The organism is Geopseudomonas aromaticivorans (assembly GCF_019097855.1).
Taxonomy (GTDB): domain Bacteria; phylum Pseudomonadota; class Gammaproteobacteria; order Pseudomonadales; family Pseudomonadaceae; genus Geopseudomonas; species Geopseudomonas aromaticivorans.
On sequence record NZ_JAHRGL010000019.1, the window covers coordinates 1 to 110,857 of the forward strand.

General features: G+C 65.7%; 106 protein-coding genes, 2 tRNA genes, 2 pseudogenes and 2 riboswitches (1 of these 112 cut by a window edge). Of the genes and pseudogenes, 53 read left to right on the forward strand and 57 right to left on the reverse strand.

Annotated features, from left to right (window positions below):
- Nucleotides 1–64: 64 nt before the first annotated feature.
- Complete coding sequence (locus KRX52_RS08150) at nt 65–433, reverse strand: substrate-binding domain-containing protein (RefSeq protein WP_217681241.1); 369 nt, start codon at nt 431–433, stop codon at nt 65–67.
- 260 nt (nt 434–693) lie between these two features.
- The gene (locus KRX52_RS08155) at nt 694–1,152 is read right to left on the reverse strand and encodes an EVE domain-containing protein (protein WP_217681242.1); all 459 of its coding nucleotides are present in this window, start codon (nt 1,150–1,152) and stop codon (nt 694–696) included.
- A 177-nt stretch (nt 1,153–1,329) separates the two neighbouring features.
- Here KRX52_RS08155 and KRX52_RS20945 point away from each other — a divergent pair, with 177 nt between their 5' ends.
- Nucleotides 1,330–1,461, forward strand: coding sequence for a hypothetical protein (locus tag KRX52_RS20945; protein WP_302850364.1), 132 nt, complete (start codon nt 1,330–1,332; stop codon nt 1,459–1,461).
- Nucleotides 1,462–1,703: 242 nt separating this feature from the next.
- Here KRX52_RS20945 and KRX52_RS08160 read toward each other — a convergent pair whose 3' ends face one another.
- Together KRX52_RS08160 and KRX52_RS08165 are read right to left on the reverse strand one after the other, a co-directional pair.
- On the reverse strand, nt 1,704–2,345 hold the full coding sequence (locus tag KRX52_RS08160) for a response regulator transcription factor (RefSeq protein WP_217681243.1): 642 nt from the start codon (nt 2,343–2,345) through the stop codon (nt 1,704–1,706).
- Nucleotides 2,342–5,275, reverse strand: coding sequence for an ATP-binding protein (locus KRX52_RS08165; RefSeq protein ID WP_217681244.1), 2,934 nt, complete (start codon nt 5,273–5,275; stop codon nt 2,342–2,344). The genes KRX52_RS08160 and KRX52_RS08165 overlap by 4 nt, the downstream gene beginning before the upstream one ends.
- Nucleotides 5,276–5,819: 544 nt before the next feature.
- Between KRX52_RS08165 and KRX52_RS08170 the strand changes: the two genes are divergently transcribed.
- From KRX52_RS08170 to KRX52_RS08210, 10 genes are all read left to right on the forward strand, one after another.
- Nucleotides 5,820–7,322 (forward strand): aromatic/alkene/methane monooxygenase hydroxylase/oxygenase subunit alpha, encoded by a 1,503-nt coding sequence (locus tag KRX52_RS08170; protein ID WP_217681245.1) that lies wholly within the window; start codon nt 5,820–5,822, stop codon nt 7,320–7,322.
- An 84-nt stretch (nt 7,323–7,406) separates the two neighbouring features.
- Nucleotides 7,407–7,667: a toluene-4-monooxygenase system B family protein gene (locus KRX52_RS08175; protein ID WP_217681246.1), complete on the forward strand. Its 261-nt coding sequence runs from the start codon at nt 7,407–7,409 to the stop codon at nt 7,665–7,667.
- Between the two features lie 41 nt (nt 7,668–7,708).
- Nucleotides 7,709–8,041 (forward strand): monooxygenase system ferredoxin subunit, encoded by a 333-nt coding sequence (locus KRX52_RS08180; RefSeq protein ID WP_217681247.1) that lies wholly within the window; start codon nt 7,709–7,711, stop codon nt 8,039–8,041.
- Nucleotides 8,042–8,088: 47 nt separating this feature from the next.
- A complete protein-coding gene (locus KRX52_RS08185) occupies nt 8,089–8,502 on the forward strand; it encodes an MmoB/DmpM family protein (protein ID WP_217681248.1) in 414 nt (137 codons plus the stop codon).
- A 24-nt stretch (nt 8,503–8,526) separates the two neighbouring features.
- Nucleotides 8,527–9,513 (forward strand): aromatic/alkene monooxygenase hydroxylase subunit beta, encoded by a 987-nt coding sequence (locus KRX52_RS08190; protein ID WP_217681249.1) that lies wholly within the window; start codon nt 8,527–8,529, stop codon nt 9,511–9,513.
- 92 nt (nt 9,514–9,605) lie between these two features.
- On the forward strand, nt 9,606–10,628 hold the full coding sequence (locus tag KRX52_RS08195) for a 2Fe-2S iron-sulfur cluster-binding protein (protein WP_217681250.1): 1,023 nt from the start codon (nt 9,606–9,608) through the stop codon (nt 10,626–10,628).
- 110 nt (nt 10,629–10,738) lie between these two features.
- Complete coding sequence (locus KRX52_RS20950; RefSeq protein ID WP_302850355.1) at nt 10,739–10,867, forward strand: hypothetical protein; 129 nt, start codon at nt 10,739–10,741, stop codon at nt 10,865–10,867.
- A gap of 149 nt (nt 10,868–11,016) precedes the next feature.
- The gene (locus tag KRX52_RS08200) at nt 11,017–12,381 is read left to right on the forward strand and encodes an OmpP1/FadL family transporter (RefSeq protein ID WP_217681251.1); all 1,365 of its coding nucleotides are present in this window, start codon (nt 11,017–11,019) and stop codon (nt 12,379–12,381) included.
- Nucleotides 12,382–12,637: 256 nt separating this feature from the next.
- Nucleotides 12,638–12,886 (forward strand): FmdB family zinc ribbon protein, encoded by a 249-nt coding sequence (locus KRX52_RS08205; RefSeq protein WP_217681252.1) that lies wholly within the window; start codon nt 12,638–12,640, stop codon nt 12,884–12,886.
- 180 nt (nt 12,887–13,066) lie between these two features.
- Nucleotides 13,067–13,810 (forward strand): class I SAM-dependent DNA methyltransferase, encoded by a 744-nt coding sequence (locus KRX52_RS08210; protein WP_217681253.1) that lies wholly within the window; start codon nt 13,067–13,069, stop codon nt 13,808–13,810.
- Nucleotides 13,811–13,912: 102 nt separating this feature from the next.
- On the opposite strand, the gene KRX52_RS08215 is transcribed toward KRX52_RS08210, so the two are convergent.
- From KRX52_RS08215 to KRX52_RS08240, 6 genes are all read right to left on the reverse strand, one after another.
- Entirely contained in the window at nt 13,913–14,446 is a 534-nt protein-coding gene (locus KRX52_RS08215) for an REP-associated tyrosine transposase (protein WP_217681254.1), read from the reverse strand.
- A 610-nt stretch (nt 14,447–15,056) separates the two neighbouring features.
- Nucleotides 15,057–16,301, reverse strand: coding sequence for a ribonucleotide-diphosphate reductase subunit beta (locus KRX52_RS08220; RefSeq protein WP_217681255.1), 1,245 nt, complete (start codon nt 16,299–16,301; stop codon nt 15,057–15,059).
- Between the two features lie 237 nt (nt 16,302–16,538).
- Nucleotides 16,539–19,394 (reverse strand): ribonucleoside-diphosphate reductase subunit alpha, encoded by a 2,856-nt coding sequence (locus tag KRX52_RS08225; RefSeq protein ID WP_217681256.1) that lies wholly within the window; start codon nt 19,392–19,394, stop codon nt 16,539–16,541.
- A 605-nt stretch (nt 19,395–19,999) separates the two neighbouring features.
- Complete coding sequence (locus tag KRX52_RS08230) at nt 20,000–20,731, reverse strand: 4'-phosphopantetheinyl transferase family protein (RefSeq protein ID WP_217681257.1); 732 nt, start codon at nt 20,729–20,731, stop codon at nt 20,000–20,002.
- 31 nt (nt 20,732–20,762) lie between these two features.
- Complete coding sequence (locus KRX52_RS08235; protein ID WP_217681258.1) at nt 20,763–22,154, reverse strand: adenylate/guanylate cyclase domain-containing protein; 1,392 nt, start codon at nt 22,152–22,154, stop codon at nt 20,763–20,765.
- A 157-nt stretch (nt 22,155–22,311) separates the two neighbouring features.
- Entirely contained in the window at nt 22,312–23,766 is a 1,455-nt protein-coding gene (locus tag KRX52_RS08240) for a TrkH family potassium uptake protein (protein ID WP_217681259.1), read from the reverse strand.
- A 164-nt stretch (nt 23,767–23,930) separates the two neighbouring features.
- Here KRX52_RS08240 and KRX52_RS08245 point away from each other — a divergent pair, with 164 nt between their 5' ends.
- Complete coding sequence (locus tag KRX52_RS08245) at nt 23,931–24,302, forward strand: YkgJ family cysteine cluster protein (RefSeq protein ID WP_217681260.1); 372 nt, start codon at nt 23,931–23,933, stop codon at nt 24,300–24,302.
- A gap of 69 nt (nt 24,303–24,371) precedes the next feature.
- Nucleotides 24,372–24,956, forward strand: a complete 585-nt coding sequence (locus KRX52_RS08250) for a nitroreductase family protein (protein WP_217681261.1) — start codon at nt 24,372–24,374, stop codon at nt 24,954–24,956.
- Here KRX52_RS08250 and KRX52_RS08255 read toward each other — a convergent pair.
- The 5 genes from KRX52_RS08255 to KRX52_RS08275 form a co-directional block, all read right to left on the reverse strand.
- Nucleotides 24,927–26,258 (reverse strand): HAMP domain-containing sensor histidine kinase, encoded by a 1,332-nt coding sequence (locus KRX52_RS08255; RefSeq protein ID WP_217681262.1) that lies wholly within the window; start codon nt 26,256–26,258, stop codon nt 24,927–24,929. The two genes, KRX52_RS08250 and KRX52_RS08255, sit on opposite strands and share 30 nt — an antisense overlap.
- Nucleotides 26,259–26,330: 72 nt before the next feature.
- Nucleotides 26,331–26,795, reverse strand: coding sequence for a Spy/CpxP family protein refolding chaperone (locus tag KRX52_RS08260; protein ID WP_217681263.1), 465 nt, complete (start codon nt 26,793–26,795; stop codon nt 26,331–26,333).
- A gap of 104 nt (nt 26,796–26,899) precedes the next feature.
- A complete protein-coding gene (locus KRX52_RS08265; protein ID WP_217681264.1) occupies nt 26,900–27,586 on the reverse strand; it encodes a response regulator transcription factor in 687 nt (228 codons plus the stop codon).
- 43 nt (nt 27,587–27,629) lie between these two features.
- Nucleotides 27,630–27,929 carry a YciI family protein gene (locus tag KRX52_RS08270; protein ID WP_217681265.1) on the reverse strand — a complete coding sequence of 100 codons (300 nt, stop codon included), beginning with the start codon at nt 27,927–27,929 and terminating at the stop codon, nt 27,630–27,632.
- Between the two features lies 1 nt (nt 27,930).
- Complete coding sequence (locus tag KRX52_RS08275) at nt 27,931–28,527, reverse strand: septation protein A (protein ID WP_217681266.1); 597 nt, start codon at nt 28,525–28,527, stop codon at nt 27,931–27,933.
- 66 nt (nt 28,528–28,593) lie between these two features.
- On the opposite strand from KRX52_RS08275, the gene KRX52_RS08280 reads away from it, so the two are divergent.
- The 5 genes from KRX52_RS08280 to rluB all read left to right on the forward strand — a co-directional run bounded on the left by KRX52_RS08280 (nt 28,594) and on the right by rluB (nt 33,005).
- On the forward strand, nt 28,594–29,454 hold the full coding sequence (locus KRX52_RS08280; RefSeq protein ID WP_217681267.1) for a PHP domain-containing protein: 861 nt from the start codon (nt 28,594–28,596) through the stop codon (nt 29,452–29,454).
- A gap of 9 nt (nt 29,455–29,463) precedes the next feature.
- Entirely contained in the window at nt 29,464–30,093 is a 630-nt protein-coding gene (locus tag KRX52_RS08285) for an L-threonylcarbamoyladenylate synthase (protein WP_217681268.1), read from the forward strand.
- A gap of 28 nt (nt 30,094–30,121) precedes the next feature.
- Nucleotides 30,122–30,994, forward strand: a complete 873-nt coding sequence (locus KRX52_RS08290) for a segregation and condensation protein A (RefSeq protein ID WP_437439694.1) — start codon at nt 30,122–30,124, stop codon at nt 30,992–30,994.
- Entirely contained in the window at nt 30,991–31,767 is a 777-nt protein-coding gene (gene scpB / locus KRX52_RS08295) for an SMC-Scp complex subunit ScpB (RefSeq protein WP_217681269.1), read from the forward strand. Before KRX52_RS08290 ends, scpB begins: the two co-directional genes overlap by 4 nt.
- A gap of 134 nt (nt 31,768–31,901) precedes the next feature.
- On the forward strand, nt 31,902–33,005 hold the full coding sequence (gene rluB, locus KRX52_RS08300) for a 23S rRNA pseudouridine(2605) synthase RluB (RefSeq protein ID WP_217681270.1): 1,104 nt from the start codon (nt 31,902–31,904) through the stop codon (nt 33,003–33,005).
- A gap of 75 nt (nt 33,006–33,080) precedes the next feature.
- On the opposite strand, the gene sugE is transcribed toward rluB, so the two are convergent.
- Together sugE and rdgC are read right to left on the reverse strand one after the other, a co-directional pair.
- Nucleotides 33,081–33,395: a quaternary ammonium compound efflux SMR transporter SugE gene (gene sugE, locus KRX52_RS08305; RefSeq protein WP_217681271.1), complete on the reverse strand. Its 315-nt coding sequence runs from the start codon at nt 33,393–33,395 to the stop codon at nt 33,081–33,083.
- 143 nt (nt 33,396–33,538) lie between these two features.
- Nucleotides 33,539–34,459, reverse strand: coding sequence for a recombination-associated protein RdgC (gene rdgC / locus KRX52_RS08310; protein ID WP_217681272.1), 921 nt, complete (start codon nt 34,457–34,459; stop codon nt 33,539–33,541).
- A gap of 190 nt (nt 34,460–34,649) precedes the next feature.
- Between rdgC and KRX52_RS08315 the strand changes: the two genes are divergently transcribed.
- The 6 genes from KRX52_RS08315 (at nt 34,650) to KRX52_RS08340 (ending at nt 37,376) form a co-directional block, all read left to right on the forward strand.
- Nucleotides 34,650–34,725: transfer RNA gene (locus tag KRX52_RS08315), tRNA-Val, on the forward strand.
- Nucleotides 34,726–34,740: 15 nt separating this feature from the next.
- Nucleotides 34,741–34,817 (forward strand) — tRNA-Asp (locus KRX52_RS08320).
- Nucleotides 34,818–35,004: 187 nt separating this feature from the next.
- Nucleotides 35,005–35,712 (forward strand): BamJ family beta-barrel-assembly machinery protein, encoded by a 708-nt coding sequence (gene bamJ, locus KRX52_RS08325; RefSeq protein ID WP_217681273.1) that lies wholly within the window; start codon nt 35,005–35,007, stop codon nt 35,710–35,712.
- Between the two features lie 496 nt (nt 35,713–36,208).
- Nucleotides 36,209–36,538: a helix-turn-helix transcriptional regulator gene (locus KRX52_RS08330; protein WP_217681274.1), complete on the forward strand. Its 330-nt coding sequence runs from the start codon at nt 36,209–36,211 to the stop codon at nt 36,536–36,538.
- Nucleotides 36,535–36,903, forward strand: a complete 369-nt coding sequence (locus tag KRX52_RS08335; RefSeq protein ID WP_217681275.1) for a hypothetical protein — start codon at nt 36,535–36,537, stop codon at nt 36,901–36,903. Before KRX52_RS08330 ends, KRX52_RS08335 begins: the two co-directional genes overlap by 4 nt.
- Complete coding sequence (locus KRX52_RS08340) at nt 36,903–37,376, forward strand: SEL1-like repeat protein (RefSeq protein WP_217681276.1); 474 nt, start codon at nt 36,903–36,905, stop codon at nt 37,374–37,376. The genes KRX52_RS08335 and KRX52_RS08340 overlap by 1 nt, the downstream gene beginning before the upstream one ends.
- A gap of 43 nt (nt 37,377–37,419) precedes the next feature.
- Here the strand turns inward: KRX52_RS08340 and KRX52_RS08345 are convergent.
- Nucleotides 37,420–38,148 (reverse strand): annotated as a pseudogene (locus tag KRX52_RS08345) (EAL domain-containing protein); the annotation flags it as partial.
- A 118-nt stretch (nt 38,149–38,266) separates the two neighbouring features.
- On the reverse strand, nt 38,267–40,348 hold the full coding sequence (locus KRX52_RS08350; protein ID WP_217681278.1) for a carboxy terminal-processing peptidase: 2,082 nt from the start codon (nt 40,346–40,348) through the stop codon (nt 38,267–38,269).
- Between the two features lie 181 nt (nt 40,349–40,529).
- On the opposite strand from KRX52_RS08350, the gene KRX52_RS08355 reads away from it, so the two are divergent.
- Nucleotides 40,530–41,492: an NAD(P)H-quinone oxidoreductase gene (locus KRX52_RS08355; protein WP_217681279.1), complete on the forward strand. Its 963-nt coding sequence runs from the start codon at nt 40,530–40,532 to the stop codon at nt 41,490–41,492.
- A gap of 69 nt (nt 41,493–41,561) precedes the next feature.
- Here KRX52_RS08355 and KRX52_RS08360 read toward each other — a convergent pair whose 3' ends face one another.
- The 6 genes from KRX52_RS08360 to minC are packed head-to-tail and all read right to left on the reverse strand — an operon-like array spanning nt 41,562 to nt 46,157.
- On the reverse strand, nt 41,562–42,215 hold the full coding sequence (locus KRX52_RS08360; RefSeq protein ID WP_217681280.1) for an HAD family hydrolase: 654 nt from the start codon (nt 42,213–42,215) through the stop codon (nt 41,562–41,564).
- A 14-nt stretch (nt 42,216–42,229) separates the two neighbouring features.
- Nucleotides 42,230–43,519, reverse strand: a complete 1,290-nt coding sequence (locus tag KRX52_RS08365; protein WP_217681281.1) for a M18 family aminopeptidase — start codon at nt 43,517–43,519, stop codon at nt 42,230–42,232.
- A gap of 59 nt (nt 43,520–43,578) precedes the next feature.
- On the reverse strand, nt 43,579–44,214 hold the full coding sequence (locus KRX52_RS08370; RefSeq protein ID WP_217681282.1) for an RluA family pseudouridine synthase: 636 nt from the start codon (nt 44,212–44,214) through the stop codon (nt 43,579–43,581).
- Nucleotides 44,215–44,274: 60 nt separating this feature from the next.
- The gene (gene minE, locus KRX52_RS08375) at nt 44,275–44,529 is read right to left on the reverse strand and encodes a cell division topological specificity factor MinE (protein WP_217681283.1); all 255 of its coding nucleotides are present in this window, start codon (nt 44,527–44,529) and stop codon (nt 44,275–44,277) included.
- Nucleotides 44,526–45,341: a septum site-determining protein MinD gene (minD, locus tag KRX52_RS08380; RefSeq protein ID WP_217681284.1), complete on the reverse strand. Its 816-nt coding sequence runs from the start codon at nt 45,339–45,341 to the stop codon at nt 44,526–44,528. The genes minE and minD overlap by 4 nt, the downstream gene beginning before the upstream one ends.
- Nucleotides 45,342–45,395: 54 nt before the next feature.
- Nucleotides 45,396–46,157 carry a septum site-determining protein MinC gene (minC, locus tag KRX52_RS08385; RefSeq protein ID WP_217681285.1) on the reverse strand — a complete coding sequence of 254 codons (762 nt, stop codon included), beginning with the start codon at nt 46,155–46,157 and terminating at the stop codon, nt 45,396–45,398.
- A 132-nt stretch (nt 46,158–46,289) separates the two neighbouring features.
- Here minC and KRX52_RS08390 point away from each other — a divergent pair, with 132 nt between their 5' ends.
- The gene (locus tag KRX52_RS08390; protein ID WP_217681286.1) at nt 46,290–47,213 is read left to right on the forward strand and encodes a lipid A biosynthesis lauroyl acyltransferase; all 924 of its coding nucleotides are present in this window, start codon (nt 46,290–46,292) and stop codon (nt 47,211–47,213) included.
- 22 nt (nt 47,214–47,235) lie between these two features.
- Here KRX52_RS08390 and KRX52_RS08395 read toward each other — a convergent pair whose 3' ends face one another.
- The 4 genes from KRX52_RS08395 to KRX52_RS08410 all read right to left on the reverse strand — a co-directional run bounded on the left by KRX52_RS08395 (nt 47,236) and on the right by KRX52_RS08410 (nt 50,829).
- The gene (locus tag KRX52_RS08395) at nt 47,236–48,096 is read right to left on the reverse strand and encodes a pirin family protein (RefSeq protein ID WP_217681287.1); all 861 of its coding nucleotides are present in this window, start codon (nt 48,094–48,096) and stop codon (nt 47,236–47,238) included.
- A gap of 108 nt (nt 48,097–48,204) precedes the next feature.
- The gene (locus KRX52_RS08400; RefSeq protein ID WP_437439695.1) at nt 48,205–48,951 is read right to left on the reverse strand and encodes an MlaA family lipoprotein; all 747 of its coding nucleotides are present in this window, start codon (nt 48,949–48,951) and stop codon (nt 48,205–48,207) included.
- A gap of 19 nt (nt 48,952–48,970) precedes the next feature.
- Complete coding sequence (locus tag KRX52_RS08405; RefSeq protein ID WP_217681288.1) at nt 48,971–50,266, reverse strand: alpha/beta fold hydrolase; 1,296 nt, start codon at nt 50,264–50,266, stop codon at nt 48,971–48,973.
- A 221-nt stretch (nt 50,267–50,487) separates the two neighbouring features.
- Nucleotides 50,488–50,829 (reverse strand): pilin assembly protein, encoded by a 342-nt coding sequence (locus KRX52_RS08410; protein WP_217681289.1) that lies wholly within the window; start codon nt 50,827–50,829, stop codon nt 50,488–50,490.
- Nucleotides 50,830–50,958: 129 nt separating this feature from the next.
- On the opposite strand from KRX52_RS08410, the gene ppc reads away from it, so the two are divergent.
- The 7 genes from ppc (at nt 50,959) to KRX52_RS08445 (ending at nt 58,749) form a co-directional block, all read left to right on the forward strand.
- Entirely contained in the window at nt 50,959–53,595 is a 2,637-nt protein-coding gene (gene ppc / locus KRX52_RS08415; RefSeq protein WP_217681290.1) for a phosphoenolpyruvate carboxylase, read from the forward strand.
- 166 nt (nt 53,596–53,761) lie between these two features.
- Nucleotides 53,762–54,409, forward strand: a complete 648-nt coding sequence (adk, locus tag KRX52_RS08420; protein ID WP_217681291.1) for an adenylate kinase — start codon at nt 53,762–53,764, stop codon at nt 54,407–54,409.
- Between the two features lie 101 nt (nt 54,410–54,510).
- Nucleotides 54,511–55,185, forward strand: coding sequence for a tRNA (adenosine(37)-N6)-threonylcarbamoyltransferase complex dimerization subunit type 1 TsaB (tsaB, locus tag KRX52_RS08425; RefSeq protein WP_217681292.1), 675 nt, complete (start codon nt 54,511–54,513; stop codon nt 55,183–55,185).
- Between the two features lie 7 nt (nt 55,186–55,192).
- Nucleotides 55,193–56,047: a DUF72 domain-containing protein gene (locus tag KRX52_RS08430; protein ID WP_217681293.1), complete on the forward strand. Its 855-nt coding sequence runs from the start codon at nt 55,193–55,195 to the stop codon at nt 56,045–56,047.
- Nucleotides 56,048–56,215: 168 nt separating this feature from the next.
- Nucleotides 56,216–57,070 carry a DMT family transporter gene (locus tag KRX52_RS08435; RefSeq protein ID WP_217681294.1) on the forward strand — a complete coding sequence of 285 codons (855 nt, stop codon included), beginning with the start codon at nt 56,216–56,218 and terminating at the stop codon, nt 57,068–57,070.
- 78 nt (nt 57,071–57,148) lie between these two features.
- Nucleotides 57,149–57,922, forward strand: a complete 774-nt coding sequence (locus KRX52_RS08440) for a class I SAM-dependent methyltransferase (protein WP_217681295.1) — start codon at nt 57,149–57,151, stop codon at nt 57,920–57,922.
- Between the two features lie 35 nt (nt 57,923–57,957).
- On the forward strand, nt 57,958–58,749 hold the full coding sequence (locus KRX52_RS08445; RefSeq protein WP_217681296.1) for an NYN domain-containing protein: 792 nt from the start codon (nt 57,958–57,960) through the stop codon (nt 58,747–58,749).
- 7 nt (nt 58,750–58,756) lie between these two features.
- Here the strand turns inward: KRX52_RS08445 and KRX52_RS08450 are convergent, their stop codons facing one another.
- Complete coding sequence (locus KRX52_RS08450; protein WP_217681297.1) at nt 58,757–59,560, reverse strand: formate/nitrite transporter family protein; 804 nt, start codon at nt 59,558–59,560, stop codon at nt 58,757–58,759.
- A gap of 196 nt (nt 59,561–59,756) precedes the next feature.
- Nucleotides 59,757–59,990, reverse strand: a complete 234-nt coding sequence (locus KRX52_RS08455; RefSeq protein ID WP_217681298.1) for a hypothetical protein — start codon at nt 59,988–59,990, stop codon at nt 59,757–59,759.
- 208 nt (nt 59,991–60,198) lie between these two features.
- Between KRX52_RS08455 and KRX52_RS08460 the strand changes: the two genes are divergently transcribed.
- Nucleotides 60,199–60,522: a ComEA family DNA-binding protein gene (locus tag KRX52_RS08460; RefSeq protein WP_217681299.1), complete on the forward strand. Its 324-nt coding sequence runs from the start codon at nt 60,199–60,201 to the stop codon at nt 60,520–60,522.
- A 53-nt stretch (nt 60,523–60,575) separates the two neighbouring features.
- On the opposite strand, the gene KRX52_RS08465 is transcribed toward KRX52_RS08460, so the two are convergent.
- Nucleotides 60,576–61,109, reverse strand: coding sequence for a bacteriohemerythrin (locus tag KRX52_RS08465; RefSeq protein WP_254797467.1), 534 nt, complete (start codon nt 61,107–61,109; stop codon nt 60,576–60,578).
- A gap of 281 nt (nt 61,110–61,390) precedes the next feature.
- Complete coding sequence (locus tag KRX52_RS08470) at nt 61,391–61,840, reverse strand: bacteriohemerythrin (protein ID WP_217681300.1); 450 nt, start codon at nt 61,838–61,840, stop codon at nt 61,391–61,393.
- Nucleotides 61,841–62,071: 231 nt separating this feature from the next.
- A riboswitch (cobalamin riboswitch) is annotated at nt 62,072–62,297 on the forward strand.
- A 127-nt stretch (nt 62,298–62,424) separates the two neighbouring features.
- On the opposite strand from KRX52_RS08470, the gene btuB reads away from it, so the two are divergent.
- From btuB to cobC, 11 genes are all read left to right on the forward strand, one after another.
- Nucleotides 62,425–64,263, forward strand: coding sequence for a TonB-dependent vitamin B12 receptor (btuB, locus tag KRX52_RS08475; protein WP_217681301.1), 1,839 nt, complete (start codon nt 62,425–62,427; stop codon nt 64,261–64,263).
- Nucleotides 64,264–64,319: 56 nt separating this feature from the next.
- The gene (locus KRX52_RS08480) at nt 64,320–64,892 is read left to right on the forward strand and encodes a hypothetical protein (protein ID WP_217681302.1); all 573 of its coding nucleotides are present in this window, start codon (nt 64,320–64,322) and stop codon (nt 64,890–64,892) included.
- Nucleotides 64,889–65,506 carry a cob(I)yrinic acid a,c-diamide adenosyltransferase gene (cobO, locus tag KRX52_RS08485; protein WP_217681303.1) on the forward strand — a complete coding sequence of 206 codons (618 nt, stop codon included), beginning with the start codon at nt 64,889–64,891 and terminating at the stop codon, nt 65,504–65,506. The genes KRX52_RS08480 and cobO overlap by 4 nt, the downstream gene beginning before the upstream one ends.
- 112 nt (nt 65,507–65,618) lie before the next feature.
- A complete protein-coding gene (locus tag KRX52_RS08490) occupies nt 65,619–66,914 on the forward strand; it encodes a cobyrinic acid a,c-diamide synthase CobB (RefSeq protein ID WP_217681304.1) in 1,296 nt (431 codons plus the stop codon).
- A gap of 85 nt (nt 66,915–66,999) precedes the next feature.
- Nucleotides 67,000–67,650, forward strand: a complete 651-nt coding sequence (gene bluB, locus KRX52_RS08495; protein WP_217681536.1) for a 5,6-dimethylbenzimidazole synthase — start codon at nt 67,000–67,002, stop codon at nt 67,648–67,650.
- On the forward strand, nt 67,647–68,555 hold the full coding sequence (cbiB, locus tag KRX52_RS08500) for an adenosylcobinamide-phosphate synthase CbiB (protein WP_217681305.1): 909 nt from the start codon (nt 67,647–67,649) through the stop codon (nt 68,553–68,555). The genes bluB and cbiB overlap by 4 nt, the downstream gene beginning before the upstream one ends.
- Nucleotides 68,548–69,534, forward strand: coding sequence for a threonine-phosphate decarboxylase CobD (cobD, locus tag KRX52_RS08505; RefSeq protein ID WP_217681306.1), 987 nt, complete (start codon nt 68,548–68,550; stop codon nt 69,532–69,534). The genes cbiB and cobD overlap by 8 nt, the downstream gene beginning before the upstream one ends.
- A gap of 105 nt (nt 69,535–69,639) precedes the next feature.
- Nucleotides 69,640–71,094, forward strand: coding sequence for a cobyric acid synthase (locus tag KRX52_RS08510; RefSeq protein ID WP_217681307.1), 1,455 nt, complete (start codon nt 69,640–69,642; stop codon nt 71,092–71,094).
- A gap of 75 nt (nt 71,095–71,169) precedes the next feature.
- Nucleotides 71,170–71,691, forward strand: a complete 522-nt coding sequence (cobU, locus tag KRX52_RS08515) for a bifunctional adenosylcobinamide kinase/adenosylcobinamide-phosphate guanylyltransferase (protein ID WP_217681308.1) — start codon at nt 71,170–71,172, stop codon at nt 71,689–71,691.
- Nucleotides 71,688–72,746 (forward strand): nicotinate-nucleotide--dimethylbenzimidazole phosphoribosyltransferase, encoded by a 1,059-nt coding sequence (gene cobT, locus KRX52_RS08520; RefSeq protein WP_217681309.1) that lies wholly within the window; start codon nt 71,688–71,690, stop codon nt 72,744–72,746. Before cobU ends, cobT begins: the two co-directional genes overlap by 4 nt.
- A complete protein-coding gene (gene cobC / locus KRX52_RS08525; protein ID WP_217681310.1) occupies nt 72,743–73,306 on the forward strand; it encodes an alpha-ribazole phosphatase family protein in 564 nt (187 codons plus the stop codon). Before cobT ends, cobC begins: the two co-directional genes overlap by 4 nt.
- Nucleotides 73,307–73,346: 40 nt before the next feature.
- On the opposite strand, the gene KRX52_RS08530 is transcribed toward cobC, so the two are convergent.
- From KRX52_RS08530 to KRX52_RS08595, 14 genes are all read right to left on the reverse strand, one after another.
- Nucleotides 73,347–74,168, reverse strand: coding sequence for a DUF4824 family protein (locus tag KRX52_RS08530; RefSeq protein WP_217681311.1), 822 nt, complete (start codon nt 74,166–74,168; stop codon nt 73,347–73,349).
- Nucleotides 74,165–75,238, reverse strand: coding sequence for a DUF2157 domain-containing protein (locus KRX52_RS08535; protein WP_217681312.1), 1,074 nt, complete (start codon nt 75,236–75,238; stop codon nt 74,165–74,167). Before KRX52_RS08535 ends, KRX52_RS08530 begins: the two co-directional genes overlap by 4 nt.
- Nucleotides 75,239–75,330: 92 nt before the next feature.
- On the reverse strand, nt 75,331–75,921 hold the full coding sequence (locus KRX52_RS08540) for a nucleotidyltransferase family protein (RefSeq protein WP_217681313.1): 591 nt from the start codon (nt 75,919–75,921) through the stop codon (nt 75,331–75,333).
- The gene (locus KRX52_RS08545) at nt 75,918–76,913 is read right to left on the reverse strand and encodes an XdhC family protein (RefSeq protein WP_217681314.1); all 996 of its coding nucleotides are present in this window, start codon (nt 76,911–76,913) and stop codon (nt 75,918–75,920) included. The genes KRX52_RS08540 and KRX52_RS08545 overlap by 4 nt, the downstream gene beginning before the upstream one ends.
- A complete protein-coding gene (locus tag KRX52_RS08550) occupies nt 76,913–79,243 on the reverse strand; it encodes a xanthine dehydrogenase family protein molybdopterin-binding subunit (RefSeq protein WP_217681315.1) in 2,331 nt (776 codons plus the stop codon). Before KRX52_RS08550 ends, KRX52_RS08545 begins: the two co-directional genes overlap by 1 nt.
- Nucleotides 79,240–79,710, reverse strand: a complete 471-nt coding sequence (locus KRX52_RS08555) for a (2Fe-2S)-binding protein (protein WP_217681316.1) — start codon at nt 79,708–79,710, stop codon at nt 79,240–79,242. The genes KRX52_RS08550 and KRX52_RS08555 overlap by 4 nt, the downstream gene beginning before the upstream one ends.
- A 295-nt stretch (nt 79,711–80,005) precedes the next feature.
- Complete coding sequence (gene azu, locus KRX52_RS08560; RefSeq protein ID WP_217681317.1) at nt 80,006–80,452, reverse strand: azurin; 447 nt, start codon at nt 80,450–80,452, stop codon at nt 80,006–80,008.
- A 286-nt stretch (nt 80,453–80,738) separates the two neighbouring features.
- Nucleotides 80,739–82,544, reverse strand: a complete 1,806-nt coding sequence (gene atzF / locus KRX52_RS08565) for an allophanate hydrolase (protein ID WP_217681318.1) — start codon at nt 82,542–82,544, stop codon at nt 80,739–80,741.
- Between the two features lie 209 nt (nt 82,545–82,753).
- Nucleotides 82,754–86,365, reverse strand: a complete 3,612-nt coding sequence (uca, locus tag KRX52_RS08570; protein ID WP_217681319.1) for an urea carboxylase — start codon at nt 86,363–86,365, stop codon at nt 82,754–82,756.
- Nucleotides 86,366–86,707: 342 nt separating this feature from the next.
- The gene (locus KRX52_RS08575) at nt 86,708–87,343 is read right to left on the reverse strand and encodes an urea amidolyase associated protein UAAP2 (RefSeq protein WP_217681320.1); all 636 of its coding nucleotides are present in this window, start codon (nt 87,341–87,343) and stop codon (nt 86,708–86,710) included.
- Between the two features lie 10 nt (nt 87,344–87,353).
- Nucleotides 87,354–88,082, reverse strand: a complete 729-nt coding sequence (locus tag KRX52_RS08580; protein WP_217681321.1) for an urea amidolyase associated protein UAAP1 — start codon at nt 88,080–88,082, stop codon at nt 87,354–87,356.
- A 12-nt stretch (nt 88,083–88,094) separates the two neighbouring features.
- A complete protein-coding gene (locus KRX52_RS08585) occupies nt 88,095–88,889 on the reverse strand; it encodes an ABC transporter ATP-binding protein (RefSeq protein ID WP_217681322.1) in 795 nt (264 codons plus the stop codon).
- Nucleotides 88,886–89,701 (reverse strand): ABC transporter permease, encoded by an 816-nt coding sequence (locus KRX52_RS08590; RefSeq protein ID WP_217681323.1) that lies wholly within the window; start codon nt 89,699–89,701, stop codon nt 88,886–88,888. Before KRX52_RS08590 ends, KRX52_RS08585 begins: the two co-directional genes overlap by 4 nt.
- Nucleotides 89,702–89,807: 106 nt before the next feature.
- Nucleotides 89,808–90,875 carry a putative urea ABC transporter substrate-binding protein gene (locus KRX52_RS08595; RefSeq protein ID WP_217681324.1) on the reverse strand — a complete coding sequence of 356 codons (1,068 nt, stop codon included), beginning with the start codon at nt 90,873–90,875 and terminating at the stop codon, nt 89,808–89,810.
- A gap of 64 nt (nt 90,876–90,939) precedes the next feature.
- Nucleotides 90,940–91,049, reverse strand: a riboswitch (guanidine-I (ykkC/yxkD leader).
- Between the two features lie 268 nt (nt 91,050–91,317).
- Between KRX52_RS08595 and KRX52_RS08600 the strand changes: the two genes are divergently transcribed.
- The 5 genes from KRX52_RS08600 (at nt 91,318) to KRX52_RS08620 (ending at nt 100,198) form a co-directional block, all read left to right on the forward strand.
- Nucleotides 91,318–92,058, forward strand: a complete 741-nt coding sequence (locus tag KRX52_RS08600) for an adenosylcobinamide-GDP ribazoletransferase (protein WP_367890526.1) — start codon at nt 91,318–91,320, stop codon at nt 92,056–92,058.
- A gap of 156 nt (nt 92,059–92,214) precedes the next feature.
- The gene (locus KRX52_RS08605) at nt 92,215–95,538 is read left to right on the forward strand and encodes a transglutaminase family protein (RefSeq protein WP_217681326.1); all 3,324 of its coding nucleotides are present in this window, start codon (nt 92,215–92,217) and stop codon (nt 95,536–95,538) included.
- 249 nt (nt 95,539–95,787) lie between these two features.
- Entirely contained in the window at nt 95,788–98,286 is a 2,499-nt protein-coding gene (locus tag KRX52_RS08610) for a circularly permuted type 2 ATP-grasp protein (protein ID WP_217681327.1), read from the forward strand.
- Between the two features lie 14 nt (nt 98,287–98,300).
- Nucleotides 98,301–99,215: a transglutaminase family protein gene (locus KRX52_RS08615; RefSeq protein ID WP_217681328.1), complete on the forward strand. Its 915-nt coding sequence runs from the start codon at nt 98,301–98,303 to the stop codon at nt 99,213–99,215.
- A gap of 131 nt (nt 99,216–99,346) precedes the next feature.
- A complete protein-coding gene (locus KRX52_RS08620; RefSeq protein ID WP_217681329.1) occupies nt 99,347–100,198 on the forward strand; it encodes a mechanosensitive ion channel family protein in 852 nt (283 codons plus the stop codon).
- Between the two features lie 108 nt (nt 100,199–100,306).
- On the opposite strand, the gene KRX52_RS08625 is transcribed toward KRX52_RS08620, so the two are convergent.
- Nucleotides 100,307–102,199, reverse strand: a complete 1,893-nt coding sequence (locus KRX52_RS08625; protein ID WP_217681330.1) for an ATP-binding protein — start codon at nt 102,197–102,199, stop codon at nt 100,307–100,309.
- Between the two features lie 310 nt (nt 102,200–102,509).
- Here KRX52_RS08625 and KRX52_RS08630 point away from each other — a divergent pair, with 310 nt between their 5' ends.
- Nucleotides 102,510–102,986 (forward strand): cytochrome P460 family protein, encoded by a 477-nt coding sequence (locus KRX52_RS08630; protein WP_217681331.1) that lies wholly within the window; start codon nt 102,510–102,512, stop codon nt 102,984–102,986.
- A gap of 114 nt (nt 102,987–103,100) precedes the next feature.
- Here KRX52_RS08630 and KRX52_RS08635 read toward each other — a convergent pair whose 3' ends face one another.
- The 5 genes from KRX52_RS08635 to KRX52_RS08655 form a co-directional block, all read right to left on the reverse strand.
- A complete protein-coding gene (locus tag KRX52_RS08635) occupies nt 103,101–103,949 on the reverse strand; it encodes an alpha/beta fold hydrolase (protein WP_217681332.1) in 849 nt (282 codons plus the stop codon).
- A gap of 217 nt (nt 103,950–104,166) precedes the next feature.
- Nucleotides 104,167–104,331: a hypothetical protein gene (locus KRX52_RS08640; RefSeq protein ID WP_217681333.1), complete on the reverse strand. Its 165-nt coding sequence runs from the start codon at nt 104,329–104,331 to the stop codon at nt 104,167–104,169.
- Nucleotides 104,332–104,965: 634 nt separating this feature from the next.
- Nucleotides 104,966–105,460: a hypothetical protein gene (locus KRX52_RS08645; protein ID WP_217681334.1), complete on the reverse strand. Its 495-nt coding sequence runs from the start codon at nt 105,458–105,460 to the stop codon at nt 104,966–104,968.
- Nucleotides 105,412–105,663 carry a hypothetical protein gene (locus tag KRX52_RS08650; protein ID WP_217681335.1) on the reverse strand — a complete coding sequence of 84 codons (252 nt, stop codon included), beginning with the start codon at nt 105,661–105,663 and terminating at the stop codon, nt 105,412–105,414. Before KRX52_RS08650 ends, KRX52_RS08645 begins: the two co-directional genes overlap by 49 nt.
- An 80-nt stretch (nt 105,664–105,743) precedes the next feature.
- Complete coding sequence (locus KRX52_RS08655) at nt 105,744–106,361, reverse strand: immunity protein Imm33 domain-containing protein (RefSeq protein WP_217681336.1); 618 nt, start codon at nt 106,359–106,361, stop codon at nt 105,744–105,746.
- Between the two features lie 980 nt (nt 106,362–107,341).
- On the opposite strand from KRX52_RS08655, the pseudogene KRX52_RS08660 reads away from it, so the two are divergent.
- Nucleotides 107,342–108,388, forward strand: a pseudogene (locus KRX52_RS08660) (IS110 family RNA-guided transposase).
- 273 nt (nt 108,389–108,661) lie between these two features.
- Here KRX52_RS08660 and KRX52_RS08665 read toward each other — a convergent pair.
- The 4 genes from KRX52_RS08665 to KRX52_RS08680 form a co-directional block, all read right to left on the reverse strand.
- On the reverse strand, nt 108,662–108,979 hold the full coding sequence (locus KRX52_RS08665) for a ribonuclease E inhibitor RraB (protein ID WP_217681337.1): 318 nt from the start codon (nt 108,977–108,979) through the stop codon (nt 108,662–108,664).
- 90 nt (nt 108,980–109,069) lie between these two features.
- Nucleotides 109,070–109,447 carry a DUF7674 family protein gene (locus tag KRX52_RS08670; RefSeq protein WP_217681338.1) on the reverse strand — a complete coding sequence of 126 codons (378 nt, stop codon included), beginning with the start codon at nt 109,445–109,447 and terminating at the stop codon, nt 109,070–109,072.
- 90 nt (nt 109,448–109,537) lie between these two features.
- Complete coding sequence (locus KRX52_RS08675) at nt 109,538–109,933, reverse strand: ankyrin repeat domain-containing protein (RefSeq protein WP_217681339.1); 396 nt, start codon at nt 109,931–109,933, stop codon at nt 109,538–109,540.
- Nucleotides 109,934–110,020: 87 nt separating this feature from the next.
- Nucleotides 110,021–110,398, reverse strand: coding sequence for a hypothetical protein (locus tag KRX52_RS08680; protein ID WP_217681340.1), 378 nt, complete (start codon nt 110,396–110,398; stop codon nt 110,021–110,023).
- Between the two features lie 157 nt (nt 110,399–110,555).
- Between KRX52_RS08680 and KRX52_RS08685 the strand changes: the two genes are divergently transcribed.
- Nucleotides 110,556–110,857: the beginning of an integron integrase gene (locus tag KRX52_RS08685; protein ID WP_217681341.1), read on the forward strand. It continues 664 nt past the right edge of the window; the window shows 302 of its 966 coding nt (coding positions 1–302); its start codon is at nt 110,556–110,558; its stop codon lies off the right edge, out of view.

Below are 110,857 nucleotides of genomic sequence, written 5' to 3' on the forward strand. Positions count from 1 at the left end.
CCCGGGAGGGTGGCCGGATGGCCGTGGAATCAGTGGCCGGATGCGCGTGGAATGGGTGGCCGGATCACCGTGGAATCGGTGGCCAGATGCTCATGGAATGGGTGGCCAGATGACCGTGGAATCCGCAGGCATAGTTGGTCAGCGTGTCCGTTCGGACCGGCTGAAGACGCTGTTCCTGCAGCAACTTGACGAGTACGGAGTCGCTGGTGGGAACGATCACGTCGAAAAGCTCGCCACGGTCCAGGCTCTCCAGCATTTCCCCTGAGGTGGCGAACTGTCGGTAATCGACCTTGACGCCACTTTGGCGCTCGAAATCGGCGACGACCGCCGGGTCGATGTAATCGGCCCAGTTGTAGACCTTCAGTACGTCCTGCGCCTGCGCCAGCGAAGATATCGCTGCCAGCGGCACGATCACTGCCTTGATCCACTCCATTATTCGCGTCTCCTGTCGCCACATGGCGCCGGGGGACGAGTGCAAGTATCAGACCAGCAGCCAGGCAGCGTGCGAAGCGGGCCGGTGGCGGAGGTGCTGCCTCGTTGCGGGCTGGGGCGTTTGCCCCGCCTGCCCTGAAACGAGGCTGGGCTGGCTGGGTGCGCCTCACTGGGGGGCGCTCGGCCCGGATCAGGTCTCAATGCATTTGCTTGGCATCGCCGTGACGCGCGGGGCCGGCAGTCCTCGTTGCCGGGGCGGGCCTACTGTCTCGCGGCGAGGATGATCCGCCACTCGTCCTCGCCGACCGGCATCACCGACAGCCGGCTGCCGCGCTGCACCAGCGGCAGGTTTTCCAGGCCGGGGAGGGTCTTGAGCCGGTCGAGGGTGATCAGCCGCGCCAGCTTGCGCTCGAAGACCAGGTCCACTGCCTGCCAACGCGGCTTGTCCGGCGCGCTCTTGGCGTCGAAGTAGGGCGACTCGGGATCGAACTGGGTCGGGTCGGTGTAGGCGCTGCGCACCACGCGCACCACGCCGGCGATGCCGATGTCCTTGCAGCTGGAGTGGTAGACCAGCACCTCGTCGCCCTCGGCCATGGCCTTGAGGAAGTTGCGGGCCTGGTAGTTGCGCACCCCGTCCCAGCGGATCGGCGTTTGCGGGGCTCTGGCGAAGTCGTCGATGCCGCATTCGGCGGGTTCGGTTTTTGCCAGCCATTTGGCCATGGGCATAGTCCTGTGCATTTGCGAGCGGACATCATAATGCGCGGGCTTGCTCGTTCCCACGCTGCTGCGTGGGAACGAGCATTCGCCAGGCTGGACAAAAGGGCCTCGTCGCCCTACAAAGGCGGCCCTGTGCCGGGCGAGCCAGCCCGGCCGTTGGATCGAGAAACAGGTGGAACAGTGAAGAAGCAGAAGAAACCGATGGACCCCGCGCGCCGGGAACAGAAGAACCGTGGCTACCGGATCGGCTGGCTGATTGCCCTGGCTGGCATCGTCTGCGGGTTCGCGTTGGTGGCGCTGAAGTCTGCGTGACGGATTCTGCCGCTGTGGCAGATCGAGTGAGTCCAGGGATGATCGTTCCCGCGCCCCGGCGCAGGAGCGATCCAAGAGGACCAGCTGAAACGATATGCTGAACGGACAGTAGCCATCGCCTGTGCGTTCTTATGGCTAGCGGTGCGAAACGTCAACAGGCCCTGGGCATTACAGCAGGTAGCGCCGATAGCCTGCAGTTACCACGCTCCAAACTGAACCGACATTTCAAGGTTGTCGCGGCGCTAGACATGAGTGCTTTTGTCCGCGAGATCGGTCAGGTGGAGTTTTTCGACCATGCGTACCAGTGCCGGAAGCGATTTGGCATTCATCTTCTGCAGTATGCGGCGGCGATGAACCTTGATGGTGATCTCCGTAATGCCCAGTTCGGCGGCAACCTGCTTGTTGAGCATGCCTTTGACGAGCAGGACTATCACCTCCCGTTCGCGTGAGGTCAGCGTGGCGTACTTGTCCTGGATCTCGGCGAGCTCGCCGCGTTGCTCCCGGGCGACCTGATCCCGCTCGAGCCCCTCGCGAATGGCATCCAGCAAATCCTCGTCACGAAAAGGCTTCGGCAAGAATTCAATCGCGCCCGCCTTCATGGCGCGAACGCTCATCGGGATATCACCGTGGCCGGTGATGAAGATGATGGGAATCCGTTTCTCGGCATGGGCGAGCTCGCGCTGCAGATCCAGTCCGCTGAGGCCCGGCATTCGCACGTCGAGCACCAGGCACGCCGTCACGTCAGGGCGCTGGTAGCGCAGGAAGTCCTGAGCGGAAGCGAAGGTTTCGACGCGCAGGCCGACCGAACGGATAAGACTGCTCAGTGCCTCGCGTAAGGACAAGTCGTCATCGACAACAAAAACAATGGGATCTACAGGTTTCATGATCCGCTGGGTGCTCCGATCGGCAGCGTGAACTGAAAGGTCTCGCCGGGGCCCTCGTTCGGTGTCGCCCACAGCCGTCCACCATGGGCCTCGACGATCGAGCTGCTGATCGCGAGCCCCATCCCCAAGCCTTCCGGCTTCGTCGTATAGAAGGCGTCGAAGATCCGCATCCTATCCTGCGGCTCGAGCCCGCCCCCCGAATCTCGTACCGCGACCCGCACGGAGTCCGGGCCATACTGGTCCGCTTCTATCTCCAATACCGGCTCCCGCCCCGAGACCGAACTCATGGCATCAATGGCATTCATCACTAGGTTCAGCACCACCTGCTGCAACTGCACGCGATCCGCCATTACCGGCGGGAGGCCCGCAGCCGATCTGACGCTTAACGCCACGCCATTGCTGCGGGCTTTGTCTTGCACCAGGCTGACAACCTCGCCGATGACCTCCTCGAGGTGAACCTGGGCCCTGTCCGGCCCCTTCCGCTTGAGAAACCCGCGAATCCGCGCGATCACCTCACCGGCCCGGTTGGCATCGCGGATGATCCGCTGAATGGCATCCTGCACCTCCTGTTCATTGGGCGTCTCTACCTTGAGCCAGCGCTGGGCGGCATGGCCGTTGGCGACGACAGCGGCAAGCGGCTGGTTGACTTCGTGAGCAATGGAGGCGGCGAGCTCGCCCATGGCCGTCACCCGCGTTACGCACGCCAGCTCGTTCTGCGCCTCAGCCAACGCCTGCTCTGCCCGTTTGCGCTCGGTGATGTCTTCGACGACTTGCAGCAGCATCGGGGCTCCACCCTCGCTGCCGGGAATCAGCGATACCCCCACATTGGCCCAAATGACGCTGCCGTCCCGGTGCTCGTAGCGCCTCTGCACGTAGTACTCATCGACCTTGCCGGCAATCAGCTGGGCAATGCGCGAGCGGGTGATCTCACGGTCATCCTCGGGCGTGATCTGTGCCAGGGAGCAATTCTGCAGATCCTTTGCCGTGTACCCGAGCATCTTTTGGAAGGCGGGGTTGGCGGTCAGTATCCGGCCATCCGGTTCGGTCAACGCAATACCGGCCGCCGAGTGCTCATAGACTGCCCGCCAAAGCTGCTCGGACTTGCGCTGAGCCGCGAGGCTCTGCTGCAGCGCCTGTTTGTTGGCAATGAGCTGCTGAGTGAGCTGCGCCAGATCCTCGTTCTGGCTCGACAGCTCCTTCTGCAGCGCATCCCGCGCGCGCTTCATCATGACCAGGTTGCGAACCCGGGCGCGCAGTTCATGCGGGGAAAACGGTTTGGTGACGTAATCCTGCACCGACTCGGAAAGCAGCTTCAGCCGTAGCGCCTCGTCTGCCTTGGCGGACAGCACAAGCACCGGCACGTGGAGCAACGTTGGGCTCGCGCGCATCTCGTCTACCAACCGGTCACCGCCAAGCTTCGGCATCATCAGGTCGGAAACCACCAGATCCGGTGGTTCGGCAAGCGCTCGCTCCAGCGCCTCCGCACCATTGGCGGCCGCCACGACACGGTACTCGTCGCCGAGCACCTCGGCGATAAAACGCTGCATTTCGCCATTATCCTCGACCACCAGAACCTGCGGGCGGTCCGATGATTGTGGCTGTGCAGGGGTATCGAGCGTGGTCCGCTGCAGCTCCTCGATGGCGAAGTTGACGACGCCACCGCTCTCCCGGGGGGCGAGGAGCGCTTCGGCATGGCGGACGTAAGCACCCTGCGGGGCGCGCAGTGGCATCTCGACCTGGAATAGCGCACCGCCACCCGGCGCATCCAGGGTGACTATGGTGCCACCGTGCAGGTCGACGAAATCCTTGACCAGCGCCAGGCCCAGGCCGGTGCCGCCGAATTCGCGCGTGTTCCCCCCCTGGGCCCGGCGGAAGCGGTCAAAGATCGTCGAGCGCATCTCGGGGGCGACCCCACAGCCGCTGTCCTGGACGCTGAGCAGCAGACGATCCTTCCCGCTCAGTTCGAGGGCGCACCTGATCCGGCCACCGGCAGGCGTGAATTTGAAGGCGTTGGAGAGCAGATTGAGCAGAATGCCGTCGAATTTCTCCGGGTCAACTTCTGCTTCGAGGGTGTCGGGCGCGGTGATCACGTAGGAAATCGACCGCTGCGGCGCCAGTGCGTCGAAGTGCGCGGCGACCGTACGCACGACGTGCGCCAGGTCGACGCGCGCGTAACTGACCGTCATCTTGCCTGCCTCGAGCTTCGCCAGGTCGAGCAGGTCGTTGACATGCTTGAGCAGCGTCGCGGCATTGCGCTGGATGACCCCGAGGTCGCGCCGCTGCAACTCGTCGAGATTCGCCCCGCTGGCGAGAATGGACTCGACCGGGCCTAGGATCAGAGTCAGCGGCGTGCGCAGCTCATGGCTGATATTGGCGAAGAAGTCGCTCTTCAGTTCGTCCATGTGCCGGATCTTGTCGAGCAACCTTTGCAGCTCTTCGTTCTTCCGCGCGATCTCGGCTTCGGCGTGCTTCTTCTCGGTGATGTTGCGGCCTTCGGCGAGCAGGAACATGATCTTGCCGTCCTGATCCCTTATCGGCAGCAGCGAGAAATCGATGATGATCGTTTCCTCGCCAGCGGCTTGACCGTAGATTTCGACTTCGCTTCGCACGAACTCGCCCTCGCGTGCTCGGCGAACGCAGTCCCGCTGGAAGTCCTGAGTCTCCTTCGAGACGGCCCACCAGCGCGCCTCCCAGAACGGTTTTCCCTGAATGTCATCCAGCTGGATACCCGCCCCGTCGAGCGCGGACTGGTTGATCTCCAGGGTCATGCCGTTCGCGTCAAACAGGCCTACGAACTGATACATCTCATCCAACACGATGCGCGCGAGCTTCTCGCGGTGGGTCTGGAGATCGTCGGTAGCGGAGAGCGTCACATCGCTGACGCGAAGTACCGGGGAGTCCGTAAACAGCTGGCGGTTGATGCTCGGCATGTATCACCTCTGGTGCGAATAGCCGGGATTCCAGGCACCGGCCACCTGTCGGGCGTGAGAACTTCAAGCGTTGCTACGCGCTTTCCAGGCAGTCGCCGAAGGCGAGCCCTGCAGAATCTACGTGCCGCACGCGCCACCGGAAAGTCCGACAGGCTGCCTCAGGTTTCGTATCCGCTGCAATAGCAGGTCCGCCTACCCGCTTCGCATCCAGCTTGCTGTCACGCGAGATCCACGCCAACCGACGGTACTTCCCCCAGGCTGGCAGCCGCCCCGACTACAGGCGGCCTTGTCCGATCACCCGCTCGACAGCCCCGTTCTTGAGCGCTTGGCAATAACGCTCGGGCTCGGCACACCCGCGCATCAGGCCACGGCAGAGGCGTGGGGGCAGGGGGCTCAGTTACACCTTGGTATAACGCCGTGCACCCTTTCGACAACTTCGCAATCAGGTTGCGCGCAGCATACTTCAATCGCGCAGGCCCTCTTGATGGGCTTCCCTAGGTGGGCAGCGCCGCCCTTACTGATAAATATAAGAAAGGAGACGGACATGGCTGTATTGAGCCGGATGGATTGGTACGACATCGCCAGAACGACCAACTGGACGCCGAAGCATGTCACGGAAGACGAGTTGTTCCCGCCGGAGCTGAGCGGCAGCTTCGATATCCGCATGGAGCAATGGGAAAACTATGACGAGCCCTACAAGCAGACCTATAACGAGTACGTCAAGGTACAGCGGGAAAAGGACGCCGGCGCTTACTCAGTAAAAGCTGCGCTGGAACGCAGCAAGATGTTCGAAACTGCCGATCCGGGCTGGCTCAGTGTCATGAAGTCCCACTATGGGGCCATTCCCCGTGCCGAATACTCGGCCTCAACGGCCGAGGCACGGATGGCACGCTTCGGCAAAGCGCCAGGCATGCGCAATATGGCGACACTCGGCATGATGGACGAGATTCGTCATGGCCAGATTCAGCTGTTCTTCCCCCACGAACACTGCCCCAAGGATCGTCAGTTCGACTGGGCCCACAAGGGCTATGGCACTAACGAGTGGGCAATTATCGCCGCGCGCCACATGTTCGACGACATGATGACCACGCGCAGTGCGGTGGGTGTCGCGTTGATGCTCACCTTCGCCTTCGAAACCGGCTTCACCAACATGCAGTTTCTGGGACTGGCAGCCGATGCCGCAGAAGCCGGCGACTGGACCTTCTCTAACCTGATTTCCAGCATCCAGACTGACGAGTCACGGCATGCGCAAATCGGCGCCCCTCTGGTCTCCGTGCTGGTTGCCAACGGCAAGAAAGCCGAAGCACAAAAAATGGTGGACATCGGCATCTGGCGCGCCTGGAAACTGTTCTCGGTGCTGACCGGCCCGGTGATGGACTATTACACGCCGCTCGAACACCGCAAGCAGTCCTTCAAGGAGTTCATGCAAGAGTGGATTGTTACCCAGTTCGAACGCTCGCTGATCGATCTGGGTCTGGATACCCCGTGGTACTGGGATCAGCTCCTGGAGGAGATCGACTCCCAACACCATGGCATGCACTTGGGTGTTTGGTTCTGGCGCCCGACGGTATGGTGGAATCCGGCGGCCGGTGTATCACCGGAAGAACGTGAGTGGCTGGAGGAAAAATATCCGGGCTGGAATGCGACCTGGGGTAAGAACTGGGATGTCATCACGGAAAACCTGCTGGCTGGCAAGCGCGAACTGACCTATCCGGAAACCCTGCCAGTTGTCTGCAACATGTGCCAGCTGCCGATCAACCAGACGCCTGGCCCAGCCTGGAAAGTGCGTGATTTCCCTCTGGTCTATAAAGACCGCACCTATCACTTCTGCTCGGAAGGTTGCAAGTGGTGCTTCGAGGAAGAGCCGGAGCGCTATGCCGGGCATCTTTCTCTGGTCGATCGTTTCCTCGCCGGAATGATCCAGCCAATGAATCTCGAGGGAGCCTTGAAATACATGGAATTGTCTCCGGGGGAAATCGGTGACGATGCTCATGGCTACGCATGGGTCGAGAAGTTCAGATCCGCCTATACGAAAAATACGGCCTGAGCGCTGAGGCTCAAGATCCTGGGGTGACCTACTTCGTGCACCCCGATAGCCCCGGCAAACCTTATATTTTCAGAGGTAATCGATATGGCACTGTTTCCTTTGGTGTCCAATTTCCAAGAGGACTTTGTTTTGCAACTCTTGGCGGTGGATAGCGAAAATACGATGAATGAAGTTGCCGCTGCAGCTGCTCATCATTCGGTGGGCAGGCGCGTTGCCGCCCGCCCCGGGCACATCATGCGGGTCCGGCGCCAGGGCTCGGAAAATCCCTTCCCACGCGAGATGAAACTCCACGATACCGGCCTCAAGCCCATGGAATGTATCGAAGTGGTGTGGGAAGCGCTCTGAGCGTGTTCCCGGATTTCATTTGTAAGATTGGGTGACTATCAATGGCATTTTTAAAAGCGTGCAATCTGGACGATCTCTGGGAAGGCGAAATGGCGGCTTTCGAGGTCAATGGTCATGAAATCCTGCTGGTGAGTCCGGAGGGTGGAGAAATACGTGCCTTCCAGGGCGTATGCCCACACCAGGACATTCCGCTGGTAGAAGGCACTTTCGACGGCAAGGTTGTGATTTGTCGGGCGCACCAGTGGGTATTCGATGGCTGCACTGGCGAGAGCATCAACCCTGCCAACTGCCGCCTGGCCGAGTATCCGGTAAAGATCGATGGTGAAAGCGTGCTCGTCGATACCGACGGCGTTGCTCCTGTCTTTGCACACTGATCTCCCGGCTCACCAAGACTGCTTTGCAGATCAAATGACCAATGTGCATGCCTGCCAGCGCCATGAATTGGCTTGAAGGCGCACAGCACCCGACTGGTGGTGTCGCGGCAGCTTCTACACCTGCGACGCCACCACAACGAGGGGAAAATAAAGTGAGTGGAATTTCTTCGGCACATCTGAACAACAAAGTTGGACCGGTAATGCGCCAGGGCGAACTGGCGGTAGCAGTTGCCGAGGCGGCTGAAGTCGACAACCCGGGAAAGAAAATCCTCGTCGAGGATAAGGTTGCCTATCTCCGCATCCAAGCCGATGACGAGATGATCATTCATCGCCAAACCATCGAGGAAATGCTTGGTCGTCCTTTCAATATGAACGAACTGGAAGTGGAGCTGTCCTCGTTTGCCGGCCGAATCGACACCCACGTTGATCATGTCCGCTTCTACTACACCAAGCACCTTTGAGCCGAATTGCTGAGGATGACAACCATGAGCGAAGTCGAAGTACTGAAGCCATTGAAAACTTGGAGTCACTTGGCGGCGCGTCGTCGCAAGCCGAGTGAATATGAGGTAGTAACTGCCAACCTGCTGTACAACACCCGCGATCAAAATGCGCCCTACGAGGCCGACCCCGACCTGTTCATGAATCGCTGGTACAAACAGTACCGCAACGCCAGCCCGCTGCAGCATAGCGACTGGAATGCCTTTCGCGATCCTGACGAGCTGGTATATCGCACCTACAACATGCTGCAGGATGGCCAGGAAACCTATGTGTTCGGTCTTCTGGACCAATTCAACGAGCGCGAACATGACAAGGCACTAGACCCGCACTGGGCGGGCACCCTCGCGCGAGTCTACGCGCCGGCGCGCTATCTCTTCCACACGGTGCAGATGACCTCGGTATATCTGCAGCAAATGTCGCCCGCCAGCACCATCACCAACTGCGTGGCCTTCCAGGCGGCTGACTCGCTGCGCTGGCTGAGCCATACGGCCTACCGGACCAAAGAACTGTCGCTGACCTTCGCTGACAAGGGCTTCGGCAAGGACGAACGGCATTACTGGGAGAATGATCCAGTCTGGCAGGGTTTCCGTGAACTCATGGAAAAGGTGCTGACCACCTGGGATTGGGGTGAAGCCTTCGTAGCCCTGAACCTGGTTGCCAAGCCGGCCATAGAGGAAGCGGTCCTGCGCAAGCTGGGCGAGGTGGCACGGCATAACAACGACACCTTGCTGGGCATGTTGACCGATGCCGAGCTGCTCGATGCCACCCGCCACCGTCGTTGGGCTTCTGCACTGGTCAAGATGACGCTGGATAACCCGGCCAACGCTGAAGTCATCAAGGGCTGGATCGCCAAGTGGGAACCCCTGGCTGACAAGGCGATCGACGCCTATTGCTCTGCTTTGTCGGATGCGCCTAACGCTGCCGCCGACGTCAAGAGCGCTACGCGCGATTTCCGACGCTCCTTGCCGATCTGATAGTGCGGAGTTGTTGTTAGTGGCTGTTTTCTCTCTCCTCGACCTTCCTTGCAAGGTCGCGAGGAGGGGGAACCTACAAGTGGAAAGAATTTATGGCTAATCATCGAATTTCACTCGAAGGTAACTCCTGCGAATTCCAGCAAGAGGGCCAGGACACCGTTTTGCGTGCAGCTTTGCGGGCCGGGGTGGGGTTTCCCTACGAATGCAACTCGGGTGGTTGCGGTAGTTGCAAATTCGATCTGCTCGAGGGTGAGATCGAAAATTTGTGGCCAGACGCGCCTGGGCTGACTGAACGTGACCGACGCAAGAACTACTTGCTGGCATGCCAGTGTCGGGCAACGTCGGACTTGAAAATCAAGATGCGCCCGGCGCAGGAATATGTTCCGCCCATTGCGCCGCAACGTCGCAAGGCTACCTTTGTTGGCGCAGTCGATCTGACCCACGATATTCGGGAGTTTCGCTTCGTCGCAGAGGGCGAGGCGGATTTTCTGCCGGGGCAATATGCCAGTCTAACCATCCCCGGTATCGAGTCGCCGCGCGCTTACTCGATGTCCAATCTCGCCAACGGACAAGGAGAGTGGCATTTTCAGGTCCGCCGGGTGCCCTCGGGCAGTGCAACGGAACGCCTTTTTCACCAGCTGGCCATGGGTGACGAAGTCGAAATCGACGGCCCCTATGGCCTGGCATGGCTGAGAGAGGACAATCCGCGCGACATCGCCTGTATCGCGGGAGGCTCGGGCCTCGCCCCGATGATATCCATCGCGCGCGGCGCCTCGGCAGCAGGTCTGCTGAAAACGCGGAATCTGCATTTTTTCTACGGCGGTCGCACGCCGCGAGACATTTGTGGCGAATCCTTGTTGAGCCAGCTACCCGAGTTCGGCAAGAGCATCCACTTCCATCCGGTGGTGTCGCTCCCTGAGCAGGACCCAGGCGAAACCTGGAGCGGGGCAACAGGGTATGTCCACGACGTGGTGCGCAGCGAGCTTCACGACCGCATCACTGACGTCGAATTTTATTTCGCGGGCCCTCCGCCCATGACAAAAGCCCTGCAGGAAATGCTCATGGTCGGCTATCGAGTCCCTTTTGAGCAGGTGCATTTCGATCGCTTCTTCTGAATGCAACGGTACTGCCTGTCAACTGTTTCGCAATGCTGCAGCGTGCCCTTCTACAAAAAGGTGGAAGGGCTTCGTTCAAGGTGCCGCACTATCAGGGAAAGGAGGGGGTGATGAAGGCTGCCGTTTATTATGCCCCGGAAGATATCCGCTGCACGAATATTCCGGCCCCTTCACTTCATGCGCATCGCGAAGTGCTGGTCAAGGCACTGGTGATCTCAATCTGTGGTTCGGGTCTCTAGGGTCGCTTTCTGCGCGCAGTCGCCTTGGCTGGTACAGATAAAGCATTCGGTACCTTCAATGATAAATCTGACAGCGCAATGAAAGTGCTCATCAAGCTGTAATGCAAGTAGTGCCTGCCTAAAAAAACAATAAAGCAAGGTATATATCAATGAAGAAGCTTCGCAAGTTATCAGCGGCAATCCTGGCCTTTGCAGCGCCAATGGTCCACGCCACCGACGTTTTCCGCTTGGAAGGTTTCGGACCGATCTCCCGGGGCATGGGCGGAGCTGCCACGGCATTCGATGTCGGCGCAGCCGGCATGATGACCAATCCGGCAACGCTGTCATTGATGGCCGAAGGCTCTGAGCTTCACGTAGGCCTGGATGTCGTGAATACCGACATCGACACCAAGAACCGGGCTACGGGAGAAAATGCTTCGTCCGATAGCCATTCCAAGAACCGTGGTCCTTACCTGGCCCCCCAGTTGGCCTTTACCTATCACGATGGCCCCCTGGCGCTTGGGGCCGGCGCCTTTGCCCAGGGTGGACTGGGGACGGAATACGGCTCGCGCAGTTTTCTTTCCCGTGCCTCCGGCGGCGTGGATACGGGGCTCGAAAACTCGAGCCGGCTCCTGGTATTGAACATTCCCTTCGCGGCCAGTTACCAAATCACCGACAAGCTGACGGTGGGCGCCAGCGCCGATGTCATGTGGCAGGGCTTGAACCTTGAGCTGTTGCTCGCGGCTGACCAGGTTGGTTCGTTGATCGGCTCAGGGCGGGTGAGCGGGAGCCTGGTACCGGTACTCGGTGGCTTGCCCGATTTGCGCGGCGCCCACTTCAGCCTGACCAAGAACCAGCCCCTGGCCAGTGGCGTTGACGCCTGGGGGGTTGGCGGGCGTATCGGCATGACCTACAAGGTGTCGAATGACACCATGCTGGGCGCTGCCTATACCCTGGAAAGCCACGTGAATGACATGGAAGGGCGGGCGACCCTCACGGCGATCGACGGGATCGTGGGACAGATCCCGCTCGACGGCAAGATCAAGCTGCGCGACTTCCAGATGCCTGCCCATCTCGATCTCGGTTTGAGCCACCACTTCAATGACCAGTGGATGCTGGCTGTCGATGTCTCGCGAGTGTTCTGGAAGCATGCGTTGAAGGACATCGACGTTGGCTTCGAGTCCGACGGCGGCGGCAACATCGATATCCTGCTCCCGCAGAATTACAAGGACCAGAACATCCTGTCAGTCGGCCTGGCCTACCAGACAGGCAACTGGACGTGGCGTGGCGGTGCGCGCATCGCCGACCAGGCGTTACGCTCCGACCTGTTGTTCGGCGTTATTCCCGCCATTCCCAGGAAGCACGCCTCGTTGGGTTTCTCCTACGATTTCTCGAAGGAGAGCGGCGTGCATTTCGCCTACTCCCACGCCTTCAAGGAGTCGATGGATAACTCGAGTCTGCCGAATACCTCAGCCCCCACTCGAACCAGCCACTCACAGGACAACTGGACCATCGCCTATACCCACGGGTTCTGAACAGGGTCTTGATCCGGGTGTAGCACAAAAAGGGCCGCATATAGCGGCCCAGTTTTTTGCAAGATGCCGCCTTGTCGGCGAGGCAGCAGAGACCCTTGTCGATAGGGCAAGCTTCGGGCGTTGGCAAGCACTCGCATCCGCTGCGTGGGTCGTCCCTGTGTGTCAGGGCGGCCCCAGGCGTGCGCTCTGCCCACTTTTCGTTTCGGCTGGAAACGGTAGATTATCGACACCCGCAACCACCGCGAGAGGAATCGCCATGCCGACCTACGACTACCGCTGCGAAGCCAACGGCCAAGTGTACGAAGTCCACCACCCGATGGCCCTGAGCCCGAAGACCTGGGGCGAACTGCGCGCCGCCTGCACGCTGGCGGCAGATCCGTCGATCCCGGACGACGCGCCGGTGACCAAGCTGCTGGGCGCCGCCGGCGTGGTCAGCAGCCGGGCGCTGAAGAACCCGGAGGCCCCGGCCTGCGCCCGTGGTGGCTGTGCCGGCAACTGCGTCTGAGCGGAAGGCGTATCTCGTCGGGCCTATTCCGTAGGGTGGGGGCTCGCGCAGCGATCCTCCACCGAATGGCGCCGAACGATCGCGCGGCTGCCTTGCCGCCGGGCGTGCTTCCCATGCCCCCATGCGCGGGTTGGGCTATGATGCGCGCCCCCCACGCTCCGCTTGGAACATCAGGCCCTCATGTCCGGCAATACCCTCTATAACGACTTGTCCGGTTATTACGACCTGATGTGCGCCGATATCGACTACCCGGCGCAAAGCCACTGCGCTCACCGACTGCAGCAGTTGTTCGGCAATGGCGGGCGCCGGCATCTCGATCTGGCCTGTGGCACCGGGCCGCATGTCCGCCACTTCATCGACGCCGGCTATGCGAGCAGTGGCCTCGACATCAACCAGCCGATGCTCGACCGCGCCGCCCTGCGTTGCCCGGAGGCGAACTTCTCCCGCCAGGACATGTGTGCCTTTACGGCGGACGAGCCGCAGGATCTGATCACCTGCTTCCTGTACTCGATCCACTACAGCGGCGGACTCGACCGGCTGCAGGCCTGCATCGCCACCGCGCACCACGCCCTGGCCAGCAACGGACTGTTCTGTTTCAACGCGGTCGACAAACGCCGGATCGACAACGCTGCCTGGGTGACGCATAGCGCCCAGCATGATGACGGCCTGTTCAGCTTCAGCTCTGGCTGGAACTACCCCGGCGAGGGCGAGCGGCAGTCGCTCAAACTGCGTATCGAACGCCGCGTGGCGGGCGAGACTCAGGTGTGGCACGACGAGCACCCGATGGTCGCGGTGAACTTCGACGAGTTGCAGGCGCTGCTGCAACCGTATTTCGAGGTGCATGTGCTCGAGCACGATTACGAGAAGCTCATTCCCTGGAACGGAAGTTCCGGGAATGCGCTGTTTGCCTGCGTGAAGCGCTGAGGCGCTCCAGACGAGGGGCGCTTCTCGCCGCCGAATCCCGCCTCACACCGATCGTTCCCACGCTCCCGCGTGGGAACGCATCCCTCGACGCTCCGCGTCAGCTCAGATCCAGCGGTCGATGCCGATCAGTCCAGGCTGTCCCTGATAGTCCCGAGCACTGGAGTAGCGCCAGTGCTCGGGCAGATCCACATAACCGCGCCGCAGCGGATTCTGATGGATGTAATCCAGCTTCTGGCGCATGACTTCCTCACTGCAGACCAGCTCGGCATGGCTGCCTTCCTGCCATAGCTGGTATTCCCGGTCCTGTTTGTGCGCACGCTTGCTGAAACTCAGCCGCTGCAAGGCCGACTGTGCGCCGCGCTGTTCCAGGTCGTCGAGTATCCGGCGAGCGGTGTAGGACTTGAAGCTGCTGACGCATCGGGCCAGATCGGGTGCCTGTGCCAGGTAGTGGAGGTGGTTTTCCATCACCACGTAGCCGTACAGCCTGAGTCCCTGACGAGCCTGCTGATAACGCCAGCAGTCGAGCAGGATATCGACCAGTGCGGGGCGGCTGAACAGCGGTAGCCACTCCATCACCGTGCAGGTGAGGAAGTGCGGTTGCGCAGGATCGGTAATGGCGTAGCGGCTGCGGCCCATTGGATTCGTCCGTGAATCGGTTGGTGGGGCTGGCGTGTACTTGGCTGATGGCTCCCACGCTCTGCGTGGGAGCCTAGCCGGTGACGCTCCGCGTCGCTACGGGGCTTCGGTAGTGCGCAGGGCTTTGGGTGGACGCGGAGCGTCGAGGGCTGCGTTCCCACGCGGGAGCGTGGGAACGATCAGGCGATCAATTCTATCGCTTTATAGTCAGCTCACTCCGGGCCTCAAATTCCACACTTGAGTTCCTTAGTTTCACTGCAGCACTTGCCTCCATTGAACTATGGAACTCTTGTATGGGGGGAACATCCACTTTCTCAGAATTATTAATCCACCAGACAGAAAGCGGCACAACAAATATCAGAGCAATCAGACCAACGAGTACAGCCACAATAACTGCAATCTTACTGTCCAAAAACAGAAACTCCATTATTGATCCAATTACAACCGGTCCCTGAAAGCCTTCCAGCAGACATGCCTATCCCCCTGTGCTCAAGCCGAAGCTGAGCACACAAGTATTCAGAAGGAGGGGGCAGGAGCTAGCTGCTCCAGGCAAATGGGCCGTTCTAATGGGGGACAGAGAGGAACCCGCAGGCCCCTCTCTGTTGGTGCATCAATCCCAAGCCAACGCCCCACCCGTCTGATACTCGGTCACACGAGTCTCAAAGAAATTCTTCTCCTTCTTCAAGTCCATGATTTCCGACATCCACGGGAACGGGTTGGTGGTGCCCGGGTATTCTTCCTTGAGGCCGATCTGGGTCAGACGGCGGTTGGCGATGAACTTGAGGTAGTCCTCCATCATTGCCGCGTTCATGCCCAGCACGCCGCGCGGCATGGTGTCGCGTGCGTATTCGATCTCCAGCTGGGTGCCCTGCAGGATCATCTGGGTGGCTTCGTCCTTCAGCTCGGCATCCCACAGGTGCGGGTTTTCGATCTTGATCTGGTTGATCACGTCGATGCCGAAGTTCAGGTGCATGGACTCGTCGCGCAGGATGTACTGGAACTGCTCGGCGACGCCGGTCATCTTGTTGCGGCGGCCCATGGAGAGGATCTGGGTGAAGCCGCAGTAGAAGAAGATGCCTTCCAGTACGCAGTAGTAGGCGATCAGGTTGCGCAGCAGCTCCTTGTCGGTCTCGACGGTGCCGGTGTCGAACTCCGGATCGGAGATGGCGCGGGTGTACTTGAGGCCCCAGGCGGCCTTCTTCGCCACCGACGGTACCTCGTGGTACATGTTGAAGATCTCGCCCTCGTCCATGCCCAGCGACTCGATGCAGTACTGGTAGGCGTGGGTGTGGATCGCTTCCTCGAAGGCCTGGCGCAGGATGTACTGGCGGCACTCGGGGTTGGTGATCAGGCGGTACACGGCCAGGGCCAGGTTGTTGGCGACCAGCGAGTCGGCGGTGGAGAAGAAGCCGAGGTTGCGCATGACGATGCGCCGCTCGTCCTCGGTCAGGCCGTCCTGGCTCTTCCACAGGGCGATGTCCGCGTTCATGTTGACCTCTTGCGGCATCCAGTGGTTGGCGCAGCCGTCGAGGTATTTCTGCCAGGCCCAGTCGTACTTGAAGGGTACGAGCTGGTTGAGGTCGGCGCGGCAGTTGATCATGCGCTTGGCGTCGACGGTGACGCGGGCGCCTTCGCCTTCCAGCTCGGCCAGGCCTTCGGCGATGTCCAGCTGGTCGAGGGCGGCCTTGGCGCGGGCCACGGCGGCGGAGTCGTCGGCGGTCACGGCGCGGGCGTCGTGCACGGAGGCCTCGGCGGCGCTGTCGAGCTTGTCGGGGGCGGCGCTGGCGGCAGCCTGGGGCGCGGCCGGCTTGGCTACGGTTTCTTCTTCGGTATCGAATTCATCCCAGCTCAGCATGATGCTTCTCCTGCCTGGTTGAGCGGGCCGACGTTCATCGGCCTGTATGGATAGACAGTAAATTGATTCTATGACGTTGCGGCGTGTGCGCAAGACGGAAAACGGGGCCGTTGGTCTGGGGAGGGCCTGGCCTGGTTGATCCCTCTCCCTGGCCCTCTCCCGAGCGGGAGAGGGTGGGCAATCGCTACTTCGCAGCGAGCCTCTCCGGAACGATGCCGCTCCGGAGAGGCGTCCGCCTTACTGGCAGGCTTCGCAGTCCGGGTTGTCGATGCTGCACGCTTGCGGGACCGGAGCCGGCTTGGGCTCGGCAGCCGAGAGGCTTTCGTCGATCACCGAGCTGACGGCGTTGAGCTTGCCGGTGGTGATGGTCGACTTCTCGGTGCTGGTCGCGGCCAGGGCACGGAGGTAGTAGGTGGTCTTCAGGCCACGGTACCAGGCCATGCGGTAGGTCACGTCGAGCTTCTTGCCCGAGGCGCCGGCGATGTACAGGTTCAGCGACTGGGCCTGGTCGATCCACTTCTGGCGGCGGCTGGCGGCCTCGACGATCCAGCGGGTCTCCACTTCAAAGGCGGTGGCGTACAGGTCCTTGAGGTCCTGCGGGATGCGCTCGATCTGCTGCACGGAGCCGTCGTAGTACTTGAGGTCGTTGACCATCACCGGGTCCCACAGACCGCGGGCCTTGAGGTCGTGGACCAGGTAGGGGTTGATCACGGTGAACTCGCCGGACAGGTTCGACTTCACGTACAGGTTCTGGTAGGTCGGCTCGATCGACTGCGACACGCCAACGATGTTGGAGATGGTCGCGGTCGGCGCGATGGCCATGATGTTCGAGTTGCGGATGCCTTTCTGCACGCGGGCACGCAGCGGCGCCCAGTCCAGCGACTCGCTCAGGTCGACGTCGATGTACTTCTGGCCGCGGGCCTCGATGAGGATCTGCTGGGAGTCCAGCGGCAGGATGCCCTTGGACCACAGCGAGCCGTCGAAGCTGGAGTAGGCGCCGCGCTCGTCGGCCAGGTCGCAGGAGGCCTGGATGGCGTAGTAGCTGATGGCTTCCATCGACTGGTCGGCGAAGGTCACCGCGGCGTCGGAGCCGTAGGCGATGTGCTGCAGGTACAGCGCGTCCTGGAAGCCCATGATGCCGAGACCAACCGGACGGTGCTTGAAGTTGGCGTTCTGCGCCTGCGGCACCGAGTAGTAGTTGATGTCGATGACGTTATCGAGCATGCGCACGGCGGTCTTCACGGTGCGGGCCAGCTTGGCGCTGTCCAGCTTGCCGTCGACGATGTGGTTCGGCAGGTTGACCGAGCCCAGGTTGCAGACGGCGATCTCGTCCTTGTTGGTGTTCAGGGTGATCTCGGTGCACAGGTTGGAGCTGTGTACCACGCCGACGTGCTGCTGCGGGCTGCGCAGGTTGCACGGGTCCTTGAAGGTCAGCCACGGGTGGCCGGTCTCGAACAGCATGGACAGCATCTTGCGCCACAGGTCCTTGGCCTTGATGGTCTTGTGCAGCTTGAGCTTGCCGTAGGTGGTCAGGGCTTCGTAGTACTCGTAGCGCTCTTCGAAGGCCTTGCCGGTCAGGTCGTGCAGGTCGGGCACGTCGGACGGCGAGAACAGGGTCCAGTCGCCGTCGTCGAACACGCGCTTCATGAACAGGTCGGGAATCCAGTTCGCGGTGTTCATGTCGTGGGTGCGGCGGCGGTCGTCACCGGTGTTCTTGCGCAGTTCGAGGAATTCCTCGATGTCCAGGTGCCAGGTTTCCAGGTAGGCGCAGACCGCGCCCTTGCGCTTGCCGCCCTGGTTGACCGCCACGGCGGTGTCGTTGACCACCTTGAGGAAAGGCACGACGCCCTGGCTCTTGCCGTTGGTGCCCTTGATGTAGGAGCCCAGCGCGCGCACCGGGGTCCAGTCGTTGCCCAGGCCGCCGGCAAACTTGGACAGCAGGGCGTTGTCGCGGATGGCGTCGTAGATGCCGCCGAGGTCGTCCGGCACGGTGGTCAGGTAGCAGCTGGACAGCTGCGGGCGCAGGGTGCCGGCGTTGAACAGGGTCGGGGTCGACGCCATGTAGTCGAAGCTGGACAGCAGGTTGTAGAACTCGATGGCGCGCGCTTCTTTGTCCTTTTCCGCGATGGCCAGGCCCATGGCCACGCGCATGAAGAACACCTGCGGCAGTTCGAAGCGGATGTCGTCCTTGTGGATGAAGTAGCGGTCGTACAGGGTCTGCAGGCCGAGGTAGGTGAACTGCTGGTCGCGCTCGTGATCCAGCGCGGCGCCCAGCTTGGCCAGGTCGTAATCGCGCAGCTTGGGATCGAGCAGCTCGAACTCGATGCCCTTGTCGATGTACACCGGCAGGGCCTGGGCGTACAGCGCGGCCATCTCGTGGTGGGTGGCGCGCTCGGCGACGCCGAGGAAGCCCAGCGCTTCGGCGCGCAGGGTGTCCATCAGCAGGCGGGCGGTGACGTAGGAGTAGTTCGGCTCGCGCTCGACCAGGGTGCGCGCGGTCATCACCAAGGCGGTGTTGACGTCCTGCTCGGACACGCCGTCGTAGAGGTTCTTCAGGGTGTCGCGCTGGATCAGCGCGCCGTCCACTTCGGCCAGGCCTTCGCAGGCTTCGGCGATGATGGTTTGCAGGCGGCCGAGGTCGAGCGGGATCTTCTCGCCGTTGGCCAGGGTGATGCGGATGCTCGGGTGCGGCTGGGCCACTTCGCTGCCGGCGCTGCGCTTGCGCTCCTGGGCGCGGGCTTCGCGGTAGATCACGTAGTCGCGGGCAACCTTCTGCTCGCCGGCGCGCATCAGGGCCAGTTCGACCTGGTCCTGGATTTCCTCGATGTGGATGGTGCCGCCGGAGGGCATGCGACGCTTGAAGGTGGTGGTGACCTGCTCGGTCAGGCGCGCGACGGTGTCATGGATGCGCGACGAGACGGCGGCGTTGCCGCCTTCCACTGCGAGGAAGGCCTTGGTGATGGCCACGGTGATCTTGTCGTCGGTGTAGGGGACGACAGTGCCGTTGCGCTTGATCACGCGCAGCTGGCCCGGGGCGGTGGCCGCTAGGTCCTGGCTGGCTGTCGGGTTCTCGCGAGTGGTGTCAGTTTGCATCGAGGGCTCCGCAATTTCGGTTTTAGGTTTGGACGCTCGGGGCGCCGCCTTGGCTGGCGGATGCCTCAACACCACATGGGGCAGGCGGAGGCGGCGGTACCGATCAAACGTCGATTCTTACTCTGTCCCTGCGACGGCAGATGAGCGGGTCATCCTGCCGGCAGGGCACTAGATATAGTGTTTAGTCTTCAGCGGCGCTTTTTGCCAGCTCTGCGCATCGGGAGAGACTAGCAAGCCTGGTTTGGCGGAGATCGAAACAGGGTCTCAGTCGCCATGTGAAGACGGTCAAAGAGCTGGCGTTCTGTACGCGGAAAAAATTCAGCAACCACAACATGTAGTGTTCGGTGCATTCGGCCGCTACAGCATAGTGCGTGGGTAGTGGTCGTGCAAACGGCTGCTGTGGATAGGGCTGTGGATAAGGTGTGGGTGGCCTGTGTGCTGTCCCGGCTACCCGGCGCAGCCCGCAGTCATGCTGCATTTGCACCGTTCGTCGCCTTTTCCGTCGCGCCAAAAGGGGCTGGCCGGGCGGCGAAGGGCGCGCAAGTTAACACAATATCTAGTGGGTTGGCAGGCTTGGAAAAACGCCCCGATTGTGCTCGGGCGGTTCAGTGCGCGGGGACCCACACCAGGCTGAGCAGGCGCTCTTCGCGGATGCCGAACTGGCCTTCCAGGCAGGTGCCCCGGGTCCATTCGGCGTCCAGATCCTCGCGCAGTTGCAGGCGTACCCGGCCGTTGTCCGCCTGTTCGACCAAGGCGGCGGCCTGGAAGTAGAAGCGCCGCCGCACCAGCGGGTAGAGCGCCTTGAACAGGCTTTCCTTGAGCGAGAAGCACAGGGTCAGGTAGGTGGCGCGTTGCTCGTCGGCCAGTTGCTGGAAGTGCTGCAGCTCGGCGGGGGTGAGAATTTCGCCCGCCAGGCGTTCGCTGCGCGCAGGGGGCAGCAGGTGTTCCGCGTCGAGCCCGAGGCCGCGCCAGGCGCTGCTGTGGCCGACCAGGGCGGCGGCCCAGCCGTGGCTGTGGGTGATGCTGCCGGTGATGCCTGGTGGCCAGCAGGGCGCGTTGTCCGCGCCGCGGGCCGGGAAGCTGGGCGTACCGCTGAGCTGGCGCAGGGCGCTGGCGGCGCACAGGCGGCCGGCGAGGTATTCGCTCTGGCGCTTGCGGGCGGCGCTGGCTATACCGGGCGGCAGGGTCAGCTGGCTGCGGGCGAAGTCGTCGGCCGCGAGCTGCGCGGGGTCGAAGCGGCAGCTGTGCAGGGTCAGGCCGGGCAGCGCCTGTGGCAGCGGCCAGTCGGCTTCGGGGACGCTGCAACAGGCGGGCAGGGAGGGTTTCGGGGCAGGCATGCGGTGAGTATGCCGCAGCCGCGCGGCCGGGTCAGTAGATGACCTTGTCGCGCAGCTTCTCGGCGGCCTGCTGCAGGGCGAGGATGACCCGCTCCTTGTCGTAGTTCTGGATGCTGTTGGTGTCCAGGTACATGGAGAATCCCTGCAGTTCGTGCTCCAGGTAGCTGGAAGCGGCGCCGAGGTCGCGGCGGAAGTCGACAACCTGGTAGATCTGCACCGGGCGGGAGAAGCCCTTGACGCTGATCTGGCCCTTGTCGCGGCACATGATCACGTCCTTGATCATCGAGTAGGTCTCGTGGGAGATGAGGATCTCGCCGGACTCGGAGGCGCTTTCCAGGCGGCTGGCGAGGTTCACCTCGCGGCCGATGATGGTGTAGTCCATGCGCGTGTCGGCGCCGAAGTTGCCCACGGTGCAGTAGCCGGTGTTGATGCCCATGCGGATTTCCAGCGGCTTGGTGATGCCCTGGCTGCGCCACTGCTGGCGAAGTACCTTCATGTGCTTGCGCATGGCGATGGCCATGGACACGGCGGCCACGGCGTCCTTCTTGGCACCCTGGGTGGTGGGGTCGCCGAAGAAGATCATCACCGCGTCGCCGATGAACTTGTCGATGGTGCCGCCGTATTTCAGGGCGATCTTCGACATCTCGTTGAGGTAGGTGTTGAGGACGTCGGTCAGCGCCTCGGCTTCCAGTTCCTCGGACAGCTCGGTGAAGCCCTTGATGTCGGAGAAGAACACGGTGAGCTTCTTGCGCTGGGTTTCCAGACGCACGCTCTTCTTGCCGCTGAAGATCGATTCCCACACTTGCGGCGACAGGTACTTGGACAGGCTGCTCGCCAGGCGCGCGGCCTTTTCCTGCTCCTTCTTGACCTCTTCGCGGGCCAGAGCCAGGCGGATGGCCTGCTCATGGACGAGGAAGGCGGCGATGCACAGATAAAGCAGGGTGAACAGGATGCTGACCGCCGAAACCAGCGGCGGGGTAGCCAGCTTGAGCTCGGGATTGATCACCACGAAGCTGAGCACGGCACCGCACAGCGCGCCGAGCGTGACCAGGGTGAGCGAGCGCAGGCCGCCAATGATCAGGGCGCTGAAGCCCAGCGTGAGGGCGAACATCAGGCTGGGCACCAGCGAGTAGCCGAGCAGGGTCATGCCGGCGCCGGCATGCGCGGCGTCGACCAGCATCAGGGCCTGGTCGGTCTGCTGCGGGTGGCTGTGCTTGAAGCGCTCGCTCAGGCGCTGGGCCAGGTGCGGGTAGAGCAGGGTGTAGGGCACCAGCCAGAGGATGTCGTAGCCGAAGTGCTGGCTGTAGGTGCCGGCAGCGATGCTGGCGGCGGCGGCCAGATAGGCCAGCACGCGCGACTGGTATTCGCGCCGGCGAGGGTCCGGCAGTGGCTTGGCCGAACGCGCGAAGGGTGTGAGTTTCATCTGGCCGAGAGGTTCCCTGGCAGGTGCCTGCACCTCTAATGCGGGTGCTACAGGCTGGACGGGCCACTGGCGAGCCGTGGCCGACGGCGGATCTTAGCCGAGCCGTGGGCTGGGCGCAAAGCACCCGCGCTGGCTGCGGCATGCTGTCACTGGTGGCCTAGTGCCGCCAGAAGGCCGGAGTCAGCAGTACCAGGATGGTGATGATTTCCAGGCGGCCGAGCAGCATGCCGATCGACAGCAGCCATTTGGCACTGTCGGGCAGGGTGGCGAAATTGCCGGCCGGGCCGATGATCGGGCCTAGGCCCGGGCCGACGTTGCACACGGCGGTGGCGGCGCCGGTCAGCGCGGTGACCCAGTCCAGGCCGATCAGGGCGAGGCCGAGGGCGATCACGCCGATGGTGATGGTGAAGAAGAAGGAGAAGGTGATCAGCGAGCGGACGATGTCGTCGTCGATCGCATGGTTGTTGTACTGCTGCTTGATCACCGCACGCGGGTGGATCATCTGCTGCATGTTGGCCTTGAGCATCACGTAGGCGACCTGGAAGCGGAAGATCTTCAGGCCGCCGGCGGTGGAGCCGGAGCAGCCGCCGATGAAGGTCAGGTAGAAGAACAGCAGGATCGAGAAGCTGCCCCACAGGGTGTAGTCGCCGAGGGCCACGCCAGTGGTGGTCACTACCGAGGTGACGTTGAGGGCGACGATGCGAAAGGCGTCCAGCCAGTCGTTGTCGGAGTTGAACCACAGCCAGGTGCCGAACACCAGCCAGGTGACCAGCAGGAAGCCGAGGAAGCCGCGTACCTGTTGATCGCGAAACAGCGCCTTGCGGTGGCCGCGCAGGTAGGCCACGTACAGGGTGAACGGCAGGCTGCCGAGGATCATGAACAGTACCGCCACCCAGTGCACCGCCGGTTGCGTCCAGTGTGCCAGCGACGAGTCCGAGGTGGAGAAGCCGCCGGTGGAGATCATCGACATCGAGTGGTTGATTGCCTCGAACGGGGTCATCCCGGCCCACCAGAAGGCGAGGAATCCGAGCAGGGTGAAGGCGACGTAGATGCCCAGGATGTACTTGGCCACCATGTGCGAGCGCGGCATGACCTTCTCCGACCAGTCGGAGGATTCGGTCTGGAACAGGCGCATGCCGCCGACGCGCAGCAGCGGCAGCACGGCCACGGCCATGCCGATGAAGCCGATGCCGCCCAGCCAGTGCAGCATCGAGCGCCAGATCAGCAGGGCCGGCGAGGCGTGGTCGAGGCCGGTGAGAACGGTCGAGCCGGTGGTGGTGATGCCCGACATAGTCTCGAAGAAGGCGTCGGTGTAGCTGATGTGCTGGATGAACACCATCGGCAGGGCGGCGAAGATGCACACCACCACCCAGCTCGAGGTGGTCAACATGTACATGTCGCGCGGGCGCAGCTGCACGTGCCGCGGCTGGCCGGGCAGGACCATGGCCAGGCCGCAGCCGAGGCTGATCAGCGCCGGCCAGAGGAAGTCCGACAGTCGCTCCTCGGCGCCCATCGTCAGCAGGGTGAGAATCGGGATGCCCATGCTGATCGCCAGGGTGATCAGGAAAATGCCGAGGATAAAGGCGATCATACGCAGGGTGGGCAGGGCCATGAGCGGGGGCTTCGCAGGCTGAAGAGTGCGGCATTCTGCGCGCCCGCCGAGGTGCTGTAAACGGCGCGAAAAAATTCTGCCCGACGGTCTTTCCAGCGCGATTCGGCACTCGCTAGAATCCGCGGCTCCCGCCGGCAGTCGCCGGTTTCCGCGGTATTGCACCGATGTCCGACAATAATCCCTGCCTCACGTGCGGCGCCTGCTGCGCGCACTTTCGTGTGTCCTTCTACTGGGGCGAATGCCAGTCGGCCGGCGGCGTCGTTCCGGACGAGCTGGTCGAGCAGATCACTCCCTATCATGCGGCCATGCGCGGCACCACCAGCAAGCCGGCGCGCTGCGTCAGCCTGCTGGGCGATGTGGGCTGCGGCGTGCGCTGCACCATGTACGAGCAGCGCTCCTCGCCCTGCCGCGAGTTCGAGGCCTCCTGGGAGCATGGCGAGCACAATCCGCGCTGCGACGCCGCTCGCGCCGCCCACGGCCTGCCGCCGCTGACCCCGCCGCTGGAGCCGGATATGGCCCCGGACCGCGTGGCCTGAGGTGCAGCCGGGCGGCGGCGAAACATTCGGCGCTAGAATGCGCTCTTTGCCATCCGACAGGAGAATTCCATGCAGGCTCTCGACGCCCTGATCAATCGTGTTTCGGTGGCGCGCCTGGGTGAGCCGGCGCCGTCGGCGCAGCAGCGCGAGCTGCTGTTCCGGGCCGCCTTGCGCGCCCCCGATCATGGTCAGCTACGGCCCTGGCGCTTTCTCACCGTGGAAGGCGAAGCCCGCGAGGCGCTCGGCGAGTTGTTTGCCCGCGCCCAGTGCGTGCGCGACCCGCAGGCGCCGGCGGCGCTGCTGGACAAGGCCCGCGGCATGCCGCTGCGGGCGCCGCTGCTGATCGTGGCGATCGCCAGCCCGAAGGCGCACCCCAAGGTGCCGGAGTCGGAGCAGCTGCTGGCGGCCGGCTGTGCGGCGCACGGCCTGCTGCTCGCCGCGCATGCCCAGGGCATCGGCGCCATCTGGCGTACCGGCGAGTTGACCGGCGATGCCACGGTGAAAGCCGGCCTGGGGCTGGCCGCGCACGAGCAGATCATCGGCTTCCTTTACCTGGGCACGCCGCTGGGCGAGCTGCGTACGCCGCAAGCGCTGGAGCCGGCGGACTTCGTTGCCGCGTGGTCGTCAGACCTCGGCGCTGTCGCTCAGGGGTAGTTCGAGGCGGGCCACAAAGCCGCCGTCGGGATGATTGGCCAGCAGCAGCTGGCCGCCATGGCGCTGGGCGGCGCGGCGGGCGATGGCCAGGCCCAGACCATGGCCCGGACTGTCCTGGCCGGGGGCGCGGAAGAATGGCTCACCGAGCTTGGCCAGGTGTTCGCTGGCCACTCCGGGGCCATGATCGCGTACTTCCAGCACCAGGTGCCGTCCGTCGCGGTGGGCGCCGATTTCCAGTGGCTGGCCCGCCGGGTTGAAGCGCAGGGCGTTACGCAGCAGGTTGTCCAGCGCCTGCTCGAGCAGCTCCGGCCAGCCTTGCAGGTGCAGTCCCGCGTCCATGTCGAGGCGGACTTCCTGCTGCGGTGCCAGCAGCCGCGCATCCTCGCGCAGCTTGCCGAGCAGTGCCGGCAGGTCCACCGGCTGTGACTTGCTGCTCTCGGCATCCACCCGCGCCAGCAGCAGAATCTCGCTGATCAGCGCTTCCAGTCGATCGCACTCCTGCACCAGACGCGGCCACAGGCGCGCGCGCTCTTCGGCGCCGGCGCGCTCGGCCAGCGCCAGGGCCACGCGCAGGCGCGCCAGCGGCGAGCGCAGTTCGTGGGACACGTCGCGCAGCAGCTGGCGCTGGCTGCCGATCAGGTCCTGCAGGCGGGCGCCCATGCGGTTGAAGTCGCGCGCCAGGGTGCCCAGTTCGTCGCGACGGCTGGACAGGCGGGCCAGGCTGTTCTGCTGGTAGGCGGCCTGGCCGAGGTCGTGCACCGCACCGCGCAGGCGGTCGAGCGGGCGGGTGATGGACAGGGTCAGCAGCACGCTGAGCAGGCTCAGCACCACCACGGCGATCAACAGGGCGCTGAGCGGCCACAGCAGGCTGTCGCGGTGCCAGGCAGCCAGCTCCTGATGTGGGATGCGGTAGATGAAAAGGTAGGTCTGGCCGCTGTCCGGGCTGCGGTATTCCTCGGTCAGCCGTCGCCAGGGCAGGCGTTTCTGGTTGTGCTGGCGCGCCTCGAAGGCCGCGGCGCGGGGCGGGAAGGTGCCGCGGACCAGGGGCTCGCCGGTTTCGTCGAGCACCTGCACGTCGGCGTGCTGGCGATGCTTGTGCTGCACCAGAAAATCCTGGGCGGCCATCGGCCCTTGCTGCTCGAAGTGCTCAGTCCATTCGGCGGCGACGCCGCGCACGCCGGGATGATGGGCGAGGATCCAGCGATCCTGGTTCAGGGCCTGGCCGAGCAGCAGCGACAGACCGGCCACCAGGGCGATGGCCAGCCAGAAGGTGGCGAAGATGCGCCAGAACAGTGAACCCATGGGCGCAGCTCCGTCGTAGCTCGTGCGGGAATAAAAAAACCGGGACGTCCCTCTGGACGCCCCGGTCGGGGGTTACTGAGCGGCTTTCTTGTCGCGCTCGGCCTTCCAGGCTTCGAACTCACGGCGTTCGGCGCGGCGCTTTTCCATGTCCTTCTGCATCTGGTCGAACTGCTTCTGCTGCTCCGGGGTCAGGACGTCGCGGATGGCTTTCTGGTGCTTGTCGCGGTTGGCTTCCTGCTCCTTCTGCATGGCGGCCTTGTCGGCAGCCGGCAGCTTGTCCAGGTAGCGCTGGGTGATGTCGCGATGGGTCTGCATCTGCTCGCGCATGGCGCCGCGCACTTTCTGGCGCTGTTCGGGCGTCAGGTCCATTCCCCGCATGATTGAGCCGTCGCGGTGGCCGTCTCCGCGCATCATGTGGCTGTCGTGGTAGCCCTCGCCGCGCATGTGGTACGGACCCATGTCGTCCTCGCCGGGGGCGGCGATGGCCAGGGTCGGCAGGCTGGCGGCGAGGAGCAGGGCGGTCAGGGTCTTGCGCATGATCTGTTTCCTTCTCGATGACGGCGTGGTCGCCGGATGAGTTCAGTCTAGGGCGCGCAAGGTCAACTGCAGTCAGGCAGGGGTAAAGACTGGGTAAAGGTCGCTCAGGGGGCGTAGTAGTAGCCCCGCCCACGGCTGGCGAGGATGCGCGAACGGCCGTCGGCGTGCAGGCCGAGCTTCTTGCGCAGGTTGCTGATGTGCATGTCGAGGCTGCGGTCGTAGAGGGTCAGCTTGCGGCCAAGGGCGAGCTGGGCGAGGGTCTGCTTGTCCAGCGGCTCGCCCGGCTGCTTGAGCAGGGCGTCGAGGATGTGGCTTTCCGAGACGGTCAGGGTGATTTCCTGTTCGCCAAGCATGGCCACGCCGCGGGTAGGGCTGTAGCTCAGGTCGCCCAGCTCCAGGCGGGTGTTGCTGGCGCTGCCGCCACCCGGCTGTACCCGACGCAGCACGGCGCGCAGGCGGGCGGTCAGTTCGCGCGGGTCGCAGGGCTTGGCCAGATAGTCGTCGGCGCCCAGCTCCAGGCCGAGGATGCGGTCCAGCGGCTCGCCGCGGGCCGAGAGCATCAGTACCGGCAGCTCGGGATGCTCGCTGCGCAGCTGCTTGAGCAACTCCAGGCCGCTGCCGTCGGGCAGCATGACATCCAGCACCACGGCGTCCGGCGCCTGTCCGGCCAGCGCCTGGCGTGCGCTCACGCCGTCGTGGCAGGCCTGCACGCGAAAGCCTTCCTGGCCAAGCCAGGCAGCCAGCAGGTCGGTGAGCTCGCGGTCGTCGTCGATCAGCAGCAGGTCGTTCATGGGGGGCTCGGCTGGCGCGCCGGACAAGGGCGCGCCCGGTGGCTCAGGGCAGGGTCTGGCGGAACGGCTTGACCACCACCTCGGCGTAGACGCCAGCGGCACAGAAGGGGTCGGCGTCGGCCCAGGTGCGGGCGGCTTCCAGGGAATCGAATTCGGCGACGATCAGACTGCCGGTGAAGCCGGCCGGACCCGGATCGTTGCTGTCGATGGCCGGATGCGGGCCGGCGAGTACCAGGCGGCCGGCGTCCTGCAGTGCGGTGAGGCGTTCGAGGTGGGCCGGGCGGTTGGCCAGGCGGGCTTCGAGGGAGTTGGCAGCGTCGCTGGCGATGATGGCGTAGAGCATGTCAGTCCTTGGGGGCGTTTTTTTCGGGGGCGGCGTCTTGCATGTGGCGGGCGAGGAAGACGCCCTGGCCGAGCATGAACAGCAGGGTCAGGCCGAGGCTGCCGAAGACTTTGAAGTCGACCCAGTATTCGTGGAAGGTGAAGGCCACGTAGAGGTTGGCCAGGCCGCAGAACACGAAGAAGGCCACCCAGGCCAGGTTCAGGCGGGTCCACAGCGGCTGCGGCAGCGATACGGCGTGGCCCATGATGCGCTGGATCAGCGGCTTGTCGCCGATGAACTGGCTGGCGGCGAAGCCGAGGGCGAATAGCCAGTTGACCGCCGGCGCCTTCCACTTGAGGAAGGTCTCGCTGTGGAAGGCCAGGGTCATGCTGCCGAACAGCAGGCAGGCGAGCAGGGTGATCCACTGGCCCTTTTCCAGTTTGCGCTGCGTGGCGAAGATCAGGCCGTAGACCACCAAAGAGGCGCCGATCAGCACGGCGGTGGCGCTGAACACACCGCCGACGCTCAGGCTGTGCCCGGCGAGCTCGAGGGTGCGCGGCTCCATCTTGTAGGTGATGAAGAACAGGATCAGCGGGATGAAGTCGATGAATTGTTTCACGGCACACGCCACAGGCAGGATGAGGGGGCATAATAACAGACCAACAAAGACGGAAAAGCCTCGCCCATGTACGTTGATCTGCACTGTCACAGTACCGCCTCCGACGGCATGCTAACGCCTGCGGGAGTGGTGGCGCGGGCGCATGAGCGGGGCGTGGGTGTGCTGGCGCTGACCGACCACGATACCCTCGATGGCTTGCCCGAGGCGCGCATCGAGGCCGAGCGGCTGGGCATCGAACTGATCGACGGCATCGAGCTGTCCTGCACCTGGAACGGCGCGACCATCCATGTGCTCGGCTATGCCTTCGCGCCCGAGGCGCCCGCCCTGCAGCAGGCCATCGCGGCACTGCACGCGGGGCGCTGGGCACGCTCCGAGGAGATCGACCGGCGCCTGGCAGTCAAGGGCATGCCCGGCTGCCTGGAAGGCGCCCGGATGGTGCAGCAGGAGCGCGGCGACAGCGGCAATGCGCCGTCGCGGCCGCACTTCGCCGAGTTCATGGTGCGTGCCGGCTTCGTCAAGGATCATGCCCAGGCGTTCCAGCGCTGGCTGGGCGCCGGCAAGCTGGGTGACGTCAAGCAGCACTGGCCGACGCTGGAGAGCACCCTGGAAACCCTGCGCGCCTCCGGCGCCTCGATCAGTCTGGCGCATCCCTGCCATTACGACTTTACTCGGACTAAAAGGCGCAAGCTGGTGGCCGATTTCGCCGCCGGCGGCGGACATGCGCTGGAAGTGTCCAACGGCCCGCAAGTGGACAGTCAGGTCGGCATGCTGGTCAACCTCGCCCGCGAGTTCGGCCTGCTGGCCACTGCCGGCAGTGATTTTCACGGGCCGCGGCAATGGTCCGAACTGGGCAGCTACCGCGGCTTGCCCGCCGATGTGGCGCTGTTGTGGCCGCGTTTGGCTCGGATGGAACACCCTACCAGTTAAGGAGCGGCCATGAGCCAGTTCTTCCAGATTCATGCGGAAAACCCGCAGGCACGGCTGGTCAAGCAGGCCGTGGACATCATTCGCGAGGGCGGCGTGGCGGTCTATCCGACCGACTCCTCCTATGCCCTCGGCTGCCAGATCGGCAACAAGAGTGCGATCGACCGTATCCGCCACCTGCGCCGGCTGGATGACAAGCACAACTTCACCCTGCTGTGCCGCGACCTGTCGCAGCTTGGCGAGTACGCCAAGGTCGACACCAGCGCCTTTCGCCTGCTCAAGGCGCACACGCCGGGCCCCTACACCTTCATCCTCGACGCCACCCGCGAAGTGCCGCGCATGCTGCTGCATCCCAAGCGCCGCACCATCGGCCTGCGCGTGCCCGGCAATCCCATCACCCACGCGCTGCTGGCCGAACTGGGCGAGCCGCTGATGAGCGTGAGCCTGATCATGCCGGGTGACGAGCAGCCGCTGAGCGATCCCTACGAGATCCGCGACCGCCTGGACAAGCTGGTCGACCTGATCATCGATGGCGGCTACGGCAGCCTCGAAGCCTCCACCGTGATCAGTCTGCTGGGCGGCGAGCCCGAGGTGATCCGCGAAGGCTGCGGCGATCCCGAGCCGTTCCGGGAACCGGCCTGATGCGCGCTGAGCGTTGCGGGTTGGTCGGGTGAGCGAGCCGGCATTGCCCGACGCGGCGCTGGCGACCGAGGCCATCCCCGAGCAGCTGCCACTGGCGCTGGTCTATGGCGCGGCCTTCACCGAGCTGCCGCAGGACCTGTACATCCCGCCGGATGCCCTCGAGGTGTTCCTCGAGGCCTTCGAGGGACCGCTGGACCTGCTGCTGTACCTGATCCGCAAGCAGAACATCGATATCCTCGACATCCCGGTGGCTGAGATCACCCGCCAGTACATGGGCTATGTCGAGCTGATGAAGTCGGTGCACCTGGAGCTGGCGGCTGAGTACCTGGTGATGGCGGCGATGCTCGCCGAGATCAAGTCGCGCATGTTGCTGCCGCGTTCCAGCGAGGCGCTGGACGACGAGGAAGATCCGCGCGCCGAGCTGATCCGCCGGCTGCAGGAATACGAGCGTTTCAAGCAGGCCGCCGAGGAGCTGGATGCCCTGCCGCGGCTGGGTCGCGACCTGCACACCGCGCTGCTGCCGGCGCCGGAGGCGCGGGCGCGCACGCTGCTGCCGGAAGTGAGCCTGGACGAGGTCCTGCTGGCGATGGCCGAGGTGATGCGCCGCGCCGAGCTGTTCGAGAGCCACCAGGTCACCCGCGAGCTGCTGTCCACCCGCGAGCGCATGAGCGATGTGCTGGCGCGCCTGCAGGGCGGCGGCTTCGTCGCCTTCATCGCGCTGTTCACTGTCGAGGAGGGCAAGCTCGGGGTGGTGGTGACCTTCATGGCGATTCTCGAGCTGGTCAAGGAGTCGCTGGTCGAGCTGGTGCAGAACGAGCCGTTCACGCCCATTCATGTGCGTCTGCGCGGTGAAAGTGAAGCGGTTGAACAGAGTCTGGTTGTGGAGAGCGTTGCCGAATGAATCTTGCCGATCCGCGCCAGCTGGCGACGGTGCTCGAGGCGATCCTGCTGGCGGCTGGCAAGCCGCTGCCGCTGGAGCGCCTGGCCGAGCTGTTCGACGAGCATGAGCGTCCCTCGCCCAAGCTGCTGCGCGAGGCTCTCGGGGTACTGGGCGGCTCCTGCCTGGGGCGTGGCTTCGAACTCAGCGAGGTGGCCTCCGGCTACCGCCTGCAGGTGCGCGAGCGCTTCTCGCCCTGGGTCGGCCGGCTGTCGGAGGAGCGCCCGCAGCGCTACTCGCGGGCGCTGCTGGAGACCCTGGCGCTGATCGCCTACCGCCAGCCGATCACCCGTGGCGAGATCGAGGAGGTGCGCGGTGTGGCAGTCAACAGCAACATCGTCAAGACCCTGCTTGAGCGTGAGTGGATCCGCGTGGTCGGCTACCGCGAGGTGCCGGGGCGGCCGGCGATGTTCGCCACCACCCGGGAGTTCCTCGACAACTTCAATCTGAAGAATCTCGACGAGCTGCCGCCGCTGGCCGCACTGCGCGAGCTGGAGCCGCGGCTGCCGACGGAGGATCTCGATCCCGAGGTGCCGGCCAGTCTGCAGGCGCGCGCCGACCTGGCCCTGGCCGAAGACGGCGAGGAGGCCTCTGGCGAGCCGCGCAGCGAAACCAACTTCCGCAGCCTGCTGGCCGAGCTGGATGCGATGGAGCAGGGGTTGAAGAGCGATTTCGACGACCTGCCGCAACTGCAGCTGGACGATGAGGACGCTGCCGCCGTCGAGCGGGCCGACTGACGCGCTGCTGCCGTGCTGCAGGTCCAGCCGGTCGCCTGCAGGGTGCGCGTAGCCCGCTGTCGGCGTATGATGCGCGCCCGCTCTTGCAGATAGAGCCAGTTCACAGAATCCGGTTACACCGGGAGGTGCCCAGAATGAACGAAGAATACAGTTCCGCCGAGTCCGCCGAAGAGTACCGCCCTGCTGGCGAAAAGCTGCAGAAGGTGCTGGCGCGCATGGGCGTCGGCTCGCGCCGTGACGTCGAGGAGTGGATCGCCCGCGGCCGCATCAAGGTCAACGGCGTCGACGCCACCCTCGGCCAGCGCATCGGCTACAAGGACGCCATCGCCCTCGACGGCCGCCTGCTGCGTCGCGAGGAAGACGAAGTGGTGCGCCGCGTACTGATCTACAACAAGCCGGAAGGCGAGGTCTGCACCCGCTCCGATCCGGAAGGCCGGCCGACCGTGTTCGACCGCCTGCCGCGGCCGAAGAGCGGCCGCTGGATCAACATCGGCCGTCTCGACATCAACACCACCGGCCTGCTGATGTTCACCACCGACGGCGAGCTGGCCAACCGCCTGATGCACCCGTCCTACGAGATGGACCGCGAATACGCCGTGCGCGTGCGTGGCGAAGTCACCGACGAGATGCTCGAGAACCTGAAGAACGGCGTGGTGCTCGAGGATGGCCCGGCGCGCTTCACCGACATCAAGGAAGCCCCGCAGGGCGACGGCTTCAACCGCTGGTTCCATTGCGTGGTGATGGAAGGCCGCAACCGCGAGGTGCGTCGCCTGTGGGAGTCTCAGGGGCTGGTGGTCAGCCGTCTGAAGCGCGTGCGCTTCGGTCCGGTGTTCCTCACCGCCGACATGTCGGTAGGCCGCTGGCGCGAGATGGGCCAGGCCGAGGTGGATATCCTCGCCGGCGAAGTCGGCCTCAAGCCGATGGCCCTGCCGGGGATGACCGGCAAGGCGCGCGACAAGCTCGATCGCCAGCAGCGCAAGTCCGCCAAGCCGGTAGCGGGCGAGCGTAGCCGTTCGTCGCGCGGCGACGGCCGGGGTGAGGGTCGCGGACAGGGTTCGCAGCTGGCCGAGCGTCCTGCCGACGTCAAGCGTAGCCAGCGTCCGGCCAAGGGCCGTGACGAGCGCTCCTCGCCGAACCTGACCGAGCGTCCGTCGCGTCAGCCGGCCGCAGCGCAGCCGGGCAAGCGTCGTTCGCAGCCGGCGGGCGAAGGGCAGCGCCCGGGCTTTCGTCGGAAGTAAGCCACTGCCAGGAGGCGTGGCTGAAGGAAAGAAGGCGACCCGCGGGTCGCCTTCTTTGTGTCTGCGTTTTAATCCTCAGCTGGCCAGCTTCAGACCGACCAGGCCGGCAACGATCAGCAGCACGCTGCACAGCCGCAGCGGGCTCAGCGCTTCGCCGAACAGCAGGATCCCGGCCAGCACGGTGCCAACCGCACCGATGCCGGTCCAGATCGCATAGGCGGTGCCCAGCGGCAGCTCTTTCATCGCCAGTCCGAGCAGGGCGATGCTGGCGAGCATGGCGGCGACGGTCAGGATGGTGGGCAGCGGGCGGCTGAAGCCGTCGGTGTATTTCAGGCCGACGGCCCAGCCGACCTCGAGCAGGCCGGCGAACAGCAGGATAAGCCAAGGCATGGGAAGCCTCCTCCAGTGCTAAGGAAGGGGCCGTCCCCGGGTGGTCACTCGACAAGTGCTGAGGTCGTCCTCAGGTGCAGCGCATTATCCATGTGCACCCATTTGGGGCAAGCGACGGTGGTCGCCGGCCCCCGTGATGGAACTCAGATCCCCTGCGGGATTTCCTCGCCGCCAAGGGCCTCGATCAGCTGCGGCAGGAACTCGACGAAGGTCAGCATCATCAGGGTGAAGCTGGCGTCCTGCTGGGCCAGGGCGTCGTCGCCGCCGTCCTGCTCGGCCTGATCCTGCAGCAGGTCCTCGAAGCGCAGGCGCTTGAGTGCCAGCTTGTCGTCGATCAGCAGCGACAGCTTGTCCGACCAGGCCAGGCTCAGCTTGGTCACCAGCTTGCCGGCGGCCAGGTGGTTCTGTACTTCGTCGCTGCCCAGATCCTGGCGCTTGCAGCGCACGATGCCGCCGTCCTCGTGGGTGTCGCGCAGCTCGCACTCGTCCAGCAGTTGCAGGCCGTTGCTGGCCTGCTGGTTCTTCATCCAGTCGGTGAAGGTGGCGGTGGGGGCGACCTTCACGCTGAGCGGGCGCACAGGCAGACTGCCCAAGGCTTCGCGCAGGGTGGAGAGCAGGTCCTCGGCCTTCTTCGGGCTGGAGGCGTCGACCAGGATCAGCCCCTGCTGCGGGGCAATGGCGGCGAAGGTCATGTTGCGGCGGATGAAGGCGCGCGGCAGGAAGGTCTGCACGATCTCGTCCTTGAGCTGGTCACGCTCCTTCTTGTAGACCTTGCGCATCTGCTGTTCTTCGATCTCGTCGATCTTCTCCTTCAGCGCGTCGCGCACCACGCTGCCCGGCAGGATGCGTTCTTCCTTGCGCGCGGCGATCAGCAGGAAGTCCTGGCTGGCGTGTACCAGCGGCGCATCGGCCCCCTTGCCCAGCGGGGCAACGAAGCCGTAGGTGGCCAGCTCCTGGCTGGCGCAGGGACGGGCGGGTTTGCTGGCCAGGGCCGCCTCGAGTTTTTCGACGTCCAGTTGCAGATCCTGGGTAAGGCGGTAGACAAGCAGGTTGCGGAACCACATGGCGACGAGGTACTCCTCAAGCAAAGAGGCTCATTATTCCTGCTGGCGCGCTCGTCGGCCACCGAGGATTGTGCCAAGTGGTTGGTTTGCCTCGAATTTTTTTTTAAAAAAACGCTTGCCAAGGCGAGGCGATCTGCCTAGAATGCGCACCACTTCGAGAGCAAACGCTAACAAGCGAATGCAACAGAATGGGTGATTAGCTCAGCTGGGAGAGCATCTGCCTTACAAGCAGAGGGTCGGCGGTTCGATCCCGTCATCACCCACCACTCTCGAGGTTACGCGCAGCGGTAGTTCAGTCGGTTAGAATACCGGCCTGTCACGCCGGGGGTCGCGGGTTCGAGTCCCGTCCGCTGCGCCATTTTTCTCCCCAAAGTGACAATCCAGGCTAATTTCCCCCAAAAAGTTCAACGCGAAACGTCGCGATTTGAACTTTTCGTCGTTTCTGCATTCCAAAAAATTCCAGCCATAGGCAGCAGCGCTGTCAGCCTGCTAAGCTCGCGCTTTTCCGAGTATGCCGCTGTGGCACCTATCATTAAGGAATATGCATGAAACATCATCGGTTGGCCGCTGCGGTGGCTCTGGTCGGCCTGGTCCTCGCCGGCTGCGACAAGCAGGCGGCCGAGAAGGCGCAGGAGCTCAAGACCCCGGCAGAGAAAGCCTCCTACGGTATCGGTCTGAACATGGGGCGCAGCCTGACCCAGGAAGGCATGAACGATCTCGACTCCAAGGCGGTCGCTCTCGGCATCGAGGATGCCATGGCGAAGAAAGAGCAGCGACTGACCGACGAGCAACTGATGGAAGCCTTCGGTTTCCTGCAGAAGCGTGCCGAGGAGCGCATGGCGGCGCTCGGCGACGAGAACGCCAAGGCTGGCAAGAAGTTCCTCGAGGACAATGGCAAGCGCGAAGGCGTGGTGACCACCGCTTCCGGTCTGCAGTATGAAGTCCTCAAGAAGGCTGACGGTGCACAGCCCAAGGCTGATGACGTGGTCAGCGTGCACTACGAGGGCAAGCTGGTCGATGGCACAGTGTTCGACAGCTCGATCAAGCGTGGTGCTCCGATCGACCTGCCGGTTGGCGGCGTGATCCCGGGTTGGGTCGAAGGCCTGCAGCTGATGCATGTCGGCGAGAAGTACAAGCTGTATATCCCCAGCGAGCTGGCTTACGGCGCGCAGAGCCCGAGCCCGATGATTCCGGCCAACTCAGTGCTGGTCTTCGAGCTGGAACTGCTGAGCATCCAGAAAAAGGCCGAATAAGCCTGTAGCCGGTTTCCTCACCAGCGCCCCGCTTGTCGGGGCGTTGGTGTTTCTGCGTGTGCAGTCCTTGACGTCTGGGCTGGAAAGCCCGTCGGGCGGGGTGGGTGTACTGTGGTTATACACACCTGGATCTAGTCTCTGCGGTGCTGTCAAGAGCTGCCTTGCGCCTGTCGTGAATAATTTTAACTTTCTGATTTGTAAAGGTTTTTTTGGTTGAGCAAAAAATGCCCGATCTGTCTGGAGGCCGCATTCCATGGGCGTCCTACCGACTCTTCCAGATATTGCCCACAAGGTTATCCACAGGATTTGTGGGTAACGCCCACAAGCCCAGTAACCATGCGCCTTGGCTGGGTGTGGGGATAAGTGACAGAGGAAAATGCCGCGCCACTGCGACAAAAAGTCTTTCCGCGGGGCGCTGCCGGCAGCCTTGATCGCTGTGCTGTCATGGCAGTCCGCGCAGGCCTGTTAAACTGAAGCAAAAGGGAGTGATGACCTCATGGCTGTACAAGTGCTAGAGCGCGACGGCGAGCCGGAATATGCGGTGCTGCCGTGGGCCGAATACCAGGAGCTGCTGGCTGCCGCCGGGCGGCAGCCTGTCGTGCGGGCCGCAGCGCCGTTGGTGCAGGAGCCGCCGGTATTCGATCTGGCCAACCTGCGCCGCCTGCGTGAGGCGCGCAATCTTGCCCCGGAGCAGCTGGCTCGCGCCGTGGGCATCAGCCCGCATTACCTGGGGCTGATCGAAAGCGGTGAGCGCCTGCCTGATCAGGCCATCCTGCGCGCGCTGACGCGGCTGTTCGCTGCGGCACCCGAAGGATCTGCGGATTGACCCTGCGTATCAGTCGGCAGCACTGGCAGGGCCTCTTGGAGGCCTTGGAGGAAGCGCGCTGCCAGCGCCACCTGCTGACCTACCGCTCGCTGATCGAGCGTCTCCAGCTGCCGCCGCCGGCGATGACCACCCTGGCCGCAGCGCTCGAGTATCTGGCGGCACTGGACGTGCAGGCCGGGCAACCCCTGCGCAGTGCCCTGGTGATCAGCCAGGGGGCCAGCCGTCTGCCGCGTCCGGGATTCTTCGAGTGTGTCGGGCGCCTCGGACGCTTCAGTGGCGCGCCGGACGGCACCGCTGCCGCGGCTTGGCATGCGGCTGAGGTGGTGCGGGTCTTCGAGTTCGAATTTGTGGGGGGCTCCGAGTGATGCAGCTGTTCTGGCGCCTGCGGGCGCGCATGGGCTATCTGTTGGCCCGCCGCCTGTTCCACTGGCAATGGCTGGTGGGGCAGCCGCGCGCCTGGCGCTGGATGGAAGGGCAGTTCGCGCGCATGGCCAAGCTCGGCGATGCCCGGGCGCAGGATTTCTACGGCCATCTGCTGCTGTTTCGCGGCCAGGGCCTCGGGGCCCGCGAGGAAGGTCTGCGCCTGCTGCGTCTGGCGGCGGCCCAGGGACAGGTCAAGGCGGCCTTCCAGCTTGGCCTGCAGGCCCTCAAGGGCAGTGCGCAGCAGGCGCCGGATGCCGCCGCGGCGCTGCCTTACTGGCGTCAGGCAGCAGCCGGCGGGCATCCGCTGGCGGCGCACAAGCTGGCCGAGTTGCTGCGCGAAGGGGCTCCCGGCGTGGTGGCCGACCCGGCAGAAGCCGAGCGTCTGGAGAGGCGCGCGCGCGAGTTGGGCCTGTGACGGGTCAGGCGCAGACCTTGAGGTCGCGCAGCTTTTCGCTGGCCGGCTGTTCCTGCGGGCGGCCGAGCAGGTAGCCCTGCACCAGATCCACGCCCATCCCGGCCAGGACCTGCAATTCTTCTAGCTGCTCCACGCCTTCGGCAATCACCCGGGCGCGCGCGGTCTGGGCCATGCGCAGGATGGAGCCGACGAACTCGCGCTTGAGCGGGTCGAGGTGGATGCCATCAATGAAGTGGCGGTCGATCTTGACGATATCCGGCCGCAGCTCCGACCACAGGCGCAGGCTCGAGTAGCCGGCGCCGAGGTCGTCCAGGGCGATGGAGAAGCCCATGGCACGGTAGTGACGCAGGGCGCGCTGGAGCAGATCGAAGTCCTCGATCGGCGTCTGTTCGGTCAGTTCGATCACCACCCGCGCCGGTTCGATGCCGCAATCCTGCAGCAGCTGCAGCGTGCGGCCAGACTGGTGCCCCGGCTCGACCAGCAGTTCCGGGCAGACATTGAGGTAGAGCGTGCCGGGGAAGCGCTGGCGGCTGAACTGGGCGCAGGCGCGGGCACGGCTCGCCATTTCCAGCTCGTTCAGCCTTCCGGCGTTGCGGGCTAGGGAAAACAGCGTCAGCGGCGCATGCAGCGGGCTGTTGGAAGGGCCGCGGGTGAGGGCTTCGTAACCGTGGATGCGCTTGCCGGCGAGCGAGACGATGGGCTGGAACAGGGTGTTGAGCAGGTTGTGGGCGAGGATTCGCTCCAGTTCGCTCAACTGTTCGGTGGTGGTCATGCAGGGCTCGGCAGTCAATGAAAAAACGCCCCGGACAGTTGCCGGGGCGAGTTGATTTCACGACTAAATTGTGACGATTTGATGTCGGGAGGTGGTCGAGTGACCATCTCCCGTCGCCTCAATGTTTGGCGACCGCCGAGTTGAGGGTGAGATAGTCCAGCAGGATGCGTCCCGATTCGGCGAGGAAAGCATCCTTTTCCGGCGGCAGCTTGTCTTCCTCGCTGGCGTCAGCCTGCTCTTCCTCGTCCTTCAGTTCTTTCAGCGGCGCCTCGCCCTTGGCGCTGCGGCGGGCGTTCTCCAGGGCCAGCTGGCGCCCTTCGATGTCGTTGCGCTGCGCCTTGCGCTTGTCCTCGTTGAGGCTGACCTCGGTGTTCTGCATCAACTGCTGGCTCAGTTCCAGGCTCTTGCGGGTGAACTCGAAGTCCGGGTCCTTTGCCGTGCGCGCCTCGTGCAGAGTCTTGAGTTCGGCGAGGAACGGGCGGAACGGATCGCTGGCAGGCTTGATCGCCGGGTCGATGCGGTCCCACGGCATGGCGGCCGGCAGGGCGCTTTCGCCGATCTCCTTGACGTCGACGATTGCCGGGTAGGCAATGTCCGGCAGTACGCCCTGATGCTGGGTGCTCTGCCCGGAAACCCGGTAGAACTTGGCCAGGGTCAGCTTCAGCTCGCCGTGGTTGAGCGGCTGGATGGTCTGCACGGTGCCCTTGCCGAAGGTCTGGCCACCGAGGATCAGGGCGCGGTGATAGTCCTGCATGGCACCGGCGAAGATTTCCGAGGCCGAGGCCGACAGGCGGTTGACCAACACGGCCATCGGCCCCTTGTAGTAGGTGCCCTGGTCTTCGTCGGCCAGCACGTCGACGCGCCCGTCGCTGTTGCGCACCAGCACCGTCGGCCCCTGGTCGATGAACAGGCCGGTCAGCTCGGTGGCTTCCTGCAGCGAGCCCCCCCCGTTGTTGCGCAGGTCGATGACCACGCCATCGACCTTCTCCTGCTGGAGTTCGCTCAGCAGCTTGCGCACGTCGCGGGTGGTGCTCTTGTAGTTCGGGTCGCCGCCGCGGTAGGCCTTGAAGTCCAGATAGAAGGCCGGGATCTCGATCACGCCGAGCTTGTAGTCGCGGCCGTCGTGTTCGAGCTTGAGCACCGACTTCTTCGCCGCTTGTTCTTCCAGCTTGACCGCTTCGCGGGTGATCGGCACCACCTTGCTGGTCTGGTCGTTGGCCGCATTGCTGGCCGGGATCACTTCCAGGCGCACTACCGAGTCTTTCGGGCCGCGGATCAGCTTGACCACTTCGTCCAGGCGCCAGCCGATCACGTCGACCATTTCCTTGTCGCCCTGGGCGACGCCGATGATGCGGTCGGCCGGTTTGAGCAGCTTGCTCTTGTCTGCCGGTCCGGCGGGCACCAGGCGCACGACCTTGACGTGCTCATTGTCGCTCTGCAGCACCGCGCCGATGCCTTCCAGCGACAGGCTCATATTGATGTCGAAGTTTTCCGCGTTTTCCGGCGACAGGTAGTTGGTGTGCGGGTCGTAGGTCTGGGTGAAGGCGTTGATGTAGGCTTGGAAAATGTCCTCGCTGCGCGTCTGCGCCAGGCGTGCGAGCTGGTTCTTGTAGCGCTTGCTCAGCAGCTCCTCGATCGCCTTGGGCTCCTTGCCGGCCAGCCTCAGGCGCAGTACCTCATCCTTGACCCGCTTTTGCCACAACTCGTCGAGCGCCTTGCTGTCGGCGGCCCAGGGGGCTTTCTCGCGGTCGGTTTGCAGGCTTTCGTCGCGGCTGAAATCGAACTTATCAACACCCTGGCCGAGCAGCGACAGGGCGAACTCCAGTCGCTCCTGCATGCGTTCAAGCTGGCGCTTGTAGATGACGAAGCCGGGCTGCAGCTCGCCGCTCTTCAAGTAGTCGTCGAAGCGGTAGCGCCAGGGTTCGAAGGCGGCGATGTCGGCGGCGGTGAAGTAGCTGCGCGCCGGGTCGAGGCTCTTCAGGTAGTCGTCGAAGATCTGCGACGAACGGGCATCGTTCAGCGGCGGCTTGTTGTAGTGATGGCGCTTGAGCAGCTCCACTACGTTGAGGCTGGCGACCGTCTGCTCGCGGTCGGGTTGCAGGCCATCCCAGGGATTGGTGCGGGCGGCCGCATTGCTCAGCGGCAGAACGCTGGAGGCCAGGACAAGAGCGAGGGCGGAGCAGGACAGGGAGCGTTTCATCAGATTTTCGCGTCGCAGGGAGTCACGCCAGTTAGGCAACATAAAAGACACATGGTTCCATGGTGCCAGTATAGGGCGTCGGAGGAGGGAGGCTGACGTGAAGCCAGTTTCCGGGTAACAATCCGGCCGCAGACTCCGGCGCGCTCAACGGGCGCCGGGTATTCAACAATATGGAGGTAGCGTGAACGCATTGCAAGGTATCGAGGGACAGCTGGAGTGGGGCGCACAGCCGCGCCCGGAGTGCGACGTCGGCCAGATCCGCATCCGCGTGGCGGCCGCGGGTCTCAATCGCGCCGACCTGCTGCAGCGCAACGGCCTGTACCCGCCGCCGCCGGGCGTGACCCCGGTGCTGGGTCTGGAGTGCTCCGGAGTGGTCAGCGAGGTGGGGGCCGGCAGTCGCTGGCGCGTGGGCGACCGGGTGTGCGCGCTGCTGGCCGGCGGCGGCATGGCTGAGGAGGTGGTGGTGGATGCCGGCCACGCCCTGCCGGTGCCCGAGGGGCTGAGCCTGCAGGAGGCCGCGGTGCTGCCGGAGGTCTACGCCACCGCCTGGCTCAACCTCTTCCAGCTGGGCCGCCTGTTGCCGGGCGAGAAGGTGCTGCTGCACGCCGGTGCCAGCGGCGTCGGTTCTGCCGGCATCCAGCTGTGCAAGGCGTTTGGCAGTCCGTGCTGGGTCAGCGTCGGCTCGGCCGAACGGCTGGCCTATTGCGAGGCCCTGGGCGCCCAGGGTGGGGTGATTCGCGGCGAGACCCTCGACGGCCTGCGTGACTTCGCGCCGTTCGACGTGATCCTCGATCCAGTGGGTGCCAGCTACGCCGAGCTGAACCTCAAGCTGCTCGGCCAGGATGGGCGCTGGGTGATCATCGGTCTGATGGGCGGACGCAAGGCCCAGCTGGATCTGGCCCTGTTGCTGGGCAAGCGCATCCAGATGATCGGCTCGACCCTGCGCAGCCGCGATGCCGAGTCCAAGGCGCAGCTGCTGGCCGAGCTGGAACAGCACGTCTGGCCGCTGTTCAGCGAGGGACGCCTGAAGCCGCAGCTCGAGCGCAGCTACCCGATCAGCGATGCCGAGGCGGCCTTTGCCGCACTGGCCAGCAACGAGGTGCAGGGCAAGGTGGTGTTGGTGGTGGATGCCAGTCTGAACTGAGTGGTTCCGCTGTGGCTGGGGACGCGTCGCGTCCCTGGTCGCGTGCCACCCCTCTCTGTCGGCGGGCGCTCAGCGCCAGTCCAGAACGTCCCAGCCATGTCGCTCGGCATGCTCGCGCAGCGCGGCATCCGGGTTGACCGCATGGGGATGTTCAACGTGGCACAGCAGCGGCAGGTCGTTGCGCGAGTCGGAGTAGAAGTGCGCCCCGCTCAGCGCCTCCCCTTGCGCCTCCAGCCACTGCGCCAGGCGCTGGATCTTGCCCTCGCGGGCGGCGGGGATGCCGCTGAGGCGGCCGCTGTAGTGACCGTGCTGCAGTTCCAGCTCGGTGGCCAGTACCTCGGCGATGCCCAGGCGTGCGGCGATGGCCTGCACCAGAAAGGTTGGCGAGGCGGAGATCATCAGGATGCGGTCGCCAGCGGCGCGATGCTTGGCGATTGCGCGCATGCCGTCGCTGTGGATCAGCGGCTCGATGATCGCCTCGACGAAGGGGCCGGCGACGTACTCGACCTCTTCGCGCGAACGGCCGACCAGCGGCTGCAGGCAGAAGGCCATGTAGTCCTCCAGGCTGACCTGCAGCGCGGCATACAGCGCCACCAGCTCCTGCTCGCGGGGAATGAAGGACTCACGGTCGAGCCAGCCGATGTCGGCCAGGTGTTCCAGCCACAGGCTGGGGCTGTTGCCGCCGATCAGGGTGTCGTCGAGGTCGAAGATCGCCAATGCCACGCTACGCGCTCCGCTTAGGCCAGTTCTGGGCTCTGGTAGAAGGCGGTCAACACCTTAACCAGATGCGCCAGGTCGTGACTGCCAGCCAGCTCGCGGATCGAGTGCATGGCGAAGGTCGGCAGGCCGATGTCGATGGTGGGCACGCCGAGCTTGCTGGCGGTGATCGGCCCGATGGTCGAGCCGCAGCCGAGGTCGCTGCGGGTGACGAAGCACTGCACCGGCACCGCATGCTCGAGGCACAGCTGGCGGAAGAAGCCGGCGGTTTCGCTGTTGCTGGCGTAGCGCTGGTTGTTGTTGACCTTGATCACCGGGCCGCCGTTGAGGCTCGGACCGTGGTTGCCATCGTGCTTGTCGGCATAGTTGGGGTGGACGCCGTGGGCGTTGTCGGCGGAGACCAGCAGCGAGCGCTGGATTGCGCGGACGAAGGTTTCCTCGTCGCTAAGCAGGCGGCGCAGCACCTGCTCCAGCAGCGGGCCATCGGCGCCGCAGGCCGAGCAGGAGCCGATTTCCTCGTGGTCGGTGCACACCAGCACGCAGCTTTCCTCGGCGCCGGCGGCCAGCAGCGCCTCGAGGCCGGCGTAGCAGGACAGCAGGTTGTCCAGCCGCGCGCCGGCGATGAACTCCTGTTCGAGGCCGATCACTGCCGCGCTCTGCGTGTCGTAGAAGCTCAGCTCGAAGTCGAGCACGGCCTCCACCTGGATGCCGTGTTCATGCTCCAGCTGCTTGGCGAGCAGGGTGCGGAAATCGCGCTGCTCGCCGGCGGCCAGCTGGGCGAGGATGGGCGGCAGCTCGGTCTGCTTGTTGATTTCCCAGCCCTGGTTGGCCTCGCGGTTGAGGTGGATGGCCAGGTTGGGGATCACCGCGATCGGTGCCTTGAAGTCGATCAGCCGGCTGTGCAGCTTGCCGTGCTGCCTGAAGGTGACGCGCCCAGCCAGCGACAGGTCGCGGTCGAACCACGGCGCCAGCAGCATGCCCCCGTAGACTTCCACGCCCAGCTGCCAGTAGCCCTGGCGCGCCAGTTCCGGCTGCGGCTTGACCCGCAGGCAGGGGCTGTCGGTATGCGTGCCGACCAGGCGCAGACCGCCCTCCAGCGGGGCGCGGCGGCCGAGCTGGATGGCGATCAGCGAGGAGTCGTTGCGGGTGACGTAGTAGCGTCCGCCGGGCTGTGCCTGCCACGGCTCGCGCTCGTCGAGACGCTGGTAGCCGGCAGCCTCCAGGCGGTGGGCCAGACTGGCGGTGGCATGGAAGGGCGACGGCGAGGCCTTGAGGAAGTCGATCAGGCCCTGGTTGAGTTCTTCGCGCATGACAGCTCCGGCGGCAGTGATCGGCGGAGTTTACCGGAATATGGCCGGCGGGGCCGTGCTCAGAACGGCGCCGGGCTCTCGAAGCGCAGCCGCTCGCCGGTTTGCGGATGGGTCAGGCACAGCAGGCTGGCGTGCAGGCACAGGCGCTCATGGGCGGCCAGCGCCTGCTCGTGGGCGTACAGGCGGTCGCCGAGCAGCGGGTGGCCGATGGACAGCATGTGCACGCGCAGCTGATGGGAACGGCCGGTAATCGGGGTCAGCTCGACCCGGCACCAGTCGCCGCAGCGCTCGACCACGCGCCAGAAGGTCAGGGCATGCTTGCCCAGCTCATGGTCGACGATGTGCCGCGGCTTGTTCGGCGGATCGTAGCGCAGCGGCAGCTCGATGCGCCCGCTGTCGCTGGCCGGCTGGCCCCAGCACAGGGCGGTGTAGGCCTTTTCCGTCTCGCGGTCGTGGAACTGGCGCGACAGTTCGCGGTGGCTGTCGGCATCGCGGGCCAGCACGATCAGGCCGGAGGTTTCCCAGTCCAGGCGGTGGACGATGCGTGCCTCCGGATAGCCGTTGTCCTGCAGACGGGTGACCAGGCAGTCACGGTTGTCCTCGGCGCGGCCGGGCACCGAGAGCAGCAGGGTTGGCTTGTTGATGACCAGCAGGGCGGCGTCCTGGTGGACGATTTCGATATTCGACAGTGGCATGGGGGTTCCACAAATGACAGCGGCGGCCCGCAGGCCGCCGCATGACACACCCGGGCCCGATCAGCGCTCGGGCAGGGTGATGTTGAGCTCCAGGATCGAGCAGGTGCCCTGGTTTTCCAGAGCGACCTGGACTTGGTCCTGGTCGATGGGTACGTACTTACGGATGACCGCGATCAACTCTTCCTGCAGGGCCGGCAGATAGTCGGGCTGGCCGCGGCTCCCGCGCTCATGGGCGACGATGATCTGCAGGCGTTCCTTGGCGATCGAGGCAGAGGTGGTCTTCTTGCGCGAGAGGAGGAAGTCGAAGATGCTCATTCACGGCCTCCGAACAGGCGTTGCAGCAGTCCCTTTTTCTGCACTTCGAGGAAGCGGTGTGGCACTTCCTTGCCGAGCAGGCGATCGACCGCGTCGCCGTAGGCCTGGCCGGCATCGCTCTGCTCGTCGAGGATCACTGGCACGCCCTGGTTGGAGGCCTTGAGCACCGCCTGGGATTCGGGGATCACGCCGATCAGACCGATGGAGAGGATCTCCTCGACGTCGTCGACGCTGAGCATCTCGCCCTTGGCGACGCGCTCGGGGTTGTAGCGGGTCAGCAGCAGGTGTTCCTTGATTGGCTCCTCGCCTTTTTCCGCGCGCTGCGACTTGCTGGCGAGCAGGCCGAGGATGCGGTCGGAGTCGCGTACCGAGGACACTTCCGGGTTGGTCACGACGATGGCGATGTCGGCGAAGTACATCGCCATGTGCGCACCGGTCTCGATGCCCGCCGGGGAGTCGCAGAGGATATACTCGAAGTCCTTCTTCAGCTCCTCCATGACCCGCTCGACGCCTTCCTTGGTCAGCGCTTCCTTGTCGCGGGTCTGGCTGGCGGCCAGCACGTAGAGGTTGTCGAGGCGCTTGTCCTTGATCAGGGCCTGGCCGAGGGTCGCCTCGTTGTGGATCACGTTGACGAAGTCGTACACCACGCGGCGTTCGCAGCCCATGATCAGGTCGAGGTTACGCAGACCGACGTCGAAGTCGACGATCACGGTCTTGTGCCCACGCAGGGCGAGGCCGGTGCCGATGGCGGCGCTGGAAGTCGTCTTGCCCACGCCACCCTTGCCGGAAGTTACAACAATGATTTTCGCCAAGGTGTTTACCCCAGATGAATGGTTTCAGGTCCCTGAATTGGCCGGGAGTATCCGTTAAAGGCGGGTGATGTTCAACACGTCGCCCGACAGGCTGACTTGCACCGCTTTGCCCCACTGCGGACTGCGCCGCAGATCCTCGGCGACCTTGTAGCGGCCGGCGATGGAGAGCAGTTCGGCAGTCAGTTGCTGGCAGAAGATTCGCGCCTCGACATTGCCATTCGCTCCGGCCAATACGCGCCCGCGCAGCGGACCGTAGACATGGATATTGCCGTCGGCGATAAGTTCCGCCCCTGGGCTGACCGCCGACAGCACCACCAGATCGCCGCCGTGGGCATAGATCTGCTGACCGCCGCGCACCGGACGGGTGATGACGAGGGTCGGTTGCACCTCGGGTTCGGCTGGTTGCGCGTCCTCGGCCGGCTCTGCCTCCGCCGGCTCGGGGGGCGGTGCCTCGATGGGCTCGGGCAGTGGCCGCTCGCGCCCGCTGGCCGGGGGCAGCAACGGCAGGCCCAGCTCTTCGACCGCCGCGATGTCGCCGGGGCGGCTGGCGCGCGCGCCGAGGGCCAGCAGGCCGTGGCGGTGGCAGATATCAAGCAGGCTGCCGAGATCCAGCTCGGCATCCGCTTCGGCGAGATGCTCGAGGCCGAGCAGCACGGGGGTGTCGTTGAAGAAGTTGGGCGCCTTGGCGACCTTCTCGGCCAGCTGCCGGTCGAGGCGTGCCAGGTCGTTGCGGGCAAGCTCCAGCACGGTGATCGCGAGCATGTTGCCCTTGAGCCGGAATACGGGGTCTTGGTCGGTCAGATCAGCTAGGTTCATGTCGGTTGCAGCCTGGAATATGCCGAGGACTTATAGCGACAACCCAACGGGGTCGCAAGTTGCATGCATGGCTGATTCGCCCGTGCGTGACGGGGTAGAATAATCGGCCTGTTCGCCTGACTGGATGTGTTGATGGAACGTCCCCGCTTTCGTGCTGCCTTTCTTCATCCGCGCTTCTGGCTGCTGTGGCTGGGGTTGGGGTTGCTCTGGTTGGTGGTGCAGCTGCCCTACAAGGCGCTGCTGAAGCTCGGGCGAGCGCTCGGTGCCCTGATGCTGCTGGGTGCCAGGTCGCGCCGGCATATCGCTGCACGCAACCTCGAGCTGTGTTTTCCCGAGCTCTCCGCCAGCGAGCGTGCGCGCCTGCTGCGCGAGAACTTCGCCTCCAGTGGTATCGCCTTCTTCGAGATGGCGATGAGCTGGTGGTGGCCACGTGCCCGCCTGGCCCGCCTGGCGCATGTCGAGGGGCTGGAACACCTGCAGGCTGCCCAGCGCGAGGGGCAGGGGGTGATCCTGATGTCCCTGCACTTCACCACCCTGGAAATCGGCGCCGCGCTGCTCGGCCAGCGCCACACCATCGACGGCATGTACCGCGAGCACAAGAACCCGCTGTTCGACTATATCCAGCGCCACGGTCGCGAGCGGCACAACCTCGACGCCAGCGCCATCGAGCGCGATGACGTGCGCGCCATGCTCAAGGTGCTGCGCGCCGGCCATGCCATCTGGTACGCGCCGGACCAGGACTATGGCCGCAAGCAGAGTATTTTCGTACCGCTGTTCGGCGTCCCCGCGGCCACCGTCACCGCCACCAGCAAGTTCGCCCGCCTGGGCAAGGCGCGCGTGATCCCCTTCACCCAGCAGCGCCTGGCCGATGGCTCCGGCTATCGCCTGACCATCCATCCGCCGCTGCAAGACTTCCCCGGCGCCAGCGAGGAAGCCGACTGCCTGCGTATCAACCAGTGGGTCGAACAGGCGGTGCGCGTCTGTCCCGAGCAGTACCTGTGGGCGCACCGGCGCTTCAAGACCCGCCCGGAGGGCGAGCCGAAGCTCTACGGCTGACGAGACTGCACGGGCGTACCGCTCAGGCGAAACGCCCGTTGCGATAGTCGTCCAGCGCCTGCTCGATTTCCTCCCGGCTGTTCATCACGAACGGACCGTACTGCACGATCGGCTCGTGCAGCGGCCGTGCGGCGATCAGCAGCGCCCGGGCACCGTTGGCGCTGGTCAGGTGCAGGTTGTCGCCATCGCTCAGGCGGGCCAGCTGGCCGCTGGGGATGGTCTGGTCGTGCTGGCCGCGCACGGTCAGCTCGCCCTCAAAGACGTGCAGCAGCACGTTGTGGCCGCGCGGCAGATCCGGCATCAGGCAGGCGCCGGCGGGAAAACTCAGGTCGAACAGCTGCGGCTCGGTATGCGGGCGCTGCACGGCGCCGGCCTGCTCCTGCGTGCCTTCCTTGAAGCGCCCGGCGATCACCCGCACCCCGACGCCGTGGGCGCTGGTCAGCTGCGGAATCTCGCCCGGGGCGAAGTCACGGTAGCCGGCCGGGCCCATCTTGTCTGCCGCCGGCAGGTTGAGCCAGAGCTGGAAGCCGAACAGGCGGCCCTGCTCCTGCTCGGGCATCTCGCTGTGGACGATGCCGCGTGCCGCGGTCATCCACTGCACGCCGCCGGGTTCGAGCAGGCCGCGGTGGCCGAGTTGGTCCTCATGGCGCATGCGTCCCTCGATCATGACCGTCACGGTCTCGAAGCCGCGGTGCGGGTGCGCCGGGAAGCCGCCGATGTAGTCGCGTGCGTCGAAGGAGTCGAAGGCATCCAGCATCAGGACGGGGTCGAAGCGCTCCAGGCCGGCACCGCCGATGATGCGGGTCAGGCGCACGCCAGCGCCGTCCGAAGTGGCGCGGCCGCTGTGCAGGTCGAGGATGTCGCGGTAATGGGGGTAGCTCATGGCGCAGCTCCTTGATTCAGGTTGTGCCACCATTCTGGTTCAATGGACTGGATCGTTGGGTGCTGTTTTTGCGTCAAATCCATCGGTCATGTCGATTGATTGGGTGTCTCACTCGCGGATCTGCAGGCGCCGCGCCTCGGTGTAGACGTAGCGCACCTTCTCGTACTCGAACGGCGTATTGAGCTGGCCGTAGCGGAAGTCGTTGATGTGGCGGCGGTCGATGGCCATCAGGCTGTAGTACTCGGCCGGCCGCGCGGTGAGGCCGCTGAGGTCGGCGAGGTTCAGCGCGCTGCCCACGGTGCTGTCGAAGGCCAGCCCGCCGGTATCGCGCAGGTTGGACGGGCCGAGCAGCGGCAGCACCAGGTAGGGGCCTTCCTCGGCACCCCAGTAGCCGAGCGTCTGGCCGAAGTCCTCGGCGCGCCGCTCCAGGCCCATGTGGCTGGCCGGGTCCCACAGCCCGCCGACGCCGAGGGTGGTATTGAGCAGCAGGCGCGTGGTGGTGTGCAGGGCGTCGCGGCCCTCGAGCTGCAGCAGGTGGTTGGCCAGGTTGGGGACCTCGCCGAGGTTGGCGAAGAAGTGGCTGACGCCGCTGCGCAGCACCCGAGGGGTGACGAAACGGTAGCCATTGACCAGCGGCAGGTAGACCCATTCGTCGAAGCGCTGGTTGAAGTGGTAGATGCGCCGGTTCCACTCCTCCCAGGGGTCGTTCACTACCAGTGCGACCAGTGTGGCGCGCTCGAACTCGTGCTGGTTGAGCTGCGGGTTGAACTTCAGCGCCTCCAGTGGCCGGGTGAAGCCGTCGGCGTCGGGCTCGGCCACGGCGATGCCGCTCAGGGTCAGCAGGGCGCCCAGCAGCAGGGCGCGCAGGGAATGCTCAGTCACGGAGGAACTCCAGCATGGCCTGGGTGTTGACCCGGTAGTTCATGTTGCCGCAGTGCCCGCCATACGGAAACAGCGTCAGGCGCTCGCCGAGAGTGCGGCGCAGAAAGCCGAGATCGCCCGGACTGAGGATCATATCGTCGCGGTTGTGGAATACGCGGATCTTGTCGCTGCTGGCCAGGTAGGTGCGCAACGAGTAGAGGCTGACCTGGTCGATCATCTGCAGCAGGCTCTTGCCGTCGCCCTGCCGTCGCCAGTACGGCATCAGCTGCTCGTGGATGTAGCACTCGAAGTCGCAGAGCAGGGCGCGCTTGAAGAAGGGGGTGAGGCTGGTGCCCTCGTCCATCGGATAGGTCGGCGGGATGATGAAGCCGCGGCGGTTGATCAGGTCCGAGGTAAAGGCAATGTCGGCCGCGGCGAAGCGGAAGACCGTGCCGATCAGCATGGCCATCTCCTCGTCGGAGAGCCGCTGTTTCGACTGCTGGAAGTCGTAGAGCATCGCCGCGTCGATCTGCGCCGTGCCGCGCTCTTCGAAGTAGCGCGCCAGCTTGCCGAGCACCAGGTCGTAGAAGGTGCTGCTGTTGTCGACGCCCTTGACCTCGGTCTGCACCAGGCGGTCGAGATTGGCCACCGAGGTGTACAGGTTCACCGGCGGGTTGATCAGCAGCACCCGGTGGAAGTTGAACGCCTTGCGGCTTTCATCGAGGTGGCTGACGAAGGCGGCGTTCAGGCCGCCGAGGCTGTAGCCGACCAGGTCATAGCCGGTCACCGGCAGATCCCGCTGCTGCTCGCGAACTTTCTCCATCACCTGGTACAGGTCGATGGCATCGCGGTCGGAAATGCCCGGGGTGGCATGCCGCGAGGCCGCGGCCATGAAGTCGTAGCTGGTCGGCGAGGACAGTTGCACCACATGGTAGCCGGCGCCGTAGAACAGCCGTTTCAGGTCCTCGGTCTTTTCGTTGGCGTAGTGCGCCCCGGTGCCGGAGATGATGAACACCAGCGGTGCCGGGCCGTTCTGGCGGGCCAGGCGGTACTTCAGCGACTTGACCGGCCAGAAGTTGTCCGGCAGCTCACGCCGCGGGCGCAGGCGCAGGCTGTAGTCGGCCTGGTCGATATCGGCAGCGTCCGGCAGGGCGGGGCGCAACTCCGGCGGCGCGGTGGCGATGGTCGCCTCGAACGGGTTGGCCAGCGGAAAACCGTAGCTCACGGCGTCAATCTCGTTGACGGCGGCCTGGGCGTTGCCCAGCCAGAGGCCGGCCAGAAGCGCGAGAAGGCGTGAGACGCGGGGCATGGGTGTCCTTGGGCTGTGATCTAGACAGAGTCAGACTCGCACGGGTACCGCGAGTTGCCTTGCGTTCCGCTGCGTCCGGACCAGCGGGGCCGGACGAACGGTACGCTTGGCATGAGTATGGGCGGTTTGCCGGGGCAAATTCCAGCCACGGGCTTAGGCCGGGGCGGAGAGGTCCGTTCCGGCAACAATCCCGTCGCGGGACTGTTTCTGAGTGCGTCGGCTCAGAAGTCGTCGTCGTCGCTCTGGCTCAGCTCCTGTCTATGTTTGCGGGCGAGGGCAAGGAAGCGGGGAGTCAGGCCGATGTCCTCGTACAGCGGATCGCCCTGCTCGTCGGTGGCCACCACCTTGCTTCCCTTCACATAGGCAAAGCTTTCCTCCAGTTCCTGCAGCGCGGCGCCAACCAGTCCGCCCAGCAGTTCCTCGGTGCTCCGCCTGGGGTACATCTCCCTGAGGGCCGCGAGGCGCGCGGCCGACTCCAGATCCAGTGGAATGCAATAGGTGCTCTTGCTCAGCGCACCCTTGGCGCTGAGCTCCCACTCGTTGACCAGATCGCGGATCTTCATCGATACCTCCCGGCCTGGGGTTGCTGTCGGTAACGCAGGTGTCCTGAGAAAAAGCCTAGACTGCCATTGGCACTCGTGCAGCCCTGTGGGTGTAACGGGCAGCAACGAAGCGTGGGCGGGAGAAAGGGCATGGCGGAAATCGACGCACGACTGCGCGAGGATGTGCACCTGTTGGGCGAGCTGCTCGGTGACACCTTCCGCGCCGAGCGCGGCGCGAAGTTCCTGGTTAAGATCGAGCACATCCGCCAGGGCGCCAAGACGGCGCGGCGCGGCTCGGCGGAGGGCGCGCGGCAGCTGGCGCAGACCCTCGATGCCCTGGCCGAGGACGAGCTGTTGCCGGTGGCGCGCGCGTTCAACCAGTTTCTCAACCTGGCCAACATCGCCGAGCAGTACCATCGCGTCCGCCGTCGGCGGGCGGACGAGCCGCTGCCGTTCGAGGAGCGGCTGCTGGGCGAGCTGCTCGAACGTCTGCAGGCCGCCGGCCACAGCCGGCAGGACCTGGCGCGGCAGATCGCCGGGCTGGATATCGAGCTGGTGCTCACCGCGCATCCCACCGAGGTGACCCGGCGCACTCTGATCCAGAAGTACGATGCCATCGCCGCCTGCCTGGCGGCGCGCGACCACGCCGACCTGTCGCGGCGCGAGCAGGCGCGGATACGCCGCGAACTGTGCCGCCTGCTCGCCGAGGTCTGGCATACCGAGGAGATCCGGCGCAGCAAGCCGACCCCGGTGGACGAGGCCAAGTGGGGCTTTGCGGTGATCGAGCATTCGCTGTGGCGCGCCCTGCCGGACTTCCTGCGCGGCGTCGACGAGCTGCTGCACTGCTGCTGCGGCACGCGCCTGCCGCTGGCGGCGACACCGGTGCGCTTCGCCTCGTGGATGGGCGGCGACCGCGACGGCAATCCCAACGTCACCGCCGCGGTCACCGTCGAGGTGCTGCTGCAGGCGCGCCGCCTGGCCGCCGAGCTGCACCTGCGCGACGTCGAGCGGCTGATTACCGACCTGTCCATGCACCAGGCCAGTCCCGCCCTGCGCGCGCGGGTCGGCGAGACGCCGGAGCCGTACCGCGCGCTGTTGCGCGAGCTGCGCACGCGGCTGTTTGCCACCCGCGACTGGGCGGCCGCCGCCCTGCGGGATGGCCGCGCGCCCGATGCGCTGGTGCTGCAGGACAACGGCGAGCTGCTCGAGCCGCTGCTGCTCTGCTACGACTCGCTGAGCGCCTGCGGGATGGACAGCATCGCTGACGGTCCGCTGCTCGACAGCCTGCGCCGCGCCCACACCTTCGGCCTGTTTCTGGTGCGCCTGGACATCCGTCAGGACGCCAGCCGGCATGTCGCCGCCCTCGACGAGATCACCACCTACCTCGGCCTGGGCCGCTACGCCGAGTGGGACGAGGGGCAGCGCCTGGTGTTTCTCCAGCGCGAACTGGCCAATCCGCGACCATTGCTGCCGGCGCATTGCCGGCCGTCTGCGGACACCGCCGAGGTGCTGGCGACCTGCCGGGTGGCGGCGCAGACGCCGGCTGCCGCCCTGGGCTCCTACGTGATCTCCATGGCCGGGGCGCCGAGCGATGTGCTGGCGGTGCAACTGCTGCTCAAGGAGGCCGGCCTGCAGCGCCCGCTGCGCGTCGTGCCCCTGTTCGAGACGCTGGAGGATCTGGAGCATGCCGGCGCAGCGATCGACCGCCTGCTGGCCGTGCCCGGCTATCGGGAGGGTCTGGCCGGGCCGCAGGAGGTGATGATCGGCTACTCCGATTCGGCCAAGGATGCCGGCACCGTCGCCGCGGCCTGGGCGCAGTACCGCGCCCAGGAGGCGCTGGTGGCGGTGTGCGCCCGGCATGGCGTCGAGCTGCTGCTGTTCCACGGCCGCGGCGGCACCGTGGGCCGCGGCGGTGGCCCGGCGCATGCGGCCATTCTCTCGCAACCGCCCGGCTCGGTGGCCGGGCGTTTTCGCGTCACCGAACAGGGCGAGGTGATCCGCTTCAAGTTCGGCCTGCCTGGTGTCGCCGAGCAGAACCTCAACCTTTATCTGGCCGCCGTGCTGGAGGCCACCCTGCTGCCGCCGCCCACGCCGACCGCCGAGTGGCGTGCGCTGATGGAGCACCTGGCCGCCGACGGGGTGGCTGCCTATCGCGCCGTGGTGCGCGAGCATCCGCAGTTCGTCGAGTATTTCCGCCAGGCTACCCCGGAGCTGGAGTTGGGCCGTCTGCCGCTGGGCAGTCGGCCGGCGCGCCGGCGCAGCGGCGGGGTGGAGAGCCTGCGGGCGATTCCGTGGATCTTCGCCTGGACCCAGACGCGGCTGATGCTGCCGGCCTGGCTCGGTTGGGAGACCGCGCTGGAGCGGGCGGTGGCGCGCGGCGAGGCCGAGCTGCTGCAGGAGATGCGTGCGCATTGGCCGTTCTTCCGCACGCGGATCGACATGCTGGAGATGGTGCTGGTCAAGGCCGATGCCGACATCGCGCGCCTGTATGACGAGCGTCTGGTCGAGGAAAACCTGCGCGGATTGGGGCAACAGTTGCGCGACCTGTTGTCGCAGGCGGTGCGTATGGTGCTGGGGCTGACCGGGCAGACGCAGCTGCTGGGCAATGACCCGGTGCTGCGCGAGTCGATCAGCGTGCGCGACCCTTATCTCGACCCCCTGCACCTGCTGCAGGTGGAGCTTCTGGCGCGTTCGCGCAAGCTCGCCGAGCACGGCGAAAGTCCGCTGGAACAGGCCCTGCTGGTGAGTGTCGCGGGCATCGCGGCGGGACTGCGTAACACGGGGTGAAGCGGTTTAGCGTAGATCCGTACGCATCTTGTGTCCTGCTGGACAGCTGTGTATTTTGGTCTGCTTTTTCGGCGCCCGATTTCATGCTAGGGGCGAAAACAAAAATTTCGAGATTGGCCCCACGAGGCGAATCCAAGATTTCCTACATCCTTTCTGGAGCAATACGATGCGTGTGATTCTGCTGGGGGCGCCGGGTGCCGGCAAAGGTACTCAGGCTCGCTTCATCACCGAGAAATTCGGCATTCCGCAAATCTCCACCGGCGACATGCTGCGTGCCGCGGTCAAGGCCGAGAGCCCGCTGGGCCTGCAGGTCAAGGAAGTGATGGCGAGCGGCGGCCTGGTCTCCGACGAGATCATCATCGGCCTGATCAAGGAGCGCATCGTCGCCGCCGACTGCGCCAACGGCTTCCTGTTCGACGGCTTCCCGCGCACCATCCCGCAGGCCGAAGCGCTGCGCGATGCCGGCGTCGAAATCGACCATGTGCTGGAAATCGCCGTGGAAGATGCGGAAATCATCAGCCGCATGTCCGGCCGCCGCGTCCACCCGGCCTCCGGGCGTACCTACCACCTGCAGTACAACCCGCCGAAGGTGGCCGGCAAGGATGACGAGACCGGTGAAGAGCTGATCCAGCGCGAAGACGACCTGGAAGAAACCGTGCGCAAGCGCCTGGACGTGTACCACGCGCAGACCCTGCCGCTGGTTGGCTTCTATCAAGACCTAGAAGGTTCCGCCGGCAAGCCCAAGTACTCCCGCGTCGAGGGTGTCGGCAGCGTCGAAGAGATCACCGCCAAGGTGCTCGCCGCACTGAGCTGATCCGCTTCGCGCTGTGCCGACGGCCCGCCTTGTGCGGGCCGTTTGCATTCTGCAGTGCTGTTACAATGCCCGCCCGTTTTTGACCGTACCGGACCTCCGACATGACCACCCTGCTGGCCCTGGATACCGCCACCGAAGCCTGTTCCGTCGCACTGCTGCACGAGGGGCGTGTCTTCAGCCGCTACGAGGTAATTCCGCGCCTGCATGCCCAGCGCGTGCTGCCGATGGTGCAGGAACTGCTGGCCGAGGCCGGCATCGCCCTCGCTGCGGTGCAGGCCATCGCCTTCGGCCGTGGCCCGGGCGCCTTCACCGGCGTGCGCATTGCCGTGGGCGTGGTGCAGGGCCTGGCCTTTGCCCTCGACCGTCCGGTGCTGCCGATCTCCAACCTTGCCGTGATGGCCCAGCGTGCCCATCGCGAGCAGGGCGCGACCCAGGTGGCGACCGCCATCGATGCGCGGATGGACGAGCTGTATTGGGGCTGCTATCGCCTGGAACAGGGCGAGATGCGCCTGGCCGGCGTGGAGGCCGTGTTGCCGCCTGAGCAGGTCGCGCTGCCGCGCGGCGCCGAGGGCGAATGGTTCGGCGCCGGCACCGGCTGGGCCTTCGCCTCGCGCATCCCGGTGCAGGTGCAGGCCATGGATGCTGGCCTGCTGCCGCACGCCGAGGACCTGCTGACCCTCGCCACCTTCGCCTGGGCGCGCGGCGAGGCGGTGGTCGCCGACCAGGCGCAGCCGGTGTACCTGCGCGACAACGTCGCCACGCCGAAGAAGGCCTGAGCCGGCGGTGCTGCCGTACTTCCTCGGCTGCCCGTCGTGGAACGAGCCGGCCTGGCGCGGTTCGCTGTATCCGGCCGGCCTGGCCAGCCGTGACTTTCTTCCCGCCTACGGCCGGGTGTTCAACGCGGTGGAAGGCAATACCACCTTCTACGCCCGGCCTGCGGCGGCGACCCTGGCGCGTTGGGCGCAGTTGATGCCGGCAGGCTTTCACTTCTGCGCCAAGCTGCCGCGCGACATCAGCCACGAAGGCGACCTGCGCGCCAATCTCGCCGCTGCCGGCGAGTTCCTCGATCTGCTGGCGCCGCTCGGGGCGCGGGTCATGCCGCTGTGGCTGCAGCTGCCGGCCAGCTTCGGCCCGCCGCGCCTCGGCGAGCTGGCAGCCTTTGTCGAGGGGCTACCGGGTGGGCGCAGCCTGGCGGTGGAGGTGCGCCACCCGGCGTTCTTCGCCCGCGGCGACGAGGAGAAGGCGCTCAACCGCCTGCTACTGGGGCGCGGCGCCGAGCGGATCTGCCTCGACTCGCGGCCGCTGTTCAGCTGCACCGCGCGCACTCCGGCGGTGTTGCATGCGCAGAGCAAGAAGCCGCGCGTGCCGCCGCGCCCGGCGGCTTTTACCGCGTTTCCGCAGGTGCGTTTTATCGGTCATCCGCAGCTCGAGGCCAACGATGCTTTTCTTGCTCCCTGGCTGGACAAGGTCGCCGGCTGGATCGAGGAAGGCCGCACCCCGCACGTCTTCCTGCATACCCCTGACAACCACCTGGCGCCCGAACTGGCGCGGCGTTTTCACGAGCGGCTGATGGCGCGCCTGCCCGGTCTGCCGGCGTTGCCGGATAGCGGCGGAGGCGAACAGCTCGACCTGCTGTAGGGTGCGCCCTGCGCACCATAAGCCGCTATCGTCGGTTATTGGTGCGCGCGGCGCACCCTACGAGCGCCCGTCCACCCGCTGCGCCGCGAGGCGGCAGTCCAAAGTCGCACCCCGCTGCCGCACCTTTCGCGCTACCCTCTGCGCACCACCACAGACTGGATGTCTGCCATGCCCCTGCCGCGCCTGGCGCTGCTCACCGCCCTGGCCATGCTGGCCTTTGCAGCCAACTCGCTGCTGTGCCGCATCGCCCTGCGCGATGGTCATATCGATGCCGCCAGCTTCACCGCCATCCGCCTGCTCGGTGGAGCGCTGGCGCTGTGGCTGATCGTGCGCCTGCGCCCAGCGGTACCGCGCGCGCCGCTGGGGGGCAGCAATCTCTCGGCGCTGGCGCTGTTCGTCTACGCGGCGGGGTTTTCCTGGGCCTATGTGCAACTGTCCGCCGCCAGCGGTGCCCTGTTGCTGTTCGGTGCGGTGCAGGCCAGCATGATCCTCTGGGGGTTGTGGCGCGGCGAGCGCCTGTCGGCAGGGCAGGGTTGCGGCCTGCTGCTGGCCTTTGCCGGCCTGGCCGTGCTGCTGTTGCCCGGAGCCAGTGCGCCGGCTGTGCTGCCGGCCCTGTTGATGCTGCTGGCCGGGGTGGCCTGGGGCGCGTATTCCCTGCGCGGGCGCGGCGCCGGCGATGCCACCGCGCATACGGCCGGCAACTTCATCCGGGCGCTGCCGCTGGCACTGCTGCTCGGCCTGCTCGGCCTGCCGTGGGCGCAGCTGGATGTTGCCGGCCTTGGCTATGCGCTGCTTTCCGGCGCCCTGGCATCCGGTGTCGGCTATGCCCTCTGGTATGCCGTGCTGCCGGCACTGCGCGCCACCCAGGCCGCGACCGTCCAGCTCAGCGTGCCGCTGCTGACCGCCGTGCTGGGCGTGCTGTTGCTGGATGAAGCCTTCGACCGGCGCCTGCTGCTAGCCGCGGTGCTGCTGCTGGGCGGGGTGGCTTGGGTGCTGCTGGGGCGTTCGCCAGCCAGGCGATAGGGCAGGCCGGCGCATTCTTTGGCAAAATGGCGGCCCCCGCATCGCCAGCGATGCCCTGCCCATTTCGCGGAAGCCCCGATGTCTGTCACTGCCCCCCGAGTCCGGATCCAAGCCCTCACTCCTGCCCATGCCGCCGCCGCCCGCCAGTGGGCCGAGCGACTTGGGCTGGGCGAGGAGGGCGAGGCCGAGTTCGCCCTGCAGCTGGGCGACGAAGGCCTGCAGCTGGCCGAGCTCGGCCCGGATGCGCCGGGGCCGGTGCGTGTCGACTTCGTCGAGGGCGGCGCTGCCCATCGCCGGCGCTTCGGTGGCGGCGCCGGGCAGATGATTGCCAAGGCGGTCGGCGTGCAGCCCGGCGTGCGCCCGCGGGTGCTGGATGCCACCGCCGGCCTCGGCCGCGATGCCTTCGTCCTCGCCAGCCTGGGGTGCGAGGTCAGCCTGATCGAGCGTCAGCCGCTGATCGCCGCGCTGCTCGAGGACGGCCTGGCGCGCGCCGCCCGCGACCCGGAAGTGGCGCCCATCGTGGCCCACATGCAGCTGCTGACCGGCAACGCCGTGGCGCTCATGGGCGCCTGGCAGGGCGAGCCGCCGCAGGTGATCTACCTCGACCCGATGTTCCCGCACCGCGACAAGAGCGCGCTGGTGAAGAAGGAAATGCGCCTGTTCCGCCCCTTGGTGGGCGACGATCTCGACGCCCCGGCGCTGCTCGACGCGGCCCTGGCCCTGGCCAGCCACCGCGTGGTGGTCAAGCGCCCGCGCAAGGCGCCGTGCATCGACGGCGCCAAGCCGTCCTACCAGCTCGAAGGCAAGTCCAGCCGCTACGACATTTATCCGAAGAAGGCGCTGAAGGGCTAGGCTGAGGTCACTGGGACCAGGAAGAGGGCCGGCCTGTGCAGAACGTCCGCGTAGCGCTGTTCATCGATGCCGACAACTCGCCGAGCCGCAAGATCGAGGCGATCCTCGCCGAACTGGCGGTGCTTGGCGTGGTCTCCATCCGCCGTGCCTACGGCAACTGGAAGAGCCCGCGGCTGGAATCCTGGGTGCAGGTGCTGCACGAGCATGCGATCCAGCCGATCCAGCAGTTCGACCTGGTCAAGGGCAAGAACGCCACCGACATGGCCATGGCCATCGACGCCATGGACGTGCTGCACGGCAAGCCGGTCGAGGTATTCTGCCTGGTTTCCTCGGACTGCGATTTCACTCCGCTGGTCACCCGCCTGCGGGCCGAGGGGAAGCAGGTGATCGGCTTCGGCGAGCGCAAGTCGCCGGAACCCTACGTCAACGCCTGCTCGCGTTTCGTCTATCTGGAAGAGATGCCGGTAGAGGTGACCATTCAGCCGCTGGGTACCAGTGCCATCCCCGCCGAAGCCGAGGCGCAAGGCGTGGTCTGCGTGCCGCCGGCAGTGGCAGTGATCAGTCGGCGTCCCGGCCACGAACTCAAGGGCGACAGCAAGCTGATGAACCTGCTGCGCAATGCGGTGACCTTCGCTGCCGACGACGACGGCTGGGCGCAGCTCAGTCTGGTCGGAGCACGGATTGCCAACCAGGCTTCCTTCGACCCGCGCAACTACGGCTATGCCCGGCTGGTGGACCTGCTTACGGCCATCGACCTGTTCGAGATCAAGCGCGTCGGCCACCACCCGCTGGTGCGCTACAAGCGACGCAGCGTCACGCCCGGATAGCCATGGCTCAGGCCGCTTGCGTGCCGCGCAGGTAGGCCAGCCAGTACACGCCGGCGACCAGCAGCGTGCCGCCAACCAGATTGCCTGCCGTGACCATGGCGAGGTTTAGCGCCGCCCCAGCCAGCCACCCACTGCCATTGCCCTCCAGCGCCAGGCCGTAGGGCAGGAAGAACCAGTTGGCGATCGAGTGTTCGAGGCCGAGGGTGACGAACGCACTGATCGGCAGGACGATGGCGAGAAACTTGTCGGTCAGGCTGTGCCCGCCCATCGCCAGCCAGACCGCCAGGCACACCAGGGCATTGCAAAGGATGCCGCGCGCAAAGGCCGTGCCCATGGGGAGCTCAGCCTTGCGCTGGGCGATTTGCAGCGCCGTTTCCCCGACCGCACCAGCGGCCAGGCTGGCTACGTCCGCCCACAGCACCAGCGCAACCGTACCCAGGCAGCCGACGACATTGCCCAGATAGACGAGCAACCAGTTGCGCAGCAGCGCGCGGCCGTCGATCAAGCGGCTGGCCCAGGCCATGGCCAGCAGGTTATTGCCGGTAAACAGCTCGGCGCCGCCGATCACCACCAGCACCAGGCCGAGGCAGAAGCCCAGTCCGCCGAGCAGGCGGGTGACGCCGAAACCCAGCTCGCTACCGGTCACCACCACGGTGAAGAACAGGGCGCCGAGAGAAATGAACGCCCCGGCGAGTACCGCCAGCACCAGCACGGTCAGGCTGTCTGCGCGGGCCTTCGCCACGCCCATTTCGGCAACGCGCCGGGCTATCTGGCTGGGCTGGTAGGCGTCGGCAAACAGGGAACCCTTCATGGCGACTGGCCCTGCTGATCTGAAGGCGTGTGCGGGGGGCGGATCACGTCCAGTCGCTCCGCCGCCGGAGCGGTGGAGCAATTACGCGGTGCGCAGAAAGAACTCTAGACCATGGGCGCTGGGCGAGACGCGCAGGCCGGGTGGGCAGCAGGCGCTTTTAGCGTTGAGGGGCACGGCCACCGGCTCATGGCGTGTTTCACGCTATCGGGGTGTGGCTGGTATCGCCCAGTTCGGTCTCGGTCTTTTGCTTGCGCATGCTGTCGAGCTCCTTGGCGAATACTTCGTCGTGAATGCTCGGTTTCTTGCGCCACGGGCGTTTTTCCGGTGCGGGCTGGGCGGCGTAGATAACGACTTCGCCGTTCTGCTCGTTCTTGAACTGTTCGGCTGCCTGAGCCAGTTGTTCGCGCAACAGGTCTTTGGGGTTCTGCATATATCTTGGGTGGGTCTTGGTGAGTAGGGTGGGGCAAATTTTGCCAGCCGCGCTTGCCGGTCGCAAATGTGAATTGGGTCGCTTTTGCGCAATAAACCTTTTACCAATCGAAATGGCGGCTATTGGCTATTCCGCTGGCGTGATTTAGGGTCGCTGGACTGCCTCGGGATCAGGCAGCATTTTTCTACTTTCACAGGGATTGTCGATCATGTCGAAACTGCGTACTTCCGCTCTGTTGTTCGCCCTGCTCACGGGCTTCTCCGTGGCCGCCACTGCCGCCGAAGTGCCCGCCGCCCAGCCACTGGCGGTGCAGGCCCCCGTCGTTGCGCCGGTGACCAGGGTCAATCTGAACAGCGCCGATGCCGAAACCCTGGCCCGCGAGCTGAATGGCATCGGCGAGGCCAAGGCGCGTGCCATTGTCGAATATCGCGAAGCCAAGGGAGCCTTCACTTCGGTGGATGAACTGCTGGAGGTGAAGGGTATCGGTGCGGCGACGCTGGAGAAGAATCGCGAGCGCCTGAGCGTTAACTGATGGCTTGATAAGGGCTGGCCTGGTGGCCGGCCCTTATTGCCAGAGCGGCGGGATCAGCGGAAGAACTTGCCGAGCATTCGCGCGACAAAGCCGCCTTCGATATTGTGCTTGACGAAAGAGACGTAGTGCTTGTCATCGCGCTTGATGTGATTGGTCAGCCACAGACCGATATCGGTACGCACTTCCCGCGCAACGCGGAACGGATCATCGCCCTTGGCCAGATGGTCGGCATAGGCATTGGCGCGAGTCTTGAACGCTTCGTGGACCTGATGGTGGGCTTCCAGCATCGGATAGCCGGCCTTTTTCATCAGGCTTTCCTCGAAGGTATTGTGCGAGATGGAGTAGTCGATCAGTGACTTGATCACATGCTCGACCTCGTCTGCGTTGCGGGTCTTGATGGCGTGATCGATTTCTTCCAGGTACTCGAAAATACGCTTGTGCTGCTCGTCGATGATATCGATGCCGGTTTCGAATTCTGCTGTCCAAGTGATAACAAAGCTCATGGTGTCGATCCCTCTTGTATGAACATTGAATCTGGCTGGAGTGCGACCCTGGTTTTCCTGCGGCGATGGCTGGTCGCGGGCCATCGAACAGGTCTTTGACCGGCGGGAGGGGTTGCAGTCCCGCCGGGCATGCACACCGCTGCGGTGGCAGAGAATGTCCAGGTGTGTCGAGTGACACTTAGGTGGTGCGCCCTTCCTTCAATGGAGGGGAGTGGACATCGGCGGCAGGCCGGAGTTGGGCAATAATCATCGAGTTCGTATCGCTCTTGTTGTTTTTATTCGGCTTTTTATATGTTGTCGTTGCACGAGGGGGTGCGGGGCCCGGCTCGGTATATCCAAAGGTCTGGCTGTCGCCAGGCGAGCGATCAGCCGAAGAACTTGCCCAGCATGCGCGAGACGAAGCCGCCATCCAGGCTCTTCTTCACGTAGGGCACGTAGTGTTTGTCGTCACGCTTGATGTGGTTGGTCAGCCACAGACCGATGTCGGTGCGTACCTCGCGAGCCAGGCGGAAGTGGTCTTCACCGCTGGACAAACGCGCGCCGTAGGCCTGGGCACGGGCCTTGAAGGCCTCGTGGACCTGGTGGTGGGCGTCCAGCATCGGATAGCCGGCCTTGGCCATCAGGCTTTCTTCGAAGGTGTTGTGGGAAATGGCATAGTCCAGCAGGGCCTTGACCACATACTCGACTTCGCTGGTCGACTGGGCCTTGATGGCGTGATCGATTTCCGACAGGTACTCGAAGATGCGTTTGTGCTGCTCGTCGATGATGTCGATGCCAGTCTCAAACTCGGGTGACCAGGAGATGACAAAACCCATGGGTATTTCCTTGGTGAGTGTAATTACGTGCTTGGAAGAAGTCGTGCACCCCCATTGAAGGGAATGACGCGCAAATTCAGTATCACGCTGACAGCATAAAGGCCACACCAAACCGGTGGGCATTGGGGAAGGCGTGTTTTTTTGTGAAAAGCTTCACAGGATTCGTGCGGGCCATTGCTCTTGCAACTCGGCTGCCGTTGCGAATTTGACGCATCGCTAGCAACCCTCTAACCTTCGCGCCCTGCTTCAGGTGCCCCCCAGCCAAGGCTTGGTGGGGTGAAACAGGGAAGCCGGTGCGTGTGCGAAATGTCACACACAAGGCCGGCGCTGCCCCCGCAACGGTAGGCGAGTCAAGACGTCGCTATTGGCCACTGTGCTCAGGCATGGGAAGGCGCGACTTCGGGAACCCCAGGTTCCACTCGCAAGCCCGGAGACCGGCCTGTCGCATCCACGGTATCGCGGAGGGCGCTACTCGTCGGGTGGGCGGCTTTCCTGGTTTTTTATCCCGTCTGTTCGTCGTCATGTCCTCTGCATGCCTCCTGCAATCCTGATCGCGCGGGTGAGCGCGATGCAGAGAGTGAACGATGAGCAAAGCCCTTCTGGCGCCGGCAGCGATCATGCTGTGTGGCGTGTCTTCCCTTTCCTTGGCGGCCGAGCCGTTGTCGGTCGAACCCCTGCTGGTGACCGCCAGCCGCACCGTGCAGACCGCCAGCGAGTCGCTGGCGGCGGTGACGGTGATTGACCGCGAGGAGATCGAGCGCAAGCAGGCCGCCTCGCTGCCCGAGCTGCTGCGCAGCGTGCCGGGCGTGTCGCTGGCCAACAATGGCGGCCCCGGCAAGAGCACCTCGCTGTTCCTGCGCGGCAGCGAGTCCGATCACGTGCTGGTGCTGATCGACGGCATCAAGGTCGGCTCGGCCACCAGCGGCAGCGCCGCCTTCCAGGACCTGCCGGTGGAGCTGATTGAGCGCATCGAGATCGTCCGCGGCCCGCGCTCCAGCCTGTACGGCTCGGAGGCCATCGGCGGGGTGATCCAGATCTTCACCCGCAAGGACGGCGGTGCCGGCCTGCGGCCGTTCCTCTCCGTCGGCAGCGGCAGCCACGCCAGCCACAGCGGCAGTGCCGGGCTGTCCGGTCGCGCGGGTTTCAGCTGGTTCAACCTCGGCGTCTCCGCCAGCGACAGCGATGGCATCAACGTCAAGCCGCGCAGCGCCAGCGGCTACGAGGACGACCGCGATGGCTACCGTAACCTGTCCGCCTCGCTGCGCGCCGGGCATCGTTTCGCCAATGGCCTGGAGCTGGATGGCAATTTCCTGCAGGCCAAGTCGCACAACGACTACGACGGAGTGAACCGCCGGCGCAGCGCCGGTTTCGGTGCCAACGCCGATGGCGTGCAGAAGGTCGCCGGCCTGCGCGCGCGCTTTGCCCCGCTCGAGCCCTGGCAGGTGACCCTGCAGGGCGGCCGCAGCGAGGACAAGTCGGACGCCGATCAGGACGGTGCCTTCTATTCGCGCTTCGATACCCGCCGCGACTCGCTGTCCTGGCAGAACGATGTGACGCTGGCCGAGGACCATACCCTGGTGCTGGGCGTCGACCACCAGCACGACGAGGTGAACGGCAGCACCGCCTACGCCGAGGACTCGCGCGACAACGACGGCTACTTCGCCCAGTACCTCGGTGGCAGCGGGCGCCACGACTGGCAGCTGGCGCTGCGCCGCGACGACAACCAGCAGTTCGGCGACCACGAGACCGGCAGCCTCGCCTGGGGTTATGCGCTGAGTGATTCACTACGCGCCTATGCCAGCTATGGCACGGCATTCAAGGCGCCGACCTTCAACGAGCTGTACTACCCCGGCTACGGCAACCCCGAGCTGGATGCCGAGACCTCGCGCAGCCTCGAACTCGGCCTGCAGGGCCGCCCGGGCTGGGGCCATTGGCAGCTGGCGGCCTTCCGTACCCTCATCGACGACCTGATCGCCTACGATGCCAGCCTCGAGGCGCCCAACAACGTCGATCAGGCGCGCATCCGCGGCGTCGAGGCGAGCCTCGGCAGCCAGTGGCTGGGCTGGGACTGGAACGCCAACCTGACCCTGCAGGAGCCGGAAAGCCGCGGCGGCAGCCACGACGGCAACGAGCTGGCGCGCCGCGCCAAACAGATGCTCAACCTCGATATCGACCGCGCCATCGGCCGTTTCAGCGTCGGCGCCAGCCTGCATGCCGAGGACCAGCGCTACGACGACCTGGCCAACCAGAGCGAGCTGTCCGGCTACGCCAGCCTCGACCTGCGTGGCGAATACTGCCTCGACGACGAGTGGCGCCTGCAGGCGCGGGTGACCAACCTGCTCGACGCCGACTACCAGACCGCCGCCGGCTACAACCAGCCGGGCCAAGCCGTCTACTTCACCGTGCGCTACCAGGCGCTGTGAACCACTGGCGCCCCGTGCGAGCGGGGCGCCGCATCCTTGCCCCCAGGAGTTCCCCCATGCTCGACCTTTCCCCCCGCAGCCGCCTGGCCATCGGCATCGCCCTGGCGCTGCTGATGGCCGTGACCCGCGGCCACCACTTCAGCGACATCAACCTGCCCAGCGCTTCCTGGGCGGTGTTCTTCCTCGCCGGCGTCCTGCTGCCGGCGCGCTGGGCCTTTCCGGCGCTGTTCCTCGAGGCGGTCGCCCTCGACCTTGCCGCCGTCACCTGGGGCGGCGTGAGCAACTGGTGCGTGACCCCGGCCTACGGGCTGCTGTTGCCGGCCTACGCCGCGCTGTGGTTAGGCGGCCGCCTGTATGCCCGAGTGCACCAGGAGGGCTGGGCGACCCTGGGCCGCCTGCTGACCTGTCTGCTCGGCGCCAGCTCGGTCTGCCACCTGCTGTCCAGCGGCGGCTTCTACTTCTTCTCCGGTCGCTACCCCGACGCGAGCCTGGCCGGTTTCCTGCCGCGCATCGCCGCCTACTACCCACAGTCGCTGCAGGCGCTGGCCCTGTATGTCGGCCTGGCGGCGCTGCTGCTGGCAGCCGGTCATGCCTGGACGCAGCGCTCGAGTGCCGAGGTGAGCCGATGAGCGCGCCGGACGAGACCGCCCGCGACGAGCGCCACAAGGCGCGCATGCAGCGCAAGAAGGCGGTGGTCGACGCCAAGATCGCCGAGGCCAGCGCCGAGCGCGGCCTGTTGCTGGTCAACAGTGGCAACGGCAAGGGCAAGAGCAGCGCGGCCTTCGGCATGCTGGCGCGCACCCTCGGTCACGGTCTCAAGGCCGGCGTGGTGCAGTTCATCAAGGGCGCGGCGAGCACCGGCGAGGAGGCGTTCTTCCGCCGCTTCCCCGACGAGGTGCGCTACTTCGTGATGGGTGAAGGCTTCACCTGGGAGACCCAGGACCGCCAGCGCGACATCGACAAGGCCGAGCAGGCCTGGGCGGTGGCTCGCGAGCTGCTGCAGGACCCCGAGATCGCCCTGGTGGTGCTCGACGAGTTGAACATCGCCCTCAAGTACGGCTACCTGCAGCTGGATACGGTGCTGGCCGACATCGCGGCACGCCCGCCGCTACAGCACGTGGTGGTCACCGGCCGCGGCGCGCTGCCGGGGCTGATCGAGGCGGCTGACACGGTCAGCGAGATCGGCCTGGTCAAGCACGCTTTCCAGGCCGGAGTGAAGGCGCAGCGAGGTGTGGAATTCTGATGTGCCTCGCGATTGCGACTGCCGAGGCGAATTTTTTCCCGACCAACGGGTCAGTCAAGGCAATCCGGTCGCAAGTGAATGCGTGCCTGTCCGTGTCCGTATGGAGTCGCTGATGAACAATCCCCGCCATTGTCCCGCCCTGCTGATCGCCGCCCCCGCCTCGGGGCAGGGCAAGACCACCGTCACCGCCGCGCTGGCACGCCACCACATCAACCAGGGCCGGCGCGTGCGGGTGTTCAAGTGCGGCCCGGACTTTCTCGACCCGATGATCCTCGCCCGCGCCTGCGGCGCGCCGGTGGACTCGCTGGACCTCTGGCTGGTCGGCGAGGAGGAGTGCCGGCGGCGCCTGTGGCAGGCCGCCGGCGAGGCCGACCTGATCCTCATCGAGGGGGTGATGGGCCTGTTCGACGGCACGCCCTCGGCGGCCGACCTGGCCCGGCGCTTCGGCGTGCCGGTGCTGGCGGTGATCGACGGTGCGGCCATGGCGCAGACCTTCGCCGCCATCGCCCACGGCCTGGCCAGCTACCAGAGCGACCTGCCGTTCGCCGGGGTACTGGCCAACCGGGTCGGCAGCGCGCGCCACGGCGAGATCCTCCGCGACTGCCTGCCGGCGCACCTGCCGTGGTTCGGCGCGCTGCCGCGCGCCGCCGCCATCGAGCTGCCCAGCCGCCATCTCGGTCTGGTGCAGGCCGCCGAGCTGGCCGATCTCGACGCCCGCCTGGACGCCGCTGCCGCCGCCCTGTCGGAGACTGGCGTGTCGAGTCTGCCGGCGCAGGTGGCGTTTGCCGGATCGGAGCCCGCCGTGTGTTCGCCGCTGCTGCAGGGCGTGCGCATCGGCGTGGCCCGCGATGCGGCCTTCGCCTTCGTCTACCCAGCCAACCTCGACCTGCTGCGCGCGTTGGGCGCCGAGCTGATATTCTTCTCGCCGCTCGACGACCACCAGCTGCCGCAGGTGGACAGCCTGTACCTGCCGGGCGGCTATCCGGAGCTGTATCTGCAGCAACTGGCCGGCAACACGGCAATGCGCGTGGCGATCCGCGCCCATCATGCCGCCGGCAAGCCGATCCTCGCCGAGTGCGGCGGCATGCTCTACCTGCTCGACGGCCTGACCGATCTCGACGCCCAGCGTGGCGAGCTGCTCGGCCTGCTGCCGGGCGAAGCGCAGATGCAGCCCAGACTGGTGACCTTGGCCATGCAGGAGGTCGAGTTGGACGGCGAACGCCTGCGTGGGCACAGCTACCACCACTCCAGCATGGAGTGCGCGCTGCAGCCCATCGCCCACGGCGAATGCCCCAACTACCGGCGCGTCCGCGAGCCGCTGTACCGCAGTGGCCGGTTGACCGCCAGCTACATCCACTTCTACCTGCCCTCGGCGCCGCGCGCAGCAGCCGCGCTGCTGCGCCCGTGACCCCTCTGGAGATCCTGCCGGCCTCGCGCCTGCGCCCCATCCGCCCATGACCGATGAAAACGCCAGCAAGCTGCAGGAAACTGCGATGAACCCCCATGCCTTCAGCGCTCAGGACAAGGCCGCGGTCTACCGCGCCATCGCCGAGCGCCGCGACATGCGCCACTTCAGCGGCGGCACGGTGGTGCCCGAGCTGCTGGCGCGCCTGCTGGATGCCGCCCACCAGGCGCCCAGCGTCGGCCTGATGCAGCCGTGGCGGTTTATCCGCATCACCGACCCAATGCTGCGCCGGCAGATCAAGACGCTGGTGGAGGCCGAGCGGGTGCGTACCGCGGAGGCGATGGGCGAGCGCTCCAGCGAGTTCATGCGCCTCAAGGTCGAGGGCATCGAGGACAGCGCCGAGCTGCTGGTGGCCTGTCTGATGGACGGCCGCGAGCGCTACATCTTCGGCCGCCGCACCCTGCCGCAGATGGACCTGGCCTCGCTGTCCTGCGCGATCCAGAACCTCTGGCTGGCCGCCCGTGCCGAAGGCCTGGGCATGGGCTGGGTGTCGCTGTTCGATCCCGTGGCGCTCGGCGCGCTGCTCGGCCTGCCGGAGGGCGCCGAACCGCTGGCGCTGCTCTGCCTCGGACCGGTCGAGGAGTTCTACCCGCGGCCGATGCTGGTCGAGGAGGGCTGGGCCGAGGAAAAGCCGCTGGCCGACATGCTGTTCGAGAACCACTGGGGCCAGCAGCCGTGAGCCTGGGCCTTGCCCTGCTCGCCGGCGTGGCGCTGGACATGGTGCTCGGCGAGCCGCGCCGCTGGCATCCGCTGGTGGCCTTCGGCCGCCTGGCCAATCGACTGGAAGCGCAGTTCAACGGCCACGGCCGTGGCTGGCGCAGCCACGGGGTAAGCGCCTGGTGCCTGGCGGTGTTGCCGCTCACTTTCCTTATCTGGCTGCTGGTGCAGCTGCCGCTGCTCGGCGGGATGCTGGAAATCCTCGCCCTGTACGCTGCGCTGGGCCTGCGCAGCCTGCACGAGCACGCCCTGCCGGTACTCGACGCCCTGCGCCGCGGCGACCTCGAGGCGGCACGCCGAGGTGTTGGCATGGTGGTCAGCCGCGATACCCGCGAACTGGATGAAAACGGCGTGGCCCGCGCCGCCACCGAGTCGGTGCTGGAGAACGGCAGCGACGCGGTGTTCGCCGCGCTGTTCTGGTTCGCCGTGGCCGGCGCGCCAGGTGTGGTGCTCTATCGGCTGAGCAATACCCTCGACGCCATGTGGGGCTACCGCACGCCGCGCTTCGAGCGCTTTGGCTGGGCCGCTGCGCGCATCGACGACGGGCTCAACTACCTGCCGGCGCGCCTGACCGCGCTGACCTACGCACTGCTCGGCCAGACCCGCCGCGCGCTGGGCTGCTGGCGCCGCCAGGCACCGCAGTGGGACAGCCCCAACGCCGGCCCGGTGATGGCCGCCGGCGCCGGTGCCCTGGGCGTCGAGCTGGGCGGCGCGGCGATCTACCACGGCGAGGTCCACCAGCGGCCGAGCCTCGGCGAGGGTGTGCCGGCGAGTGCAGAGAGCATCGCCGGGGCGCTGAGCCTGCTGCGCCGCGGGGTGCTGCTGTGGCTGGTGCTCGTGCTGCTCGGAGGCTGGCTGCATGCTTGAACACGGTGGCCGCCTGCGCTCCGCTGCGCAGCGCTACGGCATTCCCCTCGGCGACTGGCTGGACCTGTCCACCGCCATCGCCCCCGAGCCCTGGCCGCTGCCGGCGATTCCTGTCGAGGCGTGGGCACGGTTGCCGGAAGACGACGACGGCCTGAGCGAGGCCGCCTGCGCCTGCTATGGCGCGGCTCACGCGCTGCCGGTGGCCGGCAGTCAGGCTGCGATCCAGGCGCTACCGCAGCTACTGCCGCCCTGCCGGGTGGGCATGCTCGAGCCGAGCTACGCGGAACACGCCCAGGCCTGGCAGCGAGCGGGGCATCAGCTCGTCCGTCTGGCCGCCGCCGACATCGACCAGCGGCTCGACGGCCTCGATGTGTTGGTGCTGGTCAACCCCAACAACCCCACCGGCGAGCTGTTCGCCGTCGAGCAGTTGCTCGACTGGCACGCACGGCTGCACGCCCGTGGCGGCTGCCTGCTGGTCGACGAGGCGTTCATGGACTGCACCCCCGAGTTCAGCCTGGCGACGCACAGCGACAAGCCGGGACTGATCGTGCTGCGCTCGTTCGGCAAGTTCTTCGGCCTGGCCGGCGTGCGCTTGGGCTTCGTGCTGGCCGAGGCGACGTTGCTCGAGCTGCTGGCCGAACGTCTCGGCCCCTGGGCGGCCAGTGGTCCGGCGCGGGCGCTCGGCATCCAGGCGCTGGCCGACTCCAGTGCCGCGGCGCGACGCTTGCGTACCCTGCGCCTGCAGGCGGCCGGGCAGCGCCTGGCGTCCCTGTTGCGCAAGCACGGGCTGGCGCCGGAGGGCGGCACGGCGCTGTTCCAGTGGCTGCGCCACGAGCGCGCCGGCGAGCTGCACGACTTCCTCGCCCGCCGCGGCATCCTGGTGCGCCTGTTCGACCAGCCGGCCAGCCTGCGCTTCGGCCAGCCGGCGGACGAGGCCGGCTGGCAGCGCCTGGCCCAGGCGCTGCACGACTATGGGTAGGGTGCGCCGTGCGCATCATGAGCCTGTGCACGGATACCGGTGCGCACGGCGCACCCTACGATCCGTCCGGCGCATCGCCGCATCAATTAAGAGACAGGAATAAGCATGACCACCCTGATGGTGCAGGGCACCACCTCCGACGCCGGCAAGAGCACCCTGGTGACCGCGCTGTGCCGCTGGCTGGCGCGCCAGGGCGTGGCGGTGGCGCCGTTCAAGCCGCAGAACATGGCGCTCAATTCGGCGGTGACCGCCGATGGCGGCGAAATCGGCCGCGCCCAGGCGGTGCAGGCGCAGGCCGCCAATCTGGCGCCGCACACCGACATGAACCCGGTGCTGCTCAAGCCCAACAGCGACATCGGCGCCCAGGTGATCATCCACGGCCGCGCCATCACCAGCATGGACGCCGCCGCCTACCACGACTACAAGCGCGTCGCCATGCAGGCGGTGCTCGAGTCGCACCAACGCCTCAACGCTCAGTACCCGGTGGTGATGGTCGAGGGCGCGGGTTCGCCGGCGGAGATCAACCTGCGCGCCGGCGACATCGCCAACATGGGCTTCGCCGAGGCGGTCGACTGCCCGGTGCTGCTGATCGCCGACATCGACAAGGGCGGCGTGTTCGCCCATCTGGTCGGCACCCTCGAACTGCTCAGCCCATCCGAGCAGGCGCGCATTCAGGGCTTTGTGATCAACCGCTTCCGCGGCGACCTCGCCCTGCTGCAGCCGGGTCTCGACTGGTTGGAGGCACGCACCGGCAAGCCGGTGCTCGGCGTGCTGCCCTATCTGCACGACCTGCACCTGGAGGCCGAGGACGCCATCGACCAGCGTCAGGTGGCCAAGAGCGGCGAGCGCCTGAAGGTGGTGGTGCCGGTTTTGCCGCGCATCAGCAATCACACCGACTTCGACCCGCTGCGCCTGCATCCGCAGGTGGAGCTGAGCTTCGTCGGCCCCGGCCAGAGCATTCCGCCGGCCGACCTGATCGTGCTGCCCGGCTCGAAGAGCGTGCGCGCCGATCTGAGCTTCCTGCGCGCGCAGGGCTGGGAGGCGGCGATCCAGCGCCACCTGCGCTACGGCGGCAAGCTGCTGGGCATCTGCGGCGGCCTGCAGATGCTCGGCGGCGAGATCGCCGATCCGCTCGGTCTGGAAGGTGCGCCGGGCAGCAGTCGCGGCCTCGGTCTGCTGGCGCTGGATACGGTGCTGGAAGCCGACAAGCAGCTGCGCAACGTGCGCGGACGGCTGGCGTTGGAGGAGGCCGAGGTGAGCGGCTACGAGATCCACGCCGGGGTCTGTCGCGGCGCCGCGCTCGAGCGCCCGGCGCTGCGCTTGGACGACGGTCGCGGCGACGGCGCGCTGAGCATGGATGGCCAGGTGTTCGGCACCTACCTGCACGGCCTGTTCGAGTCGCCGGCGGCGTGCAGCGCGCTGCTGCGCTGGGCCGGCCTGCGCGAGGTGGTCAGCCCCGACTACCATGCCCTGCGCGAACGCGACATCGAGCGCTTGGCCGACCTGGTCGAGGCGCATCTGGATACCGCGCGGCTGCGTGAGCTGTGCGGTTTGACGTAGGGTGCGCCGTGCGCACCGTCCTGAGACCCCCGGTGCGCACGGCGCACCCTACCCTGAACCGACAGAGAGCCCTCGATGCTTGAACTGATCCTCGGCGGCGCCCGCTCCGGCAAGAGCCGGCTGGCCGAGCGCCTGGCGCTGGAGTCCGGCCTGGCGGTGACCTACATCGCCACGGCCCACGCCGGCGATGACGAAATGGCCGCGCGCATTGCCCATCACCAGTCGCGCCGTCCGGACGATTGGGGGCTGCTGGAGGAGCCCGTCCACCTGATGCAGGTGTTGCGCGACCGTGCGGCGGAAAACCGCTGTCTGCTGGTCGACTGCCTGACCCTGTGGCTGACCAATCTGCTATGGCTTGATGAGGGCGCACATCTCGAGCGCGAGCGCGATACCTTGCTCGAAGGCATCGCCGCGCTGCCCGGGCGCATCATCCTGGTCGGCAACGAAACCGGCCTCGGCGTGGTGCCGCTGGGCGAGCTGACTCGCCGCTACGTCGACGAGGCCGGCTGGTTGCATCAGGCGCTGGCCGAACGGGCGCAGCGGGTGACTTTCTGTGTGGCCGGGCTGCCGATGATTCTGAAAGGAGATTCCCTGTGAACGAACAATGGTGGCTGGCGCCCTGCCAGCCGATCGACCATGTGGCGCGGCAGAAGGCCGAGCAGCGCCAGGCGCGGCTGACCAAGCCTACCGGCGCCCTCGGTCGTCTCGAGCAGCTGGCCATCGACCTGGCGGCATTGCAGGGCCGCGAGTGCCCGCACCTCGAGCAGCCGTGGATCGCGGTGTTCGCCGGCGACCACGGGGTGGTCGAGGAGGGCGTCTCCGCCTATCCGCAGGCGGTCACCCGGCAGATGCTGCACAACTTCGTCGCCGGCGGCGCCGCCATCAGCGTGCTCGCCCACCAGCTGCAGGCCCGTCTGGAGGTCATCGACCTGGGCACTGCCGGCGACGGCGAGCCGCTGGGTGGCGTGCACAGCTACGGCCTCGGCCCCGGCACCGCCAACTTCACCCGTGGCCCGGCCATGACTGACGAGCAGTGCCGCGCGGCGCTGGCCGCCGGACGCGCCAGCGCCGAGCGTGCGCACCAGGCGCGGGCCGGGGTGTATATCGGCGGCGAGATGGGCATCGGCAACACCACCGCTGCCGCGGCGCTAGGCTGCGCGCTGCTCGACCTGCCGGCGCTGGCGCTGACCGGGGCGGGTACCGGATTGAACGCGGCCGCCGTGGCCCACAAGCAGCGGGTGATCGACAGTGCCCTGCTGCTGCATCAGCAGGTGGCCAGTCAGGACCCGCTCGAGGCCCTGCGTCGCCTCGGCGGTTTCGAGATCGCTGCGCTGAGCGGCGCCTTCGTCTCCTGTGCCCTGCACGGCCTGCCGGTGCTGGTGGACGGCTTCATCGCCACGGTTGCCGCCCTCTGCGCGGTGCAGCTCAATCCCGGCGTGCGCCCCTGGCTGCTGTTCGGCCATCGCTCCGCCGAGCCTGGGCATACCTACGTGCTGCAGGCGCTCAAGGGCGAGCCGCTGCTGGACCTTGGCCTGCGTCTGGGCGAGGGCAGCGGCGCGGCGCTGGCCGTGCCGCTGCTGCGCCTGGCCTGCAGCCTGCATGGCGGCATGGCCACCTTTGCCGAGGCGCACGTCAGCGATCGTCCGACATGATCCTCGACCTGCTGCGTCACGGCGAAACCGAGCGGGGTGGCGGCTTGCGCGGGCGCATCGACGATGCCCTGACGGCCAGTGGCTGGGCGCAGATGCGCGCGGCGGTGGGCGAAGAGAGGCCCTGGACCCGGCTGGTCAGCTCGCCGCTACAGCGCTGCGCCGCCTTCGCCGACGAGCTGGCCGCCCGCCTCGCACTGCCGCTGCATCTGGAGAGCGGTCTGCGCGAGCTGGACTTCGGCGCCTGGGAGGGGCGCAGCGCGGCCGAGCTGATGAAGACTGACAGCGAGGCGCTGGGCATGTTCTGGAACGATCCCTATGCGTTCACTCCGCCGGACGGCGAGCCGCTGACGGCCTTCGAGGCGCGCGTGCTCGATGCGCTGCAACGCTTGTACCGCCAGTTCGCCGGCGAGCATGTCCTGCTGGTCACCCACGGCGGGGTGATGCGCCTGCTGCTGGCCCGCGCCCGCGGCCTGCCGCGCGAGCAGCTGATGCAGGTGGAGGTGGGCCACGGTGCGTTGCACCGGTTGCGAGTGAGCGAGGGGCTGCGGCTCAGCGAGTAGTCAACCGGCAGCGCCCAGGCTTCTGTGCGGGCACGCTCGGTCAGTCCGGCCTGGCTTCACCGACCGCGGTGATCCACGGCTCCAGACGCTGGCCGAAGGCGACCTCGATGCGCAGGCCGGGGATCGTCGACTTGTCGCGGGCTCGACTCGGCAGGCCGGCCAGTGCCCAGTTCCAGCGCTGGGGCACGTTGATCTGCTCGTTGCTCAGCTTGCGCAGATAGCCGCGCAGCTGCAGCGGTTTGCCCCCATAGGAAGGGCTTACCAGGCCGCGGACAATGGCGTAGCGGCTGCGGTCGGCATAACGCTGGCGCAGCACGTCGCGGTCGAGGCCGACCTCCACCACGTACAGCCGGGTGTCGCGCTGGAGATCGTCCAGCTCGCGGCGCTGATGAGCCAGGCGCTGCTGCAGCTGCTGGTCTTCGGGCAGGGCGGCGAGCGCACGGCTGGCCTGCTCGACGCTCTCCTGCTGGCGGCGTAGTTCCGCGTGATAGGCGGGGCCGTCCAGTTCCAGCACGACCAGCACCTCGCGTGCGGCCTGACGCCGGCAGCGCGGTTGGCAGTCCGCCGCATCCGGTATGTGGAAGCCCAGCTGGCGCATTTGCGCCGCGCTCAACCGCCTGGGCGAGCGACCGCCGTCCTCCTCCCAATAGCCCGGCATGCGCCACTGCAACTGCAGGAACAGGCCACTGTTTTCCCGGCGCAGGTAGGGCGACATCACGCCCAGCTCGCGCTCGCTGAGCGCCAGGCGGCTGTCCGGCTCGTCGCTGCGGTTGTACCAGACGCCGGCGAGGGCGAAGGCATTGATCAGCAGGATCAGCGCTACCCCGGCGAGCAGGGCGTGGCGTCGTTCGAGGCGGCTCATGCGTTGGCACCTCCCCGGTGACCGTGGATCAGGCGCAGGCGACGCAGGACCACCAGGATCAGCACCGCGACCAGGCTCAGCAGCAGGAAGAACAGGTACTTGGGCAGCACCTCCCACCACCAGTCGAACAGCTTGGTGTAGAGGAAGATGACGAAGAAGGTCAGGCCGGTATTGACCACCTCCGGCCAGTCGCGGCGGGTGCCGAGCCAGATGGCCAGGCCGGCGCCGAGGAAGCCGAGCGTCTGGTAGAAGCCCTCGATCAGCCCCGTGCTCCAGGGCAGGTAGCTGGCCTCGCCCCAGTTGGCCAGCACCAGGACTGGCAGCAGCAGCGCCAGCAGGCCGAACACCCGGTAGATCGGCGCGAAGCCGCTGAAGCCTCGCTGCGGTGCCAGTAGCGGCACGCCGAAGATCAGCAGGCCGGCGGGGAAGAAGTGCTCGGGGAACTCGCCCAGGCTCAGCCAGTACACCCCGCTCCAGGTGCCGACCCGCGCGGCGACGAAGGCCAGCAGGCTGATCAGCCCGGCGGCCAGCAGCAGGCGGGCGTCGCACGCATAGGCCAGCAGCAGGGCGTAGGCGGCCCAGGCCAGCAGGGCGTTGTCGGTCGGGGTGATGTTGAAGATCTGCCCGAGCATCACCGTGTTCAGCACCAGACAGGCGAAGGCGACCATGGCCGCCAGCTTGCTGAAGTAGCCCGAGCTGTCGCGGCTGCGCACCCACAAGGTCAGCAGCAGGCTGCCCAGGGAGGCGCCGATCAGGATGGCGACCTGGGCGGTGGCGCCGAACAGGCCCCAGAACTGGTAGAACAGGAACAGGACGCTGGCCGCCAGGGCCAGCGCACCGAGCAAGGAGGCGATGCGCATGCTCAGCGACAGGCGCTTGGCCTGGCTGTCCTGGTCGATGTCGAAGCGCTGGCGGTAGTCGTCGAGCAGACGGCGGTGGTGTTCGGCGAGTCGCTCCAGCAGCGCCGGCTCGAGGGTCAACGCCTGCTCCTGGCGTAGACGCTCCAGCTCGCGGCGAAAAGCCTGGATGTCGTCGGCCCGCTGCTGGGCCTGGTCGCGGCTGAGTGTCATGGCGGATCCTTGCTGGGCACTCGGGGATTGGCTGAACTCTAGCGGCAAACCGCTGGGCTCACCATGCGCCAGATCGCAGCAACGGCAGGCGGCTAACCGGCGAATGCGAGCCTTGACGGCGTATCCACGTCCCACAGCACCCCGCCGTCGTCGACCGCCAGCTCGCGCAGCGGGTTGTCCTGCAACAGGCCTCTGGCCCCGCGCTCGCCGCTCAGCGCGGCCAGGGCCGGGCCATGGCGGCGGCCGAAACCGACCGGGTGGCCGAAGTTGCCGTCGCAGGTCGGCACCACGATGGCGTCATCGTCCAGCGCCTGCACCACCCGGGCGACGGTGCCCGGCAGGATGAACGGCATGTCGCCGAGGGCGATCAGCCAGCCGGCGCTGTCCGCGCTGTGGCGCACCGCCGCGGCGAGGCTGTCGCCCATGCCGGCCGAGGCCAGGGTGAGGGCTTCAACGTCGAGGCGCCGGGCGAGGGCGAGTACGTCGGTGTTGTCCGGGCGGGTCACCAGCAGCAGGCGCTCCACCTGACCTGCAAAGGCCAGCACGGCATGTTCCAGCACCGGGCGCTGGCAGCCATCGCGGCCGCAACAGCTCGCCAGCAGCTTGTCGGCCTGCGGGCCGGCCAGTTCGCGGTAGCGGCTGCCGCGGCCTGCGGCCAGCAGCACGGCGCAGACGCCGCTCATGCCGGCTGGCCGCAGGCCTGCTGCTGGCGTACCGGCCGGCTGACCGCGGTGCCGTTCTTCAGGGCGACGATTTCGGCTAGCAGCGACAGGGCGATTTCCGGCGGCGTGTGGCTGCCGATGGGCAGGCCGATTGGGCCGTGCAGGCGCGCGATGTCGGCAGCGGCCAGGCCGAGATAGGCCAGGCGCTCGCGGCGTTTCTGGCTGTTGACCCGCGACCCCAGCGCGCCGACGTAGAAGGCGCGCGAGCCGAGGGCGGTGAGCAGGGCCATGTCGTCGAGGCGCGGATCGTGGGTCAGCGCGATGATGGCGGTGCGCTCGTCCGGCGCGATGGCCAGCACGGCGTCGTCGGGCATGCCGGGAACGAAGCGCGCGTGGCTGTCTTCCCAGCCGAAGGCGAATTCCTCGCGCGGATCGCAGATCAGCACCTCGAAGTCGAGCATGCGCGCCATCTCGCTGACATAGCGCGACAGCTGGCCGGCGCCGATCAGCAGCAGGCGCCAGCGCGGGCCGTACACCGCGCGCAGGCGCTCGCCATCGAACTGCAGGCTGTCGCCGGGCAGGGCGTCGTGCAGGGTGACCCTGCCGCTGGCCAGCTCCAGCTCGCGGGCCACCAGGCGGTGGTTCTCGCAGCGCGCCAGCAGCTCCGCGACCCAGCTGGCATCGCCGACGTCTTCCTCGGTCAGGCGCAGGGTGCCGCCGCAGGGCAGGCCGAAGCGTGCGGCCTCCTCGCGGCTGACGCCGTAGGTGACCAGCTGCACCGCCGCTCCGCCGGCGGCGCTGCGGCCGTCGCGCAGGCGCTCGAGCAGGTCGTCCTCGATGCAGCCGCCGGACACCGAGCCGATCAGCATGCCGTCGTCGCGCACGGCGAGCATCGCTCCCGGCGGGCGCGGCGCGCTGCCCCAGGTCTGCACCACGGTGTACAGCCGCACGCGCTGGCCGGCCTGGCACCAGGCCAGCACGCTGCGCAGGACGTTGAGGTCGACGCTGTCCATCAGACCTGCCAGTCCATCAGCTGGTTGCGGATCGGCAGCTCGCGGATGCGCTTGCCGGTGGCGGCGAAGATCGCGTTGCACAGCGCCGGAGCGATCGGCGGCACGCCCGGCTCGCCGACCCCGCCCAGCGGCACCTCGCCCTTGGGCGTGACCATATGCACGGCGATTTCCCGCGGTGCCAGCGGCAGGCGCGCTACCTGGTAGTTGTGCAGGTTGCTCTGCTCCACTTGGCCGCCCTTGAAGCTGATCTCGCTGAGCGCGGCATTGCCGAGGCCCATCACGCAGGCGCCTTCCATCTGCGAACGGATGCGCTCGGGGTTGATCTGCGGGCCGCAGTCCACCGCCATGGTCGCCTTGTGCACCAGCAGCGCGCCGTCGGTGCGCACTTCCACCTCCAGCACCACCGCCACGTAGGTGACGAAGCTGTAGTGCACGGCCAGGCCCAGTCCGTGGCCCTTGGGCAGCTCCCGGCCCCAGCCGGCCTGCTGGGTGGCCTCCTCGACCACCGCGCGCAGGCGGCCGGTGTCGAGCGGATACTGCTTGGGCGACTCGCCGTAGTTCCAGCTGTCGCCGAGGCTGGCCGGGTCGATCTTGCGGGCCGGGCCGAGCAGCTCCAGCAGGTAGTCGCGGTGATCCTTGCCGGCCGCTGCCGCCAGCTCGGCGATGAAGCTCTGCACGGCGAAGGCGTGGGGGATGTTGCTGACCGAGCGGTACCAGCCGACCCGGGTGTGGGCGGCGGCCTCGGGGTTTTCCAGGCGCAGGTTGGGCAGGCGGTAGGGCAGGTTGACGAAGCCCATGCCCAGCTCGAAGGGCCCCTGGTGCTTGGGGTCGGGGCCGAACAGCGCGCCGATGCTGGGCGCCGCACTGCGATGCAGCCAGGCGCTGGGCTGGCCCTTGGCATCCAGGGCGCCGCGCAGGTATTCCAGCGACACGGTGTGGAAGTAGGAGTGCTGCAGGTCGTCCTCACGGGTCCACTGCACGCGCACGTGCCGGCCGGGGAACTCCTTGGCCAGCAGCGCCGCCTCGATGATGAAGTCGGGCTTGGACTTGCGGCCGAAGCCGCCGCCGAGCAGGGTGACGTTGACCGTCACCTTGTCGACCGGCAGCTCCAGGCGTTTGGCGATGCGCTCGCGGGTGGCCTGCGGCGCCTGGCTGGGCGCCCATACTTCGCAGGCCCCGTCGGCGAAGCGGGCGGTAGCCACCGGCGGCTCCATCGCCGCCTGGGCCAGGTGCGGAATGTAGTATTCGGCCTCCAGTACCTGCCTGGCCTTCTTGAACGCGGCGTCGACGTTGCCGACGTTGCGCACGCGCTTGCCCGCTGCGCGGGCGGCCTTGCTCAGTGTCTGGCGATAGGCGGGGGAGTCGTAGGCGGCGTTGGCGCCGTCGTCCCACTCCAGCTTGAGCGCCTCGCGGCCCTTGATCGCCGCCCAGGTGTTGCCGGCCACCACGGCGACGCCGCCCAGCGGCTGGAACTCGGAAGGGATCGGCGTGGCGGCGATTTCCACCACCTTCACCACCCCCGGCACCTGCAGCGCGGCGCTGGCATCGTGGCTCTTCAGGGTCCCGCCGTAGACCGGCGGGCGGGCGATCACCGCGTACAGCATGTTGTCGAAGCGCACGTCGGCGCCGAACTGGGCGCGACCCTGGACGATGTCGGCGCCGTCGATGGCACGGGTCGCTTCCTTGCCGATGTAGCGGAACTCCTCGGGCTTCTTCAGGCGCAGGCTCTTGCGCGGCGGCACTTCCAGCGCGGCAGCGGCTTCGGCCAGTTCGCCGTAGCCCAGGCTGCGTCCGCTGGGGGTGTGCAGCACCTTGTGGCCCTGCGCCTTGCACTCGGCCAGTGGCACCTGCCACTGCTTGGCGGCGGCCTGCTCGAGCATCTGTCTAGCGGCGGCGCCGCAGCGGCGCAGCGGTTCGAACCAGTGGCGCATGCTGCGCGAGCCGTCGGTGTCCTGGTTGCCATAGCGCGTCTCGTCGCCTGGTGCCTGCACCACGCGCATCATTTCCCACTCGGCTTCCAGCTCGTCGGCCACCACCATGGCCAGGCTGGTGCGCACGCCCTGGCCCATTTCCGAGCGGCTGCAGACGAAGGTCACCAGGCCGTCGGCTGCGATGCTGAGAAACACCTTGGGGCTGTCGACCCAGCCGTGGGGCATGGCGTCAGCGCCGAACACGTTCTTCTTGGCGGCGGCGAAGGCGTTGGGCATGCCCCAGTTGGCGGCGATCACCAGCGCGCCGGTGGCGGCCAGGCCCTTGAGGAAGCCGCGGCGGCTGAGGTTGGCGACGACGATGTCATCCTGATTGAGGTCTTCGCGTTCCTGGATGCTCATGCCTGGCCCTCCTTGAGCTTGTCGGCGGCGCTGGCGATGGCCGTCCTGATCCGGTTGTAAGTGCCGCAGCGGCAGATGTTGCCCACCATGGCCGCCTTGATCTGCCCCTCGTCGGGATTGCGGTTGCCCTGCAGCAGCGCGGTGGCCGCCATGATCTGCCCGCCCTGGCAGTAGCCGCACTGGGCCACGGCATTGTCCAGCCAGGCCTGCTGCACCACCTTGCCGACCGGGTCGTCCTGCAGGCCCTCGATGGTGGTCACCCGTTTGCCGACCGCCTGACCGACCGGGGTGAGGCAGCCGCGCACGGCCTGGCCGTCGAGGTGCACGGTGCAGGCGCCGCACTGGCCCATGCCGCAGCCGAACTTGGTGCCGGTGTAACCGACGACGTCGCGTATGGCCCACAGCAGGGGCATGTCCTCCGCTACATCGAGCGGGTGATCCTTGCCATTCAGGTTCAGGGTAATCATCGAGGCGTATCCATTCATTGGGTCATTGCACAGCACCGGCGCGTGCGGCCCGACCAGCATGTGCTGGCAGAGCGGCCGGCTGCAGATCCGAGAGGTTTGCTTGAATTTAGCTCAACAAGCGAAGACAGCCGTTTATACCATCGGATCGATTGCCATCGGGATCACATCCTGTGCGTCAGGCGTTTTTTTGCGCCAATCCAGTGCGAGCTGCAAAAAAAGCCCCGACCTGACGGGGCCGGGGCTTTTGGGGAGACAGATCGGTCCGCTCAGGCTGGAGCGTTTCCTGTCGGGAGGATCACTTCAGTTCGAGAGTGCCTTTCATCAGCGCGGCATGGCCCGGGAAGCTGCAGTAGAACATGTACTGCTCGCCAGCCTTGAGCTTGGCCACCTCGAAGGTCACCGTGTCCTTCTCGCCGCCACCGACCACCTTGGTGTGGGCGATGACCCGCGTGTCGTCGGGTTTCAGGTAGTTGTTGTCGAGGCCGGCGCCGGTACCGTCGGCCAGCACGCCCTGCATGTCGGCGCTGGTGCTCAGTACCCAGTTGTGGCCCATCACGTTCTTCGCCATCTGGCCGGTGTGGGCGAGGTTGACGGTGAAGGTCTTGCAGCTCTTGTCCACGCTGATGGCGCTGGTGTTGAACTGCAGTTGGTCGGCGGCCTGGATGTCCACTGAACATTCGGCCGCCCAGAGGGGCGCGCTGAACAGACCGAGCAGGGAGATGGCAGCGAGTTTGCGAAACATACGAGCCTCCTGGGTAGGTTGGGCTGAACGCGCCGAGCGGGATGTGCCCAGCGAAGGGCGAGGTCCCGGCATCGGTGCAGGACCGCGCCGACGCAGTCGGCACGGCAGGCAAGCGGGGGATCGCTCGGTGCTTGAGGATAGCCAATGCGCCGGATGTGCGCCGGCTGCCGGTCAGTCTGCGGGCGGCTACCGGGCGAGTGCCTGCCGGGGGCAATGCCGGCGCGCACTCGCCTGAGCCGCTGCCGGCTACGGTTGCGCCCCCTATGGATGGCGAGGGGGCCGTCGCTCAGCGTGCCTGCAGCCACGCCCTCCAGCCGCCGAAATGGCTGATGTCCTCGGCACCCTCCAGCCCGTACGCATCGCAGATGAAGCCGGTTTCCCAGCGCCCGTCCGCCAGCTCGACCTTGCCCAGGCCCAGCGGCGCCGGGATGCCGGTGAGGAAGGAGCCCAGCTCGCTGCTCGGCAGTTCCCAGACCTCCACGGCGATGGCCGCGCCGCCTTCGGTCACGCGGACCATGCCCGGGCGCAGCGGCGGGCCGCCGGCCAGGGCGTAGAGCTTGTAATGGGGCGCGCTGCGGGTGGCCTCGACCAGCCGGCCGCCGCGCTGCACCAGTTGCCAGTTGAGCGGCAGACCGGCCAGGTGCGCGCCGCACACCACCACGCGGGCCAGATCGTGGCGCGCCGCCGAGGCCGGCGCCGACAGGTCCATCGCGCGGCCGCCGGCCAGCGGCAGGGCATGCCGGCGCTGCACGGCGTCGGCCAGACCCAGCAGGTACTGGTCGGTGAAGGCGCGGCCGAACAGGGTCACGCCCCACGGCAGGCCGTTGCTCATCACCCCGGTCGGCACGGCCACTGCGGCGTAGTCCAGCAGGTTCATGAAGTTGGTGTAGTAGCCCAGCTCGGAGTTGCGCAGCACCGGCTCGGCGTGCAGCTCGGCCAAGGTCACCGGGCGGCCGATGGTCGGGGTGAGCACGCAGTCCAGATCGGCCATGAGCCGGTCGCACTGCGCCTTGAGCGCCTGCAGGCGGTACTGGGCCCGGAATACCTCGACCGCCGTGGCGCCCGGCGCCTTGGCCAGCACCGCGCGGATCACCGGCAGCACCGCCTCGGGATTCGTCTCCAGCAGTTCGCCGGCCACGCTGTAGCGCTCGGCCACCCACGGGCCTTCGTAGAGCAGACGCGCGGCTTCGAGGAACGGCGAGAAGTCGAGTTCCACCGGCGTGCCGCCGAGGGCTTCGAGTTGCTTCACCGCCGCGGCGAATTGCAGCGGGCCTTCCGCGCAGCCGAAGAACTGCAGATCCTGAGCGCGCGGCACGCCGAAGCGGAACGGCCGCGGCGCGCCGAAGGCCGAGGCGTCGTTCCACAGCGGGTTGGCGCGATTGTATTCGTCGCGCTCATCCAGCTTGGCGGTCAGAGCCAGCAGAGTACTTGCCTCGCGGGCCGTCGCGGTGAAGTAGGTCACGCAGTCCAGGGTGCGGCAGGCCGGCACCACCCCGGTAGTGGAGATCAGTCCCTTGCTGGCCTTGAGGCCGACCAGGTTGTTCAGCGCCGCCGGTACCCGGCCGCTGCCTGCGGTATCGGTGCCGAGGGCGAGGCTGGCCAGGCCGAGGGCCACCGCCAGCGAGGAGCCGGAGCTGGAGCCGCCAGACGGATAGTCCGGGTGCACGCTGTTGCGGCACTCGCCCCAGGGCGAGCGGGTGCCGTTGAGGCCGGTGGCGAACTGGTCGAGGTTGGTCTTGCCCAGCGGCACCGCGCCGAGGGCGATCAGCTGCGCGACTATGGTCGCGCTGCGCTCGGGCACATAGGCGAAGGCCGGGCAGGCGGCTGTCGTGGGGATTCCCACCAGGTCGATATTGTCCTTGATGGCGAAGGGCACGCCGTACAGCGGCAGCTCGGCGGGGGACTTGCCGTCGAGGGCGGCCAGGTAGGGTTCGATTTCTTCCGCGGTCAGCAGGTGGATGAACAGGTTGAACTCGGGGTTGAGTTCTGCGGCGCGCGCGCGCAGGGCGGCGAGCAACTGGCGCGGGGTGGTGCGGCCGTCCAGGTAGGCGGCGCGCAGGGCGTCGAGGCGCAGGTCGAATTCGTGGTGCATGGTCGGTTTCCTTGTTCCTGCCGTGCCATGGCACGGTGTAGGGTGCTCCGTGCGCACCCGTGAATCTTGTGGTGCGCGCGGCGCACCCTACGGTTGTCTCGGCGTTTCCGATGGCTCCCACGCTCCGGCGTGGGAGCCTGCTTCTGGACGCTGGAGCGTCCGGGCTGCGTTCCCACGCGGGAGCGTGGGAACGATCAGTGGCGTGTCGCTCACGCCTCCTCCAGCACCACCACCCGCTGGCCGGCGCGCACCGGCGAGCCGGGTTGCACGCGGACCTCGCGGACCACGCCGCCGACCGGGGCGGTGAGGGGGATCTCCATCTTCATTGACTCAAGGATCACCAGCACGTCGCCGGCCTGCACCGTGGCGCCTTCCTCCACCTGCACCTGCCAGAGGTTGCCGGCGATGTGGCTGTCGATGCCGTGCTGGCCGGCGCCGAGCGGGGTGTCCTCGCCCAGGTCCGGGCCGACTTCCTCCACCTCGAAGTGCGCCTGGCCGGAGTCGATCCAGCGCTGGCGCTCGGCGGCGAAGGCGCCGCGCTGCTGGGCGCGGAACGCGGCGATGCCCTCGGCTTCTTCATTGAGGAAGGCCTGGTAGTCGGCCAGATGCAGCTCGCTGTCCTCGATGCGCAGCTCGAAGCGGCCGAGCGGGAAGTCGCGACGAATGCGCAGCAGCTCGTCCGCGCTCACCGGGTAGAAGCGGATCTGGTCGAAGAAGCGCAGCAGCCACGGCTTGCCGCGGAACGCCGCGACCTCGCGGTAGCGGTTCCACATCTGCAGGGTGCGGCCGACGAACTGGTAGCCGCCGGGGCCTTCCATGCCGTACACGCACATGTAGGCGCCGCCGATGCCCACCGAGTTTTCCGCGGTCCAGGTGCGCGCCGGGTTGTACTTGGTGGTGACCAGGCGATGGCGCGGGTCGAGTGGGGTGGCCACCGGCGCGCCCAGGTACACGTCGCCGAGGCCCATCACCAGGTAGCTGGCGTCGAACACCGTGCGCTGCACCTCGTCGAGGTTGGGCAGGTCGTTGATGCGGCGGATGAACTCCAGGTTGCTCGGGCACCAGGGTGCGTCCTTGCGCACCGTGGTCATGTACTTGTCGATCGCCAGCTGGCAGGCCGGGTCGTCCCAGGACAGCGGTAGGTGGACGATGCGCGATGGCACCTTGAGGTCCTGGGCGCCACATACCGCGTCCCACAGGCCGGCGACGGTGTGGAGCAGCACGGCCAGCGGCAGGGTTTCCGGCTGGTAGTGCACCTGCAGGGAGCGGATGCCCGGCGTCAGGTCAATCACCCCGTCCAGCGCTTCGGCTTCGAGGGCCTGCATCAGCGCATGGCCACGGAAGCGCAGCACCAGGTCCAGCTCCGGCGCGCCGATCTCGAGCAGCAGGTGGGTGTCGCCGGAGAGACGGGCGACCAGACGGGTGTCGTCCCGGCCGATATCCAGCACGATGGGCGTGGTAGGGGCGAATTCATTCGCCGCTTCTGCCGCCTGCGCATAGGCGAATGAATTCGCCCCGACTTCTTCGCGGCGTGCCCAGGCCAGGGCGCGCGCGGTCTCGATGGCGACCGGCACGAAGCGCACCTTGTCGCCGGCCTTGAGCTGGCCGAGCTGCCAGAGGTCGGCCTCGATCACCGTCACCGGGCAGACGAAGCCGCCCAGGCTCGGGCCGTCTGGCCCCAGGATCACCGGCATGTCGCCGGTAAAGTCCACCGCGCCGATGGCGTACGGATTGTCGTGGATGTTCGACGGGTGCAGGCCGGCCTCGCCGCCGCTATCGCGCACCCACTCGGGCTTCGGACCAATCAGGCGCACGCCGGTGCGGCTGGAGTTGAAGTGCACTTCCCAGTCGGTGGCGAGGAAGGTGTCGATATAGGCCGAGGTGAAGTACTCCGGCGCGCCGTGGGGGCCGTAGATCACCCGCAGGGTGCGCACGCTCGGCAGTTCGCCGCACAGCTCGGCGGCCAGTGTGGCGCCGGCGCTGGTATCGGCCAGTGGCGCGAGGTGCAGCACGTCGCCGGCGCGCAGGGCGCGGCCTCCGTGGCCGCCGAACTGGCCGAGGGTGAAGGTGCTCTTGCTGCCCAGATAGTCCGGCAGCTGCAGGCCGCCGCGCACGGTCAGATAGCTGCGCGCACCGGCGCCGGCAATAGTGCCGAGGCTAAGGCTGCTGCCGGCCTTGACCAGCAGCGCGGTATGCAGCGGCTGCACCACGCCGTCGAGCTGCACGGGAATGGCTGCGCCGGTCACCGCCACCACCGCATCACAGTTGAAGCGCAGGGTCGGCCCGCTCATGGTGATTTCCAGGCCGGCGGCGCCTTCTTCATTGCCGAGCAGGCGGTTGCCCAGGCGCAGGGCGCGGTCGTCCATCGGCCCCGACGGCGGCACGCCGACCGCCCAGTAGCCGAGGCGGCCGGGGTAGTCCTGCACCGTGGTCTGGGTGCCGGCGCCGAGCACCTCGAAGGTGGTGGCCCGGTAGGCGAGATTTTCCAGGCAGCGGGTCCACGGGTTGCCTGTGGCGAAGGGCGCATCGGCGAGGATTTGGCGCAGGTAGTCGCGGTTGGATTCCACGCCGTACAGCACGGTCTCAAGCAGTGCGCGGTCCAGCGCGGCGCGGGCCTCGTCGCGGCTCGGCGCCCAGGTAATGACCTTGGCGATCATCGGGTCGAAGTAGGGCGGGATCTCGCAGCCGGCCTCGACCCAGGTGTCGATGCGCAGACTCTGGCCATCGGCGGCCGGGAACTCCACGGCGGTGAGCAGGCCGGGGCAGGGCTGGAAGTCGCGGCCCGGGTCCTCGGCGTACAGGCGTGCCTGGATGGCGTGGCCAGCGGGTTTCAGGCTTTTGGCCAGCTCGCCGAGCGGCGGCAGGTCGCCGGCGGCCAGCTCGATCATCCAGCGCACCAGATCGACGCCCCACACCTGCTCGGTGACGCCGTGCTCGACCTGCAGGCGGGTGTTCACCTCGAGGAAGTAGAAGCGCGCGGCCTCGCTGTCGTAGACGAACTCGACCGTCCCGGCGCTGCGGTAGTTCACCGCTTTCGCCAGCTTGATCGCCGCGGCGCAGAGTTCCTCGGCCATGCCGGCCGGCAGGTTGGGCGCCGGGGTTTCCTCCAGTACCTTCTGGTTGCGCCGCTGCACCGAGCAGTCGCGCACGCCGAGGGCCAGCACTTCCCCTTTGCCGTCGCCGAACACCTGCACTTCCAGGTGGCGGGCGCGCTGGATGTACTTCTCGATGAACACGCCCGAATCGCTGAAGTTGTTCTGCCCCAGGCGCTTGACCGCCTCGAAGGCTTCGGAGAGTTCGGCGGCCGAGCGGCACACGCGCATGCCGATGCCGCCGCCGCCGGCGGTGCTTTTCAGCATCACCGGGTAGCCGACCTGCTCACCAGCCGTCAGCGCCGCATCGAGGCTGTCCAGCAGTTCGGTGCCTTCCAGCATCGGCACGCCGTGCTGTTTGGCCAGCGCACGGGCGGTGTGCTTGAGACCGAACACGCGCAGCTGCTCGGGTGTCGGGCCGACGAAGGCGATGCCCGCAGCCTCGCAGGCCTCGGCGAACGCCGCGTTCTCGGAGAGAAAACCATAGCCGGGGTGGATGGCGCTGGCCCCGCTCTGCCGGGCGACGTCGAGGATCTTGTCGACCACCAGATAGGTGGAGGAGGCCGGGCCTTCGCCGAGGCTGAACGACTCGTCGGCCTGCTGGATATGCAGGCTGGCGGTGTCGGCTTCGGAGTAGACGGCCACTCCCTCGACGTTCAGGGCGCGCAGGGTACGCAGGATGCGGCAGGCGATGGCACCGCGGTTGGCGATCAGGAGTTTGGCGAACATGGAGGAGGCCACCATGCAGTGGCGGGTCGTCCCGCCGGAAATCTTCTGCACCACGGTCGTCCGTGGTTGGAGGCTCGATATGAGCGGATTCAGGAGCGTGCTGGCCGGGGCGAGCACGGTGCAATCAACACAGCAATTTGCGGGCCAGCGCCGGTTTTCCGGCTTTTGCGGGCCTTCGCGGGGGAGGCTTGCCCTACGGATGTGCGTTGACTACAGGCTGCACCATTACGAGGCGTCTCGGATCGGTGGAAAACCGCTTCGCGGGCTTTCCACGGGGTGGCCATCCACCCTACGGTTGCCAAAACTTTCGTAGGGAAGATGACCGCGCAGCGTCATTCACCGTCAGTCCCACACCAGCACCTCGGCCGGCGTCGGATTCCAGCCGTTGCACGGGTTGTTGAGCTGCGGGCAGTTGGAGATCAGCACGATCACGTCCATATGCGCCTTGAGCTCGACGTACTTGCCCGGCGCGGAGATGCCGTCGGCGAAGGTCAGGCCGCCCTCGGGGGTGACCGGCACGTTCATGAAGAAGTTGATGTTGGCGCCGATGTCGCGCTTCTCCAGGCGGCCGTCGTGCAGGCTGGCGCGCAGGAAGTTGTCGCGGCAGCTGTGCATGTAGCGCTTGTCGAGGGCGTAGCGCACGGTGTTGCTTTCCTGCGCGCAGGCTCCGCCGAGGGTGTCGTGGCGGCCGCAGGTGTCGGCGACGATGGTCAGCAGCGGGTTGCCGAGGTTGGAGTAGAGCACCGTGCCGGTGGTCAGGTAGACGTTGTTCTGTCGGCGCAGGGTGCGCTGCGGGTCGAAGCGCTCGCGCGGGTTGCGGGCCGAGAAGAACAGGGTGTCGACCGCCTGGTTGCCCTCCAGGTCGAGCAGGCGCACGGTCTGCCCGGCCTTCACTTCGCACAGGAACGGCTCGCCCGCCGGGATGGTGTGGCGGTACAGGGCAGCTTCGGGATGCAGGGTACTTTCGATCAGGGACATGGGCCGGACCTCAGATATACAGGCGTTCGGTGTTGTGGAAGCCGCGGCCGTTTTCCGGGCGCGAGGTGCGGCACAGCACGCTGATGCCGTCGCTGTCGACGCGATGCCAGGTGAGCTGCACCGGCTTGGGCGAGTAGACCGGGTTGGGGTCCTGCGGGTGCTGCAGGGCGGTGAGCACCACCAGGGTGTCCATCGGCGCATACAGCTCGACGTAGTCGCCGGCGCGCGAGTTGCCGGGTTCGAAGGCGAAGGCGCCGTCCTCGTCGACGCCGACCTTGCTGAACAGGTTGAGGGTCATCAACAGGTCCTGCAGATTGAGGTTCCACTTGCCCATCTCGACCAGCAGGTTGTCGACGCCGTTGCGGTAGAAGCCGTTGCGCAGCTCCTGGTAGCGGCCGGCGCCGTACTTCTCGCGTACTTCCTCGGCATTCAGCACGCCGCCGAAGCTGTCGTGCCAGCCGCAGGTGTCGGCGGTGATCGCCGCGAGCACCCGGCCCATGTCCGAGTACAGGCAGTGGCCGGCGGTCAGTTTGGCGGTGTGCTGGCACTTGAGGGTGTCCGGCAGGTTGAGGCGCTCGCTCTTCTCGGAGGCAGAGAGCAGCAGAAGGCTGACGTTGGCGCCGCCTTCGATATCGGTGATGCGCAGCAGTTGGCCGCGCTTGAGCACGAAGGAGGTGTGGCCGCCGCCGGGGACGAGTTCCTCGTACAGGGTCGGGCGCAGGGTCAGGGATGCGGTCATGGAGTAGCTCCTTTACAGCGCGGTTTGCAGCCCGGCGCCGATATGCGCGGGCAGGGCGTCGACGGCGGCGCGCGCGGCGCGGCGGTCGGCGTTGAGGGGGATGTCGTAGGTCACCCGCGCGCCGTAGGCGTTGGGCGCGTGCGGGTCGACGCGCACCTTGTCGAACACCAAGAGGCGGGTGCCGAGGCTGAAGCCTTCGGCGAGGTCGTGGGTGACCATGAACACGGTCAGGTTGGTCTCGCGCCACAGCTCCAGCAGCAGGGCGTGCATGTCCTTGCGGATGCCCGGGTCGAGGGCGCCGAACGGCTCGTCGAGCAGCAGCACGCGCGGCTTCATCACCAGCGCCTGGGCAATGGCCAGGCGCTGCTGCATGCCGCCGGACAGCTGGGTGGCGTACTTGTCCAGCGCGTGGCCGAGGCCGACCTTGCAGAGCATTTCGGCGGCCTGCTCGCGTGCCTCTCGCTTGGCGCTGCCGAACAGGCGGCCGAGCAGCTTCGAGCGCGGCAACTCCAGGCCGAGGGCGACGTTGTCGAGCACCGACAGGTGCGGGAATACCGTGTAGCGCTGGAACACGATGCCGCGGCTGGCATCCGGCTCGCCGGCCAGCGGCTGGCCGTCCAACAGGATCTCGCCGCGGCTGGGGCGTTCCTGGCCGAGCAGCAGGCGCAGGAAAGTCGACTTGCCGCAGCCGGAGGCGCCGACCAGGGTGCAGAACTCGCCTTCCCTGATGCTCAGGTTCAGGCGCTCGATGACTACCTGGTCAGCGTATTCCTGCCAGACGTTCTTCACTTCCAGGAACGCGGTCATGCCTTGGCTCCTTCATACCAGGGGAAGGCCAGCCGGGTGAGCTGGCGCAGGCCCAGATCCATCAGCCAGGCGAGCAGGGTGATCCACAGCACGTAGGGCAGGATCACGTCCATCGCCAGGTAGCGGCGCACCAGGAAGATCCGGTAGCCGAGGCCGTCGGTGGCGGCGATGGCTTCGGCGGCGATCAGGAACAGCCAGGCCGAGCCGAGCACCAGGCGCAGGGCGATCAGCAGGCGCGGCAGCAGCTGCGGCAGCACCACGCGCAGGATCAGCGTCCAGGTGCTGGCGCCGAGGGTCTGCGCCTTGATCAGCAGCTCGGCCGGGATCTGCCGGGCCTGCTGCTCGAGATCGCGGGCCAAGACGGGAGTAATGCCGATGACGATCAGCATCACCTTGGCCAATTCGCCGAGGCCGAAGACGATGAACAGGATCGGCAGGATCGCCAGCGGCGGCACCATCGATAGCACGGTGAGCAAGGGCGACAGCGGCGCACCGAACAGCGGCAGGCTGCCGGCGGCTATCCCTAAGCACAGGCCGGCCAGCGCGGCGATGCCGATGCCCATGCCGAGCCGCGCCAGGCTGGCGCCGCTGTCCTGCCAGAACAGGTAGTCGCCGCTGCGCTTGTCCGCGGTGAAGGCCAGGCGGTCGACGGCGGCGACCATCTGCGTGGCGCTGGGCAGCAGCTTGTCGTTGGGGTTGTCTGCCTGGCGCTGCGCCGAGCCAATGAAGTAGGCGAACAGCAGCAGAGCGAACGGCAGCAGCACCAGCAGCAGGCGGCCACCGCGGTCGGGGTGTCGGTTGATCAGGCGCATGGAGTTACCTCATGGCAGGCGTGAGCGACGGTAGGGTGCGCCACGCGCACCATGAAATTCGGGCGCGAAGGCCTGTCGGTGCGCATGGCGCACCCTACCTGGAGCGTCAGAGCTTCCCGTCCGCCGCCATCTGCATGTAGCTCGGGTCGAAGCGCAGCTTGAGGTTGTCCGCGTTGCCGGTGGTCACTCCGCCGGCGAAGCTCATGCCGATGGCGCCGGAACTCTGCGCGCCCTCGCCGAGCAGGCCGTGGGCGAAGGAGAAGTCGGCCACCTTGCGCATGGTTTCCGGCAGGCGGCCGCTGGTGGCGAAGGCCACGGCATCCTGGGCCGAAAAGAACATCTTGGTGGCGGCCAGCTGCGCCTCGAAGCCGGCCAGGTCGGTGCCGGAGGCCTTGGCCATGTGCTCGCGGGTGGCCTTGCCTGCGGCCGTGTCGGCAGCCATGGTGGCCATGATTTCGTACCAGGCGCCGGTCAGCGCCTTGCCGAAGGCCGGGTTGTCCTTGAGCGTCTCGCTGTTGACCACCATCAGGTCGATGATCTCGCCGGGAATCTGGCTGGAGTCGAACACCTTGGAAACCCCGGGCGTGGCGGCGACTTCGGCGAGCAGCGGGTTCCAGGTGGTCACCGCCTTGACGTCGTCGCTGGCGAAGGCGGCGACCAGGTCGGCGTCGGAGGTGTTGATCACCTTGAGGTCCTTCTCGCTCAGACCGGCGCGTTCCAGGCCGCGGGCCAGCAGGTAGTGGGAGACGGACAGCTCGACCAGGTTGACCGGCGTGCCCTTGAGGTCGGCGAGGGTCTTGTTCTCGCCCTTGAGCACGATGCCGTCGTTGCCGTTGGAGAAGTCGCCGACGATCAGCGCGGTGGAGTCGACGCCGCCGGCGGCAGGAATGGTCAGCGCATCCATGTTGGTCATGGTGCAGCCGTCGAAGCCACCGGCGGTGTACTGGTTGATCGACTCGACATAGTCGTTGAGCTGCACGACGTTGATGTCGATGTCGTACTTCTTCGCCCACTTGTTGACGATGCCCTGGGTGGCGCCGTATTCCCACGGCATCCAGCCGGCATAGATGGTCCAGCAGACGTTGAATTGCTCCTTCGGTGCCGCATGGGCGCCGAAGCTGATGGCGGCGGCGAGGCTGGCGGCGAGGGCGGCGAACAGACGGGGCTTGCGCATGGAGTACCTCCGGTTGGGTTGGGCGGGCAGGAGCCGCGGCGTACCCGGGCTGGGTAAGCGCGTCGTCTCCCGGGCTTTTGTCCCGCCGTGTAACCTCGCTGGAGGTCGCCAACTCTCGGACCAGCCACTCGCGATCCTGTTGATCGACGAGCCGGAACCCTAGTCAGCCATTTTTACCGCTGGTGTTGCCGCTAACCCGATCCCTGGGCAGCTCCTGCACAAATTTCCTGTTGCGCTGTTTGCGTAGCGAAGGGCGTGCCAGTTTTCGTCGGGCCGCAGCTGGCGGGGCCTGCGGCGAGTCTGGCCTTGGCTGGCGAGGCGTCCGCAGGCCCGGCGGGGGTGCGTTCGGCGTGCTTGTGCACCGGGCTGGTGCGTTTGGTGCATTCGGCCGCTTGGGGGTATGGTGGCGCCCCCGCACTCATCCCCCTTCCGGAAGTCCCGCGTGAACATCCCGCTGCCCCTGCTCATCGCCCTGCAATTTCTCACCCGTCTGCCGATTCGCCTGCCCGGCATGCCCGAGCCCGAACAACTCGGCCGTTCGCTGCTGTGGTATCCGCTGGTCGGCCTGGGCCTAGGCGGCGTGCTGCTCGCTGCCGCCTGGCTGCTCTCGGGCGCGTTTGCGCCGCTGGCCGCGGCGCTGCTGCTGGCGCTGTGGGTGCTGGCCAGCGGTGGTCTGCATCTGGACGGTCTGGCCGACACGGCGGATGCCTGGGTCGGCGGCTATGGCGAGCGCGAGCGCACCCTGGCGATCATGAAGGATCCCTGCTGCGGGCCGATCGCGGTGGTGACCCTGCTGCTGGTCTTGCTGCTCAAGTTCGTCGCGCTGTGGGCGCTGATGGACAGCGGGCAGTGGCTGGCCCTGCTGCTGGCGCCGCTGCTCGGGCGCAGCGCCTTGCTGCTGCTGTTCCTCGGTACGCCCTATGTGCGCCAGGGCGGGCTGGGCAGCGCGATGGCCGCGCACCTGCCGGCACCGGCCGGCTGGCGTGTGTTGCTGGCGGTGCTGCTGGCGACGCTGCTGTGCGGCTGGAGCGGTCTGCTGGCGCTGCTCGGCGCGGCGCTGCTGTTCGCCCTGTGCCGGCGTGCGCTGTTGCAGCGCCTGGGCGGCACCACCGGCGATACCGCCGGGGCCGTGCTGGAGCTGCTGGAGTGCGCGGTGCTGGTAGTCCTGGCATTGGCCGTCTGAGGGCTGCGCGCAAAGCGTGCACGGCGCTGCGCTTTTTTCGCCAGTCGCCTCATCCTGGTGCGGAAACAGCTGCCGCACCACCGGAAAGGCCGGCTTGTGAACCTCGGCACAACTCTTGCGTAGTCCGCTTATCGTTCAGGCTCGCAGGAGTTCGCTGTGTCGATTCATGTCGCACTGCATCACGTCACCCATTACCGCTACGACCGCCAGGTCAACCTCGGCCCGCAGATCGTCCGTCTGCGCCCGGCACCGCACAGCCGTACCCGTATCCTTTCCTACGCGTTGAAGGTGGCGCCGGGCGAGCACTTCATCAACTGGCAGCAGGACCCGCAGGGCAACTACCTGGCGCGTCTGGTGTTCCCGGAGAAGACCGGTGAGCTGAAGATCGAGGTCGATCTGGTTGCCGAGATGGCGGTGTTCAACCCCTTCGACTTCTTCCTCGAGCCCTACGCCGAGAAGATCCCCTTCGCCTACACCGCCGGCGAGCGCCTGGAGCTGGCGCCCTACCTGGCGACCCTGCCGGCCACCCCGCGGTTCGCCAAGTACCTGGCCGGCATCGAGCGCACGCCGACGCCCAGCGCCGACTTCCTGGTGGCGCTCAACCAGCGCCTGTCCGCCGACATCGGCTACCTGATCCGCCTCGAACCGGGCGTGCAGACGCCCGAGGAAACCCTGCACAAGGCCTCCGGTTCCTGCCGCGACTCGGCCTGGCTGCTGGTGCAGCTGCTGCGCCACCTCGGCCTGGCGGCGCGCTTCGTCTCCGGCTACCTGATCCAGCTCACCGCCGACGTCAAGGCCCTCGACGGCCCGTCCGGCACCGAGGTGGACTTCACCGACCTGCACGCCTGGTGCGAGGTGTACCTGCCGGGCGCCGGCTGGATCGGCCTCGATCCCACCTCCGGTCTGTTCGCCGGCGAGGGCCACATTCCGCTGGCCTGCAGCCCCGAGCCGTCCTCGGCGGCGCCGATCAGCGGTGGCGTCGATCCGTGCGAGTGCGAGTTTTCCCACGAGATGCGCGTGGAGCGCGTCTGGGAAGCACCGCGGGTCACCAGGCCGTACAGCGAGGCGCAGTGGCAGGCCATCGACGAACTCGGCCGCGAGGTCGACGCCGACCTCGCCAGTGCCGACGTGCGCCTGACCATGGGCGGCGAGCCGACCTTCGTGGCCATCGACTACCCGGACGACGCCGAGTGGAACACCGCCGCGCTGGGGCCTAACAAGCGTCGTCTGGCCGCCGAGCTGTTCCACCGTCTGCGCGAGCACTACGCCCCGCAGGCGCTGGTGCACTTCGGCCAGGGCAAGTGGTATCCCGGCGAGCAGCTGCCGCGCTGGTCGCTAAACTGCTTCTGGCGCAGGGACGGCCAGCCGGTCTGGCGCGATGCCGCGCTGCTGGCCGACGAGTCCCAGGACTACGGCGCCGATGCCGCCCTGGCCGCGCGCTTTCTCGACACCCTCGGCGGCTACCTGGGGCTGTCCGCCGAGCATGTCTTCCCCGCCCACGAGGACTGGCTGTATTACCTGTGGCGCGAACGCAACCTGCCGAGCAACGTCACCCCGGAAGACGCACGGCTGGGTGACCCGCTGGAGCGCGAGCGCCTGCGCAAGGTGTTCAGCGCCGGGCTCGGCGCGGTGATCGGCCATGTGCTGCCGCTGGCGCGCAGCGACGATGGCACACGCTGGATGAGCGGTTCCTGGTTCCTGCGCGACGAGCACTGCCGCTTGGTGCCCGGCGACTCGCCGCTGGGCTATCGCCTGCCGCTGGACGCGCAGCCCTGGGTGCGCGAAAGCGACTACCCCTACGTGCAGGCTGCCGATCCCAACCAGGCGTTCGCGGCGCTGCCCGACAGCCGGGCCATCGAGCAGCAGCTGCAGGCGCCGGCCAAGCCGGCGCGCGGCCGCAAGGCGGACCCGACCGACAAGACCGATAAGCTGACTGCAGCCGCCCCGGCGCCTTTCGAGTCCGCCGCCGACATCGTGCGCACCGCGCTGTGCGCCGAACCGCGTGACGGTCGCCTGTACCTGTTCCTGCCGCCGCTGTCGCGCCTCGAGGACTACCTGGAGCTGGTCGCCGCCATCGAGGCCACCGCCGCCGAGCTGCGCTGCCCGGTGCTGCTGGAAGGCTACGAGCCGCCTGCCGACCCGCGTCTCAGCCACTTCCGCGTCACCCCCGATCCGGGTGTGATCGAGGTGAACATCCACCCGGCGGCCAGCTGGGACGAGCTGGTTGAGCGCACCGAATTCCTCTACGAGGCGGCGCGGCTGACCCGGCTGTCCAGCGAGAAGTTCATGATCGACGGTCGCCACACCGGCACCGGCGGCGGCAACCACTTCGTGCTTGGCGGCGCCACGCCGGGCGACTCGCCGTTCCTGCGCCGCCCGGACCTGCTGCGCAGCCTTATCAGCTACTGGCACAACCACCCGTCGCTGTCCTACCTGTTCAGCGGCCTGTTCATCGGCCCGACTTCGCAGGCCCCAAGGGTGGACGAGGCGCGCAACGACGCTCTGTACGAACTGGAGATCGCCTTCGCGCAGATGCCCGAGCCGGGCGTCGACTGTCCGCCGTGGCTGGTCGACCGTCTGCTGCGCCACCTGCTGGTGGACGTCAGCGGCAACACCCACCGCGCCGAGTTCTGCATCGACAAGCTGTACTCGCCGGACTCGAGCAGCGGCCGTCTCGGCCTGCTCGAACTGCGCGGCTTCGAGATGCCGCCCCACGCGCGCATGAGCCTGGCCCAGCAGGTGCTGCTGCGCGCGCTGGTCGCACGCGTCTGGCATGAGCCCTACCGTCCGCAGCGCCTGGTGCGCTGGGGCACCGAGCTGCACGACCGTTTCCTCCTGCCGCACTTCGTCGAGCAGGACTTCCACGACGTGCTGCACGAGCTCAACGAGTTCGGCTACGCGATCCGCCCGGAGTGGTTCGCGCCGCACTTCGCCTTCCGCTTCCCCAAGCTCGGCGACTTCGCCGTGCAGGGCATCGACCTGGAGCTGCGCCAGGCGCTGGAGCCCTGGCACGTGCTGGGCGAGGAGGGCGCGCCGGGCGGCACCGTGCGCTACGTCGACTCCTCGCTGGAGCGCGTGCAGCTGCGCGTCAGCGGCATGGCCGCGGACCGCTACGTGCTGACCTGCAACGGCGTGCCAGTGCCGCTGCGCCCGACCGGCACGCCCGGCGAGTTCGTCGGTGGCGTGCGCTATCGCGCCTGGCAGCCGGCGTCCTGCCTGCAGCCGACCATCGGCGTGCACGCGCCGCTGGTCTTCGACCTGGTCGATACCTGGATGGGGCGATCGCTGGGCGGTTGCCAGTACCATGTCGCCCATCCGGGCGGGCGCAACTACGAGACCCTGCCGGTCAATGCCTACGAGGCGGAAAGCCGGCGCCTGGCGCGCTTCTTCCGTCACGGCCATACCCCCGGGCGGGTCAGTGCGCTGCAGCCGGTCGACAACCGCGAACTGCCGATGACCCTGGACCTGCGCCGGGTTTGAACGACACCGAACTGCGTAGGCTGGGTTAGGCCTTCGGCCGTAACCCGCCAACCGGCCGCAAGGCCGGCCAATGGCGATACCTGACGGCATCGTTGGTGGGTTACGCCGCTGCGCGGCTAACCCACCCTACGCTTGAACTCCCCCGCCATGGGTCGCGGAACACGACGCGGCGGGGGCTGCTACCCTCGCTCCACCCGGCCCAGGGCGGGTGTGGGGATGCTTCAAAACAGGATGTCCAGCGAGTACCCCATGTCCGACCTGCTTGCCGACTATCCGCGCAGCGCCGCGGCCTATCACGAACTGCTCGATGCCAAGGGCGCGGTGCGCCCGCACTGGCGGCAGCTGCTCGCCCATCTGCAGCGCTGCACCCCGGCACAGCTGCGCCAGCGCCAGGCCTTGCTGGCCCGGCAGATCCAGGAAAACGGCGTGACCTACAACGTCTACGCCGCGCCGGACGGCGCCGACCGCCCGTGGGAGCTGGACCTGCTGCCCAACATCATTCCGGCCGAGGAGTGGACCGCGCTGGCTGCCGGCGTGGCGCAGCGCGCCAGTCTGCTCAACGCCGTGCTGGCCGACATCTACGGCCCGCAGCAGCTGCTCGCCGAGGGCCTGCTGCCGGCCGACCTGGTGTTCGGTCACAACCACTACCTGTGGCCCTGTCAGGGTCTGCAGCCGCCCAGTGGCACCTGGCTGCACGTCTATGCGGTGGATCTGGCGCGTTCGCCGGACGGTCGCTGGTGGGTCACCGCCGACCGCACCCAGGCGCCGTCTGGGGCCGGCTATGCGCTGGAGAACCGGCAGATCGTCTCGCGGGCCTTTCCCGACCTGTACCGCGACCTGCGCGTGCAGTATCTGGCGGGCTATTTCCGCACCCTGCAGGACACCCTGGCGCGCCAGGCGCCGAGCGACGGCGAGACGCCTTTGGTGGTACTGCTGACCCCCGGGCGCTTCAATGAGACCTACTTCGAACACCTGTACCTGGCGCGCCAGCTCGGCTATCCGCTGGTCGAGGGCAGCGACCTGACGGTGCGCGACAGCACCGTCTACCTGAAGACCCTCGGCGGGCTGAAGCGCGTGCATGCGCTGCTGCGTCGCCTGGACGACGACTTCTGCGACCCGCTGGAGCTGCGCACCGACTCGGCGCTGGGCGTGCCGGGCCTGCTCGATGCGGTGCGCCGGGGCCGCGTGCTGGTGGCCAATGCGCTGGGCAGCGGGGTGCTGGAGTCGCCGGGGCTGCCGGGCTTCCTGCCGGCGATCTGCGCGCGGCTGCTCGACGAGGAACTGCAGCTGCCGTCCATCGCCAGCTGGTGGTGCGGCGAGCCGCCGGTGCTGGAGGAAACATTGGAGAAGCTGCCCGAGCTGCTGATCCGCGCCGCCTTCCCGTCGCAGCAGTTCGCCGCGCAGTTCGGGCCCGAGCTGGACGCCGGGCAACGCGCGGCGCTGGCCGAGCGGCTGCGCCAGCGGCCCTACGCCTATGTCGGCCAGGAGCGCCCGCTGCTGTCGCAGGCACCGGTCTGGCGGGCGGAGAGTGGGCGTCTGGAAGCGCGGCCGATCGGCATGCGCGTGTTCGCCGTCGCCGGTCCCGACGGCTACCGGGTGATGCCCGGCGGCCTGACCCGGGTGGCGGCCAGTGCCAATGCCCGCACCCTGTCGATGCAATGGGGCGGGGCGAGCAAGGACACCTGGGTGCTCGGCGAACGCCACATCGGCAGCGAACCCTGGCAATGGGTGCGTCCGCTGGGCGTCAAGGACGTGGTGCGCAGCGACCCCTACCTGCCGTCGCGGGTGGTGGAAAACCTGTTCTGGTTCGGCCGCTACTGCGAGCGCTGCGAAGGCAGTGCGCGTCTGCTGCGCATCCTGCTGGCGCGCTATGTGGATGACGACGACGATCCGCAGGCTCTCAACGCGGCGCTGACGGTGGCGGAAACGCTCGGCCTGTTGCCGCCCTCCAGCGAAGAAGATGCCAGCCTGGAGGCGCGTCTGCTGCGTGCGGTGCTCGACAAGGAATGGCCGGCCAGCCTGCGTGTCGCCCTGCAGCAGCTGCAGTGGGCCGCCGCCAGCGTGCGCGGCAAGCTGTCGCGGGAGAACTGGCAGGCGCTGGTCGAACTGCACAAGGAGGCGCAGGGGCTGGACGCGGCGGAGGCCGATCCCGGCGAGATGCTCGATTTCCTCGACCGCCTGCTGATGTCGCTGGCCGCGCTGTCCGGCTTTGCCCTCGACGACATGACCCGCGACGACGGCTGGCGCTTCCTGATGATCGGCCGGCGCATCGAGCGCCTGCAGTTCCTTGCCGAGAGTGGCGCCGGCTTTCTCGCCGGTTCGGCGGTCCAGGACCAGTCGGCACTGGCCTGGCTGCTCGAGCTGGGCAACAGCAGCATCACCTACCGCACCCGCTACCTGGCCGCGCCGCAGCTGGTCCCGGTGCTCGACCTGCTGGTGCTCGACGCCCAGAATCCGCATGCCGTGCTGTTCCAGCTGCGCTCGCTGCAACGCTCGCTGGCCAGCCTCGGCGAGCGCTTCGAGCTGGCGCCCGAGCCCGACCTGCGGGCATTGGATGCCAGCCTGGCCGCCTGGGATCTGGGGCGCCTGGAGTATCACCCGCTCGCCGCTACCGGCGACCCGGATGCCCTGGGCGAACTGGCCGAGCGCCTGTTGGCGCTCGCCGCGGCCGCCGGGCAGCTTTCCGATCAACTTGGCCTGCGCTTCTTCGTGCACGTCGACGCCAGCCAGCAAACCCAGTCGTTATGAGCAGTGCAGTCCTCATGAGCAGCGCCCACTACCGGATTCTTCACGATACCCACTACCGCTATGAGGGGCCGGTGTCGCTGGCCCAGCAGCTGGCGCACCTGTGGCCGCGCGCGAGTCCGTGGCAGCGTTGCGCACGTCGCGAACTCGACGTCAGCCCCGAGCCGACGCGGCGGGTCGACGGCCTCGATGCCTTCGGCAATCCGCTGACCCGGCTGGCCTTCGAGCGTCCGCATGAGGAACTCAGGGTCGGTGCCCGCCTGCAGGTCGAGGTGCTGCCGCGCCCGGCGCTGCGCCTGGCCGACTCGCCGGCCTGGGAGCAGCTGCGCCTGGAGCTCAGCTACTCCGGCAAACGTCTCGGCGCCGAGGAGCTGGAGGCGGCGCGCTATCGCTTCGAGTCGCCCTATGTGCACATCAAGCAGAGCTTCTCCGACTGGGCCGACGACTGCTTCGTCCCCGGCCGACCGCTGCTGCTGGCCGTGCAGGCGCTGATGGCGAAGATCTTCGCTGAGTTCACCTACGATGCCGCCGCCACCCAGGTGGCCACACCGTTGCAGCAGGTGCTCGAGGAAAAGCGCGGGGTGTGCCAGGACTTCGCCCACCTGATGCTCGCCTGCCTGCGTTCGCGTGGCCTGGCGGCGCGCTACGTCAGCGGCTACCTGCTGACCCAGCCGCCGCCCGGTCGGCCGCGGCTGATCGGTGCCGACGCCTCGCACGCGTGGATTTCGGTGTGGTGCCCGCGCCTGGGCTGGGTCGACTTCGACCCCACCAACAACCTGATCCCGGCGCTGGAGCACATCACCCTGGCCTGGGGCCGCGATTTCGGCGACGTTTCGCCGCTGCGCGGGGTCATCCTTGGCGGCGGCAGCCACGATCCCGAGGTCAGCGTGACGGTGATGCCGCTGGAAGAGGCGCTGGCGCGGGGGCTGTGAGGGGCGGGCCTGGCGGTCGCGAGGCGGCTGCCGGCGCAGGGTGCGCCGCCCCGGCGACTCGGCGGGAGTAGCGGTTTTCCGCGCGACTGCTAGCGTTTCATGGGTCAGCCCTTTTGCGCAGGTGATCCGCCGTGGACGAAAGTAATCTAATCAGCGCCGGTACCGAAAAAGCCAGCCAGCTGTGGCAACTGGTCGCCGACTACGGCGTTGCCTTCGGCGTGAAGATTCTTGCCGCCATTGCCTTCTGGGTCATCGGTCGCTGGCTGATCGGCTTCGCCGTCGGCCTGGTGCAGAAGACCCTGGGCCGTCAGCAGGTCGATCCGACCGTGCTGCGCTACCTCGGCTCCTTCATCACAGTCACCCTCAACATCCTGCTGGTGATCGGCATCCTCGGCTACTTCGGCGTGCAGACCACCACCTTCGCCGCGCTGATCGCCGCGGTCGGCCTGGCCATCGGCATGGCCTGGTCGGGGCTGCTGGCCAACCTGGCAGCCGGTGGCTTCATCATCGTCCTGCGCCCGTTCAAGGTCGGCGACTTCATCAGCGCCGGCGGGGTGACCGGCACGGTCACCGAGATCGGCCTGTTCGCCACCGCGATCACCACCCCGGACAACGTGCTGACCCTGGTGGGCAACAACAAGATCTTCGGCGACAACATCCTCAACTACACGGCCAACCCGTTCCGCCGCGTCGAACTGAAGGCCCAGCTGTCCGGTGCCGCCGACTGGAAGGCCGCCGCCGCCCTGCTCAAGGAGCGCATCGCTGCCCTCGACAACGTGCTGGCCACCCCGGCGGTGGAGGTGGAGATCCTCGAGTTCAACCTGGTCGGCCCGGTGCTGGCGGTGCGCCCCTTCTGTCACAACGACCACTACTGGCAGGTCTACTTCGACACCAACCGGGTGATCAAGGACGCCCTCGGCGAGGCCGGCTTCCCGGCGCCGATGCCGGCGCAGATGGTGCTCGTGCAGCAGGCCGGCGGGTAGGCGGCCCGTACCCGTCTGCGCGGGACGATAGCGGTCAGGTAGGAGCCAGCTTGCTGGCGATGCTCTTGGAGCAAGAAAGCATCGCCAGCAAGCTGGCTCCTACGGCCCTCAGCCGCTCAGGAACGACAGATGGATCTCGCTGCCGTAGCGGCGAATGATGTCCAGCTTGGCGCGGTGAAAGGCCGCAACATCGCCTGGCCGGCCCGATTTCTCGACCGCGAAGCGCGCCAGCTCATCGGAAATCACATCCATGAACAGCTCGGCCAGCAGCAGCCGGGCGGAGTCGCGGAAATGCCCCCGGCCATCCACGTACAGCTGCACGGTCGGCGCCTCGGTGTTGATGAGGATCTTGCGCTCCGCCGGGCTGTAGACCGCGCGGTCCAGCTCGTTGCCCAGGTTGCGGAACTCGTAGCCGGTGAACATCAGCTCGCCATGGTCGTGAGGCGTGCGGTGCCTGATGGTATGGCCGGCCGCTCCATGGCTATGCCTTGACGCATGCTCGGCTATCACCACCTGGCACCAGGCCCAATGGGTTCCCGCCCGCACGGTGATCTCGCCGCGGTCCCCGGCGGCATCTCCGACCAGCGTCCATTCGATCCGCTCACTGCCGTGCAATTCGTCAACCGCAATCGCCGTCGGCGCGGGGTCGATGTGCAGGGTGTCGGGCAGCGCATATTCGACGTGCAATACCTCGCCACTGGCCAGCTGGGCGGGGTCGAGCAGCAGGGTGACGTGGAACGGGTGGTTGGGCTGGCGGTAGTAGAACGGCGTGGTGAAGCGCAGCGCTGCCGGGCGTTGCGCCGCGTCCACGGTACTCGCTCCCGCTGCGGGGGGCGGCAGACTGATGCCCAGATCCTGAATGGCCGCCCGATTCATGCGCTCGAGCAGGTGCTCGATCATTTGGCTGGTGCGCCCGGAGGCGCTGGCATGCTGCAGATGCTTGAGCTTTTCCCGCTCGGCCAGCACGCAGGGCGCGATCATGCGGCTGACCGCCCTGGAGAACGCCTCCACAAAGGGCTCCTTGTGATTCAGCCCCTCGCGCTCGTCGCTGATGATGGCCGCGCCCTGGCCGAGCTTTTCGATCAGGGCCGGGCAATGCACCGTGCCGAACAGGTATTCGGTGCCCACCTGGTTTTCATATTCGAACAGTTGGCAATCGAGTACCGCCGTGCCGGACAGGACAACCAGACCATTGGTGCGCTCATCGCCCCGGGTCGCCAGCTCCGCATCCAGGGCGCGCTTGAGGGTGAAGGTGAACGGATAGCTTTGTTGCTCATACACGAAATGCCCGACCTGCTCGGGGCCCAGCAGCAGCGTGGCGGGTGGCTCCTGGTAATGCACGGTGCCGCTGCGCTCCAGTTCCTTGCCGCGCTGCATATGCACCAGCTCGACCGTGCGCCGGTTCAGCACATCGCGCAGATAGACGTTGTTCGCCACCGACTGAACCACGGATCGATAGTGGGAGATGTTGGTCAGGGCGTTTTCAATGACGATGGTGACCTTGGTGCCGTTTTCGGTAACGCCCAGCCGGGCATAATCCTTTTCCCGTGCCGGCCGATCGCCGTCGCCGTCGTCATACAGGTAGCCGCCATTCTCGCCGCGAAACAACTCGATGCGGGAAAAGCGTCCGGCATGGATGGTCTCGATCCAGCCGTAGCCCAGGCCATAGATGGCCTGCTTCAAGCCGCGACCGAAATAGCCGCGTCCGCCGCCCTCGCCACGCGCCAAGGGACTATGCGCTCCGCCATAGGTCAGGATGAAGCGGGCCTGCTCGAAGGACATCCCCTCGGCCTGATCGGCAATCATCAGCACCGCGCCGGTCTGATGCCGCTCATAGTGGATGCGGATCTGGCCAGTCACCGGCAAGCCGGCCTTTTCCAGCCGGGCATAGCTGTCGTCAGCGTTGGTGATCAATTCGACCAGGGCTTTTTCTATGGACGCAAAGCGCCGCGAGTCGATATCGATCACCCGCTGATCCACCGGGATGGGGGAAATGGCCATGCAGTACTCCTTGTGTAACCCATTGACCCGCACTCCATGCGCTGCCAGGTCGCCTGCTTTGACAGCGATTTGGGGCGGTCCTACGCTGCTCAAGCATCGACTCGATGCATGCGTGTGTCCAGGCGGGTCACGAGCAGGCGGGTGATTTTTTCTGCCGCGCGCTGGCCGGTGCGGTTGTGGGGCGTCGAGACGGTGCTCCAGGGCGATTCCCGCCGTTTTCCGGGTGGGTCGCCCTTTTCCGGGCAATCCCGGGTCGGTTCCAGGCGCTGGCTGCAGCGTGGCCCGGCCGACCCGCCACGAGGAACACACCATGAAACCGTTACTGCTTGCCCTGTTGGCCGTGCTGCCCGCTTCCGCGGTGCTGGCCGCAGACCCCGAGGTGCCCTATCCGACCGGCTATCGCTACTGGCATCACGTCAAGAGCATGGTGATCGAGCAGGGCCACCCGCAGTTCGATGGCTTCGGGGGCATCCACCACATCTATGCCAACGCGTCCGCCCTGGAAGGCTACAAGGCCGGGACCTTTCCGGATGGCTCGGTGCTCGTCTTCGACCGGCTGGAAGCCAAGCGGGCCGACAACGCGGTGACCGAGGGCGCGCGCAAGGACGTAGCCGTGATGCTCAAGGATGCGAAGAAGTTCGCCGCGACGGGCGGCTGGGGCTTCGAAGCCTTCGGTGGCGGTGATCCGACCCGGCCGGTGGTCGGCGCCGACGCAGCGAGCACCTGCTATGCCTGCCATGCCCCGGAGAAGGCCCATGACTACGTGTTCAGTCGGACGCGCGACTGAATTTGTGCGATCAGGCAGGGTGCAGTCGGCCCTGCCTGCAGAGCAAGGCTCACCCGCACTTGCTGTGCCCGCAGTTCAGGCAGGTACACATCGCCCTTCTTAAGATAGCCGCCCCTAGACGAATTCTAGAAACGCCCTCATCGCGGCGAGAACCGGTGTCTGACCTCTATCCTGGAGATGCAGGAGGTGACCGACCCCTTCGATCTGGGTACATTGCACGTTGCTGAAGTTATGCTGCAGCCAGGAGATTTCATCATCCGTCATTATCGCGCCGAGCTTGTTCTCTCCTCGAAGGAACAGTACCGGACAATCAATCTTGGACAGGATGTCCTGATAATCATACCCTCCAACAAAGCCATCGAAATCGTGGAGCAACGCATTGAAGAAGGTGGGGTCGAGCTGCCACAGACATCCGGCGAAGAACAATATCCATGTACTGGTTACACCCGGATGGTCCTTGTATGCGTCCGCCAGCGCCATGGATAACTCTTTTTCCGATTTTGCCGATTTCTTGAGTCCCAGCCAAAGACCAAACATGTCCCGGCTCGAATCGATGACTCTCCTGTAGTTATCCAATGTCAGAGGAATATCCTCGATGATCAGGGCCTTCACCTTGCCTGGGCATCGCGCGGCGACCATCAGCGCGATTACACCCCCGATGGAGTGTCCCACCAGCACCGCGGGCGCGTTAAATTGGCTCACGAATTCAGCGTTGTCTTCTGCGAAGTCCTGCAGACGATATGTGTTAGGAACCCATCCTGATCGGCCATTTCCTCGCAGATCCAACGCATAGGTGTGCCATCGTTGTCCCAAACTCGGAATCAGCGAGAGGTACTCTTGCCAACGCCAAGCACCGCCATGCAGCATGATCAGTGGTTGGTCCGAGGAAGATCCGTAGTCCAGATAGTTCAGTTTCGCCGCTTTTGCGTCAAATGTTCTTTCTCGTGGTATGTGTAACACCATGGATATTATCTCTACCGTGCGGATTAATCGGGGCAACCAAGTGAGCATGACGGCAGCTGGCGGAATTCGGACGTCGGGTCACCGCAACGAAGAATTGACGCCCAACGTGATAGTTCAGGGGCGCGTAGCCGGCTTGCCGGCGAAGCGTCCCTCTGGAGCGGCGGGTTAGGCTGATGTACCGCCAGAAAAAGTCAGCGCTGCCAAGGCGGTGATATTTTCATGAGTATTTGAATGTGATGTAAATTGCAGCAACAATAATCGCAAAAAATAGTAAGCCGGAAAACGCTCGAAGGATGCGCGCCCAACGGTGTTTCTTTGCAGCTTTATCAATACCCACATCAACTGCAGCAGCAACCGCAAGCTCAACAAGGTCGTCGATCATTAGGATGCCCTAACGTTTGACGTGAGGGGCCGCCGTAGCGGCGAAGCCGCGAAGGGAACCCGCGAGCGCAGCTTGCGGGCGGTCCCTCTCGACGGAATAGTTAGGGGGTTGGTGGCTCAACACACAAAGTACCTCTTTTGACAAAAAGGCTTCCAAGATTTGGACGACGTAAGATAAGAGCCCATTCCGGTTGCCCCTCCGCTGTCATGAAAGATGCTACGCGAAGACCATTAGAAAGTGCGACACAGATCTCAGGAAGTTGGCCGTTGACCTGAACCCCTGAAACAGTAGCTCCTTTTAATTTTTCAAACATTCCCGGCCAGCGCCCCTCGGAACTCCAGCTACCTCCAAGGATTGACCTCGGTCGCTCAATACGCCAGCTCCACTCAATCATTAGGGTTAACTCACCATCAGGCTGGCCTGGCGCCCCATTTCTCCTTGTGGTTGGAGTCAGCTCTCCAAACTCAAGGAAAATTGCAGAGCCGTGGCCTCGCCAAACATGGGAAATTGGCTTTCCGATAAGGGCGGCAAAAAAAGGCGCTGCTACAGACAAGAAGTAGCCCTCTAACGTTTGGTTAAGGGGCCGGTTTTAGCCGGTCCCGAGTGAGCGAAGCGAACGGCTTTGAACCAGTTGTTAGCTGATTACTCGCTGATTGTTAATGTAGGCATATTTAATTTTTTGTAATTCACTAAGTTCGCTTGTGTCGACCAGACTTTTGCACCTGGTAATTACTATTTTTTCTAAATTTGGTGCGATTTCGTTAAGCCATTTTAGGCTTGAGAGATTCTTGCGGTAGTGGAACTGAATTTCCTTTAGTTGTGGTAGGGCTTGAATTCCTTTGAGGCTAGATGGGTTTGCCCAGTTTACGTCAAGATTTTCCAAGGATGAAGGGAGTGCTAGACCTTCATAACTTTTATGCTTTGGGTTGTAGTGCCAAAGGTCAAAGCTATTAACTTTCTTAAGGCTCTCCAGATTTTTGTCAGTCTTCGTGTGGTGCCATACCATTTTTTCAATTTCTGGAAGCAGCGAAAAATCTATGCCAGCTCTCTTTTCGTGGACACCGAAATAGCGAAGATTCTTTAGGCTGTATATTCCATCAATTTTTTTAAGTTTATTTCCCAGAACCAAAGCTGCTCTATATGTGGGGTTTCAGCTAAAAAATCAAAATTATCTTGCTTGAAGCCAAAAACCGGACAGCCAAAAAGCCCTTTGATTTTTCGTTCATTAACTTCGTTGACACATGCGGTTAGACGATCTGTTTCTACTCCTAGGGATGGAGTAATACCTAGATCATCAAATCTTAGAAAATTACCTGCGCGTTCAACAGGCATAATTGTATTCGGCTAACGTTTGGTTAAGGGGCGGGCTTTAGCCCGTCCCAGTGAGCGAAGCGAACGATTTGAACCATTTGTTAGCCGCTATTCGCCACACGGGAGAAGGCTCCAGTTCCGGTGTCTCGAATGAAGGCCGATCCTTCTGGTTGATCGAGCAACTCAATGAAGGAATCGTCTCGACTTAGCACAGCGCCAAGAGAGACATAGGCGATATTGTTTGTGTCTTCCATGTACTCATCAGACTCAGTGTTGGAAGTTATCCTCCAACCACTGTCTCGCTCTTCATCGGGGGCCTCCCGATAGAGATAGCCGACCTTGTGGCCCTCGTCGAGCACCCGCTTGGTAACGAAGCACCTCTTGATATACCGCTCGACAATATTGTCGTCATCATCATGCTCAGTGTTGATGATGTGACACGCCCCGAACTCCACCAGTTCATCCAGCTTGAGATCTGAGATGTGCCTGGGCTCGTTGTTTAGACGCCCACGAAAGCGGCCTTGCCCCAGCACCTCATCAACGAGAACCCACATACGTTCAGCCGATGGCGCCTCCGGGTCTTCGCTTTCGAATTGGAAGATCAACTTCACGACCTCCCCGGGAACGACCTGCTCAATGATTTCCCGCGACGGCTTGTAGAACGTGTACTTGTTCTCCGCGGCAAGGTGATCTGCGTTGGTGAGGTGCCAGCTTGGCATAACGGCTCCTATGGCGGCTAACGTTTAGGTTAAGGGGCGGCCGCGGTACGCGGGCGTTCCAGTGAGCGAAGCGAACGACTTGAACCGAATGTTAGGCATTGAAGCCAAAGCGGATGCACGAATAGCCAGCGATTCACGCCAAACAGCCAAACCCGCCACCGTACCAGGCACGCTACCGCCACATCCTTGCGGCGAACGGAAGCAGCCACCGGGTGATTTTGCCGCAGGCTCGAAGCCGGGCAGAACCCATGGGGCAGGAAGGAAGTGAGAACAGAAGATGATCTTTGGCTTCCTTGCCTGCACCAACTACAAAGCTAATTATGCCTAACGTTCAGGTTAAGGGGCAGGCAAACGCGCAGCGTTTGACTGTCCCAGTGAGCGGAGAGAACGGCTTGAACCGTATGTTAGCCATTACCGCTGCCCAATAAGTGCACGGTACTGAACAGAAACGCCCGCAGGAGCACCTTGTATGGGCGAAATATTTGCGTAGGCCGGGTATTCAAGCACTAGGTTATAGGGCGAACTCCAGTGCAGCCTCGGAATTAGGTCTTGATCGCGGACAATAAGGACGTTTCCCGCTTCATCCGGCAGCTCCGCTCCGTAGGATAATACAGAAACATGCAGGCTATAAGGCGTTGTGGCTCCACAGTTCCGCTGGAAGAGAACAGCCTGATGTACACCGTTTGATGAGCCTAGGCTAAAGAGTGGTTCGTTTACGCATAGCGGACCGAGAGAGTAAACGAAGAGAGCAGCTGCAGCGACAAGAAGAAGGACCACACCGGCAAGGGTCAATGCCGCAAATTTCAAAGCGCTTTGAATGTGCACCTGGCTGCTCCGTGTGGCTAACGATTAAGCTAAGGGGCCGGCTTTAGCCGGTCCCAGTGAGTGAAGCGAACGATTTGAGTGCTGTAATGGACTCTCCCTGCACCACACTTACCCGCACCAGCGGTGCCGTGAGTGGCGTTCGGAGGGTGTCAGCGATGTACAAGCAAATTGCAGTGGATTTGGCCAAGTCCGTTTACCAAGTTGCCGAGAGCGTCCGTGCCGGGTAGGTGAGTCAGCGCAAGCGGCTGAATCGCGAGGCGTTTCGTCGATATATACAGGAGCAGACCGAACCGGTCGAGTGGCTGATGGAAGCCTGTGGCACGGCGCACTACTGGGGCCGTTTCGCCCAGGCGCTGGGGCATCGGGTGACCCTGCTGCATGCCCGCTACGTGCGCCCCTACCGGCGGCGCAACAAGACCGACCGCAACGACTGCGACGCCATCCTCGAAGCCGCGCGCTGCAAGGGCATCCACCCGGTGCCGGTGAAAACCCACGAGCAGCAACAGCTCCAGCAGCTGCACGGCCTGCGCGAGACCTGGAAGAAGAGCCGCACCCAGCGCATCAACCTGCTGCGCGGCATCTTCCGTGAAATGGGCATCGAGGCGCCGGCGGCGACGGCGGCCTTTCTTCGGGCGGCTCACGAACTGGTCGAACGGCCCGAAGTGGCGGCATTGCGCGGCCAGCTGCACATCGTCCTGGCCGAGATCAATCTCTACGAGCAATGCATGGTCGAGTGCGAGCAGCAGCTCCAGCGCTGGCATGCCGATGACGCCATCGTGCGCAAGCTCGACGAGGTCAGCGGCATCGGCGTGCTGACCGCCAGCGCCCTGAAAACCGCGGTCGGCCAGCCCGAGCGGTTTGCCAATGGCCGCCAGCTGAGCGCCTGGCTGGGCATGACCCCGCGCGAATTCAGCAGCGGCGACCGACGCAAGCTGGGACACATCAGCCTGCAGGGCAACACCTACGTGCGCACCCTGCTGATCCATGGTGCGCGAGCGGCCCTGCTGGCAGCCCAGCGTTGCCAGGCCAATACCCCGGAACGCCTGACCCGGCTGCAACGCTGGGCGGCGGAGACGGCGGCGCGGATCGGCCACAACAAGGCCGCGGTGGCGCTGGCCAACAAGCTGGTACGGATCTGCTGGGCGGTGTGGTGCCACGAGCGGCGCTTCAGCGGCGACTGGCAGAGCAAACTGCCCGCCTGACGGCGGGCCAGGTAATCAGGAAGCGGTTTTCTCGTGGTTGTGGTGAACAGCGACACTGTCGGAACAGGCGAGTCCTGCAGCGGAACAAGGCCGATAACAATTCTGATCCCCGTGATCGATTGAACGCTTGGCCCCCGTTGCGCGAACTACAGAGTGGCCCGGGCGGTAACGCCCAGCGAAGGCCGGATATACGAATGCAACCGCACTGACGACAGGGTTGGAAAGGCTTTACTCACCACTTGTGGGGAGAGTCCATATACGTGTTGTTATGTTTCACTCCTGCATGACTCCCCAGCCATCTTTCAGGCCGCCGAATTTGTTGGCTACAACTTCAAGGTCACTTTCCCATTCTGTGATTTCACTATGGGTTGGTGCGTGCATGATTTTAACGACCACATCCCATAGGTTTTTCTTGTTGGGTTGTACCTCGGCGTGAATTTTGTGTCCATGAAGCATCGCTGCAAATTGCTCTGCAGAGGTTCTCGACTCGAAAGTATGGTAGTAGTCGAAAACATGCTCTTTATTGAAGTCAAAGCCTGAGTTCTGCATCCGGCGGAGAACGTCACCATTTTCGTCGTTGGGAAACTGCACGGTTCCTCCTTGAAATATAACGTTTAGGTTAAGGGGCGGCCGCGGTACGCGGACGTCCCAGTGAGCGAAGCGAACGGATTGAACCGTATGTTAGAGCGGTGCACGTTTGTGAAACCCTATATATAGCTCTTTGAGAGATGCAGGGAGATTTTCCCAGTATGTGGCTGCTTTGCTTCCAGGAACTTGCCAGAAAAGATTCTCGACAAAAGCAACGTCAATGCAGTTTTTTATTTCTGTGCTACAGCCGTGTAGTGCCTGGCTAAGAAATAAAAGCAGCTCAATATGATGGTCTGCGCTAACACATTTGTTCATGTCGTTATTTAGCGCATTTGCCAAACTTTCGAACCAGGAGTAAGAAAACTCGGGGCTGGGTTCGCCCCAAGTTTTTGCATGAATTCTGTCGGCAATTTCAGTAATCTCTGGGAATCGATCTCTGGTTGCATTGTAAAGGTCGAGTACGGTTTTCATGATTTTGGCTCTAACGATTAAGCTAACGGGCGGCCAAAAGTGCAGCTTTTGGACGTCCAGCGAACGAAGTGAGCGAAGTTGAGCGCCATGTTAGGTGGCGTTGAGTTGCGCGAATAACTTGGCAATTTCCCCGCCTTTACGAATCGCTCTTTCTTGAGCCGTTTCGTTGAGCTCAGAACGAATATTTGCCTTGGCACCTGCCCGCAAAAGAGCGTCTGCAATAGTGAAATTCCCCTTGCTAACTGCGACGTGCAGTGGGGTTTCGCCCATATCTCCGATGGCATTGGGGGCTGCGCCTGCCGCAAGAAGCACTTTGACGGCGTAGGCATCATCGCGCCAAACCATGACATGAAGCGGAGTATCACCATCGCAGTCAGTGCTGGAGATAGACACAACTTTTTCACCCATTTCGGCTGGGAAAAGAACGTCTGATGCTGAGGCTAGAATTTCTTCTAGCGTGGCGTGACGTTTCGGTTCGTGGCCCATAGACACCTAACGATTAAGCTAACGGGCGGCCAAAAGCGCAGCTTTTGGACGTCCAGAGAACGAAGTGAGCGATAGTTGAGCGCATTGTTATGCTGCGTGCCCCCATATGTGCTCGGACTTGAAAGAGTAGCGATAGAGAGGGATTAATAGTGCTACAGCTATGCTTATAGCTGCGATGGCAGCGATAATTTCCCAGGTCTCTTTGATCTCTAGGAGCAACGGCGCGGCATCAATTAAGCTGTAAATGCTGAGGCCGAGATTCAGCAGAAATGCCGCAATCGCTATATTTTTTGTTCCGACGGCTTTTTGATAAGCGTAGCCGTATATGCAGAATTGCCCAAGAATTTGGATGGTCAATGCAGCTATGTCCTCTGCCTCAGGGAAGATGTAAGCAAAGGGGAGCGTGAAGACTGCGAAAAGTATAAGTGCTGTGGTTACCCAGAATACAATCTTCCATATCAGCATGGGGCTTACTGCTCCTGAGCATAACTACTATTAGACGCCAGATGGTGCGGCGAAATGCGCCATCTGGTGTATAAAAATCCCTTGCCGATGCTGATGTATCCCTTGTAGGCTGCGGCTTCCAGCAGGATGCTGGGGCCTGTGCGGGGAGTTATACACCATGGATGGCAAGCCCAAATTGCTGGATCGGCTACGTGAGCAGATCCGTGTCAGACATTATTCGATTCGTACCGAAGCTGTCTATGCGAAGTGGGTGCGGGACTTCATACGATTCCACAAAATGCGCCATCCGGCCGAGATGGGCGCGCCCGAGGTGGAGCGCTTTCTATCGCACCTTGCGGTCGATATGAATGTTTCGGCGTCCACGCAGAATCAGGCGTTGGCCGCGCTGCTGTTCCTCTACAAGCATGTGTTGGCCATCGAGCTGCCCTGGCTGGGTGAAGTGGTGCGTGCGAAACGTCC

What these genes read in the sequence shown, in the direction of transcription:
- KRX52_RS08150 (WP_217681241.1), bottom strand. Translation starts at nt 433, where the DNA reads ATGGAGTGGATCAAGGCAGTGATCGTGCCGCTGGCAGCGATATCTTCG.
- KRX52_RS08155 (WP_217681242.1), bottom strand. Translation starts at nt 1,152, where the DNA reads ATGGCCAAATGGCTGGCAAAAACCGAACCCGCCGAATGCGGCATCGAC.
- KRX52_RS08160 (WP_217681243.1), bottom strand. Translation starts at nt 2,345, where the DNA reads ATGAAACCTGTAGATCCCATTGTTTTTGTTGTCGATGACGACTTGTCC.
- KRX52_RS08165 (WP_217681244.1), bottom strand. Translation starts at nt 5,275, where the DNA reads ATGCCGAGCATCAACCGCCAGCTGTTTACGGACTCCCCGGTACTTCGC.
- KRX52_RS08170 (WP_217681245.1), top strand. Translation starts at nt 5,820, where the DNA reads ATGGCTGTATTGAGCCGGATGGATTGGTACGACATCGCCAGAACGACC.
- KRX52_RS08175 (WP_217681246.1), top strand. Translation starts at nt 7,407, where the DNA reads ATGGCACTGTTTCCTTTGGTGTCCAATTTCCAAGAGGACTTTGTTTTG.
- KRX52_RS08180 (WP_217681247.1), top strand. Translation starts at nt 7,709, where the DNA reads ATGGCATTTTTAAAAGCGTGCAATCTGGACGATCTCTGGGAAGGCGAA.
- KRX52_RS08185 (WP_217681248.1), top strand. Translation starts at nt 8,089, where the DNA reads ATGCCTGCCAGCGCCATGAATTGGCTTGAAGGCGCACAGCACCCGACT.
- KRX52_RS08190 (WP_217681249.1), top strand. Translation starts at nt 8,527, where the DNA reads ATGAGCGAAGTCGAAGTACTGAAGCCATTGAAAACTTGGAGTCACTTG.
- KRX52_RS08195 (WP_217681250.1), top strand. Translation starts at nt 9,606, where the DNA reads ATGGCTAATCATCGAATTTCACTCGAAGGTAACTCCTGCGAATTCCAG.
- KRX52_RS20950 (WP_302850355.1), top strand. Translation starts at nt 10,739, where the DNA reads ATGAAGGCTGCCGTTTATTATGCCCCGGAAGATATCCGCTGCACGAAT.
- KRX52_RS08200 (WP_217681251.1), top strand. Translation starts at nt 11,017, where the DNA reads ATGAAGAAGCTTCGCAAGTTATCAGCGGCAATCCTGGCCTTTGCAGCG.
- KRX52_RS08205 (WP_217681252.1), top strand. Translation starts at nt 12,638, where the DNA reads ATGCCGACCTACGACTACCGCTGCGAAGCCAACGGCCAAGTGTACGAA.
- KRX52_RS08210 (WP_217681253.1), top strand. Translation starts at nt 13,067, where the DNA reads ATGTCCGGCAATACCCTCTATAACGACTTGTCCGGTTATTACGACCTG.
- KRX52_RS08215 (WP_217681254.1), bottom strand. Translation starts at nt 14,446, where the DNA reads ATGGGCCGCAGCCGCTACGCCATTACCGATCCTGCGCAACCGCACTTC.
- KRX52_RS08220 (WP_217681255.1), bottom strand. Translation starts at nt 16,301, where the DNA reads ATGCTGAGCTGGGATGAATTCGATACCGAAGAAGAAACCGTAGCCAAG.
- KRX52_RS08225 (WP_217681256.1), bottom strand. Translation starts at nt 19,394, where the DNA reads ATGCAAACTGACACCACTCGCGAGAACCCGACAGCCAGCCAGGACCTA.
- KRX52_RS08230 (WP_217681257.1), bottom strand. Translation starts at nt 20,731, where the DNA reads ATGCCTGCCCCGAAACCCTCCCTGCCCGCCTGTTGCAGCGTCCCCGAA.
- KRX52_RS08235 (WP_217681258.1), bottom strand. Translation starts at nt 22,154, where the DNA reads ATGAAACTCACACCCTTCGCGCGTTCGGCCAAGCCACTGCCGGACCCT.
- KRX52_RS08240 (WP_217681259.1), bottom strand. Translation starts at nt 23,766, where the DNA reads ATGGCCCTGCCCACCCTGCGTATGATCGCCTTTATCCTCGGCATTTTC.
- KRX52_RS08245 (WP_217681260.1), top strand. Translation starts at nt 23,931, where the DNA reads ATGTCCGACAATAATCCCTGCCTCACGTGCGGCGCCTGCTGCGCGCAC.
- KRX52_RS08250 (WP_217681261.1), top strand. Translation starts at nt 24,372, where the DNA reads ATGCAGGCTCTCGACGCCCTGATCAATCGTGTTTCGGTGGCGCGCCTG.
- KRX52_RS08255 (WP_217681262.1), bottom strand. Translation starts at nt 26,258, where the DNA reads ATGGGTTCACTGTTCTGGCGCATCTTCGCCACCTTCTGGCTGGCCATC.
- KRX52_RS08260 (WP_217681263.1), bottom strand. Translation starts at nt 26,795, where the DNA reads ATGCGCAAGACCCTGACCGCCCTGCTCCTCGCCGCCAGCCTGCCGACC.
- KRX52_RS08265 (WP_217681264.1), bottom strand. Translation starts at nt 27,586, where the DNA reads ATGAACGACCTGCTGCTGATCGACGACGACCGCGAGCTCACCGACCTG.
- KRX52_RS08270 (WP_217681265.1), bottom strand. Translation starts at nt 27,929, where the DNA reads ATGCTCTACGCCATCATCGCCAGCGACGCTGCCAACTCCCTCGAAGCC.
- KRX52_RS08280 (WP_217681267.1), top strand. Translation starts at nt 28,594, where the DNA reads ATGTACGTTGATCTGCACTGTCACAGTACCGCCTCCGACGGCATGCTA.
- KRX52_RS08285 (WP_217681268.1), top strand. Translation starts at nt 29,464, where the DNA reads ATGAGCCAGTTCTTCCAGATTCATGCGGAAAACCCGCAGGCACGGCTG.
- scpB (WP_217681269.1), top strand. Translation starts at nt 30,991, where the DNA reads ATGAATCTTGCCGATCCGCGCCAGCTGGCGACGGTGCTCGAGGCGATC.
- rluB (WP_217681270.1), top strand. Translation starts at nt 31,902, where the DNA reads ATGAACGAAGAATACAGTTCCGCCGAGTCCGCCGAAGAGTACCGCCCT.
- sugE (WP_217681271.1), bottom strand. Translation starts at nt 33,395, where the DNA reads ATGCCTTGGCTTATCCTGCTGTTCGCCGGCCTGCTCGAGGTCGGCTGG.
- rdgC (WP_217681272.1), bottom strand. Translation starts at nt 34,459, where the DNA reads ATGTGGTTCCGCAACCTGCTTGTCTACCGCCTTACCCAGGATCTGCAA.
- bamJ (WP_217681273.1), top strand. Translation starts at nt 35,005, where the DNA reads ATGAAACATCATCGGTTGGCCGCTGCGGTGGCTCTGGTCGGCCTGGTC.
- KRX52_RS08330 (WP_217681274.1), top strand. Translation starts at nt 36,209, where the DNA reads ATGGCTGTACAAGTGCTAGAGCGCGACGGCGAGCCGGAATATGCGGTG.
- KRX52_RS08340 (WP_217681276.1), top strand. Translation starts at nt 36,903, where the DNA reads ATGCAGCTGTTCTGGCGCCTGCGGGCGCGCATGGGCTATCTGTTGGCC.
- KRX52_RS08350 (WP_217681278.1), bottom strand. Translation starts at nt 40,348, where the DNA reads ATGAAACGCTCCCTGTCCTGCTCCGCCCTCGCTCTTGTCCTGGCCTCC.
- KRX52_RS08365 (WP_217681281.1), bottom strand. Translation starts at nt 43,519, where the DNA reads ATGCGCGAAGAACTCAACCAGGGCCTGATCGACTTCCTCAAGGCCTCG.
- KRX52_RS08370 (WP_217681282.1), bottom strand. Translation starts at nt 44,214, where the DNA reads ATGCCACTGTCGAATATCGAAATCGTCCACCAGGACGCCGCCCTGCTG.
- minE (WP_217681283.1), bottom strand. Translation starts at nt 44,529, where the DNA reads ATGAGCATCTTCGACTTCCTCCTCTCGCGCAAGAAGACCACCTCTGCC.
- minC (WP_217681285.1), bottom strand. Translation starts at nt 46,157, where the DNA reads ATGAACCTAGCTGATCTGACCGACCAAGACCCCGTATTCCGGCTCAAG.
- KRX52_RS08390 (WP_217681286.1), top strand. Translation starts at nt 46,290, where the DNA reads ATGGAACGTCCCCGCTTTCGTGCTGCCTTTCTTCATCCGCGCTTCTGG.
- KRX52_RS08395 (WP_217681287.1), bottom strand. Translation starts at nt 48,096, where the DNA reads ATGAGCTACCCCCATTACCGCGACATCCTCGACCTGCACAGCGGCCGC.
- KRX52_RS08405 (WP_217681288.1), bottom strand. Translation starts at nt 50,266, where the DNA reads ATGCCCCGCGTCTCACGCCTTCTCGCGCTTCTGGCCGGCCTCTGGCTG.
- KRX52_RS08410 (WP_217681289.1), bottom strand. Translation starts at nt 50,829, where the DNA reads ATGAAGATCCGCGATCTGGTCAACGAGTGGGAGCTCAGCGCCAAGGGT.
- ppc (WP_217681290.1), top strand. Translation starts at nt 50,959, where the DNA reads ATGGCGGAAATCGACGCACGACTGCGCGAGGATGTGCACCTGTTGGGC.
- adk (WP_217681291.1), top strand. Translation starts at nt 53,762, where the DNA reads ATGCGTGTGATTCTGCTGGGGGCGCCGGGTGCCGGCAAAGGTACTCAG.
- tsaB (WP_217681292.1), top strand. Translation starts at nt 54,511, where the DNA reads ATGACCACCCTGCTGGCCCTGGATACCGCCACCGAAGCCTGTTCCGTC.
- KRX52_RS08435 (WP_217681294.1), top strand. Translation starts at nt 56,216, where the DNA reads ATGCCCCTGCCGCGCCTGGCGCTGCTCACCGCCCTGGCCATGCTGGCC.
- KRX52_RS08440 (WP_217681295.1), top strand. Translation starts at nt 57,149, where the DNA reads ATGTCTGTCACTGCCCCCCGAGTCCGGATCCAAGCCCTCACTCCTGCC.
- KRX52_RS08450 (WP_217681297.1), bottom strand. Translation starts at nt 59,560, where the DNA reads ATGAAGGGTTCCCTGTTTGCCGACGCCTACCAGCCCAGCCAGATAGCC.
- KRX52_RS08455 (WP_217681298.1), bottom strand. Translation starts at nt 59,990, where the DNA reads ATGCAGAACCCCAAAGACCTGTTGCGCGAACAACTGGCTCAGGCAGCC.
- KRX52_RS08460 (WP_217681299.1), top strand. Translation starts at nt 60,199, where the DNA reads ATGTCGAAACTGCGTACTTCCGCTCTGTTGTTCGCCCTGCTCACGGGC.
- KRX52_RS08465 (WP_254797467.1), bottom strand. Translation starts at nt 61,109, where the DNA reads ATGGCCCGCGACCAGCCATCGCCGCAGGAAAACCAGGGTCGCACTCCA.
- KRX52_RS08470 (WP_217681300.1), bottom strand. Translation starts at nt 61,840, where the DNA reads ATGGGTTTTGTCATCTCCTGGTCACCCGAGTTTGAGACTGGCATCGAC.
- btuB (WP_217681301.1), top strand. Translation starts at nt 62,425, where the DNA reads ATGAGCAAAGCCCTTCTGGCGCCGGCAGCGATCATGCTGTGTGGCGTG.
- KRX52_RS08480 (WP_217681302.1), top strand. Translation starts at nt 64,320, where the DNA reads ATGCTCGACCTTTCCCCCCGCAGCCGCCTGGCCATCGGCATCGCCCTG.
- cobO (WP_217681303.1), top strand. Translation starts at nt 64,889, where the DNA reads ATGAGCGCGCCGGACGAGACCGCCCGCGACGAGCGCCACAAGGCGCGC.
- KRX52_RS08490 (WP_217681304.1), top strand. Translation starts at nt 65,619, where the DNA reads ATGAACAATCCCCGCCATTGTCCCGCCCTGCTGATCGCCGCCCCCGCC.
- bluB (WP_217681536.1), top strand. Translation starts at nt 67,000, where the DNA reads ATGAACCCCCATGCCTTCAGCGCTCAGGACAAGGCCGCGGTCTACCGC.
- cobD (WP_217681306.1), top strand. Translation starts at nt 68,548, where the DNA reads ATGCTTGAACACGGTGGCCGCCTGCGCTCCGCTGCGCAGCGCTACGGC.
- KRX52_RS08510 (WP_217681307.1), top strand. Translation starts at nt 69,640, where the DNA reads ATGACCACCCTGATGGTGCAGGGCACCACCTCCGACGCCGGCAAGAGC.
- cobU (WP_217681308.1), top strand. Translation starts at nt 71,170, where the DNA reads ATGCTTGAACTGATCCTCGGCGGCGCCCGCTCCGGCAAGAGCCGGCTG.
- cobC (WP_217681310.1), top strand. Translation starts at nt 72,743, where the DNA reads ATGATCCTCGACCTGCTGCGTCACGGCGAAACCGAGCGGGGTGGCGGC.
- KRX52_RS08530 (WP_217681311.1), bottom strand. Translation starts at nt 74,168, where the DNA reads ATGAGCCGCCTCGAACGACGCCACGCCCTGCTCGCCGGGGTAGCGCTG.
- KRX52_RS08535 (WP_217681312.1), bottom strand. Translation starts at nt 75,238, where the DNA reads ATGACACTCAGCCGCGACCAGGCCCAGCAGCGGGCCGACGACATCCAG.
- KRX52_RS08540 (WP_217681313.1), bottom strand. Translation starts at nt 75,921, where the DNA reads ATGAGCGGCGTCTGCGCCGTGCTGCTGGCCGCAGGCCGCGGCAGCCGC.
- KRX52_RS08545 (WP_217681314.1), bottom strand. Translation starts at nt 76,913, where the DNA reads ATGGACAGCGTCGACCTCAACGTCCTGCGCAGCGTGCTGGCCTGGTGC.
- KRX52_RS08550 (WP_217681315.1), bottom strand. Translation starts at nt 79,243, where the DNA reads ATGAGCATCCAGGAACGCGAAGACCTCAATCAGGATGACATCGTCGTC.
- KRX52_RS08555 (WP_217681316.1), bottom strand. Translation starts at nt 79,710, where the DNA reads ATGATTACCCTGAACCTGAATGGCAAGGATCACCCGCTCGATGTAGCG.
- azu (WP_217681317.1), bottom strand. Translation starts at nt 80,452, where the DNA reads ATGTTTCGCAAACTCGCTGCCATCTCCCTGCTCGGTCTGTTCAGCGCG.
- atzF (WP_217681318.1), bottom strand. Translation starts at nt 82,544, where the DNA reads ATGCACCACGAATTCGACCTGCGCCTCGACGCCCTGCGCGCCGCCTAC.
- uca (WP_217681319.1), bottom strand. Translation starts at nt 86,365, where the DNA reads ATGTTCGCCAAACTCCTGATCGCCAACCGCGGTGCCATCGCCTGCCGC.
- KRX52_RS08575 (WP_217681320.1), bottom strand. Translation starts at nt 87,343, where the DNA reads ATGTCCCTGATCGAAAGTACCCTGCATCCCGAAGCTGCCCTGTACCGC.
- KRX52_RS08580 (WP_217681321.1), bottom strand. Translation starts at nt 88,082, where the DNA reads ATGACCGCATCCCTGACCCTGCGCCCGACCCTGTACGAGGAACTCGTC.
- KRX52_RS08585 (WP_217681322.1), bottom strand. Translation starts at nt 88,889, where the DNA reads ATGACCGCGTTCCTGGAAGTGAAGAACGTCTGGCAGGAATACGCTGAC.
- KRX52_RS08590 (WP_217681323.1), bottom strand. Translation starts at nt 89,701, where the DNA reads ATGCGCCTGATCAACCGACACCCCGACCGCGGTGGCCGCCTGCTGCTG.
- KRX52_RS08595 (WP_217681324.1), bottom strand. Translation starts at nt 90,875, where the DNA reads ATGCGCAAGCCCCGTCTGTTCGCCGCCCTCGCCGCCAGCCTCGCCGCC.
- KRX52_RS08610 (WP_217681327.1), top strand. Translation starts at nt 95,788, where the DNA reads ATGTCCGACCTGCTTGCCGACTATCCGCGCAGCGCCGCGGCCTATCAC.
- KRX52_RS08615 (WP_217681328.1), top strand. Translation starts at nt 98,301, where the DNA reads ATGAGCAGCGCCCACTACCGGATTCTTCACGATACCCACTACCGCTAT.
- KRX52_RS08625 (WP_217681330.1), bottom strand. Translation starts at nt 102,199, where the DNA reads ATGGCCATTTCCCCCATCCCGGTGGATCAGCGGGTGATCGATATCGAC.
- KRX52_RS08630 (WP_217681331.1), top strand. Translation starts at nt 102,510, where the DNA reads ATGAAACCGTTACTGCTTGCCCTGTTGGCCGTGCTGCCCGCTTCCGCG.
- KRX52_RS08635 (WP_217681332.1), bottom strand. Translation starts at nt 103,949, where the DNA reads ATGGTGTTACACATACCACGAGAAAGAACATTTGACGCAAAAGCGGCG.
- KRX52_RS08640 (WP_217681333.1), bottom strand. Translation starts at nt 104,331, where the DNA reads ATGATCGACGACCTTGTTGAGCTTGCGGTTGCTGCTGCAGTTGATGTG.
- KRX52_RS08650 (WP_217681335.1), bottom strand. Translation starts at nt 105,663, where the DNA reads ATGCCTGTTGAACGCGCAGGTAATTTTCTAAGATTTGATGATCTAGGT.
- KRX52_RS08655 (WP_217681336.1), bottom strand. Translation starts at nt 106,361, where the DNA reads ATGCCAAGCTGGCACCTCACCAACGCAGATCACCTTGCCGCGGAGAAC.
- KRX52_RS08670 (WP_217681338.1), bottom strand. Translation starts at nt 109,447, where the DNA reads ATGAAAACCGTACTCGACCTTTACAATGCAACCAGAGATCGATTCCCA.
- KRX52_RS08675 (WP_217681339.1), bottom strand. Translation starts at nt 109,933, where the DNA reads ATGGGCCACGAACCGAAACGTCACGCCACGCTAGAAGAAATTCTAGCC.
- KRX52_RS08680 (WP_217681340.1), bottom strand. Translation starts at nt 110,398, where the DNA reads ATGCTGATATGGAAGATTGTATTCTGGGTAACCACAGCACTTATACTT.